This is a genomic window from Leisingera sp. F5 (genome assembly GCF_001593695.1).
Genome location: NZ_LUKH01000009.1, coordinates 55,982 through 166,587, shown reverse-complemented (window position 1 = coordinate 166,587; position 110,606 = coordinate 55,982). Strand labels below are relative to the sequence as shown.

Annotated in this window: 107 protein-coding genes, 1 pseudogene and 1 riboswitch (2 of these 109 running past the window's edge); of the genes and pseudogenes, 60 read left to right on the top strand and 48 right to left on the bottom strand. The window is 63.0% G+C overall.

Annotated elements, in window-relative coordinates; genetic code table 11:
* The 3 genes in view from A2I95_RS08225 to A2I95_RS08215 are tightly spaced (at most 10 nt apart) and all read left to right on the top strand, a layout consistent with a single transcriptional unit that may run on beyond the window.
* Positions 1–578 carry the final stretch of a DUF6638 family protein gene (locus A2I95_RS08225; protein ID WP_291729310.1) on the top strand. 784 nt of this gene lie to the left of the window's left edge, so only the last 578 of its 1,362 coding nucleotides appear in the window; its start codon lies off the left edge, out of view; it ends in the stop codon at positions 576–578.
* A 2-nt stretch (positions 579–580) separates the two neighbouring features.
* Positions 581–847 carry a hypothetical protein gene (locus tag A2I95_RS08220; protein ID WP_291729309.1) on the top strand — a complete coding sequence of 89 codons (267 nt, stop codon included), beginning with the start codon at positions 581–583 and terminating at the stop codon, positions 845–847.
* Between the two features lie 10 nt (positions 848–857).
* Positions 858–1,502 (top strand): DUF1523 family protein, encoded by a 645-nt coding sequence (locus A2I95_RS08215; protein ID WP_291729308.1) that lies wholly within the window; start codon positions 858–860, stop codon positions 1,500–1,502.
* Between the two features lie 57 nt (positions 1,503–1,559).
* Here A2I95_RS08215 and A2I95_RS08210 read toward each other — a convergent pair whose 3' ends face one another.
* Positions 1,560–2,510, bottom strand: a complete 951-nt coding sequence (locus A2I95_RS08210; protein ID WP_291729307.1) for an aminotransferase class IV — start codon at positions 2,508–2,510, stop codon at positions 1,560–1,562.
* A 126-nt stretch (positions 2,511–2,636) separates the two neighbouring features.
* Between A2I95_RS08210 and A2I95_RS08205 the strand changes: the two genes are divergently transcribed.
* From A2I95_RS08205 to A2I95_RS08195, 3 genes are all read left to right on the top strand, one after another.
* Entirely contained in the window at positions 2,637–3,101 is a 465-nt protein-coding gene (locus A2I95_RS08205; RefSeq protein ID WP_291729306.1) for an Lrp/AsnC family transcriptional regulator, read from the top strand.
* A 225-nt stretch (positions 3,102–3,326) separates the two neighbouring features.
* Positions 3,327–3,526, top strand: a riboswitch (cobalamin riboswitch).
* 105 nt (positions 3,527–3,631) lie between these two features.
* Complete coding sequence (locus tag A2I95_RS08200; RefSeq protein ID WP_291729305.1) at positions 3,632–4,867, top strand: aromatic ring-hydroxylating dioxygenase subunit alpha; 1,236 nt, start codon at positions 3,632–3,634, stop codon at positions 4,865–4,867.
* A gap of 4 nt (positions 4,868–4,871) precedes the next feature.
* A complete protein-coding gene (locus A2I95_RS08195) occupies positions 4,872–5,957 on the top strand; it encodes a hybrid-cluster NAD(P)-dependent oxidoreductase (RefSeq protein WP_291729304.1) in 1,086 nt (361 codons plus the stop codon).
* Positions 5,958–6,009: 52 nt separating this feature from the next.
* On the opposite strand, the gene A2I95_RS08190 is transcribed toward A2I95_RS08195, so the two are convergent.
* Positions 6,010–7,662 carry an ABC transporter substrate-binding protein gene (locus A2I95_RS08190; protein ID WP_291729303.1) on the bottom strand — a complete coding sequence of 551 codons (1,653 nt, stop codon included), beginning with the start codon at positions 7,660–7,662 and terminating at the stop codon, positions 6,010–6,012.
* A 107-nt stretch (positions 7,663–7,769) separates the two neighbouring features.
* Positions 7,770–9,428 (bottom strand): BCCT family transporter, encoded by a 1,659-nt coding sequence (locus A2I95_RS08185; RefSeq protein ID WP_291729302.1) that lies wholly within the window; start codon positions 9,426–9,428, stop codon positions 7,770–7,772.
* 120 nt (positions 9,429–9,548) lie between these two features.
* On the opposite strand from A2I95_RS08185, the gene A2I95_RS08180 reads away from it, so the two are divergent.
* Complete coding sequence (locus A2I95_RS08180; RefSeq protein ID WP_291729301.1) at positions 9,549–10,487, top strand: LysR family transcriptional regulator; 939 nt, start codon at positions 9,549–9,551, stop codon at positions 10,485–10,487.
* A 7-nt stretch (positions 10,488–10,494) separates the two neighbouring features.
* Here the strand turns inward: A2I95_RS08180 and A2I95_RS08175 are convergent, their stop codons facing one another.
* Both A2I95_RS08175 and A2I95_RS08170 read right to left on the bottom strand, forming a co-directional pair.
* Positions 10,495–11,898, bottom strand: coding sequence for an MATE family efflux transporter (locus tag A2I95_RS08175; protein WP_291729300.1), 1,404 nt, complete (start codon positions 11,896–11,898; stop codon positions 10,495–10,497).
* Positions 11,899–12,010: 112 nt separating this feature from the next.
* Complete coding sequence (locus A2I95_RS08170; protein ID WP_291729299.1) at positions 12,011–13,588, bottom strand: DUF5928 domain-containing protein; 1,578 nt, start codon at positions 13,586–13,588, stop codon at positions 12,011–12,013.
* Between the two features lie 143 nt (positions 13,589–13,731).
* On the opposite strand from A2I95_RS08170, the gene A2I95_RS08165 reads away from it, so the two are divergent.
* The gene (locus tag A2I95_RS08165) at positions 13,732–14,550 is read left to right on the top strand and encodes a sulfotransferase family protein (RefSeq protein ID WP_291729298.1); all 819 of its coding nucleotides are present in this window, start codon (positions 13,732–13,734) and stop codon (positions 14,548–14,550) included.
* Between the two features lie 348 nt (positions 14,551–14,898).
* Here A2I95_RS08165 and ilvD read toward each other — a convergent pair whose 3' ends face one another.
* Together ilvD and A2I95_RS08155 are read right to left on the bottom strand one after the other, a co-directional pair.
* Positions 14,899–16,743: a dihydroxy-acid dehydratase gene (ilvD, locus tag A2I95_RS08160; RefSeq protein ID WP_291729297.1), complete on the bottom strand. Its 1,845-nt coding sequence runs from the start codon at positions 16,741–16,743 to the stop codon at positions 14,899–14,901.
* Positions 16,744–16,876: 133 nt separating this feature from the next.
* The gene (locus A2I95_RS08155; RefSeq protein WP_291729296.1) at positions 16,877–18,055 is read right to left on the bottom strand and encodes a benzoate/H(+) symporter BenE family transporter; all 1,179 of its coding nucleotides are present in this window, start codon (positions 18,053–18,055) and stop codon (positions 16,877–16,879) included.
* Between the two features lie 105 nt (positions 18,056–18,160).
* Between A2I95_RS08155 and A2I95_RS08150 the strand changes: the two genes are divergently transcribed.
* From A2I95_RS08150 to A2I95_RS08135, 4 genes are all read left to right on the top strand, one after another.
* Positions 18,161–18,721, top strand: a complete 561-nt coding sequence (locus A2I95_RS08150; RefSeq protein ID WP_291729295.1) for an XRE family transcriptional regulator — start codon at positions 18,161–18,163, stop codon at positions 18,719–18,721.
* A gap of 82 nt (positions 18,722–18,803) precedes the next feature.
* Entirely contained in the window at positions 18,804–19,658 is an 855-nt protein-coding gene (locus A2I95_RS08145; protein ID WP_291729294.1) for a DMT family transporter, read from the top strand.
* A 45-nt stretch (positions 19,659–19,703) separates the two neighbouring features.
* On the top strand, positions 19,704–20,186 hold the full coding sequence (gene smpB, locus A2I95_RS08140; RefSeq protein WP_291729293.1) for an SsrA-binding protein SmpB: 483 nt from the start codon (positions 19,704–19,706) through the stop codon (positions 20,184–20,186).
* Positions 20,187–20,483: 297 nt separating this feature from the next.
* Positions 20,484–20,984, top strand: a complete 501-nt coding sequence (locus A2I95_RS08135) for a hypothetical protein (protein WP_291729292.1) — start codon at positions 20,484–20,486, stop codon at positions 20,982–20,984.
* Between the two features lie 153 nt (positions 20,985–21,137).
* Here the strand turns inward: A2I95_RS08135 and A2I95_RS08130 are convergent, their stop codons facing one another.
* Complete coding sequence (locus A2I95_RS08130) at positions 21,138–22,229, bottom strand: leucine-rich repeat domain-containing protein (protein ID WP_291729291.1); 1,092 nt, start codon at positions 22,227–22,229, stop codon at positions 21,138–21,140.
* Positions 22,230–22,510: 281 nt separating this feature from the next.
* Between A2I95_RS08130 and sseA the strand changes: the two genes are divergently transcribed.
* The 3 genes from sseA (at position 22,511) to A2I95_RS08115 (ending at position 25,074) form a co-directional block, all read left to right on the top strand.
* Entirely contained in the window at positions 22,511–23,365 is an 855-nt protein-coding gene (sseA, locus tag A2I95_RS08125) for a 3-mercaptopyruvate sulfurtransferase (RefSeq protein ID WP_291729290.1), read from the top strand.
* On the top strand, positions 23,365–24,549 hold the full coding sequence (locus A2I95_RS08120) for an amino acid aminotransferase (protein ID WP_291729289.1): 1,185 nt from the start codon (positions 23,365–23,367) through the stop codon (positions 24,547–24,549). The genes sseA and A2I95_RS08120 overlap by 1 nt, the downstream gene beginning before the upstream one ends.
* 267 nt (positions 24,550–24,816) lie before the next feature.
* Positions 24,817–25,074, top strand: coding sequence for a hypothetical protein (locus A2I95_RS08115; RefSeq protein WP_291729288.1), 258 nt, complete (start codon positions 24,817–24,819; stop codon positions 25,072–25,074).
* 143 nt (positions 25,075–25,217) lie between these two features.
* On the opposite strand, the gene A2I95_RS08110 is transcribed toward A2I95_RS08115, so the two are convergent.
* Positions 25,218–26,552 carry an ammonium transporter gene (locus A2I95_RS08110; protein WP_291729287.1) on the bottom strand — a complete coding sequence of 445 codons (1,335 nt, stop codon included), beginning with the start codon at positions 26,550–26,552 and terminating at the stop codon, positions 25,218–25,220.
* A 26-nt stretch (positions 26,553–26,578) separates the two neighbouring features.
* Positions 26,579–26,917, bottom strand: coding sequence for a P-II family nitrogen regulator (locus A2I95_RS08105; RefSeq protein ID WP_027257453.1), 339 nt, complete (start codon positions 26,915–26,917; stop codon positions 26,579–26,581).
* A gap of 284 nt (positions 26,918–27,201) precedes the next feature.
* On the opposite strand from A2I95_RS08105, the gene A2I95_RS08100 reads away from it, so the two are divergent.
* Positions 27,202–29,421, top strand: coding sequence for a transglycosylase domain-containing protein (locus tag A2I95_RS08100; RefSeq protein ID WP_291729286.1), 2,220 nt, complete (start codon positions 27,202–27,204; stop codon positions 29,419–29,421).
* Positions 29,422–29,686: 265 nt separating this feature from the next.
* Here the strand turns inward: A2I95_RS08100 and A2I95_RS08095 are convergent, their stop codons facing one another.
* Together A2I95_RS08095 and A2I95_RS08090 are read right to left on the bottom strand one after the other, a co-directional pair.
* Complete coding sequence (locus A2I95_RS08095) at positions 29,687–30,283, bottom strand: ABC transporter substrate-binding protein (RefSeq protein ID WP_291729285.1); 597 nt, start codon at positions 30,281–30,283, stop codon at positions 29,687–29,689.
* Between the two features lie 3 nt (positions 30,284–30,286).
* The gene (locus A2I95_RS08090; RefSeq protein ID WP_027257456.1) at positions 30,287–31,048 is read right to left on the bottom strand and encodes a VacJ family lipoprotein; all 762 of its coding nucleotides are present in this window, start codon (positions 31,046–31,048) and stop codon (positions 30,287–30,289) included.
* A 162-nt stretch (positions 31,049–31,210) separates the two neighbouring features.
* Here A2I95_RS08090 and A2I95_RS08085 point away from each other — a divergent pair, with 162 nt between their 5' ends.
* The 6 genes from A2I95_RS08085 (at position 31,211) to A2I95_RS08060 (ending at position 37,213) form a co-directional block, all read left to right on the top strand.
* The gene (locus A2I95_RS08085; protein WP_291729284.1) at positions 31,211–32,944 is read left to right on the top strand and encodes a type I secretion system permease/ATPase; all 1,734 of its coding nucleotides are present in this window, start codon (positions 31,211–31,213) and stop codon (positions 32,942–32,944) included.
* Positions 32,941–34,245, top strand: a complete 1,305-nt coding sequence (locus tag A2I95_RS08080) for an HlyD family type I secretion periplasmic adaptor subunit (protein WP_291729283.1) — start codon at positions 32,941–32,943, stop codon at positions 34,243–34,245. Before A2I95_RS08085 ends, A2I95_RS08080 begins: the two co-directional genes overlap by 4 nt.
* 198 nt (positions 34,246–34,443) lie before the next feature.
* Complete coding sequence (locus tag A2I95_RS08075; protein WP_027257457.1) at positions 34,444–34,902, top strand: RidA family protein; 459 nt, start codon at positions 34,444–34,446, stop codon at positions 34,900–34,902.
* Positions 34,899–35,672, top strand: coding sequence for a glycerophosphodiester phosphodiesterase family protein (locus A2I95_RS08070; RefSeq protein ID WP_291729282.1), 774 nt, complete (start codon positions 34,899–34,901; stop codon positions 35,670–35,672). Before A2I95_RS08075 ends, A2I95_RS08070 begins: the two co-directional genes overlap by 4 nt.
* A gap of 48 nt (positions 35,673–35,720) precedes the next feature.
* Positions 35,721–36,908, top strand: coding sequence for a GNAT family N-acetyltransferase (locus tag A2I95_RS08065; RefSeq protein WP_291729281.1), 1,188 nt, complete (start codon positions 35,721–35,723; stop codon positions 36,906–36,908).
* On the top strand, positions 36,905–37,213 hold the full coding sequence (locus A2I95_RS08060; RefSeq protein ID WP_291729280.1) for a 4a-hydroxytetrahydrobiopterin dehydratase: 309 nt from the start codon (positions 36,905–36,907) through the stop codon (positions 37,211–37,213). The genes A2I95_RS08065 and A2I95_RS08060 overlap by 4 nt, the downstream gene beginning before the upstream one ends.
* Before the next feature lie 147 nt (positions 37,214–37,360).
* Here A2I95_RS08060 and A2I95_RS08055 read toward each other — a convergent pair whose 3' ends face one another.
* Positions 37,361–37,849 carry a peroxiredoxin gene (locus A2I95_RS08055; RefSeq protein WP_291729279.1) on the bottom strand — a complete coding sequence of 163 codons (489 nt, stop codon included), beginning with the start codon at positions 37,847–37,849 and terminating at the stop codon, positions 37,361–37,363.
* Positions 37,850–37,944: 95 nt separating this feature from the next.
* Here A2I95_RS08055 and A2I95_RS08050 point away from each other — a divergent pair, with 95 nt between their 5' ends.
* From A2I95_RS08050 to A2I95_RS08040, 3 genes are all read left to right on the top strand, one after another.
* Entirely contained in the window at positions 37,945–39,156 is a 1,212-nt protein-coding gene (locus A2I95_RS08050) for an FAD-dependent oxidoreductase (protein WP_291729278.1), read from the top strand.
* Positions 39,153–39,707 (top strand): 16S rRNA (guanine(966)-N(2))-methyltransferase RsmD, encoded by a 555-nt coding sequence (rsmD, locus tag A2I95_RS08045; RefSeq protein ID WP_291729277.1) that lies wholly within the window; start codon positions 39,153–39,155, stop codon positions 39,705–39,707. The genes A2I95_RS08050 and rsmD overlap by 4 nt, the downstream gene beginning before the upstream one ends.
* Before the next feature lie 271 nt (positions 39,708–39,978).
* The gene (locus tag A2I95_RS08040) at positions 39,979–40,890 is read left to right on the top strand and encodes a LysR family transcriptional regulator (RefSeq protein ID WP_291729276.1); all 912 of its coding nucleotides are present in this window, start codon (positions 39,979–39,981) and stop codon (positions 40,888–40,890) included.
* 227 nt (positions 40,891–41,117) lie between these two features.
* Here A2I95_RS08040 and A2I95_RS08035 read toward each other — a convergent pair whose 3' ends face one another.
* The 4 genes from A2I95_RS08035 to A2I95_RS08020 are packed head-to-tail and all read right to left on the bottom strand — an operon-like array spanning position 41,118 to position 44,061.
* The gene (locus A2I95_RS08035; RefSeq protein WP_291729275.1) at positions 41,118–42,032 is read right to left on the bottom strand and encodes an OmpA family protein; all 915 of its coding nucleotides are present in this window, start codon (positions 42,030–42,032) and stop codon (positions 41,118–41,120) included.
* Between the two features lie 8 nt (positions 42,033–42,040).
* Positions 42,041–42,613 (bottom strand): peroxidase-related enzyme, encoded by a 573-nt coding sequence (locus A2I95_RS08030; RefSeq protein ID WP_291729274.1) that lies wholly within the window; start codon positions 42,611–42,613, stop codon positions 42,041–42,043.
* Positions 42,614–42,616: 3 nt separating this feature from the next.
* Complete coding sequence (locus tag A2I95_RS08025) at positions 42,617–43,342, bottom strand: GNAT family N-acetyltransferase (protein ID WP_291729273.1); 726 nt, start codon at positions 43,340–43,342, stop codon at positions 42,617–42,619.
* A complete protein-coding gene (locus tag A2I95_RS08020) occupies positions 43,339–44,061 on the bottom strand; it encodes a molybdopterin-binding protein (protein ID WP_291729272.1) in 723 nt (240 codons plus the stop codon). Before A2I95_RS08020 ends, A2I95_RS08025 begins: the two co-directional genes overlap by 4 nt.
* A 48-nt stretch (positions 44,062–44,109) precedes the next feature.
* Here A2I95_RS08020 and sfsA point away from each other — a divergent pair, with 48 nt between their 5' ends.
* On the top strand, positions 44,110–44,814 hold the full coding sequence (gene sfsA / locus A2I95_RS08015; RefSeq protein ID WP_291729271.1) for a DNA/RNA nuclease SfsA: 705 nt from the start codon (positions 44,110–44,112) through the stop codon (positions 44,812–44,814).
* A gap of 17 nt (positions 44,815–44,831) precedes the next feature.
* Here the strand turns inward: sfsA and A2I95_RS08010 are convergent, their stop codons facing one another.
* Complete coding sequence (locus A2I95_RS08010) at positions 44,832–45,719, bottom strand: mechanosensitive ion channel family protein (protein ID WP_291729270.1); 888 nt, start codon at positions 45,717–45,719, stop codon at positions 44,832–44,834.
* A gap of 155 nt (positions 45,720–45,874) precedes the next feature.
* Here A2I95_RS08010 and map point away from each other — a divergent pair, with 155 nt between their 5' ends.
* Complete coding sequence (map, locus tag A2I95_RS08005) at positions 45,875–46,684, top strand: type I methionyl aminopeptidase (RefSeq protein ID WP_027257469.1); 810 nt, start codon at positions 45,875–45,877, stop codon at positions 46,682–46,684.
* Between the two features lie 107 nt (positions 46,685–46,791).
* On the opposite strand, the gene A2I95_RS08000 is transcribed toward map, so the two are convergent.
* On the bottom strand, positions 46,792–46,974 hold the full coding sequence (locus A2I95_RS08000) for a hypothetical protein (protein WP_291729269.1): 183 nt from the start codon (positions 46,972–46,974) through the stop codon (positions 46,792–46,794).
* Positions 46,975–46,998: 24 nt separating this feature from the next.
* A complete protein-coding gene (locus tag A2I95_RS07995) occupies positions 46,999–47,661 on the bottom strand; it encodes an HAD family phosphatase (protein ID WP_291729268.1) in 663 nt (220 codons plus the stop codon).
* A gap of 354 nt (positions 47,662–48,015) precedes the next feature.
* Between A2I95_RS07995 and A2I95_RS07990 the strand changes: the two genes are divergently transcribed.
* From A2I95_RS07990 to A2I95_RS07980, 3 genes and pseudogenes are all read left to right on the top strand, one after another.
* The gene (locus A2I95_RS07990) at positions 48,016–48,468 is read left to right on the top strand and encodes a DUF4399 domain-containing protein (protein WP_291729267.1); all 453 of its coding nucleotides are present in this window, start codon (positions 48,016–48,018) and stop codon (positions 48,466–48,468) included.
* 76 nt (positions 48,469–48,544) lie between these two features.
* Complete coding sequence (locus tag A2I95_RS07985; protein ID WP_291729266.1) at positions 48,545–48,865, top strand: NIPSNAP family protein; 321 nt, start codon at positions 48,545–48,547, stop codon at positions 48,863–48,865.
* Positions 48,866–48,877: 12 nt separating this feature from the next.
* A pseudogene (locus A2I95_RS07980) lies at positions 48,878–49,200 on the top strand (antibiotic biosynthesis monooxygenase).
* A gap of 302 nt (positions 49,201–49,502) precedes the next feature.
* On the opposite strand, the gene A2I95_RS07975 reads toward A2I95_RS07980, so the two are convergent.
* Entirely contained in the window at positions 49,503–51,530 is a 2,028-nt protein-coding gene (locus A2I95_RS07975; protein ID WP_291729265.1) for an NADPH-dependent 2,4-dienoyl-CoA reductase, read from the bottom strand.
* Between the two features lie 137 nt (positions 51,531–51,667).
* Here A2I95_RS07975 and A2I95_RS07970 point away from each other — a divergent pair, with 137 nt between their 5' ends.
* Both A2I95_RS07970 and A2I95_RS07965 read left to right on the top strand, forming a co-directional pair.
* On the top strand, positions 51,668–52,150 hold the full coding sequence (locus A2I95_RS07970; protein ID WP_291729264.1) for an RNA pyrophosphohydrolase: 483 nt from the start codon (positions 51,668–51,670) through the stop codon (positions 52,148–52,150).
* A gap of 58 nt (positions 52,151–52,208) precedes the next feature.
* Positions 52,209–52,673, top strand: coding sequence for a hypothetical protein (locus A2I95_RS07965; RefSeq protein ID WP_291729263.1), 465 nt, complete (start codon positions 52,209–52,211; stop codon positions 52,671–52,673).
* A 6-nt stretch (positions 52,674–52,679) separates the two neighbouring features.
* Here the strand turns inward: A2I95_RS07965 and A2I95_RS07960 are convergent, their stop codons facing one another.
* A complete protein-coding gene (locus tag A2I95_RS07960; RefSeq protein WP_291729262.1) occupies positions 52,680–53,555 on the bottom strand; it encodes an EamA family transporter in 876 nt (291 codons plus the stop codon).
* A gap of 75 nt (positions 53,556–53,630) precedes the next feature.
* Between A2I95_RS07960 and A2I95_RS07955 the strand changes: the two genes are divergently transcribed.
* Positions 53,631–54,116: a MarR family winged helix-turn-helix transcriptional regulator gene (locus A2I95_RS07955; protein ID WP_291729261.1), complete on the top strand. Its 486-nt coding sequence runs from the start codon at positions 53,631–53,633 to the stop codon at positions 54,114–54,116.
* Between the two features lie 183 nt (positions 54,117–54,299).
* On the opposite strand, the gene A2I95_RS07950 is transcribed toward A2I95_RS07955, so the two are convergent.
* The 3 genes from A2I95_RS07950 to A2I95_RS07940 all read right to left on the bottom strand — a co-directional run bounded on the left by A2I95_RS07950 (position 54,300) and on the right by A2I95_RS07940 (position 57,046).
* Positions 54,300–55,292, bottom strand: a complete 993-nt coding sequence (locus A2I95_RS07950; RefSeq protein ID WP_291729260.1) for an adenosine kinase — start codon at positions 55,290–55,292, stop codon at positions 54,300–54,302.
* Between the two features lie 151 nt (positions 55,293–55,443).
* The gene (nth, locus tag A2I95_RS07945) at positions 55,444–56,088 is read right to left on the bottom strand and encodes an endonuclease III (protein ID WP_291729259.1); all 645 of its coding nucleotides are present in this window, start codon (positions 56,086–56,088) and stop codon (positions 55,444–55,446) included.
* A 73-nt stretch (positions 56,089–56,161) separates the two neighbouring features.
* Positions 56,162–57,046 (bottom strand): serine hydrolase, encoded by an 885-nt coding sequence (locus tag A2I95_RS07940; protein ID WP_291729258.1) that lies wholly within the window; start codon positions 57,044–57,046, stop codon positions 56,162–56,164.
* Between the two features lie 115 nt (positions 57,047–57,161).
* On the opposite strand from A2I95_RS07940, the gene A2I95_RS07935 reads away from it, so the two are divergent.
* The 5 genes from A2I95_RS07935 (at position 57,162) to A2I95_RS07915 (ending at position 61,366) form a co-directional block, all read left to right on the top strand.
* Complete coding sequence (locus A2I95_RS07935; protein WP_291729257.1) at positions 57,162–58,031, top strand: bifunctional helix-turn-helix domain-containing protein/methylated-DNA--[protein]-cysteine S-methyltransferase; 870 nt, start codon at positions 57,162–57,164, stop codon at positions 58,029–58,031.
* Between the two features lie 269 nt (positions 58,032–58,300).
* Positions 58,301–58,990, top strand: coding sequence for a YafY family protein (locus tag A2I95_RS07930; RefSeq protein WP_291729256.1), 690 nt, complete (start codon positions 58,301–58,303; stop codon positions 58,988–58,990).
* A gap of 134 nt (positions 58,991–59,124) precedes the next feature.
* Positions 59,125–59,784, top strand: coding sequence for an OmpA family protein (locus A2I95_RS07925; RefSeq protein WP_291729255.1), 660 nt, complete (start codon positions 59,125–59,127; stop codon positions 59,782–59,784).
* Positions 59,785–59,962: 178 nt separating this feature from the next.
* Positions 59,963–60,505, top strand: coding sequence for an NADPH-dependent FMN reductase (locus A2I95_RS07920; RefSeq protein WP_291729254.1), 543 nt, complete (start codon positions 59,963–59,965; stop codon positions 60,503–60,505).
* A gap of 36 nt (positions 60,506–60,541) precedes the next feature.
* Positions 60,542–61,366, top strand: a complete 825-nt coding sequence (locus tag A2I95_RS07915) for an acyl dehydratase (protein ID WP_291729253.1) — start codon at positions 60,542–60,544, stop codon at positions 61,364–61,366.
* Between the two features lie 227 nt (positions 61,367–61,593).
* On the opposite strand, the gene A2I95_RS07910 is transcribed toward A2I95_RS07915, so the two are convergent.
* A complete protein-coding gene (locus A2I95_RS07910; protein ID WP_291729252.1) occupies positions 61,594–62,634 on the bottom strand; it encodes an FAD-binding oxidoreductase in 1,041 nt (346 codons plus the stop codon).
* Between the two features lie 58 nt (positions 62,635–62,692).
* Here A2I95_RS07910 and mnmD point away from each other — a divergent pair, with 58 nt between their 5' ends.
* On the top strand, positions 62,693–63,361 hold the full coding sequence (mnmD, locus tag A2I95_RS07905; protein ID WP_291729251.1) for a tRNA (5-methylaminomethyl-2-thiouridine)(34)-methyltransferase MnmD: 669 nt from the start codon (positions 62,693–62,695) through the stop codon (positions 63,359–63,361).
* Positions 63,358–64,248, top strand: a complete 891-nt coding sequence (locus A2I95_RS07900) for a DMT family transporter (protein WP_291729250.1) — start codon at positions 63,358–63,360, stop codon at positions 64,246–64,248. Before mnmD ends, A2I95_RS07900 begins: the two co-directional genes overlap by 4 nt.
* Here the strand turns inward: A2I95_RS07900 and A2I95_RS07895 are convergent.
* The gene (locus A2I95_RS07895) at positions 64,222–66,180 is read right to left on the bottom strand and encodes a lytic transglycosylase domain-containing protein (RefSeq protein ID WP_291729249.1); all 1,959 of its coding nucleotides are present in this window, start codon (positions 66,178–66,180) and stop codon (positions 64,222–64,224) included. The genes A2I95_RS07900 and A2I95_RS07895 overlap by 27 nt on opposite strands.
* A gap of 139 nt (positions 66,181–66,319) precedes the next feature.
* Here A2I95_RS07895 and dapA point away from each other — a divergent pair, with 139 nt between their 5' ends.
* Positions 66,320–67,192 (top strand): 4-hydroxy-tetrahydrodipicolinate synthase, encoded by an 873-nt coding sequence (dapA, locus tag A2I95_RS07890; RefSeq protein ID WP_291729248.1) that lies wholly within the window; start codon positions 66,320–66,322, stop codon positions 67,190–67,192.
* A 144-nt stretch (positions 67,193–67,336) separates the two neighbouring features.
* On the opposite strand, the gene A2I95_RS07885 is transcribed toward dapA, so the two are convergent.
* From A2I95_RS07885 to A2I95_RS07835, 11 genes are all read right to left on the bottom strand, one after another.
* Positions 67,337–68,218 carry a sigma-70 family RNA polymerase sigma factor gene (locus tag A2I95_RS07885; RefSeq protein WP_291729247.1) on the bottom strand — a complete coding sequence of 294 codons (882 nt, stop codon included), beginning with the start codon at positions 68,216–68,218 and terminating at the stop codon, positions 67,337–67,339.
* Complete coding sequence (locus tag A2I95_RS07880; protein WP_291729246.1) at positions 68,215–68,676, bottom strand: carboxymuconolactone decarboxylase family protein; 462 nt, start codon at positions 68,674–68,676, stop codon at positions 68,215–68,217. Before A2I95_RS07880 ends, A2I95_RS07885 begins: the two co-directional genes overlap by 4 nt.
* A gap of 164 nt (positions 68,677–68,840) precedes the next feature.
* Positions 68,841–69,245, bottom strand: a complete 405-nt coding sequence (locus tag A2I95_RS07875) for a hypothetical protein (protein ID WP_291729245.1) — start codon at positions 69,243–69,245, stop codon at positions 68,841–68,843.
* Positions 69,242–70,135, bottom strand: a complete 894-nt coding sequence (locus A2I95_RS07870; RefSeq protein ID WP_291729244.1) for a hypothetical protein — start codon at positions 70,133–70,135, stop codon at positions 69,242–69,244. The genes A2I95_RS07875 and A2I95_RS07870 overlap by 4 nt, the downstream gene beginning before the upstream one ends.
* A gap of 351 nt (positions 70,136–70,486) precedes the next feature.
* A complete protein-coding gene (locus A2I95_RS07865; protein WP_291729243.1) occupies positions 70,487–71,374 on the bottom strand; it encodes a DmsC/YnfH family molybdoenzyme membrane anchor subunit in 888 nt (295 codons plus the stop codon).
* A complete protein-coding gene (locus tag A2I95_RS07860) occupies positions 71,374–72,156 on the bottom strand; it encodes a 4Fe-4S dicluster domain-containing protein (RefSeq protein WP_291729242.1) in 783 nt (260 codons plus the stop codon). The genes A2I95_RS07865 and A2I95_RS07860 overlap by 1 nt, the downstream gene beginning before the upstream one ends.
* A 79-nt stretch (positions 72,157–72,235) precedes the next feature.
* On the bottom strand, positions 72,236–75,058 hold the full coding sequence (locus A2I95_RS07855) for a molybdopterin oxidoreductase family protein (protein ID WP_291729241.1): 2,823 nt from the start codon (positions 75,056–75,058) through the stop codon (positions 72,236–72,238).
* Between the two features lie 96 nt (positions 75,059–75,154).
* Positions 75,155–76,189, bottom strand: coding sequence for a phosphate acetyltransferase (gene pta, locus A2I95_RS07850; protein ID WP_291729240.1), 1,035 nt, complete (start codon positions 76,187–76,189; stop codon positions 75,155–75,157).
* A 34-nt stretch (positions 76,190–76,223) separates the two neighbouring features.
* Positions 76,224–76,970 carry a sulfite exporter TauE/SafE family protein gene (locus A2I95_RS07845; RefSeq protein WP_291729239.1) on the bottom strand — a complete coding sequence of 249 codons (747 nt, stop codon included), beginning with the start codon at positions 76,968–76,970 and terminating at the stop codon, positions 76,224–76,226.
* A 5-nt stretch (positions 76,971–76,975) separates the two neighbouring features.
* On the bottom strand, positions 76,976–78,748 hold the full coding sequence (xsc, locus tag A2I95_RS07840) for a sulfoacetaldehyde acetyltransferase (protein ID WP_291729238.1): 1,773 nt from the start codon (positions 78,746–78,748) through the stop codon (positions 76,976–76,978).
* Positions 78,749–79,008: 260 nt separating this feature from the next.
* Positions 79,009–80,469, bottom strand: a complete 1,461-nt coding sequence (locus A2I95_RS07835; protein ID WP_291729237.1) for a PLP-dependent aminotransferase family protein — start codon at positions 80,467–80,469, stop codon at positions 79,009–79,011.
* Positions 80,470–80,575: 106 nt separating this feature from the next.
* Here A2I95_RS07835 and A2I95_RS07830 point away from each other — a divergent pair, with 106 nt between their 5' ends.
* Both A2I95_RS07830 and A2I95_RS07825 read left to right on the top strand, forming a co-directional pair.
* Positions 80,576–81,319: a hypothetical protein gene (locus A2I95_RS07830; RefSeq protein WP_291729236.1), complete on the top strand. Its 744-nt coding sequence runs from the start codon at positions 80,576–80,578 to the stop codon at positions 81,317–81,319.
* A 198-nt stretch (positions 81,320–81,517) separates the two neighbouring features.
* Positions 81,518–82,273, top strand: a complete 756-nt coding sequence (locus A2I95_RS07825) for an SDR family oxidoreductase (RefSeq protein WP_291729235.1) — start codon at positions 81,518–81,520, stop codon at positions 82,271–82,273.
* A 73-nt stretch (positions 82,274–82,346) separates the two neighbouring features.
* Here the strand turns inward: A2I95_RS07825 and A2I95_RS07820 are convergent, their stop codons facing one another.
* Positions 82,347–83,744 carry an aminotransferase class III-fold pyridoxal phosphate-dependent enzyme gene (locus A2I95_RS07820; protein ID WP_291729234.1) on the bottom strand — a complete coding sequence of 466 codons (1,398 nt, stop codon included), beginning with the start codon at positions 83,742–83,744 and terminating at the stop codon, positions 82,347–82,349.
* A gap of 294 nt (positions 83,745–84,038) precedes the next feature.
* On the opposite strand from A2I95_RS07820, the gene A2I95_RS07815 reads away from it, so the two are divergent.
* Together A2I95_RS07815 and A2I95_RS07810 are read left to right on the top strand one after the other, a co-directional pair.
* Complete coding sequence (locus tag A2I95_RS07815; protein WP_291729233.1) at positions 84,039–84,815, top strand: 3-keto-5-aminohexanoate cleavage protein; 777 nt, start codon at positions 84,039–84,041, stop codon at positions 84,813–84,815.
* Positions 84,816–84,817: 2 nt separating this feature from the next.
* Positions 84,818–86,146, top strand: a complete 1,329-nt coding sequence (locus A2I95_RS07810; RefSeq protein ID WP_291729232.1) for an aspartate aminotransferase family protein — start codon at positions 84,818–84,820, stop codon at positions 86,144–86,146.
* A 50-nt stretch (positions 86,147–86,196) separates the two neighbouring features.
* Here the strand turns inward: A2I95_RS07810 and A2I95_RS07805 are convergent, their stop codons facing one another.
* Positions 86,197–86,865 (bottom strand): DsbA family oxidoreductase, encoded by a 669-nt coding sequence (locus A2I95_RS07805; RefSeq protein WP_291729231.1) that lies wholly within the window; start codon positions 86,863–86,865, stop codon positions 86,197–86,199.
* Positions 86,866–87,038: 173 nt separating this feature from the next.
* Between A2I95_RS07805 and A2I95_RS07800 the strand changes: the two genes are divergently transcribed.
* A complete protein-coding gene (locus A2I95_RS07800; protein WP_291729230.1) occupies positions 87,039–88,067 on the top strand; it encodes a D-cysteine desulfhydrase family protein in 1,029 nt (342 codons plus the stop codon).
* 141 nt (positions 88,068–88,208) lie between these two features.
* On the opposite strand, the gene eda is transcribed toward A2I95_RS07800, so the two are convergent.
* The 3 genes from eda to zwf are packed head-to-tail and all read right to left on the bottom strand — an operon-like array spanning position 88,209 to position 92,180.
* The gene (eda, locus tag A2I95_RS07795) at positions 88,209–88,859 is read right to left on the bottom strand and encodes a bifunctional 4-hydroxy-2-oxoglutarate aldolase/2-dehydro-3-deoxy-phosphogluconate aldolase (RefSeq protein ID WP_291729368.1); all 651 of its coding nucleotides are present in this window, start codon (positions 88,857–88,859) and stop codon (positions 88,209–88,211) included.
* 3 nt (positions 88,860–88,862) lie between these two features.
* Entirely contained in the window at positions 88,863–90,671 is a 1,809-nt protein-coding gene (gene edd / locus A2I95_RS07790) for a phosphogluconate dehydratase (RefSeq protein ID WP_291729229.1), read from the bottom strand.
* A 48-nt stretch (positions 90,672–90,719) separates the two neighbouring features.
* The gene (gene zwf / locus A2I95_RS07785) at positions 90,720–92,180 is read right to left on the bottom strand and encodes a glucose-6-phosphate dehydrogenase (RefSeq protein WP_291729228.1); all 1,461 of its coding nucleotides are present in this window, start codon (positions 92,178–92,180) and stop codon (positions 90,720–90,722) included.
* 416 nt (positions 92,181–92,596) lie between these two features.
* On the opposite strand from zwf, the gene A2I95_RS07780 reads away from it, so the two are divergent.
* The gene (locus A2I95_RS07780; protein ID WP_291729227.1) at positions 92,597–92,803 is read left to right on the top strand and encodes a hypothetical protein; all 207 of its coding nucleotides are present in this window, start codon (positions 92,597–92,599) and stop codon (positions 92,801–92,803) included.
* A 186-nt stretch (positions 92,804–92,989) separates the two neighbouring features.
* Positions 92,990–94,093, top strand: coding sequence for a CaiB/BaiF CoA-transferase family protein (locus tag A2I95_RS07775; protein ID WP_291729226.1), 1,104 nt, complete (start codon positions 92,990–92,992; stop codon positions 94,091–94,093).
* 22 nt (positions 94,094–94,115) lie between these two features.
* On the opposite strand, the gene A2I95_RS07770 is transcribed toward A2I95_RS07775, so the two are convergent.
* Complete coding sequence (locus A2I95_RS07770; RefSeq protein WP_291729225.1) at positions 94,116–94,901, bottom strand: helix-turn-helix transcriptional regulator; 786 nt, start codon at positions 94,899–94,901, stop codon at positions 94,116–94,118.
* Between the two features lie 144 nt (positions 94,902–95,045).
* Here A2I95_RS07770 and A2I95_RS07765 point away from each other — a divergent pair, with 144 nt between their 5' ends.
* From A2I95_RS07765 to A2I95_RS07745, 5 genes are all read left to right on the top strand, one after another.
* Complete coding sequence (locus A2I95_RS07765; RefSeq protein ID WP_291729224.1) at positions 95,046–97,031, top strand: CocE/NonD family hydrolase; 1,986 nt, start codon at positions 95,046–95,048, stop codon at positions 97,029–97,031.
* A 202-nt stretch (positions 97,032–97,233) separates the two neighbouring features.
* Positions 97,234–98,211 carry a glycosyltransferase family 2 protein gene (locus tag A2I95_RS07760; RefSeq protein WP_291729223.1) on the top strand — a complete coding sequence of 326 codons (978 nt, stop codon included), beginning with the start codon at positions 97,234–97,236 and terminating at the stop codon, positions 98,209–98,211.
* The gene (locus tag A2I95_RS07755; RefSeq protein WP_291729222.1) at positions 98,208–98,606 is read left to right on the top strand and encodes a GtrA family protein; all 399 of its coding nucleotides are present in this window, start codon (positions 98,208–98,210) and stop codon (positions 98,604–98,606) included. Before A2I95_RS07760 ends, A2I95_RS07755 begins: the two co-directional genes overlap by 4 nt.
* 18 nt (positions 98,607–98,624) lie before the next feature.
* The gene (locus tag A2I95_RS07750; RefSeq protein ID WP_291729221.1) at positions 98,625–99,389 is read left to right on the top strand and encodes a methyltransferase domain-containing protein; all 765 of its coding nucleotides are present in this window, start codon (positions 98,625–98,627) and stop codon (positions 99,387–99,389) included.
* Complete coding sequence (locus A2I95_RS07745) at positions 99,386–100,858, top strand: hypothetical protein (RefSeq protein ID WP_291729220.1); 1,473 nt, start codon at positions 99,386–99,388, stop codon at positions 100,856–100,858. Before A2I95_RS07750 ends, A2I95_RS07745 begins: the two co-directional genes overlap by 4 nt.
* Positions 100,859–100,902: 44 nt before the next feature.
* Here the strand turns inward: A2I95_RS07745 and nadC are convergent, their stop codons facing one another.
* From nadC to nadA, 3 genes are read right to left on the bottom strand one after another with little or no spacing between them, the layout of a single operon-like run.
* The gene (gene nadC, locus A2I95_RS07740) at positions 100,903–101,757 is read right to left on the bottom strand and encodes a carboxylating nicotinate-nucleotide diphosphorylase (protein WP_291729219.1); all 855 of its coding nucleotides are present in this window, start codon (positions 101,755–101,757) and stop codon (positions 100,903–100,905) included.
* A gap of 10 nt (positions 101,758–101,767) precedes the next feature.
* Positions 101,768–103,321, bottom strand: a complete 1,554-nt coding sequence (locus tag A2I95_RS07735) for an L-aspartate oxidase (protein WP_291729218.1) — start codon at positions 103,319–103,321, stop codon at positions 101,768–101,770.
* Positions 103,322–103,324: 3 nt separating this feature from the next.
* A complete protein-coding gene (gene nadA / locus A2I95_RS07730; protein WP_291729217.1) occupies positions 103,325–104,377 on the bottom strand; it encodes a quinolinate synthase NadA in 1,053 nt (350 codons plus the stop codon).
* 289 nt (positions 104,378–104,666) lie between these two features.
* Here nadA and A2I95_RS07725 point away from each other — a divergent pair, with 289 nt between their 5' ends.
* From A2I95_RS07725 to A2I95_RS07715, 3 genes are read left to right on the top strand one after another with little or no spacing between them, the layout of a single operon-like run.
* Positions 104,667–105,371 (top strand): ABC transporter permease, encoded by a 705-nt coding sequence (locus A2I95_RS07725; protein ID WP_259989705.1) that lies wholly within the window; start codon positions 104,667–104,669, stop codon positions 105,369–105,371.
* On the top strand, positions 105,371–106,081 hold the full coding sequence (locus A2I95_RS07720; RefSeq protein WP_291729216.1) for an ATP-binding cassette domain-containing protein: 711 nt from the start codon (positions 105,371–105,373) through the stop codon (positions 106,079–106,081). The genes A2I95_RS07725 and A2I95_RS07720 overlap by 1 nt, the downstream gene beginning before the upstream one ends.
* The gene (locus tag A2I95_RS07715; protein ID WP_291729215.1) at positions 106,078–106,881 is read left to right on the top strand and encodes a substrate-binding domain-containing protein; all 804 of its coding nucleotides are present in this window, start codon (positions 106,078–106,080) and stop codon (positions 106,879–106,881) included. Before A2I95_RS07720 ends, A2I95_RS07715 begins: the two co-directional genes overlap by 4 nt.
* Positions 106,882–107,139: 258 nt before the next feature.
* Here A2I95_RS07715 and phnF read toward each other — a convergent pair whose 3' ends face one another.
* A complete protein-coding gene (gene phnF / locus A2I95_RS07710) occupies positions 107,140–107,853 on the bottom strand; it encodes a phosphonate metabolism transcriptional regulator PhnF (protein WP_291729214.1) in 714 nt (237 codons plus the stop codon).
* A 107-nt stretch (positions 107,854–107,960) separates the two neighbouring features.
* Here phnF and phnG point away from each other — a divergent pair, with 107 nt between their 5' ends.
* The 4 genes from phnG to A2I95_RS07690 all read left to right on the top strand — a co-directional run.
* The gene (phnG, locus tag A2I95_RS07705; protein WP_291729213.1) at positions 107,961–108,413 is read left to right on the top strand and encodes a phosphonate C-P lyase system protein PhnG; all 453 of its coding nucleotides are present in this window, start codon (positions 107,961–107,963) and stop codon (positions 108,411–108,413) included.
* On the top strand, positions 108,413–108,997 hold the full coding sequence (phnH, locus tag A2I95_RS07700) for a phosphonate C-P lyase system protein PhnH (protein WP_291729212.1): 585 nt from the start codon (positions 108,413–108,415) through the stop codon (positions 108,995–108,997). The genes phnG and phnH overlap by 1 nt, the downstream gene beginning before the upstream one ends.
* Before the next feature lie 3 nt (positions 108,998–109,000).
* Complete coding sequence (locus A2I95_RS07695; protein WP_291729211.1) at positions 109,001–110,101, top strand: carbon-phosphorus lyase complex subunit PhnI; 1,101 nt, start codon at positions 109,001–109,003, stop codon at positions 110,099–110,101.
* 133 nt (positions 110,102–110,234) lie between these two features.
* Positions 110,235–110,606 carry the 5' end (the start) of an alpha-D-ribose 1-methylphosphonate 5-phosphate C-P-lyase PhnJ gene (locus A2I95_RS07690; RefSeq protein ID WP_291729210.1) on the top strand. 513 nt of this gene lie beyond the right edge of the window, so 372 of the gene's 885 nt are visible here — the first part of the coding sequence; it begins with the start codon at positions 110,235–110,237; the stop codon falls past the right edge of the window.

Genomic DNA, 110,606 nt, shown 5'->3' with positions numbered 1-110,606 from the left:
CGGTGGTCCGGGCGCGCGGCGTCGATGGCGCGGCGATCCTGCGGCAGAAGATGGGGTTCCTGGCGGTTTCGGTGCTGACGGAGAAGGGCCGGGACCTGACCGGGCTGTCGCGGTCGGACCTGCGGCGGATGGCGGCGCGGCATGCGGATGAGCTGCCGGAGGAGTTTGAGGGGCTGGCGGCGCTGGTGCGCTGGGCTGAGGGGGGCGGCAAGTGGCCGAAGATCCGCTCGGACCATCCGGCCTATTTCTATTCCTTGCGGGCGTCGGACACGGCCCAGCGGGATCTGGTCAACATGCTGCTGGCAGAGCTGTGCCCGCATGACTTCCGCCAGATGTTCATCTGCCACAAGGAGGAATTCTACCGCCAGTACCGCGGCTGGCCGGAGACCAAGAGATCTTACGCGGCGGAGTTTCTGGCACGAGAATATGCGGTGGACAAGGCCGGCGCGCGCGCCGCACTTTTCGGGCATGAGCCGGATATGGAGGGGCGGATGCCCCGGCTGCCGCGGAACCGGCGCAAGGGGGTGGTTGAGCGGGTTGGCCCCTGGGGTGCTGTGAACCGGGTGAGAGGGCGTTAGGGATGTTCGGCTTTTTCCGCCTTGTTCTGATCCTGCTGGTGGTGCTGACCGTGGCCTATGGTGCGGTCTCGCTGTACTCGCGTGAGATGCGGCGGATGAAGTTGAAACGCCGCTGGAAACAGAAGGGGTTGACCGGCGACCGCCGCGCCTTCATCCAGCGGGGGCTGAAACAATACGACCGCTCGTTCCGGCGCAAGCTGATCCTCTTGGTCTATATCATTCCGCTGGGGGCGCTGGCGCTTCTGGTCTACGTCATTAACTTCATGTGAGGTGCAGCAGATGCGTTTCATCAAATGGGCTTTCCTGATCACCATCTGGGTGCTGTTCGGCGCCTTCCTGCATTACACGCTGCCGCAATACGACGTGGTGCGCATCGTCAACACCTATGAGGAGCGGCAGGAGCTGAACGACTGGACGCGGGTCTTCTGGTCGCAGCCGGACGACCAGTCGGCTGAGCTGATCAACCGCGATGTGCAGTTCATCCAGGCGGTGCGCGGTAACGGCCGCAACATGGTCTACCGCAACGAGGATACCGGCTGGAACTGGCCGCCCTATTTCAAGTTCGACACCGCGAACCTTTATACCGATGCAAATGACAGCATCTCGACCAAGGCAAACCCGGAATGGGTGGCGGTGCTGCATTACGGCTGGCGCAACGAGTTTCTGTCGATCTTTCCCAATGCGGTGACGATCAATCCGGTGGCAGGGCCGGAGGACAAGCCCACCAACTGGTTCTCGATCATTTTCCTGGTACTTCTGGCCGCGGTTTTCTGGGCCGTCTATGTCCGCTGGCGCCGGTTCCGCCGGTCGCGCATCGACCCGATGATCGAAAGCGCCGAGGACAGTTTGCATGCGGCGGGCGATGCAATCGCCGAGCGCAAGGGCCGGGTCCGCCGCTGGCTGGATACCTGGAAGTCGAAGTGAGGAGGGGCCGCTGGTAGGGCGGCCCTGTTCTGTCTGGCACGCCACAGTCTGGCGCGGCTATTTCCCCGCCGGCTCCGGATACATGACCGGGTCGCGATGTTCGCCACTATCGTGAAGCTGCCAATAGGCCGCCAGGATGCGGTTGAAGAGCGGGCCGGTCCTGCCGGTGCCAACCGGTTGCCCGTCAATGCGGGTGACTGGCATGACCCCGCCTGCCGTTGAGGTTACGAAGACTTCATCGGCCTTTTTCAGATCCTCAACGGCAAGGTTCCGGGCAGAACACGGGACCCCCATCTGTGCGCAAATGTCAAAGACCGTCTGGCGGGTGACCCCCAGCAGGACGCTGGTGTCCGGAGTTGCGGCCGCGCCGTCCTTGATGGCGAAAACATTGAAACCGGGGCCTTCCGATATATTGCCGTTGCCATCAACCAGCAGGGCAGTGTCGGCGCCCCGGCCGTAGGCTGCGTAAAGCCCCTTTACCATGTCCAGCCAGTGGTAGTTCTTGACCGTGGGATCAACCGAGCCTGGCGGGATGCGCTGCACATCCGTCACCGCCATGTGCAGGCCGTGCTGCATCTGTTCTTCGCTGGCGACAGAGCCGAAGGGGATGGCAAAGGCAATGAAGCGGTTCTCGGCCTGCCTTGGGTCCCGGCTGAAGTCCGGCGAGGTCCCCCGCGTGCAGATGAATTCCACATAAGCCTGCCTGAGCCCGGACAGGGCCACGCAATTGTGCAGGATTTCGGTCACTTGCGCCTTGCCGTAGGGCACCGACATATGCAACGCATCCATGCCGCGGAAGAAGCGGTTCAGGTGGTCTTCCAGCCGGAAAAAGGCACCCTCCCAGACGTGCGCAACATCATAGGTCGCGTCTGAATGCAGGAAGCCATAGTCGAGCACCGATAGCTTTGCCTCGTGCATCGGCAAGTATTGCCCGTCCATATAGGCAACCCCGGGCGGGTAGCTGCGGTGGTCGGCGTGTCTGTGGGACAGTTCGGGCAATTTGCGCATGATAGGTCCTTTGGCGGGCAAGGTATGTTTGTGGTGCCAAGAGTAGTGCAGGTTTGCGGGCAAAATTCCTGAAAGCTTATCAGACTTCGGGTAAAGTGATCGAAACTTAGATGTTGAGTGAGCAGTATGCCAAGTATTCTTGATGATGCGGACAAACGGCTTCTGGCGATTCTTCAGCGGGACAACCGGCTGACGGCTGATGAATTGGGGAGCCTTGCCGGGATCTCGCGCTCTTCCGTTCAGCGGCGGCTGAAGCGGTTCCGGGAGGAAGGCGTCATCGAGGCGGATATTTCCGTTCTGTCGGCCAAAGCGGTGGGCCGCCCGATGACCTTTATTGTCGAGGTTGAGCTGGAGCGGGAACGCACCGACCTTCTGGATGAGTTCCGCCGGTCCATGCTGGCGCTCGAAGACGTTCAGCAATGCTATTATGTGACTGGGCACACGGATTTCATTCTGATTGTGACGGCCACGGATATGGCGGCATATGAGGATTTCAGCCGCCAGGTGTTCACGGACAATCCCAACATCAGGCGGTTTCACTCCAATGTGGTTGTGAACCGGGTCAAAGCGGGGCTGCAGGTGCCGCTTTGACGTGCCGGCAAAGGGCATGCGGCGGCTGCGCAGTGGAGGGCGAATCGATTCGGTTGCGCGAGTCGCGTGGGTCTGCTTGCGACTTCAGCGTCTTGCCGCAAACAGACTGACAGGTGCCGGTTTGAGATTCCGGGCGTGTTCTGCCCCTTGGGCGCAAGAAACATGCATGTCTTTTTCCGGTTTTCGCGGGTCGGATTTGTCTCCGTCCCTTTGTTGGAAATCGGGCAATACCGCGGGTAGCAAGGTGCCGCCTTTCGGGGCGGAGAATTGGGAAGCTGGTGAAATTCCGGCACTGCCCCCGCAACGGTGACCCCGGGCAAGGCATGGCAATGACCACTGAAGCAAGCGCTTCGGGAAGGTGCCAGGCCCCGCCGCCGAATGGCCCCGGGACAGTCCGGAAACCAGCCTTGCCAAGACAACGTCAACCGCGGGCGGCGGCAGGGCGGTTGCGGGCGTGCGGCCTGCAATCTCTCTCCCCATGCCTGCACCCAGCCAACCCGTCGCGGGGATGCGGCAAAGGAGAGAAGCAAATGCTTCAGGACAGCGAGATTCTGGCCAAACTGGTGGCCCGGCAGAAAAACTATTCCATGGAACAGGCGTTCTATACCGATCCGGGGGTGCTGGATCTGGACATGCGGCAGATTTTCTACCGCGAGTGGCTGTTTGCCATTCCCGCTTGCGAAGTTCCGAAACCGGGCAATTATGTGACCCATCAGGTGGGGTCGTATAACGTCATCATCGTGCGCGGCACTGATGGCGAAGTGCGTGCTTTCCACAACGCCTGCCGCCACCGCGGTTCGGTTGTGTGCAAGGCGAAAAAGGGCAGCTCTCCCAAGCTGGTCTGCCCGTACCACCAGTGGACCTATGAGCTGGACGGCTCGCTGTTGTGGGCGCGGGACATGGGGCCGGATTTCGATGCCTCCAAACACGGGCTGAAGCCGGTGCATTGCCGTGATCTGGCCGGTCTGATCTATATCTGCCTGGCGGATGAGGCACCGGATTTTGACGCCTTTGCCGACGTCGCCCGCCCCTATCTGGAGCCGCATGACCTGGGCAATGCCAAGGTCGCCTATGAAAGCTCGATCATCGAGAACGGCAACTGGAAGCTGGTCTGGGAAAACAACCGCGAATGCTATCACTGCGGCGGCAACCACCCGGCGCTGTGCCGGAGCTTCCCGGAAGATCCGTCTGTCACTGGCGTTGAGGGCGGCGAGACCCCGCCGCATCTGCAAAAGCACTTTGACCGGATCGAAGCGGCAGGCTGCCCGGCACAGTTCCGCATGGATGCGCGCGGTCAGCACCGGCTGGCGCGGATGCCGCTGAATGAGGGCGCGGAAAGCTATACCATGGATGGCAAGGCCGCGGTGGCCAAGCCGCTGGGCCGGGTGCCCTTTGCCGATGCCGGCACGCTGCTGAAGTTCCACTATCCGACAACTTGGAACCACTTCCTGCCGGATCATTCTCTTGTGTTCCGGGTCACTCCGATCAGCCCGACCGAGACCGAAGTCACCACCAAATGGCTGGTGCACAAAGACGCGGTTGAGGGCCAGGATTATGACATCAAGCGCCTGACCGAGGTCTGGATGGCGACCAATGACGAGGACCGCATCGTGGTCGAGGACAACCAGCAGGGCATCAACTCCCCCGCCTATGAACCCGGTCCGTATTCGGAAGTGCAGGAAAGCGGCGTCATTCAGTTCTCCAACTGGTATGCCGAGCACCTGACCCGCGCGCTGACCGGCCGTCACCTGATCGCGGCGGAGTAAGCACATGGGACTGCAGGCTAATTTCGAGACGCTGGACGAAACCTTGGCGTGGAAGGACGACGAGATGCTGGAATGCGTCTCGGTTGTGCCGGAAGCGCCAAACACCGCCACTTTCAGCTTCCGCGCGCCGTCCGGTGCGTGGTTCAAGTACCAGCCCGGCCAGTTTCTGACGCTGGAGCTGCCGGTGCCTGGTGAAACCGTCTGGCGGACCTACACCATCAGCTCTTCGCCCTCGCGCCCGCTGTCGATCTCGGTGACGGTCAAGGCGCAGGGCGACAGCATCGGCACCCGCTGGATGCTGGACCACCTGAGGCCGGGGAGGCATATCCGAGCGTCGGGACCGGCGGGTGTATTCACCCTGCCCAAGCGCCCGAACGGCAAGTTCCTGTTCATCTCTGCAGGTTCCGGCATCACGCCCAGCCTGTCGATGACGCAGTATCTGTTTGACCGCGGCCAGTCGCCCGACATCTGCTTTATCAACTGCGCCAAGCGCCCCAGCGAGATTATCGCGCGCCAGCAGCTGGAAAGCATGGCGTCGCGGCTGCCGGGGCTGAAGCTGAACCTGGTGGTGGAGGAGGACGACCCCTATCAGGTCTGGACCGGCTACCGCGGCCAGCTCAATCAGATCATGCTGGGCCTGATTGCGCAGGATTATCTGGAGCGCGAGGTCTACTGCTGCGGGCCGGAACCCTTCATGCAGGCGGTGCGCGACATGCTCAACGGCCTGGGCTTCGACATGGAGAACTACAACCAGGAGAGCTTTGGCGCGCCGGTTGAGACTGCGGCAGATGCGCCCGAGATCGACGATGTGGTGCCGGAAGAGACCGCTGCCGCCGAGATCAGCTTTGCGGCCTCCGGTGTGATGGCGGCCTGCACCGAGACCGACACCGTGCTGGCGGTGGCCAAGGCGTCGGGGCTGAATATCCCGTCGGGCTGCACCTTTGGCATCTGCGGCACCTGCAAGGTCAAGAAAACCGCGGGCGACGTGCATATGGTCCACAACGGCGGCATCTCGGAAGAAGACGTGGAGGCGGGCTATATCCTGGCCTGCTGTTCCAACCCGATTGGCCGGGTAGAGGTCGATATCTGATGAAAACGGGCGCGCGCCGGGTCTGGCGCGCGCCCTTCTATTCGAGGCCTGATCAGGCTTCCAGTGCCAGCTTGTGCACGTGGATTTCGTTGATCGGATGGCTTTCGGCACCGATGATACCGGGACGGGCGTGACGGTAAAGCGAGCGCCAGTAGGGCTGGATCACGGTGCCGTCCTCGCGCATGAACTGCTCAATCTTCTCCATATGCCCCCGGCGGGTATCGGCATCGGCAATGGCTGAGGCGGCCTCCAGCATGCTGTCGAACTCGGCGCTGGCGAGGCCGGTTTCATTCCAGGCCACCCCGGTTTTATAGGCCAGTGTCAGCACCTGCACCCCCAGCGGGCGGTGGCCCCAGTCGGTGGAGCTGAAGGGATATTTGTCCCAGTCGTTCCAGAAGGTGTTGCCGGGCAGCACCGTGCGTTTGACCTTGAGGCCTGCGTCGCGCATCTGTGCTGCCAGCGCATCGGTGGTATTGCGCCGCCAGTCGTCATCGATGGAGTACAGCTCATGCTCGAAATCGAGCATCCCGGCTTCTTCCATCAGCTGGCGCGCGGCGTCGGCGTCGCGCACCGGAGCGCCAATGTCGGCGTATTCCGGGTGGATCGGGCAGACGTGGTGGTTTTCCGCAAGGGTGCCGCGGCCGTCATAGCCCAGCTCCAGCAGCACCGCGTTATCGCAGGCCAGCGCCAGAGCGCGGCGGACGCGGGCGTCGGCATAGGGCTGCGCGCCATCGACCTCGGCGTCGCGGTTGGTGCGCAGCACCAGGGTATTGGCAGAAACCGACTCGCTCACGTTCCAGCCGATGGAGGTGAAGATATCGACATATTCGCCCACGGTTTCGTAGGTCATGTCGATTTCTTCGGCCTCGGCGGCCGACAGGTGGGTGGAGGCATCGGTGCCGAAGTCGATGAATTCAATCCGGTCAAGATAGGCGCCTTCGCCCCACCATTCGTGATCGGTGTTCTTTTCCAGCGCGACTTTCACGCCGACCTCGTATTCCACCAGCTTATAAGGCCCGGTGCCGACCGGATCGGCGCCCGGATCGCCCGACCAGCCGTCCGGTACGATGGCGGCGGGGTATTCGGTGACTGCCGGGATAATGGTAATATCCGGGCGGGTGAGCTTTACCTTCAGCGTCAGGTCGTCGACCACCTCCAGCGCGCCTTCGGCGGGGCCGTCGCCGGCCTCGTTCTGCAGCGACCCCATGCGGGCCGCCATCGAGTTGCCTTCCCACTTGCCATCGCACCAGCGGGCAAAGTTATAGGCGACGTCCTTGGCGGTCAGGGTGCCGCGGCCGTCGTTCCAGTTCACGCCAGGGCGGATGTGCAGCAGGTATTCGGTGGCATCCTCGTTGACCTCCCAGCTTTCCAGCAGACGCGGTTCAAAGGTGCCGTCGGCATTGTATTGCACCAGATATTCCAGATAGCCGCGCACCAGGTTGCCCAGCTGCGGCCAGTTGAACAGCGGCGGGTCAAGCAGCGCGCGCACCACCTGCTGGATGCGGATGGTGCCGCCCTGCTGGGGATTGACTGCCGCCTGCACCGGCTGGCTGAGGCCGATCATGCCGTAGGCGGCAGAGGCGGTCACCCCAAGCGCGGTTGCGCGGGACAGGAACTCGCGGCGGTCCAGTTTGCCAAGGGCCGCTTCTTCCGCATGCATACGGGCGGCGGGGTGGAGAGTTTCCCTGTTGTAGAATTTGGTCATTTTGCTTCCTTTGTTGCTGTGCTCAGCGCCGGAAAAGGTGCGGGCAGCAGATATGGAGAGTGCGAACGGCCGCCCTGCCCGCCAGCGGCCATTCACGGGGAGATGCCTTACTCGGCCGGCTCCTGGGTGATGGTGGTAGCCAGACCTGCCTGTTCGCGGCGGCCGTCGTTGTAGATCGCCTTGATCAGGGCCGCGCATTGCAGCACCATCACAACCGAAAAGGGCAGGGCGCCGATCACCATAGCGGTCTGGATTGCCTTCAATCCGCCGACCAGCAGCAGCGCCGTCACCACCGCGCCAAGCGCCACACCCCAGAAGATGATATGCGGGCGGGCCTTGGGGCCTTCGTCACCGGCGGCGTTGATGGTGTTGACGATCAGCACCGCGCTGTCCGCCGTGGTGACCAGATAGGTCATCAAGAGCACCACGATCATCACCGACATCGCCCAGCCGACCCAGGGCGACAGCATGTATTGTACCATGGCAAAGATCTTGTCGCCATCGGGTGCGCTGGCGATCTGGCCGTTTGCGCCGCCGTAAAGCTCGAGGTCGATGGCGGTGCCGCCGGCCCAGGTGAACCAGACAAAACACATCAGCGAGGGCACGATCATGGCGCCCAGCACAAACTCGCGGATGGTACGGCCTTTGGAGATGCGGGCCAGGAACAGGCCGACAAACGGGGCGAATGCAATCCACCAGGCCCAGTAGAACACCGACCAGCCGCCCTGCCAGCCTTCCAGTTTTGTGGCCACGCTGTCCGGGTTGCCGTCGCCGGTCCAGACACGGAACATCATATCCGGCAGCGCAATCAGGTAGTCCCACAGCCCGACAACCAGCGCCTGCAGGCCAAAGAAGGTGGAGCCGAACAGCAGGAAAAAGCTCAGCAGCGCGATGCTCAGCACCATGTTGATGTTGGAGAGCCATTTGATCCCCTTGCCCACGCCGGACAGCGCCGAGGCGGTGGAGGCCAGCATGATCACCAGGATTGCCACGATCACACCTGCGGTATTGGCCGTACCGGCCTCGTTGGTCAGGCCGCCGATGCCAATACGGGTGAGGCCAGAGACAAACTGCTCCACCCCGAAGCCCAGGGTCTGGGCGACGCCAAGGATGGTGGCGACCACGGCGACGATATCCACCAGATGGCCGATGGACCCGGACAGCCGGGCGCCGAACAGCGGCGTCAGCGACGACCGCATGGTCAGCGGCAGGCCGCGGCGGTAGCTGAAGAACCCTAGTGCCAGCCCGGCGATTGCATAGCAGGCCCAGGCGCCCAGCCCCCAATGCAGGAATGACCATTTATAGGCCATGCGGATGTTATCCGCCGCGCCGCCATTGGTCAGGCCCTGGATCACTTCGGGGTTGTTGTTCCAGTGATAGATCGGCTCGGCCACGGCCCAGGTCAGCATGCCGACGCCGATACCGGCCCCGAACATCATCGAAAACCACGAGAAGTTGGAAAACTCCGGTTTGTCCTGGTCCTGGCCCAGCTTCAGCCGCCCGGCGGTGGGCCATATTGCCAGCGCGATGCAGCACAGCACGAACAGTGCCACGGTCCAGATGTACCAGGCGCCGAAGGAGGAGAGGATGAAGCCGTTGATCGAATTCAGCACCGCACCGGATTGTTCGGGAAAGGCAATGGCCCAGACCACCAGCCCGCCGATCATCAGTTTTGACGAAATGGTGACGATCTGGCTGAAGCCCCGGTAAAATCCGCTGTCGGACGTGCCGATCGGCAGATCCGTTAAAGGAGGTTTGATTGACATGAAGAATCCCTGTTTTCTGTTGATCTGCCCATTGATGCCGCCCGGGGCTACGGCTTAGCAGATCTTACACAGGGCATTTTCTGGTACAAAAATTCTGCCTTTTGCAGTAGGCAATAATTTATGAATGACATTAGCAGCATTAATAGGAAGCTGAGCTACAGCCTGGTCGCTTTGCACACGTTCGACCTGGTGGCCCGGCATGGAAACTTTACGGGCGCAGCCGAAGCACTGGGGCTGACGCAATCGGCGGTCTCGCAGAAAATCAAAGGGCTTGAGACCGAATTGGGCATTGCCCTGTTCCGGCGCGAGCACCGCGGTGTGTCGCTGACCAACGAGGGGGTGCGGCTGTTGAATGTGGTCCGTCCGGCAATGGCGCAGATGGGAAATTCCATGGCGTCGCTGCTGGAGCGAAAGTCCCGCCCCAGGGTGCGGATTTCGGCGGATTTTGCCTTTGCCAGTTTCTGGCTTTTGCCGCGGCTGTCGCATTTGCGCGCCGAATTGGGGGATGAGATCGAAATCCAGATCCTGGCCAGCCAAGTGCCGCCGGACGACTATGGCGAGGATTGCGATATCAAGATTCACGTCGGCCCGCGCAGCAGTATGGGCGACGGCGATGTGATGCTGTTGCAGGAGCGGGTCGGGGCGGTGTGCAGCCCGGCCTATCTGGAAAGGCATGGCCCGGTGCCTTCAGCTGCAAGCTTGCTGGATTTTCAGCTGCTCAGCCTGTCGAAACCGGCATCAGCGGAGTGGCAGACCTGGCAAGGCTGGTTCGACCGCTTGGGCATCGCGGGGGAGCGGTCGAAGAATTACATCAGTTTCAACAACTACGACATGGTGGTGCAGTCGGCCGTGTCGGGCGATGGTATTGCCCTGGGCTGGCTGGGGCTGATCGACAGGCTGCTTCAGAACGGGTCGCTGGTCAGGGCGGTGCCGGATGCGGTGGTCAGCGATGCCGGCTATGTGATGTCGCGCGACTATTCCAGCCGCCTGCGGGGGCCCAGCTTGGTGTTTGACTGGATCGCCGAACATCTGGCGAGTTCTGCGGTGATGCAGGGCTGATGACGGACTACCAGCCGCGGCGCCCCATCAGGGCGTGCAGCCGGTTCTGCGGGGCAAAGGCATCGACCGCGGCAGGCCGGGTCAGCCGCAGCAGCACCCGGTGCACCAGCAGCCCGCCCAGGCAGGCAAAGATCACCCCGCCGGCCGCCTGGCCCAGCAGCACCCCCGGCGCACCGCCCAGGACGCCGCCCAGCACTGCCAGCGGCCAGGTCCCCAGGGTGTGACGGCCCCAGTTGATCCAGGTGGAATAGACCGGGTGGCCGAGGTTGTTGAAGCTGGCGTTTTCGACAAAGAGCACCCCGTTGAAAAAATACGCCAGCGCCAGCGGCCCGCAGAACAGATAGATCAGCGCGCGGGTCTCACCGGTGGCAGAGAACAGATCCGCGATCGGCTCGCGCAGGGCAAACAGCACTGCCGCCATCAGCAGAACGTACACCGCGGTAAAGGTGACGCCAGCCAGAAACGCCTGGCGGACGCGGGCAAACTGCCCGGCGCCAAAGTTCTGGCCGATGATCGGGCCGATGGCGCCGGACAGCGCAAAGATCACCGAGAAGGCCACCGGCATCAAGCGCCCGATCACCGCCATCCCGGCGACCGCCTCAGTGCCGAACTGGGCGATTTCGCGCAGGACAATGGCGTTGCCGAGCGGGGTTGCGACATTGGTCAGCACCGCAGGCACCGCAATGGCCCGGATCGCCCGCAGGTCGCCGCCGATCTGCCGCAGCGAGGGCGGCATGAAGCCCTGATGCACCCGGATGGCGGGCCAGAAGGCGGCCCCCAGCATACAGGTGCGCGCCAGCACCGAAGCAATGGCTGCCCCGTCCAGCCCCAGTCCCAGGCCAAAGATCAGCAGCGGGTCCAGCACCGCGTTCAACCCGCCGCCGTACAGTGTCGCCATCATTGACCGGCGCGCATCGCCATGGGCGCGCAGCACCGCCATGCCGGTCATTGCCAGCGCCATTACCCACATCGTCGGCAGGATGATCCAGACATAGCGCATGGCCAGCCGCAGCACCTCACCCTCGGCACCGAGCAGCGCCAGGATCTGTTCCAGATAGGCCAGCACCAGGACCGGCATCAAAAGCCCTATCAACCCCCCGATGGCGGCCACGCTGGTGGCATAATGCTGCGCCTGACCCGGCCTGCCCGCGCCCAGCTCCCGCGCCACCAGTGAACCTGCAGCGATGGACAGTCCGATATTGATCGAATTGGTGAAAAACAGCAGCGTTCCGGCATATCCCACCGCAGCTGCCAGCGCGTCATTTCCCAGCATCGCGATAAAGGCCATGTCGACGAAATCAACCGCAAACATCGCCATCAGCCCTATGCTGGCGGTCAGCGACATGCGGGTGACATGCCGCATCAGGCTGCCGGTCAGGAAGACGGCTTTGCGTTCCGGCTGGTCTGCCATCTTTCACTCCTTTCGGTCTTCATGGTCCAGGCCCGGCAGAGCCGGCCATGGGCATAGGACGAAGCCGCAATCCTGGTCTAGTCAATGCGGGCTGCCGCGCGCGGCGGCCGGGTCAATCTGCGAACAGGTAATGGGTTCCGGCGATCTGCATGGCTTTCTCCTCGGTCAGCCCCAGAAAACCGCGCAGCTGCCCTGCGTTTTCCTCCGGGCTGCTGCTTTCCCGCATATGGAACAGCTGGCTGAACCCGGCATCGCGGATGCGGTCGTTTTCATGCAGGATGTCGTTGCGGATTGTCGGCAGCAGCCGCTCCAGCGTCAATTGCGGTGTGCGTTCACCCGCCAGCCCGACCCTGTGCGCGTGGCCGGTCAGGTAGTCGTCGCTGAATTCGCATTCGATCTGCAGAAAACGGGTCGAAGAGCGGTCGGAATGGAAATCATTCATCAGGTCGACGGCGCCGGGATCCAGGCAGATGATCAGCTGATCGGACTCATAGTATTCGAACAGCATCCGCATCAGCGCGCGGCGATGGCGGGTGCGTTTCATCAGCGCCGCCTGGATACCGCCGAGGTCGGGCAACGGGGTGTCTTCTTCGTCGAACAGGTATTCGATGGCCGGGATATTGGTCACCTGGCGGATCTGCTCCAGCAGCCGCTTGGCCACGTGCCATTTCTTGCAGACCACGATCAGCAGCTCGCGCTCGCGCCCCAGCGAGCTTTCGGTCTCCCAAAACCGTGGCGCAAACCGGCGCCCGATCCGGCCCCGCTGGGCCAGGAATTTATACAGGCTGCGCCCCTCGTTGGAGATCTGGAAGTCGACGCCTTGCGCCGCGTAAAGCCGCCCGAGCCGCGACTTCAGCTCGGTCGCTTCCGGGCTGATCTTGCGGGCGAACAAAAAATCCTGGCTCAGCAGCAGGTCGTAATGGTCATTGTGGAAATTCACCGGCATCCCGTAATCGGTGAACATCAGGAAGGTGAGGGTGCGGGTCTCGATCTCGGCTTCCGGGATCAGGTGGCGCACCAGGGTCTGAAAGAAGGTTTCATCCGGGATCCAGGTGGTGCGGAAGAACCGCATCACATCGCGGCGCTTGCGGGTGAAATCCAGAATCCACTCCACCGTGCGGCGGCGCAAGCACCACCACTGGCTGCCGATCTGCACTTGGATATCCGCCGGCACCTCGCGTTGCAGCCCCAGGCGTTTCTGCAGCCCATGGCTCCAGTAGAACAGCTGCTTATGCTTGCGCTCGTTGAAGACATGCCGGTAGATCAGCCGGTCTTCCTTCATGCCGGTCTTGATCCAGTCGCTTTCGAAGAAATCGAAGCTTTCGATGAAATCCTTGTCATGCCGGTCAAGGAAGCGGTGGGCGTATTCTGCCGTTTTCACCGCCATGCAATCGCCCGACAGCATGTAGAAATGGGTGGCGCGGGGAAATTCCTCGACCGCGCTGCGCAGCGCGTGCAGCGTCGCCTGCACCAGCGACCACTCCCCCCAGCCGCATTTGATCCGCTTTCCGGCAAAGGCCACATTGGGATTGCCCGCCAGCTCGGCCCGGATCATTTGGTAATCTTCCGGCGCCGCCCGCCCGTCAAAGTGAATCGCCATGTAGTCACCGGCCGCGGTCAGCCGCTCGGCCTGCTGGATGATCGCCTCGGGGTCTTTATGGCAGAGCAGAATATATGCGATTTTTGCCATGGCGCGGACAGATTGCCTTGTTTTGCCTGATTGTTTCCCTTGATAAGCGGGCTTAAGGAACGAATAAACCAGATAGTTCCCGTTTCGGTAAACATATGCGAATACTGCTGGGAGCAAGGCAAGAATTATAAAGAGGGCAGCGGATGGGGTTCCCGGGCACCTGGATGACGGAAAGTGAAAGTGTGGTCTACCGGGTGGTGCCAAAATGCGCCTGCTCGACGATCGGGCAGATCCTGCATTACTCGGATCACGGGCGGTTCTTCGAGGGCGACATTCATGACGCCAAAGAGGGCCTGCACAAATGGGCGCTGGAGCACAGCCAGGGGCCGATCACCCGCAATGTGCAGGGGCACAGGTCTTATGCCTTCACCTGTGTGAGGAACCCTTATACCCGTGTCCTCAGCTCCTTCTTTGACAAGATCTGCGGCATCCAGCGCAACGGGCGGCGCTACCGCGGCAACCTGGTGCCCAAGCTGGCCTATGAATACGGCATCGAGGTCGGCGGCGAGGACGGCAAGCAGGAATTCGACCAGATCGCCAGCTTCCGCCGGTTTCTGCTGTTTGTGCGCGACACCATCCGCTGGCGCCGCCCGATGGATCCGGACATCCACTGGTCGGCGATGTCGGGGCATGTGTCGACCTTCATCCTGAACGGCGGCCGCTACAACCGGATCTTCTGGACCGAGGATTTTAATGCCGGCATGCAGGGAGTGCTTGATGGCATCGAAACACCGCATGCGGTGGACCTGAACGCAATCCCGCGTTTCAACGAAAGCGAAGGCCACGGCCCCAAGCGCGCCCATGCTGTCGAGGACTACTTCGACGACCTGTCGATGCATCTGGTCTATGAAATCTACAAACGCGATTTCGAACTGTTCAAATACGACTTCGAGAACCCCGGCAACAAGATGCCGTTGGGTGAGATCGACTTGGACGAGGTGCACGCCAAGCTGGGGGAGTGATGGGGCTGGGCACGGAAGGAGACGCTCCCGCGTCTGTGCCGCCGCATCATAGATGCAGCGGTAAGCCTTGGGCCCGGCGCCGCTGACGCGGCGCGGTTGCGCTCCAAAAAAATCCGCAAAGATTCTTTCTGGTCCCAAATACCCCGCCGGAGGCACGCCGCGCGTTAGCGCGGCGCTTGGCCCAATGCCGCTTGGCGTGCTGGCATCAGCCAGCGGGACACAGCGGGGGCGGGAGTTCTTACTGGTACAGGAATGTTTCTGCGAGGCAGTTCAGGGACAGGCGCCAATAGAACACCCGCCGCCTTTCATTTTAGCGGCGGGTGTTGAATGTATCGAGACTGAAGGGCTTCAGTCTTCGCCGGGCAGTGCGCGCACCGCGCCCTTAGCGGCGGAGGTGGCCAGCAGCCCATAGGCTTTCAGCGCTTTGGAGACCTTGCGCTTGCGCGGCGCGGCGGGTTTCCAGCCTGCTGCGTCCTGCGCTTCGCGGCGCGCGGCCAGCTCTTCATCTGCAACCGCCAGGTGGATCGAGCGGTTGGGGATGTCGATCTCGATGGTGTCACCCTGTTGCACTAGGCCGATCAGACCGCCTTCGGCTGCCTCGGGGGAGACATGGCCGATAGACAGGCCCGAGGTGCCGCCGGAGAATCGCCCGTCGGTCAAGAGCGCGCATTTCTTGCCCAGGCCCTTCGACTTCAGATAGGAGGTCGGGTAGAGCATTTCCTGCATCCCCGGACCGCCGCGCGGACCCTCGTAGCGGATCACCACCACGTCGCCTTCCTTGACCTTGCCGGTCAGGATGTCGTTGACCGCCGCGTCCTGGCTTTCGCAGACATAGGCGGAGCCGGTGAAGGTCAGGTTGCTGGCGTCCACGCCTGCAGTTTTCACGATGCAGCCGTCCAGCGCGATATTGCCGGACAGAACCGCAAGGCCGCCGTCCTGGCTGAAGGCGTGTTCCTTGGAGCGGATCACGCCGTTTTCACGGTCATTGTCCAGTTCCTTATAACGGTTGGACTGGCTGAACGCCTGTGTGGTCCGCACGCCGCCGGGAGCGGCCTTGAACAGCTCTTCGGCCTCGGGGTTGTTGGCAACCTTGATGTCCCATTTTGCAATCGCCTCGCCCATGGTCGCGGTATGCACGGTGCTGCAGTCGTTGTGCAGCAGGCCGGCACGGGACAATTCGCCCAGGATCGAGAAGATGCCGCCGGCCCGGTGGACGTCTTCCATATGCACATTGGCGGTGTTCGGCGCGACCTTGCACAGGCACGGCACCTTGCGGCTCAGCGCGTCCATGTGGGACATGTTGAAGTCCACCTCGCCCTCGTTGGCGATGGCCAAGAGGTGCAGCACGGTGTTGGTGGAGCCGCCCATGGCGATGTCCAGGCTCATCGCGTTCTCGAAGGCCTCGAACGAAGCGATTTCGCGCGGCAGCAGGCCTTTTTCTTCGCCCACATAGTGACGCTTGGTGATGTCGACGATCTTGCGACCCGCTTCCAGGAACAGGTGTTTGCGGTCGGCATGGGTGGCCAGCGTCGAGCCGTTGCCGGGCAGCGCCAGGCCCAGGGCCTCGGCCAGGCAGTTCATCGAGTTGGCGGTGAACATGCCCGAGCACGACCCGCAGGTCGGGCAGGCGTTCTCTTCGATATGCTGGACCTGCTCGTCGGTGAATTTGTCATTTGCCGCGGCGACCATGGCGTCCACCAGGTCGATCTTTTTCATGTCCAGATCGGCAATGTCGATCTTGCCCGCTTCCATCGGGCCGCCAGAGACAAAGATCGCCGGGATATTCAGGCGCATGGCGGCCATCAGCATGCCGGGGGTGATCTTGTCGCAGTTGGAGATGCAGACCATGGCGTCGGCGCAATGGGCGTTGACCATGTACTCGACGCTGTCGGCGATCACTTCGCGCGAGGGCAGCGAATACAGCATGCCGTCATGGCCCATGGCGATGCCGTCATCCACCGCGATGGTGTTGAACTCTTTGGCTACGCCGCCGGCCGCCTCGACCTCGCGGGCGACCATCTGGCCCAGGTCCTTGAGGTGGACGTGGCCGGGCACGAACTGGGTGAAGGAGTTGACGATGGCGATGATCGGCTTGCCGAAATCATCGTCCTTCATGCCGGTTGCACGCCACAATCCGCGTGCGCCCGCCATGTTGCGGCCATGGGTGGAGGTTCTGGATCGGTACATTGGCATCAGGCTATATCCCTTAGTCTTTGCCCTCAGGGACACGATTTGCGCAATAAAGGCAACCTGCCGGGGGGCTGTTCGGTAATTTTGGCGCAGTTGGCGCCGGATTTCAGCGGTGAAATGTCTCTCGGGTTGTCTCTCAGGCGCGCACCGGCGCCGGTTCGGGAATTTTCAGCCAATGATTCACGGCTAGCCCCAGCACCAGCGCCCAGAAGGGAGCGCCGATTCCCAGGAAGCTGATGCCCGAGACGGTTGTCATAAAGGTGATCAGCGCGGCCTCCCGACCTTTGGTGTTTGCCAGAGCGGCGGAGAGGCTGTTGCCGATGGTAGAGAGCAGCGCCAGGCCTGCAACAGTGGCGACCAGCGCCTTGGGAGCGATCAGGAACAGGCTGATGACGGTGGCGCCGCCGAGGCCCACCAGGATGTAGACAAGACCGGTCATCACACCGGCCAGATAGCGGGTGTCCGGGTTTTCGTCTGCCTCGGGGCCGGCGCAGATGGCGGCGGTGATGGCAGCGAGGTTGAAGGCAAAGCCGCCGAAGGGCGCGAGGATAAGGGAGGCCAGGCCAGTGACGGTCAGGCTGGCGGAAACGGGTGCTTCATAGCCGCAGGCTTTCAGTGCCACCACACCAGGCATGTTTTGCGAGGACATGGTGACGATATAGAGCGGCAGGCCAATGCCGATCAGCACCGGCAGCGAGAAGGCGGGCATCACGAATTCCGGGCGGGTCAGGGTCAGATCGAGCGCTTCCAGGCTGCCAAAGGCTTCGGTGCCTGCGCACCAGGTAACGCCGGCGGCCAGTACCGCTGGGATGGTATAGCGGGGAAACAGTTTGCGGCCTGCAAGGAAGGTAAGGCCCATGACGGCCACCAGTGCGGTGTCGTTTTGCAGCGAGGTGAAGGCCGAAAGACCGAACTGGAAGAGGATGCCTGCCAGCATCGCGCTGGCCAGGCTGTCGGGGATCAGGCGGGAGAGAGCAGCAAACCATCCAGTGACGCCGGTGAGGGTCAACAGGACGGCGCAGAAAAGGAAGGCGCCAACAGCCTCTGCCAGCGGCACACCGTTGAGGCTGACCGCCAGCAGCGCGGCGCCGGGTGTCGACCAGGCGGTCAGGATCGGCATCCGGTAAATCACCGACAGGATCAGGCAGGTAATCCCCATCCCGAGGCCCAAAACCAGCATCCAGCTGTTGGCCTGGGACTGGGTAGCGCCCACCGCCTCAATCGCCTGAAAGATGATGGCGACCGATCCGGTATAGCCGACCAGTACGGCGACCGCGCCAGAGACGATATGCGAAAGCTTCAGATCCTTGAGCATGCGGCTTTTCCTTTGGCGCCGGATCGGCTAGGGGTGTTGTGCGTTATAGCGCACACTACACATCGTGCGCTATAACGCACAAGTGTTTTTTGAGCGGCGGATCTTATGAGCGATGAAACCATCACCCTGAACCTGCGGGAGATCCGCGCGGCGGCAGGGCTTAGCCTGACCAAGGCGGCAGAGGCGACCGGGGTCAGCAAGGCGATGCTGGGGCAGATCGAGCGCGGCGAATCAAGTCCGACGATTGCCACGATGTGGAAGATCGCCAAAGGGTTTCACCTGCCGCTGACGGCCCTGCTGGGTGAGGCGGCGCGGCCGGTGAGTGCAGCCACCGGGGTTTATGAGACCGTGCAGTTTCCGGGCAGCATCGGCGTCAAGATCGTCTTTCCCTTTGACCCGCTGCTGGGGGCCGAGACTTTCCAGGTGACGCTGCAGCCGGGCCAGAGCCATCAGTCGCAGCCGCATGACACCGGCGTCACCGAGGAGGTCTTTGTGCTGCACGGGTCGATGGAGGTGCTTCGCGACGGCGAATGGGTGCCGCTGGAGGCGGGGCAGGGGCTGCGCTTTGCCGCCGACCAGCCGCACGGCTACCGCAGCCTGGACACCGGCGCGGCCTTCCTCAATATGCATCATTACCGGCAGGTCCTTCTGACGCAGCGGGATTGATACCCTTCACTTGTGCATTTTTCTTGGCCCCACTACCACTTGCCCAAGTCATTGAGTTATTTGGATTTGAAAGGGCACCGGAATGGACACGCTGCGCGGAAGCCTGCTGATGGTGCTGGCGATGGCCACCTTTGCGCTGGAGGACATGTTCATCAAATCCGCTGCCCGCGACATTCCTGTGGGACAGATTCTGATCCTGTTCGGGTTTGGCGGCATGGCGGTCTTTGCTGCGATGGCGCGTGCGCAGGGTCACGCTCCCTGGCACCCGGGTTTTGGCACGCGCCCGATGCTGCTGCGGTCTGTGGCAGAGGTCGTCGGGCGGCTGTGTTTCACCCTGGCGATTGCGCTGACGCCTTTGTCCTCGGCCTCGGCCATCCTGCAGGCCACGCCTTTGGTCGTGGCAGCAGGTGCAGTGGTGTTCTTTGGCGAGACCGTCGGCTGGCGGCGCTGGCTGGCGATCGGGCTGGGCTTTGCCGGGGTGCTGCTGATTCTGCGCCCTGGGCTGAGCGGGTTCGAGCCTGCCTCGCTGTTTGCAGTTGCCGGCACGCTCGGGTTTGCGGGCCGCGATCTGGCCACCCGTGCGGCGCCCAAGGACATGAGCAACAACCAACTAGGGTTCCTTGGCTTTGCCATGCTGGTGGTTGCCGGTGCGGTCGCGCTGGGCTGGACCGGCGGGGCGGTTTGGCCTGCCTCGCGCAACTGGTTGGAGATCACGGCGGCGACGGTGATCGGGGTCATTGCCTATAACGCCTTGTCCGGGGCGATGCGGGCGGGGGAAATCTCGGTGGTTGCGCCGTTCCGCTATACCAGGTTGATCTTTGCCATGGTGCTGGGGGTGCTGGTATTTGGCGAGCAGCCCGATGCGCTGACCCTGATCGGCAGCGCAGTGATTGTCGGCAGTGGTGTTTTCACGCTGCTGCGCAGCCGCAAGCCGTGAAGCGCGCCTTGCGCCCGCCGCCGCGCCGCCTTACATCTGCCCCCTATGGCCAAGAACAAGCAGACATCCGACCCGAATTACAAAGTGATCGCCGAGAGCCGGCGGGCGCGGTTCGATTATGCGATCGAAGATGATATCGAATGCGGCATTATGCTGGAAGGGTCCGAGGTCAAGGCGCTGCGCGGGGGCGGTTCCAACATCGCCGACAGCTATGCCGCGGTAGAGAACGGCGAGTTGTGGCTGGTGAACGCCTATATCCCGCCTTACGAGCAGGCCAAGCTTTTTAAGCATGAAGAGCGCCGCCGCCGCAAGCTGCTGGTATCGCGCAAAGAGCTGTCGGATCTGTGGAACGCCACCCAGCGCAAAGGGATGACCCTGGTGCCGCTGGTTATGTACTTCAACCACAAGGGCCGCGCAAAGATCAAACTGGGTATCGCCAAAGGTAAAAAGAACCACGACAAGCGGGCGAGTGAGGCCAAACGCGACTGGTCCCGCCAGAAGCAGCGGCTGCTGAAGGACGCGCGCTGATCAGGGGCAGGGCGCTGCCCTCTTGGCCTGGCGGCCAATTCACCCGGAGTATTTCCAACCAGGAAGAAGCAGGGATTGTGCGCCTGCGCGCTGATATCTTTGGGTGTCACGGTATTAGTGCTTTTCCGCCTGACACTCCCCTGCAGCCGGCCGGCGCTGATCCTGTTTTGCAGGGATACTTGCGGTATCCGACTAATTAAGTCAGATAAGCGTTGCCCAGCAGATTCGCTTTTGGATCACGCCCGGACGGAGAGGGCGGCCCGGCTGTTGCCCAGCCTTCAATCGTGGGAAAAGCGCATGAATGTTCCATTGCCTGAGGCCGCGGTCCGGCCCGGTGTGCCGCTGGCGGTGCATGAGTTTGATGAATTTGAGGCCGGGCTGCTGCCGGTGCTGCGGCATTTTCTGCTGAGCTACCAAGAGCCGGCGGGCCAGGCCTGGCAGCAGGCGTATATAGTGGCGGCTGAGCGCTGGGGCGAGGCGATCGGCCTGCCGGCTGCGCTGGCGCTGATGAAGGTTGTGCGTGCGGCGCTGAACAGCCGGAGCGATCAGTTCGGTTTCATTGACCCCTTTGATCTGGAGCACCGAGCCAAGGCGACACCGGATGAAGCCGCGCTTTTGCGGATGCTGCACCACATGCGCCGGGATCAAACGGGCCAGGCGCGCGCGGCTGTGGCGGTGGTTGCCGGCGGAAAGATGGAGCCGCAAGTGATCCGGGCGGGCCTGGCCTTTGCCCACCGGTTTTCTGCCGGTCCGGCAACGGGCCGCGCCCAACCACCCCGGCTGCGGGTGGTGGCATAGGGTACCGCTGTCTGTCCGGCGCGTCCGGTGCGCGTTGTCCCTTGCCGCAGAAAGTTGATGTGCCGCCGCCCCTGCCGCGCATGGTCTTGCCGGACGCTGCACTGGCGGGGCCGAAGATCAGCGTCCGATAAGACAACACCGAAACTGTACCTGCTAGGGGGTGGTTGCGATGTACTGGGCGATTTTCGCTTTCCCAAGCAGGCGCCTGTGCGACTCGAAGTCCGGGCCGGCAAAGACAATCCGCAGGTTTTCAACCTCCAGCAGCGGCTTCAGCGCCTCGGCGGGCAGGCCGATCGCCCGGAGAATAGAGAGCTTTTTAAGGGTCCTGAGCGGGGTGAGATCGGTGACGGCTGTTCCGGAAATGCTGAAGTCCCAAAGGGTCTCCATGTCCGCCACCGCAGCAAGGCTGGACACGGCAGTATTGGTGAGCGACAGCACGCGCAGGTTTTTGCCCGCCAGCGGCGCAAGGTTGGAGATGGCTGTGTCTGTCAGGTTCAACTTGTGCAGCGCATCCAGCCCGTTCAGCGGTGTGATATCGCTGATCCGGGTTCCGTCCAAGGCCAGCTCCTTCAAACCGGTGGCCCCCGTAATCGGGGTCAGATCCGCCACCTGCGTGTCTGACAGAATCAGGGTGTGCAGTGCTGGTTTCCCCTCCAGCCCGTCCAGGGTTTTCAGCTGGGTTCCATCGGCGCGCAGCATCTCCAGCCGGTCGGAGGCGGCCAGCGCGGCCACGCTTTGGACCGGGCAATTGGAAATCCAGGCCACCTGCAGGTTGGCACCGGCCAGCGGGCTAAGATCAGAGATCCGGGTGTTGAAGGCAAGAAAGACTTCCAGGCTGGTGAGGTCTGACAACGGGCTTAGGTCGGACACGCCGGAATCTGCGATGTTCAGGCTCTGCAGCCGGGTCAGGCTGCTGGCAAAGGACAGGTCGGTGACGTTCCCGGCGCCCCAGATCGAGAGGTGCTCAAGCTGTGTCATTCGGGCCAGGCGGGTAAAATCTGGCGCGCGGACAGAATCAAGGCTGAGCCGCTTCAGTCCCGGCAGCCGGGTCAGCGGTGCAAGGTCCGGTGCGGTGATGTTTACCAAGGCCAGCCTTTCCAGCTTTGGCATCGCGGCGAGGGGGGACAGATCGACAGGGTCCTTGAACCGCAGGTCGGCCATCAGTGTAAGATCGGTCAGTTCCGTGAACCGGATCAGCCCCTGCAAGTCCGGCGTGTGGTTTCCAATCCGGACTTTTACCTTCAAGTCATTGCTGCCAATGCATGTTTTTCCGATTTCCAAACATTCTGCGCGCAAGGCGCCGGGGCCGAACATGCCCGCCGCAATCAGAAAAGCTGCAAGGAAACTGCGGAAACCGGACATACAAAGAACCTTTGCAATGAAATAATGAAACTGGGGCCCATGTTATTACCGCTCCGTTAAAGGCCCGCAAGATTTTTGTAACCGCAGGTAGAGGGTGGCGCGGTCTTGCACCGCTGTGCCGCCGGATGTACCCATGGCGCATGCGCAGAAAGGGAGACGCTTTGATGCAGGATGATCCGAAGACGCTGGTTTCCACCGACTGGCTGGCCGCCCATCTGAAGGATCCGGATCTGCGGGTGCTGGACGCATCCTGGTATTTGCCGCAGGAAAACCGCGACCCCAAGGCGGAATACAGCGCGGCCCATATCCCTGGTGCGCGCTTTTTTGATATTGATGATATTTCCGACCACCGCTCGGAATTGCCGCATATGGTGCCGCCGGTTGAGAAATTCATGTCCCGCTTGCGGGCGATGGGTGTGGGCGACGGCCATCAGGTGGTGGTCTATGACACTGCCGGGCTGAAATCCGCGGCCCGGGTCTGGTGGCTGTTCCGGCTGATGGGGCAGCACAACATTGCCGTGCTGGACGGCGGTTTCCCGAAATGGCAGGCCGAGGGACGCCCGGTTGAAGATCTGCCGCCGGTGATCCGCGACCGCCATATGACCGTGCGGGTGCAAAACCACATGGTGCGGGATGTGACGCAGGTGTCGTCAGCTGCCAAACTGGGCGACCATGAAATCATTGATGCCCGCGCTGCCGAGCGGTTTCGCGGCGATGTGCCGGAACCCCGTGAAGGCCTGCGGGCCGGTCACATCCCCGGGTCGAAAAACGTTCCCTTTGGCCGCGTGCTGAATGCGGATGGCACCATGAAGGATGCAGAGGGGCTGCGCGCCGAATTTGCCGCTGCCGGTGCCGATCTGAACAAACCCGTGATTACCACCTGCGGTTCGGGCGTCACTGCCGCCGTCCTCAGCCTTGCATTGGAGCGCATCGGCAAGACCGATCATGCGGTCTATGACGGCTCGTGGTCGGAATGGGGTGCCTTCCCGACCCTTCCCGTTGCTACCGGAGAGAACTGATGTTCGAGACCCTGAAACCCCAGCCCGCTGACAAGATCCTGGCGCTGATGCAGATGTACCGCGACGACCCGCGCGCGGACAAGATCGACCTTGGCGTCGGCGTCTACAAGAACGCCGAGGGCGTCACCCCGGTGATGCGCGCCATCAAGGCAGCTGAGCACAAGCTGTGGGAAGAGCAGACCAGCAAGGCCTATGTCGGGCTGGCCGGCGATCCGGCCTATGGCGATGCGATGATCAAGCTGATCCTGGGTGATGCAGTCGCGCGCGAGAACATTGCAGCGGCGGCCACCCCGGGCGGCACCGGCGCGGTGCGCCAGGCGTTTGAGCTGATCAAGATGGCCAACCCCAAGGCTCGTGTTTTTGTGTCGGATCCGACCTGGCCGAACCATGTGTCGATCCTGAACTACGTTGGCGTTGAGACGGTGGTTTACCGGTATTTCGACCGTGACACCCGCGGCGTGAACTTCGACGGCATGATGGAAGACCTGAAGGGCGCGCAGAAGGGCGACGTGGTTCTGCTGCACGGCTGCTGCCACAACCCGACCGGCGCCAACCTCAATGAGGTGCAATGGAAAGAGGTCATCGCGCTGCTGAACGAGCGCGGCCTGATTCCGATGATCGACATTGCTTACCAGGGTTTCGGCGATGGTCTGGAAGAGGACGCGCTGGGCGTGCGCCTGGTCGCCTCCAGCTGCCCCGAGGTGCTGATTGCCGCGAGCTGCTCCAAGAACTTCGGCATCTACCGTGAGCGCACCGGCCTCTTGATGGCCGTGTCCAACGACGCAGGTGCTCAGGCGCTGAACCAGGGCACCCTGGCGTTCCTGAACCGCCAGAACTATTCCTTCCCGCCGGATCACGGCGCGCGCCTGGTGACGATGATCCTGAACGACGAAGTTTTGCGCGCTGACTGGGCGGCAGAGCTGGAAGAGGTGCGCCTGGGCATGCTGGACCTGCGCCAGAGCCTTGCGGATGAACTGCAGCGTCTGACCGGCTCTGACCGTTTCGGCTTCATCGCCCAGCACCGCGGCATGTTCTCGCTGCTTGGTACCACGCCGGAACTGGTCGAGAAAATGCGGGTGGACAATGGCATCTACATGGTCGGCGACAGCCGCTTGAACATCGCCGGTCTCAATGCGCAAACCGTGCCGGTGCTGGCCAAGGCGATTGTCGACGCCGGCGTCTGAGGCCAATACTTTGCAAGTTGGAAAAACGCGCCCCCAAGAGGGCGCGTTTTTTTTGATTGCTTTGCTGGCAGGCACGCAAAGGAGGTGCTCCCGCGCCTGGCAGTGTGCCTTGGCTGCGCCAAAACCCTTGCAGGCTTGGGCGTGGCACCGCTGGCGCGGTGCGGCAGGTTGCTTGACGCAAGGTCATCGATAAACAGGCGACGGAAGCGCCGGCAGCCTGCGTTTGTGCTTGCGGAAGTCACGAGTAACACAGCCAAGGAGACCGAAATGACCCTCGCAAAATCTGCGCTTGCCCTGATCCTGTCCGCCGCCGTTGTCCTGCCGCTGGCGGCCCCCGCCTTTGCCGCCAATGGCGAGGTCGTCGACCGGGTGGAAAACCGCGCCGACCGCCGCGAAAACCGTCGCGATGAAGCTGTGGACACTGGCGTTTGGGATGTGGTGGAGGACCATCTGGACCGGGCCGAGGACCGCCGCGACTATCGCGATCAGAAAGCGCCTAAGGTGATTGTTGTCCCTCAGGGCTGATGCCGCAGCCCCGCGCCGCGGCAGCGGCGCCCGGCCCAACAGGGAGGGATCATCTGAGATGATCCTGCAGCTGGCGGGAGCCCCGCCGGAACGGAAACGCGGCGCCTGAAACAGGCGCCGCGCATTTATTGTCAGGGCCAGGATCAGCTTGGCGAGAATTCCGGGTAGGCCTCCATGCCCAGCTCTGCCATGTCCAGCCCGTTGATCTCATCCTCTTCCTCCACCCGGATACCGGTGGTGGCGCGCAGGAAGATCCAGACCACGGCAGAGGCAGCGACGGTGAAGACACCCACCACAGCGATTCCGGTCAGCTGGGTCAGCAAGCTGGCTTCGGGGTTCGACAGCACCACAGCAACAGTGCCCCAGATGCCGCAGAGCAGGTGCACCGGGATGGCGCCGACCACGTCGTCGATCTGCAGCTTGTCGAGGAACGGTACGGCAAACACCACGATCACGCCGCCGATAGCACCGATCAGGGTGGCCAGCCCCAGGCCCGGGGTCAGCGGTTCGGCGGTGATCGCCACCAGACCTGCCAGCGCGCCGTTCAGGATCATCGTCAGGTCAGGCTTGCGGAACAGCAACTGGGTCAGCACCAGCGCCGCCACCGCGCCGCCGGCTGCGGCTGCATTGGTGTTGGCAAAGATGCGCGAGATATCGGCAACGTCGCCAATCGACCCCATCGCCAGCTGCGAGCCGCCGTTGAAGCCGAACCAGCCCATCCAGAGGATGAAAGTGCCAAGTGTCGCCAGCGCCAGATTGGAACCCGGCATCGGGATGGTCTTGCCGTCCTTGTACTTGCCGATGCGTGGACCGAGGATCAGCGCGCCGGTCAGTGCGGCCCAGCCGCCCACCGAATGCACCACGGTCGAGCCTGCGAAATCCAGGAAACCCATCTCCTCCAGGAAGCCGCCGCCCCATTTCCAGCTTGCCTGGAACGGGTAGATCACCGAGGTCAGCACGATGGTGAAAATCAGGAAGGGCCACAGTTTGATGCGCTCGGCCAGAGTGCCCGACACGATCGAGGCGGTGGCCGCACAGAACATCAGCTGAAAGAAGAAATCCGACCCGGTGGTCGCATAGGCGTAATCATCCGCACCCTCTGCAGTGATCCCCACCGCCTCCAGCACGCCGGGGCCAAACACGCCGGACAGCACGCCATCGACGGCCCAATTGCCCAGCGGATACATCAGGTTATAGCCGATAAGCCAGTAAAACACGGCGGCCAATGAGAACAGCGCCATGTTCTTGGTCAGCTGCATGGTCACGTTCTTGGAGCGCACCAGGCCGGCTTCCAGCATGGCAAAGCCTGCCGCCATCCAGAACACCAGGCAGCCGCCGATCAGGAACAACAGCGAGTTCAGGATGAACACGGTGTCGGTCGCGGGGTTCACGCCCGGCGCAGTGCCGTCCTGGGCCAGCGCCAGGCCCGGCAGTGCCGCCAGTGCTATCGCCGCAAGGGGGAGTTTCAGGGATTTCATAAGTCTTTCCTCCATGCCGGGCGCCTTCAGAGCGCCTCGAGGTTGGTTTCGCCGGTACGCACCCGCAGGGCCTGTTCCACATCCAGAACAAAAATCTTGCCGTCGCCGATTTTACCGGTTCGGGCGGTCTCGGAAATCGCGCTGACGGCCTGCTCGGCCTGATCGGCAGGCACCACCAGTTCCAGCTTCAGCTTCGGGACAAAATTCACTTCGTATTCGGCGCCGCGGTATATTTCGGTGTGGCCCGCCTGGGCCCCGAAACCCTTGATTTCGGTGACCATCAGCCCGCTCACGCCAAGACCGGTCAGCGCCTCGCGGACCTCGTCCAGCTTGAAGGGCTTGATGGCGGCTATGATCATTTTCATCTCTGCATCCCTTGGTTTCCGCGCTGCTCCGGCCCGGTACATCATGTCTGGGCCGATGCATTGTGCACCTGCAGCAAAACCGCCGTTCCGGGTTCTGAAAAGCTGATGCCAGCAAGTTTCCGCGTGTCTTTCTGCGAGCGCACAATAATTTTGCGCCTTTGACCCGCTTCGCTTAAAAACCGGTCATCTGGCAAAGGGGGAAAGCTCCGGATTCTGCCCCCTCTACAAACCGGGGCGGGCAGGGTATTGTCCCGGGAAACGGGCAAACCGGGCAGGACATGACGATGGCACAAGGATCCGGGCGCAAGCCTTTGGTGGCAGAAAAACGCTATTCCGCGGGCGGCAAGGGCAAGCCTTCCGCCGCGAAGAAGCCTGCGCGCAAGAAACCTGCACGCAAGGCCAAACCCAAGAAGACCGGTTTGTTCGGCCTGTTTTTCCGCAAGAAGACACGGGCGAAGCCGGCCCCGAAGAAGCGCGGCTTCATCGGTCTCTTGCTGGCGCCTTTTGTCTGGGCGTTCCGGCTGGTTTGGGGGTTCAGCTGGCGGGTGGGCATGGTGGTCTGCCTGCTGGTCGGTCTGGCGGTGGCGTTGCAGTATGCCAAGCTGCCCGAGGTTTCGGCCTATCTGGACGGGCGCGCGCGCGGGTCGGTCACCCTGCTGGACCGCAAGGGGGACGTCTTTGCCTGGCGCGGCGATCAGTTTGGCGGGGTCATCCGTGCCGATACGGTTTCGCCGCATCTGAAGAACGCGGTTGTCGCGACTGAGGATAAGCGGTTCTACCGGCACTTCGGCATCTCCCCGCGCGGCGTTGCTAGCGCCATCCGCATCAACCTGCGCGAAGGGCGCGGTCCGCTGTCTGGCCATGGCGGCTCTACCATCACCCAGCAAGCCGCCAAATTGCTGTGCCTGGGCCGCGTCTATGATCCGGACGAATGGAAAAGCGAAAGCGCTTATGAGGCCGACTGCCGCAAGGGTTCACTGTGGCGCAAGGGCACCGAGGCGATCTTTGCCCTGGCGATGGAGGCCAAGTACACCAAGGACGAGATCCTCTCGATCTATATGAACCGCGCCTATATGGGCGGCGGCGCATACGGTGCCGAGGCCGCGGCGCAGCGCTATTTCGGCAAATCCGCCAACCAGCTGAACCCAGCCGAGGGCGCGATGCTGGCGGGGCTGCTGACTGCGCCCTCGACACTGGCGCCCACCAACAACCTCCAGCGTTCACAGGACCGGGCGGCCACCGTGCTGCGGCTGATGCAGGAGCAGGGCTATCTGACCACCGCCGAGATGCAGCAGAACCAGAACGCCCCGGCAGTGCTGAGCGAAGCCGCGGCGGCACGGGCAGGGGGGTATTTCGCCGATTGGGTGATGGATTCCATCCCGGATTTCCTGGGCGATCAGACCACCGAGGATGTGGTGATCCGCTCGACCCTTGATCAGCGCCTGCAGGGCGCGGCAGAGGAAGCGCTGAAATACATCTTTGAAAACAAGGTCCGGCCCGGCTCCAAGGCGCAGGCGGCCATTGTGGTGATGAGCGCCGATGGCGCGGTGCGGGCGATGGTGGGCGGCCGCAAGACGCGGGTTTCCGGCGTGTTCAACCGGGCGACCCAGGCCAAACGCCAGACCGGATCGGCCTTTAAACCTTTCGTCTATGCCACAGCGCTTGAACTGGGCTATTCCCCATACGACCGGGTTCTGGACGCAAAATACTGCATGAATATTCCTGGCTCTGGCCAGTGGTGCCCCGAGAACTACACCCGGAAGTATTATGGCGAAGTCACCCTGGCCCGGGCGTTGCGGGACTCGCTGAACGTGCCGGCGGTGAAAGTCTCCGAGGCGGTGGGCCGTGATAAGGTCAGTATCGTGGCCAAGGATTTCGGTATCGACAGCGATCTGGCGGCAGGTCCGGCCCTGGCGCTGGGGGCATCGGAAAGCACCCTGCTGGAAATGACCGGTGCCTATGCCGGCATCCTCAACGGCGGCTCCTCGGTGACGCCCTACGGGGTGACCGAGTTGAAGCTGGTGAACGACAGCGACGCGCTGATGGGCGCCAGCGGCGGTATCGGAGAACGGGTGATCCGGCCGGAGGCGGCGCAACAGCTGGTCTGGATGATGGAAAAGGTGATTGCCGGCGGTACTGGCAAACGGGCGCAGATTCCGGGCTGGCAGGCGGCTGGCAAGTCGGGGACGACATCGGCGGCCAAGGATGCCTGGTTCATCGGTTTTACCGCGGATTATGTGGCGGGGGTCTGGATGGGATATGACGACAACACACCGCTGAGCGGAGTGACCGGCGGCGGCCTGCCTGCCGAGATCTGGCGCGAGACCATGGTGCGGGTGCATGAGGGGCTGGACCCCAAACCGCTGCCGATGCTGGAGCCCGCTCCGATCGCCCCGCCGCCGCAAGAGACCCGCCGCGAGCGCCGCCGCCGCCAGGGCCCGCAGCTGGGCAAGGAACTGGGCCGCGCGGTCGACAACATCCTGCGCGACATCCTCGGAAACTGACCGATTACCGCAAACGCGGGGCTCCCGCCCGGCGAACGCCCCCTGAAGGGGCCTTCGCCAGTTGGGTCCGGCGCCGCACCTGACGGTGCGGCGCACGCCCTGCCCGTGGGGCAGGGCGCCGGGCCCAACGGGAGCGCGGCATCCAGGATGCAGCGGCGACGGGCGGGAGTTTTCGCCTTTGCTCCGCAAAGCACCGGACTGACCCGCCAAATAGAAAAGGCTCCCCGAAGGAAGCCTTTTGACTGGCATTCGTTGTGTGCTTGTTTCAGCTCAATCGCTTCAGCTCTGCAATCAGCGCATCGATGTCGCCCTTATGGCTGTCCAGGATGGCGCCGATTTCGGTGCGTTCGGTCAGCAGCAGGTTCACACCCTCGATGAACATATTGAAGAACAGATCCCGGCCCGACCGGTCCGACACCAGGAAGGTCACTTCAAACGGCGACTGGCCCTTGAGGTAGGCAATGGTGCTCACCTCATACCATTTCTTCACCTTCTTGACGCCTTTGACTTCCAGCTTGCCGCCGATGAATTCGCGGAAGCGCTTGCCGTATTTGCGCGAGATGTAGCCCTGAAACGCCTTGGAAAAGGCCTTCTTCTGGGACGAGGACGCCCGGCGCCCGTCGACACCCAGCGCATAGGCCGCGATATAGGAGGTGTCGCTGTAGCGCTGGAAGATCCGCTCGAACTCGCGGAACATCGCGTTCTCGCCCTTGCCGGAATCGATCACCCGGTTGATGTCGCCGACCAGGCTGTTGATCAACGTGCTGGCGCGGTTCTCGGTCAGCGCCCACAGGGCTTGCGGTGCGGCAATCAAAACGGCGGCTCCGGCGCCCAGGCCAGTCAGGAATTTGCGGCGGTCCATTATTCAGAATCCCTCAGTGTTCAGTTCGAACGGATCAATCTCCTGGATCTCTTCTCCATCCCCCAGCTGGAACCTGCGGTTCTGCAGATAGATCAGGCGCGATTGCGCATAGCTGTCGGCGCTCTCGTAGAGAATCGAGTCGATCGTGTCGGAATAGTTGCCACGATCGCCCATGCGGCGCACGATCTCAGCGTAAATTGTGATATTGTCGGCAGTATTCTGCTCGGCATAGCCCAGCGGGTTGGTGAAGAAATCGACGGCTACCCCGACCGCGTCGCGGCTGGTGGAAGGACCCAGCAAGGGCAGCTCCACATAGGCGCCTTCGCCAACGCCCCAGGTGTGCAGCGTCTCGCCAAAGTCGGTATCGACTGCGGGCACGTTGAATTCGCTGGCCGGATCGGCCAGGCCGGCAAAACCGACGGTGGAGTTGATCACAAACCGCGAAAATGCATTGCCTGCCAGTTTCAGATCGCCCTGCAGCAGCGCATTGACCATCTGGCCGGGCATCGACAGGTTCTCGGCAAAATGCGAAAAACTGGTCACCATCGGCGCCGGCACAATTGCCACATACCCTTTGGAGGCAGGGCGGAAGGCCAGCCGGTCAACGCCGCGGTTGAAGCTGTGAATGGTGCGGTTGGTGCGCTCATAAGGATCAAAGACCTCACCCGAAGCCCGTGCAACCGGATCCTGCGTTGCGCAGCCGGCCGCAAAACCGGCCAAAATCAGCGCAGATACAAATTTCAGCGGTCGCAAATGAAATGGCATTCGGGTAAGTGTCCAATTGATGCTGGAACAGACGGGTCGGAGGGCAAATAAGGGTTCCTCAGCCTATTTCCAGTGCGATTACATTTATTCACCAGCTTGTGTCTGTTCTGATACAATTTCAGGCACTACCAATGGCCCGGGAACTTCTATTGCAGACTGACCATGAATAAAAGCATTTATAAGAGCGGTTATGACGAGCTTCGGGCGGTGCGGCGGCAGAGCCGGGGGCTGTACTGGTTCACCGGGATCTTCAGCTTTTTTGTGAACCTGCTGATGCTGACCGGGCCTCTGTATATGATGCAGGTCTATGACCGGGTGCTGGGCAGCCGCTCGGAGGCGACGCTGCTGGCGCTGTCTTTGCTGGTGGTGTTTCTCTACGGCATGATGGGGTTTCTGGATTACGCCCGCGGCCGGATCATGGCGCGGGTCGGGGCGCGGCTGCAGGCGGCGCTGGACCACCGGGTGTTCGATGCGATGATCCGGCGCTCGGCGGTGGCGCAGGATCCGGCGGCGCAGACCGGGCTGCAGGACCTGGAATCGGTGCAGCGGCTGATCTCCTCGCCGGTGCTGACCGCCGCCTTCGACCTGCCCTGGACACCGATCTTTCTGGCCGGCATCGCCCTGTTCCACCCCTGGCTGGGCCTGCTGGCGCTGGCGGGCGGCGCGGTGCTGGTGATGATTGCCATCCTCAACCAGCTGTTCACCAGGCTGCCGGTGCAAAAGGCCAATATGACCGGCCACAAGGCCAATCTGATGTCCGAGGAGATCCGCAACGAGGCCGAGATGATCCAGTCGATGGGCATGCGCGGCGCTGCTTTCGGGCGCTGGAAGCAAGGCCGCGATGCGGCGCTCACCGACAGTGTGACGGCCAATGACACCGGCGGCGGCTTCACCACGCTGACCAAGACGCTGCGGCTGTTCCTGCAGTCGGCGATGCTGGGCCTCGGCGCCTATCTGGTCTTGCAGGGCGAGGTGACGCCGGGGGCGATGATTGCGGGCTCCATCCTGATGGGCCGCGCCCTGGCGCCGATCGAGCTGGGCCTGGGCCAATGGGCGATGGTGCAGCGGGCGCTGAAGGGCTGGCACAGCCTGGCCGAGCTGCTGGCCAAAGTGCCGGAGGAGGCCGAGCGCACGGCGCTGCCCAAGCCCAAGGCGCTCTTGGATGTGCAGGGCATGGCGGTGGTGCCGCCGGGCAGCAAGGCGCCGCTGTTGCGCAACGTGAGCTTCCGGGTGCAGCCGGGCCAGGCGATCGGGGTGATCGGGCCGTCGGGCTCCGGCAAATCGACCCTGGCGCGGGCGCTGACCGGGGTCTGGGCGCCGGCGGCCGGCTCGGTGCGGCTGGACGGGGCGGCGCTGGATCAATACGCGCCGGATGTGCTGGGCGGCCATATCGGCTATCTGCCGCAGCGGGTGCAGGTGTTTGACGGCACCATTGCCCAGAACATCGCCCGGCTGCAGCAGCAGCCCGATGCCGAAAAGGTGGTGGATGCCGCCAAAAAGGCCGCCGCCCATGAGATGATCCTGAAACTGCCCGAAGGCTATGACACCAAGGTCACCGCCACCGGCGGGCGGCTGTCGGGCGGCCAGATGCAGCGGGTCGGCCTGGCCCGGGCGCTTTATGCCGATCCGGTGATCGTGATCCTGGACGAGCCGAACTCGAACCTCGACAACGAAGGCTCGGTCGCCTTGAACCAGGCGATCAAGCAGATCAAGGCCGAAGGGCGCTCGGTGCTGATCATGGCGCACAGGCCCGCGGCGATCCAGGAATGCGACATGCTCCTGGTGATCGACAAGGGCACCCAGACCGCCTTCGGCCCCAAGGACAAGGTGCTGCAGGAAATGGTCGCCAACCACCAGAACATCCGCCAGGCCACTGGCACAGGAGGCGTGCGATGAGCGGGCAAAGCAACTGGCCCGCACGGCGGCCGCTGATCATCGGCCTGCTGGCGCTGCTGGTGCTGGTGGGCGGCTTCGGCTCCTGGTCGGTGCTGTCGTCGATTTCCGGCGCGGTGGTGGCGACGGGCCGCATCGAGGTCGACCGCAACCGCCAGATCGTGCAGCATCTGGACGGCGGCATCGTGGCCGAGATCCTCGTTGATGAGGGCGACACCGTGGCCGAAGGCGCCACGCTGATCCGGCTGGATGCCAATGAGCTGACCTCGCAGCTGGTGATCACCGAGGGCCAGCTGTTCGAGCTGATGGCGCGCCGCGGCCGGCTGGAAGCCGAGCGCGACACCGCCGCGGCGATCACCTTTGAGCCGGAGCTGCTGCAGGCGGCGGACGTGCAGCCGGATGTCAGCGATCTGGTGCAGGGCCAGCGCCGCCTGTTCCAGGCCCGCAAGGACACCACCGCCCGCGAGATCGAGCAGCTGGAGAAGCGCCGCTCCCAGATCCAGGAGCAGATCCGCGGCGTTGAGGCGCAGCAGACCTCGATGAATGTGCAGCTGGAGCTGATCGGCGAGGAACTGGAGAGCCAGCAGTCGCTCCTGGACCGCGGGCTGGCACAGGCGGCGACGGTGCTGAACCTGCGCCGCACCCAGGCCGATCTGCAGGGCCGGCTGGGCGAGCTGGTGGCCTCGGAAGCGCAGTCCGAGGGCCGCATCACCGAGATCGACATCGAGATCCTGAAGCTGGCCACCAGCCAGCGCGAGGAGGCGATCAGCCGGCTGCGCGACCTGCGCTACCAGGAGCTGGAGCTGGCCGAAAACCGCCGCTCGCTGCAGGGCCGCCTGGCGCGGCTGGACATCACCGCGCCGGTTTCCGGCATTGTCTACGGGCTGCAGGTGCAGACGCCGCGCTCGGTGATCCGCCCCGCGGATCCGGTTTTGTACCTGGTGCCGCAGGACCGGCCCCTGGTGATTGCGGCGCAGGTGGCGCCGACCGACATCGACCAGCTGTACACCGGCCAGGAGGTCACTTTGCGGTTCTCGGCGCTGGACCAGCGCTCGACGCCTGAGCTCTTTGGCCATGTCACCCAGGTCTCGGCGGATTCCTTTGAGGATCAGGGCAGCGGCATCTCTTATTACCGCGCCGAGATCGAGCTCAACCCCGGCGAACGCGGCCGCCTGCCTGCGGGCACGGTGCTGATCCCGGGGATGCCGGTGGAAAGCTACATCCGCACCGACGCGCGCTCGCCGCTGGCCTATCTGGTCAAGCCGCTCGCGGATTATTTCAACAAGGCCTTCCGCGAAAGCTGACGGCGCTCTGAAACCGGCGCGGTTTCAGAGCATGAAAAATCGATTTTTCATATCCGTTTCCCGCGCAGGGAAACGGCACCCGGCGCGCAGCGGATCCAAGAGTGCGCAAAGCCGCCTGGGCGCTTCGCATTTGCTCTTTCCGAATTCCGCCTGTCCGGGTAGCGTCCCGGCCAGCAAAGACTCGGAAGGAAATCGGCCATGAGCATTGAAGCAAAACTGAAAGAGCTGGGTGTGACCCTGCCCGACGCACCGGCACCGGCGGCAAATTATGTGCCTTATGTCGTTGCAGGCGACATGGTCTATATCTCCGGCCAGATTTCAGCCGATGACAACGGGCTGATCACCGGTAAGCTGGGCGCTGATCTGGACGTCGAGGCCGGCCAGGCCGCAGCCAAGCGCTGTGCAATCGCGCTTCTGGCCCAGCTCAAGGCAGCATGCGGCGGTGATCTGGACCGGCTGGTGCGCGTCGTCAAGCTGGGCGCATTTGTAAATTCGGCCCCTGATTTCACCGGCCAGCCGATGGTGGTGAACGGCGCCTCCGACTTTCTGGTCGAAGCCCTGGGCGATATCGGCCGCCATGCCCGTTCGGCGGTTGGCTCGGTGTCGCTGCCGCTGGGCGTTTCGGTCGAAATCGACGGCGTTTTCCAGATCAAATGATGCCCGCCCTGCCTGCCGCCTTCCTGACTGTCCCGCTGGCCCATCGTGCGCTGCATGATGCCGCGGACGGGCGCCCGGAGAACAGCCGCGCTGCCATCCGGGCAGCGATTGCGGCGGGTTATGGGGTTGAGATCGATTTGCAGCTGTCCAGCGACGGCTGCGCCATGGTCTTTCATGACAACGATCTGGACCGGCTGGCGGAAGCCTCTGGTCCGATCCGCGCCAAGACCTGCAGCGAGTTGCAGGCAATTCCGCTGAAAGGCGGCGACGGGGAAGGCATTCCGGAGCTGTCTGAAGTGCTGGAAGCGGTGGCGGGCCAGGTGCCGCTGCTGATAGAGCTGAAGGATCAAGACGGAGAAATGGGCCTCACCGATGGCGCGCTGGAGCGGGCGACGGCAGAGGCGCTGAAGGGCTATGCTGGCCCTGTGGCTGTGATGTCCTTCAATCCCAACTCGGTTGCTGAGCTGGCACAGCTGGCGCCGGATATTGCCCGCGGCATCACCACCAGCGCCTATGATCCCGCGGAATGGCCGGAGCTGCCCAAGGCGGTCTGCGACGGCCTGCGCGGCATCCCGGATTTCGCACGCACCGGGGCGAGCTTTATCAGCCACGAGGCCGGCGATCTGCCCCGTCCGCGGGTGCAGGCGCTGCGCAACGACGGGGTGCCGGTGCTGTGCTGGACCGTGACTTCAGCGGCGGAAGAAAGCGCGGCGCGCGTCTTTGCCGATAATGTGACGTTTGAACAGTACCTCTCGCCGCTAACATCTTGATCCCGCAGGCGCAGACCCCACATCTTTGAAGCGGTGCGGAGGAGTTGCATGACCCAGGCGCGAATCGAAATCCGGGTGCTGGCTTCACTGTCGCAGATCGCGGCAGAGGACTGGGATGCCTGCGCCTGCCCGGAAGGGGCGGACGGCAGCCGCCCGCTGGATCCGTTCACCACCCATCGGTTTCTAAGCGCGCTGGAGGACAGCGGCTCGGTCGGGCCGGGCACCGGGTGGCAGCCCCAGTATCTGACCGCCTATCAGGATGGGCTGCTGATCGCTTGCGCGCCGTTGTTTGCCAAGGGGCACAGCCAGGGCGAATACATTTTCGACCATAATTGGGCGCATGCTTATGAGCAGGCAGGCGGGCATTATTACCCCAAGCTGCAGGTCGCGGTGCCCTTTACCCCGGCCACGGGGCGGCGGTTCCTGGTGCGTCCTGGCTTCGACGGTCTTGGCCATTCGGCGCTGGTGCAGGGCGCGGTGCAGCTGGCCGCTGACAATAGCCTGTCCTCGCTGCATGTGACTTTCTGCACCGAGGATGAGGCGCGGATGGGGGCAGAGATGGGGCTGATGCGCCGCTCTACCCAGCAGTTTCACTGGCAAAACGACGGCTATGCCGATTTCGAAGCCTTCATGCGGGCGCTGTCCTCGCGCAAGCGCAAAAACATCCGTAAGGAGCGGATGCAGGCGCAGTGTTTTGGCGGCGAGATCCGGGTCTTTCAGGGGCACAGCCTGCAGCCTGAGCATTGGGATGCCTTCTGGGAATTCTATCAGGACACCGGCGCGCGCAAATGGGGCGCGCCTTACCTGACCCGGCAATTCTTCGATACCGTGCATGAAACGATGGCGCAGGACATGGCGCTGATTCTGGCGGAGCGCAACGGGCGCTATGTTGCGGGCGCCTTGAATTTCATAGGCCGCGAAACGCTTTACGGGCGCTATTGGGGCTGTGTTGAGCACCATCCCTGCCTGCATTTCGAGCTGTGCTATTATCAGGCCATAGAGCTGGCAATAGCCCTGGGGCTTGACCGGGCCGAGGCCGGCGCGCAGGGTGAACATAAGCTGGCGCGCGGCTATCTGCCATGCGAGACTCACAGCTTGCACTGGATCGGCGATCCCGGGTTTGCCGGGGCCGTTGAGCGCTACCTCGAGGCTGAACGGGCCGCCACCGAGGAAGAGATTGAAATCCTGACCGATTACGGCCCGTTCCGCAAAGCACATGTGGAGGAGCAAGAATGACGGAAAAACTGTCCGATGCCACCCGCGGCCCGCTGCTGGAGCCGCTGTTTGCCACAGGCTGGGAAATGGTGGAGGGCCGGGATGCCATCACCAAGACCTTCAAGTTCGGCAATTTTGCTGATGCCTTCGGCTGGATGACCCGGGCCGCGATCTGGGCCGAAAAATGGAACCACCACCCCGAGTGGAGCAATGTTTACAACCGGGTGACTGTGGTTCTCACCACCCATGATGTGGACGGGGTCAGCGCTTTGGACGCAAAGCTGGCGCGCAAGATGGACGGGCTGTTCGGCGAACCGCAGGCTTAATTTGACGCTCTGATGGAAAGGTCATTAATGCTGTCCACATGTTTCGTGCGCGAAACATTCTGGCAGGCATTCTGACCTAATTCTTTACCATTTATTAAGGGGTTGTGAGGCGGCTGCCGGTGCAGACAGCCGCCGCCAAGGCTGGTTTCAGCCCATCGACTCCAGCAAGCCCTCGCCTGCGGAAAGTTCGCACTGGCCGGGGTTTTCTTCCTTGTTGAGAACTTTCACTTCACCGTCCTCCACCAGCATCGCATAGCGCAGCGAGCGGCCGATCAGACCGGCTGAGGGTACATCCAGCCGCATGCCGATTGCTTCGGTCAGGGAGCATTCGGCGTCCGACAGCATGGTGATCCCGGCCTCGGTCGCACCGGTGTTTTCGCCCCAGATATTCATAACAAACGGGTCATTGCCGGCCAGGCAGATGATTTCATCGACACCCTTGGCGGCAAACTGATCCTTGGTGCGGATGAAGCTGGGCACATGCGCAGAATGGCAGGTGCTGGTAAAGGCGCCGGGAACCGCGAACAGCACGACTTTCCGCCCCTTCAGCTTGTCTGACAGCTGCACCTGCTCGGGGCCGTCGTTTCCAATGAGCGTCAGTGTCGCGTCCGGCAGCTGGTCTCCAACAGAAATCATCGCACGTTCCTCTTTCTCATGATTGCGTTTTGGGGCCCCGGGTATATAGGGTCCGTTGAAAGCGTGACGGGAACTATAGCGGGAGGCAAGCATAGATGTCCCACATCGTCGTGATTGGAGCCGGGCAGGCGGGATCCTCGCTGGTGGCAAAGCTGCGCAAGGACGGGTTCGACGGGGAGATTACCCTGATCGGCGCTGAAGCGGCGCTGCCGTATCAGCGTCCGCCGCTGTCCAAGGCCTATTTGCTGGGCGAGATGGAGCTGGAACGGCTGTTCCTGCGGCCTGAAAGTTTCTATGCGGACAACAATATCACCCTGAAGCTGGGCCAGCGGGTGACCGCGATAGATCCGGCAGCCAAGACTGTGAGCCTGGGCGATGACGTGATCCCCTACGACCAGCTGGCGCTGACCACCGGGTCCGACCCGCGCCGCCTGCCGGCTGCGATCGGCGGCGATCTGGATGGCGTTTATGTGGTGCGCGGATTGACCGACGTGGATGCGATGGCGCCGCATGTGGCCGAGGGCAAGCGGGCGCTGATTGTCGGCGGCGGCTACATCGGTCTGGAGGCAGCCGCGGTCTGCGCCAAGCGCGGCGTGCAAGTGACGCTTGTCGAGATGGCCGACCGTATCCTGCAGCGGGTTGCAGCGCCGGAAACTTCGGATTTCTTCCGCAGCCTGCATTCCTCCCACGGAGTGGACATCCGTGAAGGCGTCGGCCTGGAACGGCTGGAGGGCGAGGACGGCAAGGTGACCCGCGCGGTGCTGAGCGGCGGCGAAGCCATTGATGTGGACTTTGTGGTGGTCGGCGTCGGTATCACCCCGTCGTCGCAATTGGCTGAAATGGCGGGGCTTGAGCTGGACAACGGCATCAAAGCGGATGCCAAGGGCCGCACCTCGGATGCCGCGATCTGGTCGGCAGGCGATTGCGCCTCTTTCCCGTTTCAGGGCAAGCGTATCCGCTTGGAAAGCGTGCCGAACGCCATTGATCAGGCAGAAGTGGTGGCGCAGAACATGCTGGGGGCGGACAAGGATTACGTCGCAACGCCCTGGTTCTGGTCCGATCAGTATGACGTCAAATTGCAGATTGCGGGCCTGAACACCGGTTATGACAATGTGGTCACCCGCCAGGGCGAGGGCCGGCAGGTGTCGTTCTGGTATTACAAGGGCGATCAGCTGGTTGCAGTGGACGCGATGAACGACCCGCGTGCCTATATGGTGGGCAAGCGCCTGATCGACATGGGTAAGACAGCGGACAAAGCGGTGGCCGCCGACCCCGCTGCCGATCTGAAACCGCTGCTGAAAGCGTGAGGGTCATCGCAGGAGACTTCCGCGGCCGTGCCTTGGCCGCGGTGGGCAAGGGCGATGCGGGCGCCCATCTGCGCCCGACCACTGACCGGGTGCGCGAAAGCCTGTTCAATGTGCTGATGCACACCGGCGCCATTCCCTGCGCCCGGGTTCTGGACCTGTTTGCAGGCACCGGCGCGCTGGGGCTGGAGGCGCTGTCACGCGGTGCTGCTGAGGCGGTTTTTGTGGACGACGGGCGTGTCTCCACTGGTTTGATCCGCAAGAACATCGGCATTTGCCGGGCTGAAGACCGCTGCACACTGACCCGCCGCGATGCGCTGAAGCTGGGGCAGAACCCGGCGGCTCCGTTTGATCTGATCTTCCTTGATCCGCCCTATGGCAAGGGGCTGGGGGAAAAGGCCCTGGCCGCAGCTGTGGCCGGCGGCTGGGTGGCGCTAGACGCTCTGGTGGTCTGGGAAGAAAACGCACCGGTTGCAGCGCCGGAAGGATTCGCGCTGCAGGACAGCCGAAAATACGGCGACACCTATATTTCTCTCATGTGGAAAACCGCCTGAGGCAGCTTTCTGCAAGCCCTTCCCGGATAGCTGAAAACTGTTCGCTTTCTGCGCGGTTCACGGGTGCCGATCCGGTGCCGTTTTTATGCGCGGGCCGCAGTCCGTTGGTGCTGGGCGGCTGCGGGCTAACGGCAGGATTGCCAAGGTCCTTGCCGTTTCCACAGCGAAAACGATCCCCGCGAAACCTCGCAATTATCCCACCCTTGCCCCGATCTTGCCCGATTTCACCTGCAACACTGGGCGCAACACGGATACACGAGGATGGGTGGATATGGACCGACTGACCGAGATGGAGGCCTTTGCCAATGTGGTGGACCAGGGCGGCTTCACCGATGCGGCACGCAAGATGGGGATCTCGAAATCCGCAGTCTCCAAGCATGTTTCGAGCCTGGAAACCCGGCTTGGCGCGCGGCTGTTGAACCGCACCACCCGCCGGGTATCCCCGACCGAGATCGGTCTGGCCTATTATGACCGCGCCCGCCGGGTGCTGAATGATGCAGGCGAAGCGGATGCGCTGGTCACCTCGATGCAATCTGCCCCCTCGGGTCTGCTGAGGATTTCGGTCGCCACCGATTTTGGCGTCAATCACCTGTCGCCGGTGCTGTCGGATTTCTTGCAGGATTTCCCGGACATCACCGTCAACATGGTGCTGAACAACCGTTATGTGGAGCTGATTTCCGAAGGGTTCGACATGGCAGTGCGGATCGGCGAGCTTGAAGACAGCTCCCTGCGTGCCCGCAAGCTAACCGAGACGTCCAAGCGGATGATCGCCTCTCCCGCTTATCTGGAGAAATACGGCCGCCCGCAGAAGATTGATGAATTGAATACCCACAAGCTGCTGCATTACTCCAGCCAGTCCAGCGGCAACGTCTGGAAGATCACCGCGCCGTCCGGCGAAAAACGCCAAGTGCGCACCTCGGGCTGGCTGTCGGTGAATGACGGGCAATCGCTGCTGAACGCTGCGATCTCGGGTCTCGGCATCGCCTACCTGCCCAGCTATCTCTATGCGGAGGCGCTGGAAGAAGGGCTGGTCGAGGACGTCATGCCCAGCCTGCCGGTTGAAACCCAGGGCATCTATGCGGTCTACCCGCCGGGCAAGTTCACCCAGCCTAAAGTGCGGGCCTTTATTGATTTTCTGGTGCAGGCCTTTGCCGACCGCGACCCGTCGGAATGGAAAACCTGAACCGGTTCTACGGAAACCGGACCAAGACATCCCTCGAAGACCTGCCCCCGCACCGATTGCGGGGGCTTTTTTGAGCCGAACATTCTGCCGTCCGTGGAAAAACACAGCGGGAAGGCTCCCGCCCCGCCCCGGATCAATCAAAGATTGATCCACGCCCGTTGGGGTCTTGGCAACGCCAGGACACCTGCGGGGGCGGGAGTTTTCCGATGCGCCTCTATTGCAGGGTCTCACTCGGCGAGCAGCACCGCTTCCACCCGCCGGTTGGCTTCGCGGCCCTCCGGGGTCAGATTGCTGGCAATCGGGGCCAGAAAACCGGCGCCGGCGACCTCGACCCGTGCCGTATCCGCGCCCAGCCCCTTGACCAAACGGTCCTTCACCGATTGCGCGCGGCGTTTGGAGATGCCGATGTTCTGCTGCTGCGAGCCCACCGTGTCAGTATGTCCGACCAGCAGCAGCCGGTACTGCGGATTGGCGGCGAGATAATCCGCCAGTTCACGCAGGCTGGCATAGGCGCCGTCCTGCAGCCGGGCGGAGCCGCTTTGAAACACCAGATCCGTCAGAACGGCGTGGCCGCGCACCTCCAGCACTTTGGCCAGTTCCACCGGCCGCACCGTGCCGGGCGCCTCAGCGTCAGGTTTCACCACCGCGGGCGCGGCTGTTGCGGTTACGGCCGATCCATGCGGATTCACCGTGATCATTTGCATAAAAGCCGCGCCGCCTGCGCGTGACACCAGGAGCGAGACTGCCTCGGTTCCTTTGGCCGCGGACAGGAAGTGATAGCTGGAGATATCCACCATCATGTCCGGCGACGGCACCACCTCAATCCCGAAGCGGAAGCCGAAGCCGCCGCAATCGCGCGCCGTACAGTCCAGCAGCACCTCATAGCCGGCAGCCTGCAGCTGATCCCGCAAGGGTGCCAGGATTTGCAGCACGGTGCTGTCCCCTTCCACCCGCCAGGTCCGGCGCAGAATCCGCCCTTCGAACCGGCGCGAGGGGACTTTGTCCGCCGCTTCCGGCCCGATCGGCAGCTGGTAGACGCCAAGCGCCGTGGCCCGTTCCGAAACAGCAGTTGCGCCGGCTGGCAGGGTCACTTCAGCCGCCGCCGCCAAGGCCGGTAGCAGCATCACCGCGGCTGTGCCCATGAAACGTCTTAGCGGCACTGGCCGTGGTATTCCGGGTTGGGAACCATGGCGGTGGCGCTGGCCACACGGTTGGACATGTTGAAAAAGCCGGCAACATTGGCGATGTCCCAAATGTCCCGGTCAGTGAAGCCTGCATCGCGCAGACCCTGCCGGTCCGCTTCGCCGATCTCCGCGCTGGCCGTGGTCATTTTGGCCGCAAAATCCAGCATTGCGCGCTGGCGTGTTTCCAAAGGCGCCACCCGGTAGTTCATCACCAGCATTTCGCCCAGAACCGGATCGCCCGACAGCTGCCGCACTGCTGCGCCATGCGCCGCCAGGCAATAGAAACAGCGGTTGATTGCCGAGACCACCACCGCGATCATCTCCCGCTCCAGCTTGCTGAGGCCGCTGTCCGCCAGCATCAGGTCGTTGTACATGGCGGTAAAGGCATTCAGCTTTTCGATGTCAAAAGCATTGGCCTTGAGCACGTTGGGCACAAAGCCCAGCTTCTCGACGCAGATGTCAAAATACTTCTGTGTCTCCGGCGGCAGCGGGTCCACCATCGGCAGATCAAGGGCTGTGGGCGGGGTCTGGTCACGCATCGGTCAATGGCCTTCCTGTAAAATCCGGTAGTGGTACTGTCCGGCGCATTTCATGCCGAGGGAAGCATAAAGCCCGTTGGCGCCCTCGTTACGTTTCGTGCAAAGAACCGCCAGCTCGGTTGCGCCGTTCTCCAGCGCCCAGAATGCCGCCTGGCGCATCATCCAGGCACCCATGCCGCAGCGGCGCTGATGCGGCAGGATTTCCAGCGCATGGACCATCGCCACCCCGCTGTGAATGGCCACGAACCCGGCGCCTGCCGGTTTGTCCTTGTGGCGGGCCAGCAGCCCGGTCTTTTGCCCTGTAACCCGCTGCATCACCGCCAGGCGGTCAGGCCCGATGCCGCCCTGCTCCCAGATCTCGCGCTGAATCGCCAGCGGTTCCCAAACGCAAAAGGCCGTGACGCGGGGCACCGGAATGTCCGTCAACTGCGCGGCCGGGCAAGTCCACAGGTTTACTGGGTCTTTGACCGCATAACCGCGTGCAGCCAGCTGTGCGTCCAGATCCGTCTCGCCGTCGCGGATCACGAACAGGCAGTCCTGGCCGATGGCGCGCATTGCGTCCTCAGCCGCGGCAATTTCCGCATCCGAGGCCGTTCCTTGCACCGTCGCCGCCGACACCCGGCTGCCGCCGCCTTGGCCATCGCGCAAGGTCACAGGTCCCAGGCTGCGGGTGGAGGCAGGCGGCCATGTCGCTTCGGTCACAGCGTAGTAACGGGGATCGGTGGTCACTGCTCCAGCTCCTTTGCCAATTCTGTCATCGCCGCATCAATGCGTGCGCCATCGGTGCCGCGGATCACGATATTGGCGCCAAATGCGCCATCTTTCTGAAACGGGTAGCAGCCGACTGACAGATCCTCATAGGCTTCGGCCAGCGTGCGCAGCGGTCCGGCAATCTCGCCCTCGCCGCGCAGCACCCGCAGGGTCTGGGACAGCATCGGCTGGCCGCCGGTCAGGGTCGGCATCACACTGGCCACCATCGCCTGAAAGATCAGCGGCACACCGGCCATCACATGCACATTGCCAAGAGTGAACCCGGGTGCCGCCGAGACCGGATTATCGATCAGTGCGGCGCCCGCCGGAATGCGTGCCATCCGCAGGCGGGCCTCATTCAATTCCAACCCTTGAGTGTCATAATGCGCCTGCAGGATCGCGCGGGCGTCGCCGCGCACGTCCAGATGCGCGCCGAACGCCTTGGCGATGCAATCGGCCGTGATATCGTCATGGGTCGGCCCGATGCCGCCGCTGGTGAACACATGGCCGTACCCTGCAGCGAGCGCCTGAACAGCGGCAATGATCGCAGCTTCATTATCGCTGACGATGCGCACTTCGAGCAGGTCGATGCCGTGTTTGGCGAGCTCTCCTGCCAGGTAATGCATATTGGCATCGCGGGTGCGGCCCGACAGGATTTCATCCCCGATGACCAGCATGGCAGCCGTTGGATTGGCCATGATCTTCCTCCCTTGATACCTCACCCCGGCAGATATAGGCCTAAGCCCATGCGCTTTGAAACCCCTCTGATCCCCGCCGTGCTGATCCGCCGCTACAAACGTTTCCTTGCCGATTGCCGGCTGGAGGACGGGCGCGAGGTTACCGCCCATTGCGCCAATCCCGGCAGCATGATGGGGCTGGCAGAGCCGGGCATGAAGATCTGGCTGGAGCCGAACGATGATCCGAAGAAAAAGCTGAAATACGGCTGGCGGCTGGTCGAGCACGCAAACGGCCATTTCACCGGCGTCGATACCTCGGTGCCGAACCGCGCGCTGCGGGCGGCGCTGGAAGCCGGAGAAATCAGCGAACTGGCTGCCTACAAAACCGTGCGGCCCGAGGTGAAATACGGCGAGAAAAGCCGCATTGATTTTCTGCTGCAGCAGGACGGGTTGCCTGATTGCTATGTCGAAGTGAAAAGCGTGACGCTGTCGCGCGAACCGGGCCTGGCGGAATTCCCAGACAGTGTCACCGCCCGCGGCACCAAACACCTTGGCGAACTGTCGAACATGGTGGCCCAGGGTCACCGCGCGGTGATGCTGTATCTGGTGCAGCGCACCGACTGCGGCCGGTTTCAGCTGGCTGCGGATATCGACCCGGCCTATGCAGCCGCCTTTGCCAGTGCCCGGGCCGCAGGGGTAGAGCGGCTGGTGCTGGGCACCAGGATCACGCCGCAGGGGGTCGAGGCCGGCGCACCAATTGCCGCTGTACACTAGCAACGCCGGCCTCTTTGTCAGGCGGCCTTGCTGGCCTCGTCTTCCTGGCCGGCAGGTTCGGCGTGAACCAGTGTCCGGGTCGGGAAGGGAATATCGACCCCGGCCGCATCCAGTGCTTCTTTGACCTTGCGCTTCATGTCAGCCTGATACTGAAAGTACTCGGCCGCATCGACCCAGACACGCACCAGAAAATCCACCGAACTGCTGTTCAGCGCATTAACCTGAATGAAGGGTTCCGGATCGCAGTGCGAGCGGCTGTCGGCCATGATTGTGTCGCGGATCACCTGTTCCGCAGTGGCCAGATTGGCGCCATAGCCGACACCAAAAGTCCACTCTGCCCGGCGGGTGTCGAAGGCGGAGTAATTGGTGATGGTGTTGCCCCAGACCTCGGAGTTGGGGATGATCACCTTCAGATTGCTGAGGCTGGCGATGACAGTATTGTTCAGGGTCATCTCATGCACCGTGCCCATTTCGCCGTTCACATCGATGAAATCACCCAGCTTGAAGGGGCGGAACAGGATGATCATCACGCCCGCAGCCACATTCGACAGCGCCCCCTGCATGGCCAGGCCGATCGCCAGGCCGGCGGCACCGATGGCCGCCACAATCGAGGTGGTCTTGACGCCAAACGTATTCAGAACAAACAGCACCGCAAAGGCGAGGATGACATAGCGCGCAAGATTGCCGAGGAAGTGAAACAGGGTCACGTCGAGTTTGGCGTGGGCATCGCCCAGTGCCACGATCCGCCGCTTGACCCAACGCGCGGCGACGAAGCCCGCCAGAAGAATGACAGTTGCGGCCAGCACGTTGCCCAAGGCCTGCGCCAGAAATTCCAGCGTCACCAGATCGGCCAGTGACTTTCCACCGTAAATCTCGGTCTTCATCAGGTCATTGATTTCATTCATGCCGCTGCAGTCCTCCTGGCTTGTGCTGCTGTGTCTACCCGGGCCCAACGCGAAGCGGCGGGAAAAGTTCCCGGATGCCGCCGCTGCTGCCTCTGGCCCTTTTGGCCAAGACCCCTTAGATAGCTACGCAACAACACCCGATGGAGCTCCGCCTGATGAGATCGAAAGACGGCCGCACAACCAAGGACGGCATCCGCATTCATGAAGCCGGCGATTTTGCCGGTATGCACAAGGCGGGTGCCTTGGCGGCGCGTATTCTGGATGAGATTGCCGCGCATGTGTTTCCGGGCCAGACCACTGGCGAGATCGACCGCCGTATCACCCGGATGGTCGAGGATGCCGGCGCCACCTCGGCCACCATCGGCTACAAGGGTTATCAGCACGCCAGCTGCATCTCGGTGAACCATGTGGTTTGCCACGGCATCCCCGGTGACAAGAAGCTGAAGGATGGCGACATCCTGAACATTGACGTGACTGTGATTGTCGACGGCTGGTTCGGCGACACGTCGCGCATGTTTGTGGCCGGTAAGCTGCCGCGCAAGGCCGAGCGGCTGATTCAGGTCACCCATGATTCGCTGATGGTGGGCATTGAGGCGGTGAAACCTGGCAATACCTTTGGCGACATCGGCCATGCGATTCAGGTTTACGCCGAAAGCCAGCGGATGAGCGTGGTGCGCGATTTCTGCGGCCACGGTTTGGGCCAGGTGTTCCACGCGCCGCCGAACGTGCTGCACTATGGCCGCCCCGGAACCGGTCCGGTGCTGGAGGAAGGCATGTTCTTCACCATTGAGCCGATGATCAACCTGGGCCGCCCGGAGACCAAGATCCTGGCCGACGAGTGGACCGCCGTCACCCGCGACAAGTCGCTGTCGGCGCAGTTCGAGCATTCGATCGGGGTCACTGCAGACGGGGCCGATATTTTCACCCTGTCGCCGGCCGGGAAATTCCACCCGACCTACGGGTAATCCCACCCGACCTGCGGGTCATCTGTCAGAACGGCAGCGGGGGCCGGCCCCCGCACCCCCGGGGTATTTTCAACCAGCAAGAAGCCGAAGACCGGCGGGCTTTGGGACTAACCCTCCCGGTCTTCGGCTTCTTGCTGCCGCCACAGGGCCAGCAGCATGGTGCTGCCTGCCCAGGGGGTGACCGCGTCCTGTATGAACAGCGGTGCCAGCAGCGGTTTCGGTTTCGGCTTTGTTCTGTCTTCAGCCGCTGCCATCGGTGCCGGAAACGGGGAGTGCAATGTCTGCTCCATGCGCGCGACAATAGCACAAACGAGTTAGATCGACAAAAGAGCCGGAACCTCTGCCATATCGCTGAATACTTCCGCTCCCAGCGCGGCGAGCCTGTTGCCGCTGCCATGCGGGGCAAATCCCAAGCAGCGCATGCCGGCCCGCACCGCGGCGATGACACCGCTGCTGCTGTCCTCGATCACCAGGCAATCGCGCGCCTGCACGCCGAAATGACTGGCGGCGGCCAGGAACAATCCCGGTTCCGGCTTGGCCACGCCCAAGGAATGGGCTGAGAACATTGCCTGCGGGTGGAACCTGTCCCACAGCCCGTTCTGGCCTAAAGTGATGCGCATCTTTTCCTCGCTGCCGTTGGAGGCCACGCAGACCGGGATGCGATGTGCGTCGAGCCGTGCCAGCAGATCAGGAATGCCCGGTGTGAGCGGCACGCCCTGTTCCAGCCGGGCATAGGTCTCGGCATAGATTTCCGCGATCCAGTCTTCCGGCAGGTCCGCGCCCAGGCTGCGTGCCTTTGCCATCACGCCCGCCATGGTGCCGCCAACGAAATGCGCCATCGACTGCTCCACCGTCAGCACCAGCCCGTGGCGCGCGAGGTTGTCTGCCATTGCCTGGTTCGAGGCCGGTTCACTGTCCACCAGCACGCCGTCGCAGTCGAAGATCACCAATTCCGGTGTGGGACAGGTCTTGGGCATAATTCCCCGCAATGGAAGAGTTCAAGTCAAACTCCGATGGTAGCTCACCGTCGCACTTCCAAAAAGCGTTCCTGTTGCCATCGCCCGTTTTTTGGGGCTCTTGCAATCGTTTTGGCCGCGTCAACTGCTGAAGCTGGACAAACGCGCCGTGCCCTTGGCCAAAAACCATTCTTATCCGCCGGTGGTGCCGTTGGGCTTGCCGGTGCCGGCAAACAAGTGGAATAGGAAAAACGCGGCTGCTTTGGGCGGCTCTGCCGTTTTTGCATCTGTTCACGGCAGCGGGCCAGGATTGCCAGGGGGCGGCTTGCCGCTAGCTATAGATTGGTGACTGAGTGTTCTGCTGGAGGACCGAAAATGAAACTGCTGATTGCCGCTGCGCTGTCTGCCTGCCTGGCAGTCCTGGTTGGGACCCCGGTTCGAGCCGGAGGAGAGACCCCTTCGAACCCAGAGGCTAAAGTCTATTTTGCAAATATCCGGAATGGGGAGACGGTATCGTCTCCGGTGACGCTGGTATTTGGCCTGTCGGGCATGGGGGTGGCCCCATCGGGGGTTGAGAAGGAGTTCACCGGCCATCACCACCTGCTGATCGACCGCCCGCCGCTGGGCGAGGGGGAGGATGGCGCTGATGAGCTGGCCTTTGGCCTGCCATCGGACGAAAATCATCTGCATTTCGGCGGTGGCCAGACCGAGGTGATGCTGGAGCTGTCGCCGGGGTGCCATACGTTGCAGCTGGTGCTGGGGGATGCAGGCCATGTGCCGCATGCCACGCCGATTGTTTCAGAATTGATCACCATAACTGTGGAGTAACACTTCGGTCTGCACCGAAGCATCCAGGCCGGGGTGCGGGCTAGTCAGAAGATCCTGAACAAACTGAGGGCTTCTCATGCTGACATGTATCATCCGTTACCGCATCGACCCTGCCAAAAAGGCGCAGTTCGAACGCTACGCCCGAAATTGGGGGCAGGCGATTCCGCGCTGCGGAGCGGATCTGGTCGGGTATTTTGCGCCGCATGAAGGGTCGTCGACACTGGCTTATGGCATCTACAATGTGGAGAGCCTTGCCGCCTATGAAGCGTACCGTGCCCGGCTGGCGGTGGATCCTTTGGGGCGCGAAAACTATGAGTTTGCGCAGAAAGAGCGATTTCTGCTGCGCGAGGACCGAACCTGGCTGAAACAGGCCTCGGCGCCGCATGGGGTTGGCTGAGGAGGGAATACGATCGTCGTGATATTCAAAGTGGAGATCGCCGAGAGACAAAAGGAGGTCTATCTTCAGACGCGGCCGCGTTGAGGGAACAACTGGACCAGGTGGACGGGTTTGTCTCGGTTGAGCGGTTCCAAAGCCTCAGCGCGCCGGAGAAGCTGCTGTCGTTGTCTTTCTGGCGTGAGTTGCCGAGCACCGGGCAGCGCAGGGCAGGGCAGGGCAGGGGGCGAAGCGGGGTCTTTGCGGATTACCGGCTGCGGGTGGCCGGGGTGATCCGGGACTATGGTATGGCGGACCGGGTGCAAGCACCAGCGGACAGCCTGTCAGCGCATGGTTGACCGGAGACTGAATTGCCATTGAGGCCGCTTCGCGGAAATATGGCCGGACGGCAGCTCTGAACCGGCTGGGGGGCGGAAAAAGGCGGCGTACCGGATGGCAGTCAGCTGCTGTCCGGTGGTGAAGATGCACCGCCGTGCCCGTTTGCAACGGCGGGGGCGCATTGGCGGGCGGCTCCCGTCCGGCTTAGGAGCATGAAACATGCACCGCGCGATGCGCGGTGCCATCCGCCGCGCCGCCGGGCCCAGCTGCTGGCCGGGTCCGTCAGGACCTGGAACCGCAGACGGGAGAGCCTTGCCTGCTGTTATAGTTCCGCTGCCAGCCGCGTGCCCTGGTTAATGGCGCGCTTGGCGTCCAGTTCCGCGGCCACGTCAGCGCCGCCGATCACATGGGCGGTGATGCCGTGCTCTGCCAAATCATCTGCAAGCGACCGTTCGGAGACCTGTCCGGCGCAAAGGACAATAGTGTCCGCGGGAACCAGGGTGGGATTTTCCCGCGCGTCGCCAAAGGAGACATGCAGGCCGTCCGCATCAATGCGCTCGTAGTTCACGCCGCCCAGGAACTCCACGTCCTTCATCTTGAGCGTGGCGCGGTGGATCCAGCCAGTGGTCTTGCCCAGCCGTTTGCCGTGGCGTTCCGCCTTGCGCTGCAGCAAGGTCACTTGGCGCGCGGCGGCGGCGGGCTGCGGTCCTTCAGGCGCAAGGCCGGCGCGGTGCGCGCCAGGATCAGCGACCCCCCATTCCTTCATCCAGGCGGGCAGATCGGTGGCCGGGCTGTGGCCCTCCTCCAGCAGGAATTCCGAAACATCAAAGCCGATGCCGCCGGCACCGATCACTGCGACCCGCTGTCCAGCCGGTTTCTTGTGGCGCAGCACGTCGATATAGCTGAGGACATTGTCCCCGTCCTGCCCTGGGATTTCGGGATCGCGCGGCAGGACGCCGGTGGCGATCACCACTTCGTCAAAGCCGGTCAGATCATCCGCCGAGACTTCGCGGCCCAGCTCCAGCGTGATGCCTTCATCGGCCACCATAGCCCGGTACCAGTCGACCAGGCCCCAGAATTCCTCCTTGCCCGGCACTTGCTTGGCCATGTTGAGCTGGCCGCCGATCTCATCAGCCTTGTCGAACAGGGTGACCTGGTGGCCGCGCTGGGCGGCGGTGACTGCAGTGGCAAGGCCGGCAGGACCGGCGCCCACTATGGCCACAGATTTCACGGCTGCGGCGGGTTCGATCACCAGCTCGGTCTCGTGGCAGGCGCGCGGGTTGACCAGACAGGACGTCAGTTTGCCGCTGAAGGTGTGATCCAGGCAGGCCTGATTGCAGGCGATGCAAGGCGCGATGCGGTCCGCCTGGCCGGCCTTGGCTTTGGTGACGAAATCCGCATCGGCCAACATCGGGCGCGCCATCGAGACCATGTCGGCGCAACCCGTTGCCAGCACCTCTTCGGCGACGTCCGGCGTGTTGATGCGGTTGGAGGTGATCACTGGAATGCCGACCTTGCCCATCAGCTTCTTGGTGACCCAGGCGAAGGCCGCGCGGGGAACAGAGGTGGCGATGGTCGGAATGCGTGCCTCGTGCCAGCCGATGCCGGTGTTGAGGATGGTGGCGCCGGCCTTTTCAACCTCCTGCGCCAGCTGGACGACTTCCTCGTGGGTGGAGCCTTCGGGCACCAGGTCGATCATCGACAGCCGGTAGATGATGATGAATTCACGGCCCACAGCCTCACGCGTGCGGCGCACCACTTCGATGGGCAATCGCATCCGGTTTTCATACGACCCGCCCCAGCGGTCGGTGCGCTTGTTGGTGCGGGTCACCAGGAACTGATTGAGGAAATAGCCCTCGGATCCCATGATCTCGACCCCGTCATAGCCCGCGTCCTGCGCCAGCCGGGCGGCGTTGGCGATGTCGGTGATCTGTTTTTCGATGCCGTCCTCGTCCAGCTCATTCGGTGGAAAGGGAGAGATCGGCGATTTCACCGGGCTGGGGCCGACGCATTTCGGGCCATAGGCATAGCGGCCCGCGTGCAGGATCTGCATGGCGATACGCCCGCCTGCCTCATGCACCCGGCCGGTCACCACGCGGTGGTTCTCGACATCCTTGGCTGTTGTCATCATCGAGGCGCCAGGCAGCACTGAACCTTCCAGGTTCGGGCCGATCCCGCCGGTGACCATCAGCGCCACGCCGCCGCGGGCGCGGGCGGCATAAAATTCTGCCACCCGGTTCCAGTCGCCGGTTTCCTCCAGCCCGGTGTGCATCGAACCCATCAGCACCCGGTTCTTGAGCGTGGTAAAGCCCAGATCCAGCGGGGCAAGCATGTTGGGGTACGCAGTCATCTTGAAACTCTCCCTGGCAGTTGCGCCTAGGATCGTGGGCGCAGGCGGCCTTGTCACGGGCAAACGCCGCGTCACCCCCTTGCGTGCCCCCGCGGCAAGCGGTCTAAGGTTGTAAAAGCCATGCTGAGGAGAGCCGGATGACGCCGGAAGAGATTGCCAAGCTGCCCTACCGTCCCAACGTTGGCGTGATGCTGATCAATGCCGAAGGCGCGGTGTTCGTCGGCCAGCGCAAGGACCGTTACAAGGACGCCTGGCAAATGCCGCAGGGCGGGATTGATGCGGGCGAGGATCCGCGCACGGCGGCCTTGCGCGAGCTGGAGGAGGAAACCGGGGTGGTCCCGGAGCTCGTCGAGACCATCGCCGAGAGCGATGGCTGGCTGCCCTATGACCTGCCGCAGGATGTGGTGCCCAAGTTCTGGGGCGGCAAGTACCGCGGACAAGAGCAAAAGTGGTATCTGATGCGGTTCCTCGGCACCGATGATCAGGTCAATATCGAGACGGACCACCCGGAGTTTTCGGCCTGGTGCTGGCAGCCGGTGGAGCAGCTGGTGGAGAAGATCGTGCCTTTCAAGCGCGAGGTTTATGCGCGGGTTGTGGCTGAGTTCAGGGAGTTTTTGTGAGATGGGTTTGCTTGGGTTCTCGGCTACTGGAACGGGCGGTGCTTTATGCGCTGTTTTCGTGGCTGCACTGTCAGCGGCCCCTGCGGTCGCTCTCAGCTGCCTTCCCTGGAGCCCCGCAGACGCTTATCTGCAGGCCTCGAAGTCGGACAGCGTCTACAATATCATCGCGGGCGAGCTGCAGTTCGACGAAAGCCTGCTGCCGCAATCCCATGCGGACAACCCCAATGACACCGCACCGCTGACCCGCATCCCGGCGCAGCTGTCGGGCAAGATGCTGGACGGCAAGTATTTCTCCAAACGGATCAACGTGCAGGCAGTGCTGGAGGTGGAATGCCTTGGCCCCTGGTGCGGCGGCATGGCTACGGGGACGGACCAGATGTTCTTTGCCGAACAGCGCGGACAGGAGCTGGTGATCCGGGCCAATGCCTGCGGCGGGTTTGTGTTTGCCGATACGTCTGAGGTGCGGCGGCAGGTCCTGGACTGCCACCGCGGCAAGGCGTGCGCGCCTGCAATGCCGCGGTGACCTGGGTTACTCTGCCAGAGCTGCATGCCGTTTGGCGCGCAGGCGCAGCCGGGACTGGCCAAGCCACAGGCTGAACAGGGCCAGCACGGCGCCCAGCATCTGATTGGGCGTCAGGGTTTCGGCCAGCAGCAGCCAGCCCAGGACCACTGCTGATAAGGGGCTAAGCACTCCGAGCAGCGACACCTGTGACGGTTCGATCCGGGCCAGGCCGCGGAACCACAGGATATAGGTCAGCGCGCCGCCGATCAGGCTCATATAGGCGAGGCCGGCGATGTTGGCCGCGGTGAAAACAGGGATCTCCGGCACCATCCACAGCGTCACCGGCACCAGCAGCAGCCCGCCCGCGGTCAGCTGCCAGGCAGTGAAAGTGAGCGGCGGCACAGGCGGCTGCCATTTGCGGCTCAGAACCACACCGCCAGCCATCGACAGCGCTCCGCCAAGGCCGGCCAGCACGCCCGATGTGTCGAGTCCGGCCGCAGGGGTCAGCACCAAAAGGGCAACGCCTGCGATGCTCAGCAAGGCAGCGGCAACGGCGGCGGCGCGGATCTTACTGCCCAGCAGCAGGGCGGACAGAAACACCACGATCAACGGCTGCACCGCACCCAGCGTGGCGGCAACCCCGCCCGGCAGGCGGTAGGCGGACACAAACAGCAGCACCCAGAACAGCGAGAAATTCAGCGCCCCCAGCACCGCTAGGCGCGGCAGCCAGTTCAGCGGCGGCAGCTGGCGCACCAGCAGAAGCAGCAAGAGCCCGGCAGGCAGCGCTCGCAGCAAGGCCACCACCAGCGGCGAATGGCCGGGCAGCAGAGAGGTCGTCACGATATAGCTGCTGCCCCAGATGGCAGGGGCCAGCGCTGTCAGCAAAAGGGTCCGGGTGGGCATGTGTCTCTCCTTATCTCGATGTCGAGATAGTGGATTTTATCTTGACGTCAAGATGCAATCTTTTAAACCGGGGATATGGACCATGTGGATTTTATCACCCAGCAATGGGAACGGGAGCGGCCGGACCTTGATGTCACGGCCATGGGCGTGATTGGCCGGGTGGCGCGGCTGTACCTGGCGTATCAGCGCGGAATGCATGCGACTTTTGCGGAGTTCGGGCTGAATGCGGCCAAATTCGACGTGCTGGCCACCCTGCGCCGCTCAGGCGCGCCTTACGTGCTGTCGCCGGGTGATTTGCTGAAGGCAACTATGGTGGCCTCGGGCACGATGACCAACCGGATCGACCGGTTGGAAGCGGACGGACTGGTCAAGCGCGAGGTGAACCCGGAGGACAGCCGCAGTTTTCTGGTGGGTTTGACAGAGGAAGGTCTTGCCCTGGTTGACCGGGCGGTAACTGCACATGTGCAGACACAGGCCCGGCTGTTGGAGGGGCTGAACACGCAAGAGGTCGAGACCTTCAAAACGCTCTTGAGCAAAGCCCAAGCGGCGGCGGACAGTTGACGTCAGGAAGCTCAAAGATTCCAAAGCACTGAAGCGGGAGGGGCTGCGCGGGCTGGCGCCCTTGCGTCCTGCGGACGGCGGGGCGGGCGTGGCGCAGATCGGCAAAGCCGCTCTGCGCCACGCCCAACGAGAGAGACAGCACCGTCAGGTGCTGGTCCGACGGGCGGGAGAACGCCGCTGAAATCAGGCCAGTCCGGCCTCTTCCAGCAGGTGCAGCACATTGGTTTCCGGGCGCGGACCGATATGGCGGATCACTTCGCCTGCACAGATGCAGCCCATCCGGGCGCAGACTTCCAGGCTGCGGCCGGTGGCCATGCCGAACAGGAAGCCGGCGGCGAACTGGTCGCCCGCACCGGTGGCATCCACAGGCACAATGGCTTCGACCGGAACGTCGATACGCACGCCGTCATTCAGCACGGTCACCCCGTCGCTGGACCGGGTGCAGACCACCAGCGGGCAGATTGCGGCGGTCTTGGCCATCGCGGCCTCTAGGTCATCGGTTTCAAACAATGCGCAAATTTCGTCCTGGTTGCCGATCACAAAATCCAGTTCGTTGCCGATCAGATTCAGAAAGCTGTCCCGGTGCCGTTCAACGCAGAATGGGTCGGAAATCGAGAGACCGACCCGGCCGCCGCCCTCGCGGCACTTGCGGGCCGCTTCCATGAAGGCCGTCTTGCCCTTTTCCTTGTCGAACAGATAGCCCTCCAGGAACATGATCTCTGCCTTGCCGGCGGCGTCTTCGGGAACATCTGCCGAGCTCAGCTCGGAAGAAATCCCCAGATAGGTGTTCATAGAGCGTTCACCGTCGGGCGACACGAATATCATTGACCGGGATGTCGGCTGTTCGCCATCCGCCACCGGCGGGTTCACGAAGGCGACGCCTTCATTGTTCATCGCATCGGCGTAGAATTTTCCCAGCGCATCGCCGCGCACCCGGCCGATAAAGGCAGCCTGCAGCCCCAGCGCGCCGGCGCCTGCGATGGTGTTGGCGACCGAGCCGCCCGGAGTCAGCACCCGGTTCCCCATCGCGGCATAGAGATCTTCGCAGCGCTCGCGCTCGATCAGCTGCATGATGCCTTTTTCTATGCCCTGGTCTGCCAGGAAGCTGTCTTCGCATTGTGCAATCACATCGACGACGGCGTTGCCGATACCGACGAGCTGATAGGTTTTGGTCATGTACTGCCCTCCTCGGGGGAAGTTGCGCCGGGTCCGTGTCCGGCGTGCTTGTCTGAATGAATAGCCTGGCCTGCCATGCCTAAGGTGGAGGCCGGATGGAGAACACCGGCCGGCACCGGCGCGAAACTGCCAGAACGGATGCCGCCGCCGATCACAGGTTTTTGTCCTCGAACATGCACAGATCGCGGATCAGGCAGTTGCCGCACATCGGCTTGCGCGCCTTGCAGTGGTAGCGGCCGTGCAGGATCAGCCAGTGGTGGGCGTGCTGCTGGAAATCCGCCGGGATGTTATCCTCCACCGCGCGTTCCACGGCGTCCACGTCTTTGCCCGGGGCAATGCCGGAGCGGTTGCCGACGCGGAAGATATGAGTGTCCACTGCTTGTGCGGGCTGTTTCCACCACATGTTCAGCACCACATTGGCGGTCTTGCGGCCAACCCCCGGCAGCGATTGCAATGCGGCGCGGGAATTGGGCACCTCGCCGCCGTAGTCATCAACCAGGATTTGGCTAAGTTTGATCACGTTCTTGGCCTTCTGGCGGAACAGGCCGATGGTTTTGATATGTTCGGTCAGCCCTTCAAGGCCCAGATCCAGCATTTTCTGCGGGGTGTCGGCGATCTCGAACAGCGCCCGGGTTGCCTTGTTCACGCCGGCATCGGTGGCCTGCGCCGACAGCGCCACCGCCACCACCAGCGTGTAGACATTGACATGCTCCAGCTCGCCCTTTGGTTCGGGCTCAGCTGCCTGGAACCGCGTGAAGATCTCGCGGAGCGTATGATAATCGAGTTGCTTTGCCATGGCAGCGCTTATGTACAGGTCAGACCTTAAAGAGCAATTGAAATTGCGGTGCCAGGGCGGTTTGCGGCGGCATTTAAGTGAGCAGACGCGCGGCTTTTAATGCTGCGTTTGCGGCCGCGAATTCGGCTGGAGCTTCAGTGCCGCCTTCACAGAAAGCAGCCGCGATGGGCCGGCCCGGCAGGTCGGGAAACCGGGCGGCCAGATTGGCGCAAAAGGGGCCGCAACCGGAATGGCCGACCACCCGGCCTGCGTCCCCGGCGGTGCCAATCATCAGGCCAAGCCCATAGCCGGTTTCGCTCCAGACCCGGCCCGGGATCGGGCCGTTCCGCATCTGCTGATCCAGCATCATGCCGCGGGAGGAAGGGCAAAGCAGGGGCCCTTCCAGCAGCGCGTGCAGCAACCGCACGGCATCCGCGGCGGTTCCCATCAGGCTGCCATGATACACCCAGCCCGGGTGATAGCCCCTTGCATCCCAATGAAGGCCTTCAAAATCCTCACGCGTTCCGGCCAGCCGGGCGCCAAGCCCCAGCGGCTGCAGGATATCGCGCTGCATGAGGTGCGCCAGATCGCAGCCATGCAGCCGCTCCAGCTCCCGCCGAAGCAGCAGGTATCCGATGTTGGAGTAGAGCCAGCCCTGACCGGGCGGATAGACGAGGTCGCTGGCGTGCGCCTCTGCCAGCAGCCGGCTGGCGGGCCAAGGTGTCTCGCGGGCGGCAACTGCGGCTTTGTAGGCGGGCAGCGGGCCATAATCGCGCAGCCCTGCGCGGTGCTGCAGCAACTGGCGCGAGGTAAAGGGCCAGCCAGCCAAAGCGGTATCAAGGTCCAGCAGACCGTCCTCAGCCGTGCGCAGCACAAGTGCGGCAATCACCGGCTTGGTAAAACTCCACCAGGGAAAGACAGCGTCTGGCGCATCATCGCGCAGGAGATTTCCGGCCCCGTCCAGCACTGCTATGATCATCGCGCGGTCTCCCTTTCCCAAGCTATCGCGCGGGTCAGGGGAATTCGCAAGTTCCGGGTCGATTGGCAAGCGCTGGCGTATTACTTTGATCCGCAAGTCAGAACAGGTTGGGCCGATGAATATCGAAACACGGGAAAACACCTATCATTACGGCGTCATGCGCCGGGCGATTGAGCTGATCGACGATGGCGGCGAGGATTTGACGCTGGAGCAGCTGGCCGACCGTATGGATATGAGCCCGGCGCATTTCCAGCGGCTGTTCTCGTCCTGGGTCGGGGTTTCGCCCAAACGCTACCAGCAATATCTGCGGCTGGGCCATGCCAAGGCGCTGCTGCGCGAGCGGTTCACCACGCTGGAGGCCTCGCACGCGGTGGGGCTGTCGGGTTCAGGCCGGCTGCATGACCTGTTCCTGCGATGGGAGGCGATGAGCCCCGGTGAGTATGCCCGCAAGGGCGATGGGTTGCGAATCTTCTGGGGCTGGTTTGACAGCCCGTTTGGCCTGGCGCTGGTGATGGGCACCGAAAAGGGCATCTGCGGGCTGGGCTTCGCCGCCGAAACCGGGGCGGAGCCGGCCATGGCGGACATGCGCGCGCGGTGGCCGCAGGCGGAGTTCATCGAGGATCCCACAGCCCTGCGGCCGCTGGCGGAGGCGGCCTTTGCCCAAAAGGGCGAAACCGCGCTGCACATGATCGGCGCCCCCTTGCAGATCAAGGTCTGGGAGGCGCTGCTGCGCATCCCATCCGGCCATGTCACCACCTATTCCGAGCTGGCCCAGTCAATCGGCGCGCCCAAAGCAGTGCGCGCGGTGGGAACAGCCGTCGGGCGCAACCCGGTCAGCTGGCTGATCCCCTGTCATCGGGCCTTGCGCAAATCCGGAGCGCTGGGCGGCTATCACTGGGGCCTGCCGGTCAAGCGCGCGATGCTTGCTTATGAGGCGGCACGGGACGAGGAGGCTGCGGCAGATGATATGCGCGCTGCCGGCTGAACAGGCGCTGCAGCAGGCCGAGGCCTGACGGTTTGGCCATTATCCGGGCTTCGTGGCGCAGGCGGGCAGCTTCGCGTTCCGTCTCATAAGGTTTCGGCAGATGGTGCTGCGTGTCCCAGCGGTCCTTGCCCAGGGTGATCATGGAAATCCATTCATAAGTCAGCATGGTGTGTCTCCTTCTCGGAGGTTCAGATAACCAGACCACTGCTGACAGGCTGTTGTCAGCGGATTGTGCTAGGGTGTCAGCAGACTGTCACTGGAGCCTGCCCATGCCGCGTACCGGCCGCTTATTTGAAATCATCCAGATCCTGCGATCCGCCGCAGCCCCGGTGCGGGCCGAGGACTTGGCAGAGAAGCTGGAGGTTTCCAAACGCACCATCTACCGTGATATCTCTGCCTTGCAGGCGATGCGCACGCCGGTCGAAGGGGAGGCCGGGATCGGTTACATCCTGCGCAAGGGCTATGATCTGCCGCCGTTGAATTTTGACGAGGAGGAGCTGGAGGCGCTGCATGTCGGCCTGGCAATGCTGATGCGCACGGGTGATGGCGCCTTGCAAAAGGCCGCAGAACGGGTGAGCCACAAGATTTGCTGCGTGCATGACTCGGCCGACTGGCTGCAGGTGGCCCCTTGGGGGGCGCCGTTGGATGATCCGGATCAGGGCTGTGTGTCCAAGGCGCTGTTGCGTCAAGCAGTGCGGGACAGCCGCAAGCTGCGGATCACCTATGCCAGCCCCGAAAGCGGCGAGACCTGCCGCACCCTGCGCCCCCTGGCGCTGATCTATCATATCGAATGCACAATGCTGGCCGCCTGGTGCGAGCTGCGCGGCGGATTCCGCCATTTCCGCACCGACCGGATGTTCGCGGCAGAGATGCTGGAGGGCGGGTTTGTCCCCGAAGCCGGCGCCCTGCGCAAATTGTGGATGGAGCAGGAAGGCTGGGACTTCGCCTTTGCGCCTTAAGAGGAGTTTAGGCGGATTTTGCGCGGTATTTCGCCCATGTCAGAGGATCCTGCCTTGAGATGGCGGCGCGGCACCCCGATATTCGTGCGGAACGCCGGACGTTGTCCGGGTTTGAGAAAACAGAAGGCAATTTGATGATGCAGATGAAACTCACCACGGCAGGTATTGTTGCCGCAGCACTGGGCCTGGGCGCCTGCACCGATCCGGCAACCGTTGGCACGCCAGGAAGCAACACCCAAAAAGGTGCGGTACTGGGCGGCATTATCGGTGCCGGCGTCGGCGCCATTGCCAATGATTCGGACCGCGGTCTGGGGGCTGTGACCGGCGCGCTGGTCGGGGCCACCGCCGGCGGTGTGATCGGCAACCAGTTGGACGCGCAGGAGCGTGAGCTGCGCCAGACCCTGGCCAATGACGACATCACCATCGTCAACACCGGCGACCGGCTGATCCTGTCCTTCCCGAACGATCTGACCTTCGCCACCGACAGCGCCGCAGTGGCGCCGGCTGTGCAGGGCGACCTGCGCCGGGTGGCCGACAGTCTGGTGCGCTATCCCAACAGCACTATCCAGGTGATCGGCCATACCGACAGCGATGGCGATGCCGGGTATAATCAGGGCCTGTCCGAGCGCCGGGCCAATGCGGTGGCCAGCCAGATCCAGGCCGGCGGTGTGCCCTACCACCGCATGCGCATCATCGGCCGCGGTGAGGAGCAGCCGGTGGCCTCGAACTTGACGGCAGACGGCAAAGCCCGCAACCGCCGCGTCGAGGTGGTGGTGATCCCGCAGGCTGCCTGATACGGGATCTGTCAGCATCTTTTGCAGCCTGCCCCTTCCCTGGGGCGGGCTGTTTTCGTTTCAGGGGGCACTGGTTTACGTAACGCTGCACATGGCCTGCGCGGCGATTGCTGTTTCTTCGCGAGGCCTGCCTCCTGCATGATAGGTGCAACAGAGACGCGAACAAAGAGGAAATCCCATGGCTGACCCTGTCTTGCTGACCCTTTCCGGCTCCCTGCGCCGCGAGGCCACCAACCGCAAACTGCTGGCCGAAGCTGCGCGGGTATTCGGGCCTGCGACCGTGGTCGAGGCGGATCTGCACTTGCCGCTGTATGACGGCGACGCCGAGGCGGCGGACGGCATCCCGCCTGCTGTGCAGCTGCTGGCGGATCAGATCGCGGCAGCGGATGCGGTGGCGATCTCGACGCCGGAGTACAACAAGGGGCCGTCGGGTGTGCTGAAAAACGCGCTCGATTGGGTGAGCCGCACTGAGGGCAACCCTTGGGCGGAAAAGCCGGTGGCGGTGATGTCGGCGGCTGCGGGGCGGGCCGGGGGCGAGCTGGCGCAGGCGCTTCTGCGCGGTTTTCTGGTGCCGTTTCAGCCGCGGGTGCTCATTGGGCCGGGGGTGCATCTGGCGGGATCCAGCAAGGAGTTTGATGAGACCGGCCGTCTGACCAGCGATCACTACGAGGCGACGCTTGCCAAACTGATGCTGAAATTGCGCGCCGAACTGAACCGCTGATCTTGTTTTGCCAACGGGCAGGGGTAAGGTGCCAGTATGAATGCTGAAACCGGCACCGTTGCACCCGCGCAGAAGTTCACTGACTTGATGGACCCGGCCCGGGCGGCTGCCTTTCAGGCGGCACTTGGGTACAAACAGGATATCGGGACGGGCAGTGTGCTGCCGCCGTTTTTTCATCAGCTCTATTTCTGGACACCGCTGCCGCCGGATGGCCTGGGCCGTGATGGCCACCCTAAGGTGGGCGGTGCCGGGCTGATCCCGGACATGGGCCTGCCGCGGCGGATGTGGGCTGGCGGGCGGCTGCGGTTTGAGTATCCCTTGCGGGCCGGAAGTCCGGCGGAGAAGATCTCGGTACTGGAAAAGGTCGAGCAGAAGGCGGGCCGCACCGGGTCTTTGGGGCTGGTGACGCTGCGCCATGAGCTGCGGCAGGATGGGAGGCTCTGCCTCTCCGAGTGGCATGACCTGGTCTATCGCGAAGACCCGGACCCAGCCGCGCCGAAACCGGTGCCGCCAGTGGCGCGAACTGATGAGACGGAAACGCGGGACGTGTCCTTCAGCTCGACCCTGCTGTTCCGGTACTCGGCGCTGACCTTCAACGGGCACCGGATCCATTACGATTTGGACTATGCCCGCGCTGTGGAAGGCTACGAGGGCCTGGTGGTGCATGGCCCGCTGCTGGCACAGCATCTGATGCTGCTGGCGGAGGAACTGATGGGGCCGCTGGCGGAGTTCTCTTTCCGGGCATCCTCGCCGCTGATGCATTTTGAAAGCGCGGTGCTGTGCCGCAAGGGCCTGGACCTGTGGGTACGCGGGCCGGATGGGCGGCTGTGCATGAGCGCAGTGGCGGCTCCCAAAGGCTGAAGCGGGGGCTCCCGCGCCCCAAGCTGCCCTAAGAAGGCAGATTAGGGGCTTGGGCGTGGCGCCGCTGCGCGGCGTTTTTCCGCGGAGAAGCGCTTGAGGGGCAGTGCTGCCCCTCAAGGCGCCACGTCAATTGTTGGGTGCCATTTGCCGCCTCAAGGGTGAACCGCGCGTGCCGCGCGGCGGCAGGCGCCGCCCTTGACCCGTCAAATGGCGGAAGTGCGGGCGGTTCAGAGATTGTCTTCCACGCGGAAACCTTGCGGGATCGTGTCTTTGTCCTCCAGCAGCAGGCCAGCCATCACATGCGCGGCCTTGGGGGCCATTCCGAAGCCGATCTTGAAACCGCCATTTGCGATGTAGTGGCCAGCGCGGCCGGGCCAGGCGCCGAGCATCGGGGCGCGGGACTTGGCGCGGGGGCGCACGCCGGCCCAGCGTTCGATCACCTCGGCCCCGTGCAGCACCGGCACCGCGGTGCGGGCGCGGTCGACGATATCGTCAAGCTGTTCGTCTGTGCTCTTGCCGTCTTCGAATTCGCGCTCGCTGGTGGAGCCGATGGCCAGGGTGCCGTCTGCGTGCGGAATGATATGCAGGCTGTCGGCAAAAAGCTGCGGCACCGCGCCCTCGTGAAAGCGCAGGAGTGCCGCCTGGCCCTTGACGCCGCCGCCCACAGTCTTGCCGAACGCCTCGTTCAATTCCAATAGGCCCGCGTAGCCTTTGGCATGGACCACCTTGCCCTGATCGGCGGCCTCCGGCTGCACCTCGACCCCCATCACAGCCAGGGCAGAGACCAGTGACGCACAAGCGCGGCGGGGGTGCATCCGGGCGCTGAGGGTGTCGTGGATGACATAGCCCGTCGCACTGGGCGGCACCCAGGGGCCGAGGCTGTCCGCCTTGCAGACGGTCCATTCAGCAGCGCCCTTCCACAGATCGCGGGCGGTCGCTTCGCGCTGGCGGGCAAGCTCCAGCGCGCGCGCATCATTGATGGGCTGCAGCCGTCCTGTACGACCGTAACCAGGAGAGACCCCGCCGGTGGCCTCGACCTCGGCCCAGAAACTTCCGGCCATCAGCAGGCTTTCGAGCTGGAATTGTTTCTTGGGGTTCCAGTTTTCCGGCACATGCGGGGCGAGCGCGCCGACCAGCCCGCCGCTGGAACCGGCGCCTGCGCCAAACGGGTCCGCGACCTGCACCTGCGCGCCGCGCCGCGCGCAGATCCAGGCGATGGACAGGCCGAATATGCCAGCCCCGTGCACCGTTACATCTGCCATTGCCATTCGGGGATCCTTTCGCCAGTGTCGCGCCGTTCCTGATAACCACTTAGGGGATTATAGCATGGCAGACCAGCAGGCCCGCCTTAGCTGGCGCGATGGCACTGTGCCGGTGTCGGATCAGTTCGATGATCCCTATTTCTCGATCCAGGACGGATTGGCGGAGACAGAGCATGTGTTTCTGGCCGGCAATGATCTGCCTGCACGCTTTGCCCCGGGTTTTCAGATTGCTGAGCTGGGCTTTGGCACTGGGTTGAACATGCTGGCCGCCTGGCGCGCTTGGGAGGCGGCAGGGCAGGCAGGGCCATTGCAATTCACCAGTTTCGAGGCCTTTCCGATGGCGCCCGCCGACATGGCCAAGGCGCTGGAGGCCTTCCCCGCGGTGGCCCCTTGGGCAGAACGGTTTCTGGAGAAATGGCAAGGCACTGGCAGCTGTGATCTGGGCAGCCTGCAGCTGGAGGTGATTACCGGCGACGCGCGCGTGTCGCTGCCGGAGTGGACAGGGCAGGCGGATGCCTGGTTTCTGGACGGGTTCTCTCCCGCTAAGAACCCTGAATTGTGGGAAGAGGCGCTGATGGGCGAGGTTGCGGCGCATACCGCGCCGGACGGCTCGGCGGCGACTTACACGGCGGCGGGTTTTGTGCGCCGCGGGCTGGAGGCGGCAGGATTTGAAGTAACCCGCATCCCCGGCTACGGGCGCAAGCGGCATATGACAAAGGCAGTGAAACCATGACTCAGGCGGCCCCGGTCCGGGTTCAGACCAACAATGTGCCGCTGGGCATTCTGCTGATGGTTGGGGCCACAGTCGTCTTTGCCTTGCAGGATGGCATCTCGCGCCATCTGGCAGGCACCTACAACACCTACATGGTTGTGATGGTGCGCTACTGGTTCTTTGCCGCCTTTGTGATGTTTCTGGCGGCGCGGGCGCCGGGCGGGATCCGCGCGGCTGCCCGCACCGATCAGCTGTGGCTGCAGATCTTCCGCGGCGTGCTGCTGGTTGGTGAAATCTGCGTGGCGGTTTACGGCTTCACCGTTCTTGGCCTGATTGAGAGCCAGGCAGTCTTCATCTGTTATCCGCTGCTGGTGGCGGCCCTCAGCGGGCCGGTGCTGGGCGAAAGCGTCGGCTGGCGGCGCTGGGCGGCGATTGGCGTTGGGCTGATCGGCGTGCTGATCATCCTGCAGCCGGGCATGGGGGTGTTCAACCCCGCGGCAATCATCCCATTTGTCTCGGCGCTGATGTTTGCCGTCTACGGGCTGGTTACCCGCTATGCGGCGCGCCAGGACAGCACGGCGACCAGTTTCTTCTGGACCGGGGTTGCCGGCATGGTCTTCATGACCGCCATCGGCATCTGGTACTGGGAACCGATGAGCCAGACCGACTGGTTCTGGATGGCGCTGTTGTGCGTTTCCGGCGTGACTGGCCACTGGCTGCTGATCAAATGCTACGAGATGGCCGAGGCCAGCGCCGTGCAGCCCTTTGCTTACTTCCACCTGATCTGGGCGGCGATGCTGGGCATGGCAGTGTTCGGCGAGGTGATCCGCACCAATGTCGCCATTGGCGCCGGCATCATCATCGCGGCGGGTCTGTTCACCCTATGGCGCGAACGCGTGAAGAGTTGAGCCGCGCAGCTCCTGTGAGAACGGAACAGGCAGTGGTGCTTTGCCCAGCCGCGCCCGGTAGACCGGCAGGCTCTCGGTGACCCGCATCACGTAGTTGCGGGTCTCGTTGAAGGGGATGTGCTCGATCCAGTCGACGATATCCGGGCTGCCGTCGCGCGGGTCGCCATAGCGCTGCATCCAGGCCGTGGGCCGGTGCGGGCCGGCGTTGTAGCCCGCTGCCATCATCACCACATTGCCGCGGAATTTGCCGGCCAGCCCCGCGAGGTAATTGGCCCCCAGCTTGGCATTGTAATCCCACTCGGCGGTCAAGCGTGAGGTCTTGTGGCCTGCCAGAATGCCCAGTTCGGTCGCGACCAGCTTGGCTGTGGCAGGCATCACCTGCATCAGGCCGCGCGCGCCTGCATGGCTGATGACTGCCGGATCAAACTCGCTTTCGCGGCGGGCAATGGCCAGGGTCATTTCCTCGGCCATCGGCAGCTGCCGCTTGGCAACCGGGTGCAGCGGATAATAGGCGCCCTCCAGTTCCACCCCGCCGCGGGCCGCGCGCTTGGAGATCATCACTGCCAGATGCGGCTGGTTCAGCTCCACCGCCATCTGCCCCAGCTGGCGCGCCTGCACCGGCGGCAGGGTCTCAACCAGGTGGGTCAGGAACCGTTCGGCCAGCGCCAGATCACCGGCCTTGAGCAGCAGCAACCCGGCCTCGGTGACCGAGGATTTGGCAAAGGCGGCCTGGCGCCAGTCCGGCAGGTCCGCGGGTTTCACCAGCGCCGGATCAAACGGCCGGCCCAGTTGTTCGGCAGCCAGCAGCCCATAGAAGGACGTCTGGTATTCCGCGCCCTTGGCATAGGCCTCATGGGCCTTGTCCGGCTGGCCCATTGCCGCATAGGCGCGGCCCAGCCAATAGCCGCCGCGGCCGATCGAGATCGGGGTCTCGACTGAGGCCAGAAAACGCTGAAAATGCACCGCGGCCAGCTCCGGATCGTGCAACTTTTGCAGGGCGATGTAACCGGCCAGCCATTCGCAGTCGGAATAGCCATAACCGTCTTCAGGCGAGGAGAAATGATAGGCGGCCAGTTGATAGGCGCGCTCGTAATCTTTGTCCCGCATCACTTGCCGTGCCAAATCGCGGCGGCGGCGCAGCCATTTCGCCGGTTCGCCCAGTTTTTCGGCGCTGGTGCTGCGCTCCATCAGCATCTGAATGGCGCCATCCTGCAACCGCTTGCGGTCGCGCCAGGCAAACCGGTCATAAGCAAGCCCGGCTGATCCTTTCAGCCGGTCCGGAACCGCTTCGATTTTGGCATCCACTCCGGGCGCGCGTTCCTGCAGGGCGACGCGCGCCTCCGCCAGCTTGCGCTCGCCCTCGGGCACCAGCGGCAGCATTCGCTTGGAGCTGACCAGATGATCCTCCCACAAAAGCCGGTCCAGCCGCGCCGTATGATGCGGTTTCAGCAGCTTGGCGAAATCGCGCAGGAACGCCTTTTGAATGGCGCTGCCCATTGCCTTGGTGCGCCAGGCCAGCACGATCTCCGCTTCGCCGTCACCGCGCCGCCCGGCGGCAATCAGCGCCTTGCCCAGGCTCAGCGCCCCCTCGGCGGTCTGCGGGCGTTCATCCGCGTAAAAGGCCAGAATGGTTTCGCGGCCGGTGCCTGCAATGGCATCCTCGTTCTGGCGCCGCAGATAGGCCAGACCCGGCCAATCCTGCCGCCGCTCCAGAAACGCCATCACGTCGCGGGCAGACCCCAGCCCGGCCCGCAGCCGGTGCCACTCGATGATATCGCGGGCGGTGCTGTGCCGCTGCCCGGCTTCGCGGGCGGCCTGATCCCATTTCTCTGCCCGCATCAGATCCAGCGCTGTCCCGAGGTCGCGCGCCAAGGCCGGCGCCCCGGACAGGGCCGCCGAGATAAGCAGAATAAGGGCCAGGATGCGTGTCATCTCTTGCATTTTCCAGCGGTCCGGGGATAGAGGCTTGAACGTTACTCATTGGCGTGCCGGTATCAACTCAAATCCCCGGCATTCTATATCTTGACGGCGGCGGATTGCCGCCTGCACCTGCAGCAAAGGGAGCGTGCCCATGTTCAAAGGCTCTATGCCAGCACTCGTCACCCCGTTTTCGAACGGCGAGCTGGATCTGGATGCGCTCAAACGCTTGGTGGAATGGAATATTGCCGAAGGCTCAACCGGTCTGGTGCCCGTCGGCACCACGGGCGAAAGCCCGACGCTGACCCATGACGAGCATGAGCTGGTCATCGAGGAAGTGGTCAAGGCGGCGGCAGGCCGGGTGCCGGTGATTGCCGGTGCAGGCTCCAACAACACCGTCGAGATGATTCGATTCGTTGAATTCGCCAAGAAGGTCGGCGCCGATGCCGCGCTTGTTGTGACCCCCTATTACAACAAGCCGACTCAGCGCGGCATGCTGCAGCATTTTACCGCAGCCCATGACTGCGCGGATCTGCCGATCATCATCTACAACATTCCGGGCCGTTCGATCGTCGACATGACCCCGGCCACTATGGGCGAGCTGGCTAAACTGCCGCGCATTGTGGGGGTGAAGGATGCAACCGGCGATATTGCCCGCGTCAGCCAGCAGCGCGCCTCTTGCGGTGCGGATTTCGTGCAACTGTCCGGCGAAGACGCCACCGCGCTGGGCTTTAACGCTCATGGCGGGGTGGGCTGCATTTCGGTCACTGCCAATGTGGCGCCGAAGCTTTGCGCCGAATTCCAGGCTGCAACATTGACAGGCGACTACGCATCGGCGCTGGCCTATCAGGACAAGCTGATGCCGCTGCATGAGGCGATCTTTATCGAGCCGGGCCTGGCTGGTGCGAAATACGGTCTGTCGAAACTGGGCATGTGCAGCGAAGAGGTCCGCTCGCCGCTGACCACGCTGGAAGACAGCACCAAGGCCGCAATTGATGCTGCCATGGCCTACGCCGGCCTGGTCTGAAGCCAGACACAATCAGACATCAGAGGGCGGCCTCCCAGCGGAGTGCCGCCCGTTTGGGTCCTGGATCCCATCTTCATCTGGCCGGAAATATCCCGGGGTGAATTGCCCCTTCAGGGGCAAGAGGGGTTGGCCCCTCCCGTCCGTTTAATCCAGTGCATTGACCAGATGCCGCGTCTTGTCCGGATTCCGGGTCACGTAGATCCGGGAAATCCGGCCCTCCCGGATTTCCAGCGCCGTCGCTTGCAGAATGCCGTCCTCTGCCCAGTTCAATATGGCCGGCAGGCCGTTCAACTGGCAGAACCGCCAGCGGTCCGGCGTCCTGCGGCCGGATTTGCGGGCAATCCCCTCAAGCAGCCGCAGCACCTTGTCCCGCCCGTAGATCGGGTTGAGGGCCGCCATTGCCTTGCCGCCGCCGTCGGAGATCAGCTGAACGTCCTGGGTCAGCAGCCGGGTCAGTGCTGCTGTGTCGCCGGTCTTGGATGCGCGGAAAAAGGCTTCAGTCAGATCGCGTCCCTGGCCCGGGTCCGCAGGGGCATGCGGCTGAAGCTTCTGCACCTTGCGCCGGGCCCTTGCCGCGAGCTGACGGCAGGCGTCCGGGGTTCGGTTCAGCGCGGCGGAAATGTCCTCATAGGCGCTGTCGAAGATGTCGTGCAGCAGAAAGGCGGCGCGTTCCAGCGGCGACAGGGTTTCCAGCGCCAGCAGCAGGGCGACCGTGACATCGTGATCCAGAAGCTCGGTCGCGTCGTCTGTCAGAATGGGTTCGGGCAGCCATTCACCGGGGTAGGTTTCGCGCCGGGAGCGGGCCGATTTCAGCTGGTCCAGACACAGCCGCGTGGTGATCCGCATCAGATAGCCGGTTGGATTCTGCACCTGCGCTTGCGGGGCTGCCTGCCAGCGCAGAAAGGCGTCCTGCAGAATGTCCTCGGCGTCGCTGACACTGCCCAGCATCCGGTAGGCGGCCGCAAACAATCGCGGCCGCGCCTTCAGAAACGCATCGGTTTCGTCTGTTTTGGGGTTTGCACTCACGCGGCACTTGCCTCCTGCCCGGCAGGATGCGGGGTGCGGAAGCCGATTGCAATCCGGTTCCAGGCGTTGATGGTGGAGACCACCAATGTCAGTGCCGCCTGTTCACGCGGGGAAAACTGCTGTGCGACCAGATCATAGTCCGCGTCCGGCGCCGCAGTGGCCTCAATCCTTGTTAAGGCTTCGGTCCAGGCCAGGGCCGCCTGTTCCCGCGCGGAGTAAAGCGAAGACTTCCGCCAGGCATTCAGGAGGTGCATCCTGTCTTCGCTCTCACCTTTCGAGCGCATGTCATGCGTGTGCATGTGGATGCAATACGCACAGCCATTTATTTGCGAAGCCCGAAGTTTCACTAGTTCAATCAGGCTGTGTTCCAGTCCGCTGTCTTTCAGCGTGGCTTCAAGCGCCAGCATCGGTTGAAACAAGTCCGGTGCGATAGCGAAGTAGTCAAGGCGCTGGGTCATCATTCTGTTCCTTTTCAGATGGTTTCAGGAACAGGACGAGGCAGCCGGGGTGTTTGTGACATGCTGCCGGAAAAATACTCAAAGAAAAAGGGGCGCCTGGATTGGCAAGCCCCTTACCAGATGTGTTGTAGATTGCGCGTCGCTTCGGCGGCGCGCTTTCTCGTTCATTCGCCGAAGAGATCCCGCTCGTAGATCCGTCCCTTCGCGAGTCCGAGTTTCATCGCTGGCGTCCGCTTGGTCTGGCGGGTTCCCATCCAGTTGTGGTGGAAGCGGTAGATCTCGATGATCTTGACCAGCATCTCTGGCTTGTAGAGGAGGTGCCGATCCCAGGTGCGGCCGTTGTTGTTCGGCGTCGACACGGGACGAGATGCGGGGCGGGCATTGCTGCGGATCTTGTGGAAGTAGCTGTCGGCGCTACGCAGGGTTGCGAGCCGCATCAGCCTTGCGCACCGTTCGGTGGTCAGCTCAGGCCGATCGGTCTTCAGGTCGACGATCCGCGAGGGCTCTGACTTCGTGTGGTATGGCCAGGTGAACGGAGTTCCAAGCCGATGGCCGGCAAGGCGCTTCACAATCTCCCGGTCGATCTCCTCATTGAAGACCTTCTCAGGCAGGCTGTCGAATTGATGGGCCGAGAGGCCCAGTCGTTGCGCAGGTCGCGGCGCCTTTGGGCCCACAGCGCCTCACGGACATCGTTTACCTGATACTTGTCGAAGGCCACGGTGGCGATATCGGCACGACCGGCCTGAACTTCAGGGGCGAAGGCCGCCAGGAACGCCTTGCTGAGGCAGGCATCCCCGTCCTGGACGAAGTAGATGCGGCAGTCCGACAGCGAGACCATCCGCCTGAGCATCAGGGCGTGGGCATACTGCTGAATGTCTTGGCGCACGAGGCCACCGTCGTGCGGGAGCTGAAGCCCCAGGTCCACATCCGCCGCAATCTCCGGGTCCAGGATCACCTTCGCGGTGATGTCGTCGAGATATTTCTTGAACTCCGCTGCGGTCCACAGGCGCCCATGGCGCCGCATACAGCGTGCCTTCTTGGTGTCCCCATTGATCGCCATGTCGATCTCGACCTGCTCCATATCACCCGCCGGATCGAACTGAAGGTGGCCCAGGACGATGTATCCCGAGTTCGCGTGTGCGGTGCAGAGATGCTGCACGGCGACCGATGCACGCTTCTTGCGGTTCGGCCAGTTGAGCGTCAGGGTCTGGCTGTCGGTGGCGAACCGGTGGCCGTATCGCTCCCAGTCTACGCCACGGAGATCACCCTCGCGGCGCGCTGTGAACTCCCGGACGCGCTCGTGGATGAAGACCAGCTTCCTGTAGACATCCCGGGGAGCGAGGCCGGCAATCTCCGAAATCATCGACAGGGAGTTGCCGTGCACGAGGAGTTTCAGGACCCGGCCGTTCTTCGACGATGGCGCGGTTGTTCTTGAGAACGGATTTCTGGCCGCAAGCACCGCAGGTGAGACTCTTGTTGTCTCCCTTGCCTTTGACCTCTCCTCGCTGGAGGTTGGACGATGGCGAGGAAAGATTTTGGCCTCGACCGTCGCGCGGGTCTGGATGAACGCCAAACTGGGAGAATTGGGCGTTTTGGCAAAAGTTCACGTCCACCCCGAAATACGGGAGTGAAAGACGCCGCTTTCCGGCTGTCGCAGATTTTTGCGAGATAGACTTCAGCTGACACCTCCATCGTGAGATTGCGTCAAGTCAGCCTTTTAAGGAAAGGTTGGCCACTCTGTGGCCAACCGAAGGATTTTCTACAACACATTTGGTAAGGGGCTTGCTGGATTGGGCGCCCCGGATCCGTGTCAGCGTTTGCCGTAGTAAAGGCCGACCACGTGTTCGGCTTGGGCAAAGAACAGCCAGCGCGATACGGCGATGCCTGCAATGTGCGAGATGACCGCGAGGGCTGCAAACGCATGCTTGATCACCACCCCCTGTACCGGGGTCAGGATCAGCAGCAGCGGCAGGGCAAAGCTGAGGACAAAGGCAATCATCCGCAGCTTCTGGGCGTGTTTACGGCCGACCACATGCACAAACTCGCGCAACAGGTAGTTCGACCCGGTGTGCGGCGGCTCAAATGCGCGCACCGCGCCGCGGTCGCCGAGACCGGTGGCAGTGCCGATGTCGGTGCCTGAGGCCTCCAGCGCCTTGTCGCCTTTGGCCCAATAGGCCAGCTGCACTGCACCTGCGATGGCCAGCAGCCAGGGGGCCACGGCCTCGGCTCCTGCCAGCAGGGCACCGCCTGCAAGGCTGAAGGACAGAAACATCACCGGGGTCAGTTCCATGTTCCAGCGCGGGATGGTCTTGAGCTGGGTGTAGATCATGGAAGTGGTAAAGACGGTGGCCAGGCTGAGGGCCGCACCAATCCAGCCCAGCAGCGTCCAATGACTGTCCATAAACACTGCGCCAAGCGCGTAAAGACCCATGACGATCAGGGCGCCAACGGCGCAGACGCCCTCGCGCGACAGCCAGCTGGTTTTCCACTGGGTGAAAGCGCGCCAGGCGCGTTCCGGGCGGCCCAAGTGGAAGGTGGAGGCCAGAAGGCCGCCGCAGGCCAGGCCAAAGGCGATGGCGTAGAACACAAAAGCCACGGTGCCGGTCACTGCAGGCTGGCCGAGGCCGAGGAAGGCCAGCAGGCCAAAGCCAAGGCCCGACAGAGTGGTGAAGATAATGACGGATGGTGCGGGATGCATCAGTTCGCTCCTCCCGGAAGTTTGTCGAGGGCCTTGTCCAGCCAGCCCAGGAACCCTTGCGGCTCTTCAGCGACCGGTGCCAGCAGAGGGGCGAGGATGTCGATCTCCTCTTCGATAGTGTCCTTGGGCCGGGGCGGCAGGTATTTGTTCACCGGCTTGGTGCCCATTTCCGGCATCAGGTCCATGCCGCCGCGCTCTGCCACCAGTTTGGAGACATCACTGTCCGGATCGCCCAAATCGCCGAAATGGCGCGCGCCGGCCGGGCAGGTCCGCACGCACGAAGGAACGCGGTCCACTTCCGGCAGGTTTTCGTTATAGATCCGGTCAACGCAGAGGGTGCATTTCTTCATCACACCCTCGGCCAGGTCCAGTTCCCGCGCGCCGTAAGGGCAGGACCACGCACACAGGCCGCAGCCGATGCAGTGGTCTTCGTTGACCAGGACGATGCCGTCCTCGACACGTTTGTAGCTGGCGCCGGTGGGGCAAACGGTGACGCAGGGCGCATCTTCGCAGTGCAGGCAGGATTTCGGGAAATGGATCAGCTGCGCCGCCGGGTCCGGCTGGCTGCTGCAAGGCGTAGGCTTCACCTCATAGGAATGCACGCGGTTCAGGAAGGTGCCTGACGGATCGCTGCCATAGGGGTTCTGGTCCGACAGGGGCGCGCCGTAGTTTTCGGTATTCCAGCCTTTGCAGGAAATCACACAGGCGTGGCAGCCGACGCAGGTGTCCAGGTCAATGACCAGGCCCATCTTGCGCTCGGTCTTGGTGGGAAGCTCAGTCATTGCATACTCCGTGTGCGGCGTGCGAAGCCAAGAAAATTCGAATTTTCTTGGCAATTTTCTTCGAAGAAAATTGCCCCCGTCATTTGCCGACCTTCCATTTCAGTTCTTTCGGGCCAGTGCCGACAGGCGATTCCTGCGCCGGGAAGACGGGCTGGCTTTCCTGCAGATCTGCGGGTGCAGCGGCCTTTTCAATTTTCACTTTCAGATCGAACCACGCCGCCTGGCCGGTGATCGGGTCAGAGTTGGCCCATCGCATGCCGTCGCCTTTGGGCGGCAGCAGTTCATGGATCAGGTGGTTGAGCAGGAAGCCCTTGGTGGCCTCTGGTGCGTCCTCTTCCAGCGCCCAGGCGCCCTTGCGTTTGCCGATGGCGTTCCAGGTCCAGACGGTGTTGTCGTTCAGCGCCGCCATCTCCATCACCGGCACGGTGATCTCGCCATGCGGCGAGGTGACCCTGGCCCAGTCGCCGTCCTGCAGATTGTTCTCGCGCATCAGTTTGGTTGGAACATACAGCGGGTTGCGGCCATGCAGCTGGCGCAGCCAGGCGTTCTGGGTGCCCCAGGAGTGGTACATTGCCATCGGGCGCTGTGTCAGCGCATTGACAGTGAAACCTTCGTTGCCCTGCTGGTCGGTCTCGTACCAGATCGGCAGCGGGTCCATCACGTCCTTGACCCGCTGGCGCAGGTGGTCCGGCGGCTGGCGGTCGCCATAGCCTTCGGCGGCGAGCTGGAACTTGCGCATCGGCTCCACATAGAGCTGGAACAGATAGGGCTGCGGGCTGTCATAGATGCCCATATCCACCGCCCAGTCCTGATAGGCGGTGTTCCAGGGTTTGTAGTAGCCTGCCTCTTCCGGAATGTGGGCCACATGGAAGCCGCCGTTTTCAATGTACTGGTTCAGCTGCTCCGGGTTCACCTCGCCGCGGCCGGTTTTGCTGCCGTCTTCACCGCGGAAGCCTGACAGCGGGCCAATCCCCGGCTTGCGCTCGTGGTTGACGATGTAGTCGGCGTAGTCTTTCCACTTGGCCGTGCGGTCCTCGTTAGTGAAACCCGGCAGCTTCATCCGGTTGGCGAGCTGGACCAGCACGGTCTGGAAGCCGCGCACGTCGCGGTCCGGCTCAATCACCGGCCAGCGGATCGCATCGGCTGCCGCATCCGCCTCGCAGATCGGGCGGTCCAGCAGCGAGATACAGTCGTGGCGCTCCAGATAGGTGGTGTCAGGCAGGATCAGGTCGGCAAAGGCCACCATTTCGGACGAATAGGCGTCTGAGTAGATGATATGCGGGATCTTGTAGTCGCCGTTCTCATCCTTGTCGGTCAGCATCTCCATCACACCCTTGGTGTTCATGGAGGAGTTCCACGACATGTTGGCCATATACATGAACAGCGTATCGATCTTGTATGGATCGCCTGCATGTGCGTTGGAGATCACCATGTGCATCAGCCCATGCGCTGACATCGGGTTTTCCCAGGTAAAGGCCTTGTCGATCCGCGCCGGGCTGCCGTCTTCCTTCAGCGCCAGATGTTCAGGCCCGCGGACAAAGCCGAGGTGCGGGCCGTCCAGCGGGGTATCGGGCGTTGCCTTGCAGTGCGGGGTCGGATGCGCCTCGACCGGCTTGGGGTAGGGCGGCTTGAAGCGGAAACCGCCGGGGACTTCAACCGTGCCGAGGATGATCTGCAGCACATGCAGCGCGCGGCAGGTCTGGAAGCCGTTCGCATGCGCAGACACCCCGCGCATCGAGTGCATCGAGACCGGGCGGCCAATCATCTTGGTGTGTTTCTCGCCGCGGAAATCGGTCCATTCGCGGTCCAGCTCAAACGCCTCGTCAAAGGCGACGCGGGCCAGCTCCCCGGCAATGGCGCGGATGCGCTTGGCCGGGATGCCGCATTTGTCGGCAATGGCTTCGGGAGCGTATTCATCGGCCAGATAGCGTTCAGCCATCTGGTGGAAGACCGGGCGGTGGGTGACACCGTCTTTTTCATAGACTGCCGACAGGTCGGGGCGGACGCCGGGCTGGTCGAACGGAGTCAGCTTGCCGGTAGTGCGGTCGATCACCAGCATCTTGCCGTCATCGTCGCGCAGGAACAGGCCGTTTTCCGGCCCTTCGGAAGCATTCACCAGTACCGGCGCGTTGGTGTAGCGGCTGAGATAGTCGAGATCGATCTTGCCGGCCTTCATCAGCACATGGATCATCGACAGGATGAACAGCCCGTCGGTGCCCGGTGTGATGCCGACCCATTCGTCCGCAATCGCGTTATAGCCCGAGCGGATCGGATTGACGCCAATCACCCGCGCGCCGCGCTTCTTGATCTTTCCCAGCCCCATCTTGATCGGGTTGGAATCGTGGTCCTCGGCGACACCGAACAGCATGAACAGCTTGGTGTGGTCCCAGTCGGGCTGGCCGAACTCCCAGAACGCGCCGCCCATGGTGTAGATGCCCGCGGTCGCCATGTTGACCGAGCAGAAGCCGCCATGCGCCGCATAATTCGGGGTGCCGAAGCTTTGCGCCCAGAAGCTGGTAAAGCTTTGCGACTGGTCGCGGCCGGTGAAGAAGGCCAGCTGCTCGGGCGCCTCATGGCGGACCGGTTCCAGCCAGCCCACCGCAATCGCCAGCGCCTCGTCCCAGGAGATTTCCTTGTACTGGCCGGAACCGCGCGGGCCGGTGCGGATCATCGGCGCCTTCAGGCGTGACGGCGCGTTGACCTGCATGATGCCCGCCGAGCCCTTGGCGCAAAGCACGCCCTTGTTCACCGGGTGGTCGCGGTTGCCCTCGATATAGGCGACTTTGCCGTCTTTCATGTGCACATTGATGCCGCAGCGGCAGGCGCACATGTAACAGGTGGTCTGCCGGATCTCGTCCGAGACCTTGGGTGAGGTGTTCAGGATTGGCTGCTGATGGGTCATGGGCGGGTCCTGTTGGGTGTTTCGGGCGACCGTATGACGGAAAGCCTCAATTGTGGAATAGTGTTCTGCGAGGGTTCTGGTTTTTGGGAGGATGGTTCAAATATCCGGACCTGATGCGCCTGCGGCCTGCAGGATGGTGACGGCGATGATCTGGGTGACATCCTCGGCGCTGCAGCCGCGCGACAGGTCGTTGGCCGGTTTTGCCAGCCCCTGCAGCACCGGGCCGATGGCGGAATACCCGCCCAGACGCTGGGTGATCTTATAGCCGATATTGCCGGCATCCAGATTTGGGAAGATCATCACATTGGCCTGGCCCGCAACGTTTGAGCCGGGTGATTTCCGTTCTCCGATGGCGGGCACAAAGGCGGCGTCGAATTGCAGTTCGCCATCGGCCTGCAGATCAGGATGTGCGTCCTGGAACAGGCCCAGGGCTTCAGTCACCTTGTCCACCGCCGGATGCTTGGCGCTGCCCTTGGTGGAGAAGCTGAGGAATGCCAGTTTCGGATCCGCCCGCAGCAGCGCTTGCGCGGACCGGGCCGAGGCGGCGGCGATCGAGACCATCTCGACGGGTTTCGGATCAATCACCAGCCCGCAATCGGAATAGAGCATCGCGCGAGTGCCATCCGGGGCACCTTCCGGCGGGTACATCAGAAAAAAGGAGGAGACCATGCCCGCATCCGGCGCCATGCCGATCACCTGAATTGCGCTGCGCACCACATCGCCGGTGGTGTGGACAGCACCGCCGACGGTGCCGGTGGCATGGCCCAAGCGTACCAGCATGGCGGCATAGACCAGCGGGGATTCGGCGGCCTTGCGGGCGGCGGCCTCATCCACGCCCTTGTGCTTGCGAAGCTCAAAGTATTCAGCGGCGAAGGTCTCGGTCAGCTTGGATGTGGCCGGGTCGTGAATCGCCACGCCACCGCCGGCGCTAGCGCCTTCGGCCTGCAGGGCGGCTTCGACCGCTGCCTGCGGACCAATCAGGATCACATCGGCGATGCCGGCCTGATGTGCGGCCAGGGCACCGGCTGCCACGCGGGGATCAGCGCCTTCGCTAAGGGCAGCAATAGGACGGGTGGCCGGGGCTTCGGCCTGCAGCAGTTCAAGGGGAGAGAGTGTTTTGGTCACGGGCATTGGTCCTGTAGCTGCGGTTCGGGGCGTCGGGCGCTCAGAACGCCAGTCTTGCAATATTGATCAGCGAAAAGGCGGTCAGCATCAGCACCACCGCGCGCCGGAACAGCCTTTGGGAGACTGCCTGAAAACTGCGGGAGCCGGCCCAGATGCCGAGCCCCAGAATGGGAAAGGCCAGCAGGATGCCGGTGAGTGTTTCCGGCCCCACCAGCCCGTTTGCGGCCATCACCGGCAGCGCCATCAGGTCGATGCCGGTCAGAAACACGATCATCGTGGCGCGGAATACGGCAGGCGGCACCGGCTGTGCTGTCAGGAAGGCTGCGACAGGCAGGCCTCCGACACCGGCACTGTTGGCGATGCCTGCGATGGCGCCGACGCCTGCGGTGCCATTGCGCCCCACCGGACGTTCCAGCTGCCAGCCGCTTAGCAAAACCAGGCTCAGCACCAGGATCAGGCACGAGATCGCCATCCGCGCCTCGTATTCTCCCAGCCGGGCCATGATGGCGATGGCGGGAACAGTGGCGACGGCGGCACCTGCCAGCAGGGCAAAAGCGCGGCGCCAGTCGATATGCGGGCGAATGCCTCGCGCCTGAAAGACGGTCATGGCGATTTCGCAGGAAAACACCACCGGGATCAGCGGCAGCGGGTTGGTGGTCAATGCTGCCAGAATGATAAAAATCGCGGAAAATCCAAAGCCGGAAAAGCCGCGGATCAAGGCCGCCGCGAACAACGCGGCGGCCAGATAGGCCCCCTGGCCCATTGAAAGGTCAAAGGGCAGGGGCATCAGGATCAGACCTGCTGCGGACGCATGTCGTCTTTGCTGATGCCAGCAACGGCGACCGGTTTCTTCATCGCGTCGCGGCGGAAAGGCTCACCCAGTTCCTGGTTGATCATCGCTTCGATCAGGGTGGTGATGCCTTTCTTCTGGTCTTCGCAGGCCTGACGCAGGGCGTCGGTCAGCTCGTCCTGTGTGCGGGCGATCACACCTTTCAGGCCGCAGGCATTGGCGATGCCGGCATAGGAAACCTGCTGGTCCAGCTCGGTGCCGACAAAGTTGTCGTCGAACCACAGGGTGGAGTTGCGCTTTTCCGCGCCCCACTGGTAGTTGCGGAAGACAACCTGGGTCACGGCGGGCCATTCTTCGCGGCCGATCGCGGTCAGCTCTGTCACAGCGATGCCAAAGGCACCGTCGCCCGAGAAGCCGACAACCGGAACGTCCGGGCAGCCGATTTTCGCGCCGACAACCGCAGGCAGGCCATAGCCGCAGGGGCCGAACAGGCCGGGAGCCAGGTATTTGCGGCCGTCCTCAAACGACGGGTAGGCGTTGCCGATGGCGCAGTTGTTGCCGATGTCCGAGGAGATGATCGCTTCTTTCGGCAGACCTGCCTGGATCGCACGCCATGCGCGGCGCGGGCTGAGCCAGTCGGGCTTGGCAGCGCGGGCACGTTCGTTCCAGGTGGTGCCGGGATCGTCTTGCTCGCTGTCCATCGAGGACAGTTCCTGGGCCCAGGCCGACTTGGTGTGCGAGATCAGCGCCTTGCGCTCGTCGCGGCCGGCGTCGCCTGCGGTGTCCGCCAGTTGACCAAGGATGGTGCCGGCAACGGTTTTTGCGTCGCCAACGATGCCCACGGTGACTTTCTTGGTCAGGCCGATACGGTCCGGGTTGATGTCAACCTGGATGATTTTCGCGTCGGTCGGCCAGTAGTCGATGCCGTAGCCGGGCAGGGTCGAGAACGGGTTCAGGCGGGTGCCCAGTGCCAGCACGACGTCAGCCTTGGAGATCAGCTCCATGCCGGCCTTGGAACCATTGTAGCCCAGCGGGCCTGCAAACAGCGGGTGCGAGCCGGGGAAGGCGTCGTTGTGCTGGTAGCCAACGCAAACCGGGGCATCCAGACGCTCGGCCAGAGCCATCGAAGCAGGGATCGCGCCGCCGATGACAACGCCGGCACCGTTCAGGATGACCGGGAATTTGGCGCTCGACAGCAGCTCGGCTGCCTGGCTCACCGCATCCGCACCGCCGGAGGGCAGTTCAAAGTCGACGATTGCCGGCAAGTCGATGTCGATGACCTGAGTGAAGTAGTCGCGCGGCACGTTGATCTGGGCAGGTGCCGAGTTGCGCTTGGCCTGCATGATCACGCGGTTCAGAACTTCGGCCATGCGGGAAGGGTCGCGCACTTCTTCCTGGTAGCAGACGCAGTCGGCAAACATGCGCATCTGTTCCATTTCCTGGAAACCACCCTGACCCATGGTCTTGTTCGCGGCCTGCGGGGTGACCAGCAGCAACGGGGTGTGGTTCCAGTAGGCGGTCTTCACGGCGGTCACAAAGTTGGTGATGCCGGGGCCGTTCTGGGCGATCATCATCGACATTTTGCCGGTGGCGCGGGTGTAGCCGTCGGCCATCATGCCGCCGGACCCTTCGTGGGCGCAGTCCCAGAAGGTGATGCCTGCCGGCTCAAAGATATCGGAAATCGGCATCATGGCCGAGCCGATGATGCCAAAGGCGTGTTCGATGCCGTGCATTTGCAGGGTTTTGACGAAGGCTTCTTCGGTGGTCATTTTCATGGCGGGTTCTCCTGAGTGAGACGCGGAATTCCCCCGGGCACGGTGCCGGGAATTGACTCTGGTTTAGGGGGCGGGGGGAGGCCGGGTTAGGGCCAGTTATTAAACCCGGATAGGTCCAAAACTGGACCTATGAAAATAGCAGGACAGGATTTTCACATAAGCTTCAGTTGGTCACGCGATGCGGGCACATGAATGCAAGCAGGGCGGCAAATGATACGTTTGGTATCATTTGCCGCGCCAATCGCCGCAAGCTTCTGGAGTCAGCCCTGCTTCAGTGCCTTAGCAATCAGTGCCAGGCCAGGCTCGATCCTTGTGGCGGGAATCGAAGAATAGCCAAGCCGGTAATAGTTCTGCTGGCGGTGCTCGGCACCAAAGAACGGTGCGCCGGGCTCGATGATGACGCTCTTCTCCTTCAGCCGTTCAGCAACAACGGCGGTATCCACGCCGTCAGGCGCCCGCATCCAAAGAGCCGAGCCGCCAAAACTTCCGACGCCAGCAATGGTGAGGCCGTGCTTGCGGATGGCATCCTCGATCACTGCGCGGCGGTCATGCAGAACCTTGGCAGTCCGGCGGATCTGGGCGTCGTAGTGTCCCAGCGACAGGAAATAGGCGACCGTGCGCTGGACATGGCCCGGCGGATGCCGCAGCACGCTGGCGCGCAATGCCCTGGCCTGGCGGATGAACGGTTCCGAGCCAACCAGATACCCAAGCCGCAGCCCGGGGAACAGCGATTTGGAGAAACTGCCGGCATAGATCACCCGTCCTTCGGTATCGAGAGACTTCAGCGAAGGGGACGGCGCGCCAAGAAAGGACATCTCGAACTCGTAGTCATCCTCGACGATCACTGCGTCGATTTCGCTGGCCCGCTGCAGCAGCTCTTTGCGCCGTTCCATCGGCATGGTGAAGGTGGTCGGGCTTTGGTGGCTAGGGGTGCAAAAGATCACATCGGTGTCTTGCGAAATCTGCTCTGGCGGCAGCCCGCCGTCATCGACCGGAATGCAATCGACCTGGCACCGGGTCTGCACCACCTGGTCGCGCAGGGTGTAATAGGCCGGATCTTCCACCGCCGCCCGTCGTCTTCGGTTCAGCAGCAGCTGGCAGGTGATCCACAGCGCATTCTGGGCACCCAGCGTGATCAGGACCTCTTCGGGGCGGGCGGTGATTCCGCGCCGCGGCAGTGTGTGACGGGCGATGTATTCGATCAGCAGCGGATCGTCCTGGTCGAAATAATCATTTGCCAGGGCGGCAAAATCCTTCTGCCCCAACGCCCGCAGCGCGCACAGCCGCCAGTTGGCATGGTCAAACAGCGAGGCATCGGCCTGCCCGTAGATGAAGGGATAGCGGTACTCGCGCCAGTCCTGGGGTTTGCGCGGGGTGTCGCCGCCGGTGAAGCTGCGCGCCAGCACCTTGCCCCAATCCATCGCATCGCCGGACTTCTGCTGCGGCGTGTAGGAGGGCGGCACCGGCGCATTGTCTGAGACGAAGTACCCCGAGCGCCCGCGCGAGGTGAGGTAGTCATTGGCCAAAAGCTCGGTATAGGCCAGCGTCACGGTGATCCGGCTGATCCCCAGATGCGCCGCCAGCTTGCGCGAGGATGGCAGTTTCTCCCCGACCCGGAACCGGCCGGACAGAATGCCCTCGGCAATCATTTCCTGGATCTGCGCCTGCAGCGTGCCCTGGGCGTCTGGGTTGAGGAAAAAGGTATCGACGGAAATGGCCATGCGCGCCACCTTAGGGTGGACTTAAGCGGGGTGCAATCTGGACTTAGGGCCAGTTTCGCGGAATCTGCGGCTTGCACTGGTCTGGCCGGGGAGCCAGTTTGATGCCATGTTTAAAGTATTCGGCCATCTGGCACTTTTTGTTCTTTTGACCCTTTTCACGCAGCTTGGCGGAGCCGCCTGGCTGGCTGCGCTGTGTTTCCGGCGGCGGTTGGCGGCCTTTCTGTTTCTGTATCTTGGCGTCAGTCTCGCCGCTGTCTGGGGCGCACCGCTATTTGGCAGGACGGCGCTGAGCTGTTGGGATCAAGGGCCGCTGCAGGTGCAATCCTGGGTCTACTGCGCCTTGAACCGGAACTACGTGACACCAGAACTGGCAGAGCTGCTGCAGGACACTGCCGCGGCTATGGACCGGGCCTTTCCCGGCACGGTGACACAAGTACTGGACGCGAATTTTCCCGTACTGCCCGGGTTCCCGCTGCTGCCGCATCTGTCCCATGACGATGGCAGAAAGGCCGACCTTGCGTTCTTTTATTCGGATGCCGAGGGATATGCGCCTGGGGCAACCCGGTCGCCCCTGGGCTATTTTGCATTTGAGCAGGGGCCAACGGACTGTCCCGGAAGCTGGCTGACTCTGCGCTGGAATATGGGTCTCTTGCAGCCGCTCTGGCGGGATCTGAAGATCGACGCCAGCCGGACCGGCCATCTGCTGCAGATCTTGGCGGCGAATAAGCGGGCCGGAAAGATCTTTCTGGAACCGTATTTGCAAGACCGCTTAGGGGTTCGCTCCAGCAAGTTGCGCTTCCAGGGCTGCCGGGCGGCCCGGCATGACGACCATATTCACTTGCAACTCTGATTTGTGCTGCTTGCTTGAGCCGGTCGGGGCACAGCGCCCATGCGGCCAAGATTGATTGGGTGAGCAGGGTGCCCCGGATGTTTTGACCCGTTTCTTGCGGTTGCGGATCTGTCCCTCGGTGTAAGCGCAGGAAACGGGTCGAGCGCAGCTGGGCGGGGCGCTTAGTTTAAAGCCATTCAACTAATGGAGGCTTTGACGATGGAACTGAAAAACAAGACACTCATCATTACCGGTGCCAGCAGCGGCATTGGCGCCGCTGCAGCGCTGCTGCTTGCGGCAGAAGGGGCCAATGTCGTGCTGGGGGCCCGGCGGCAGGCTGAACTGCAGACCCTCGCCGGGCAGATCAACCAAAGCGGCGGCAAAGCGGCCTGTCTTGCCGGCGATGTCACCAGCGAAGCCTATTCGGCAAACTTGGTGGGGCTTGCTGCGGAAGAATTCGGCGGGCTCGACGGGGCTTTCAACAATGCGGGCACGATGGGCGATATGGGACCCGTGGAACAAATGGATGCCGCCAATTGGAACGCGGTAATCGCAGCCAACCTGACAGGTGCTTTTTTCTCGGCCAAGGCGCAGATACCGGCGCTAAGGGCGCGGGGCAGCGGATCGCTTGTCTTTACCGGATCTTTTGTTGGCTTCAGCAACGGCGGCATGCCAGGCATGGGCGCCTATGCCGCGTCAAAGGCCGGGCTGGTCGGGCTGGTCCAGTCGCTGGCCTCTGATCACGCGGCAGAAGGCATCCGGGTGAATGCTTTGCTGCCCGGCGGGACCAAGACCGCCATGGCGGGCGACGATCCGGAGACACACAGCTTTATTGCCGGCCTGCACCCGATGAAGCGGATGGCCGCGCCGTCCGAAATTGCCCAGGCCGCAGTGTTCCTGTTGTCGGACCGGTCCAGCTTCGTAACCGGAACCCCAATGGCGGTGGACGGCGGGGTTGCCGTGCGGCTGGTCTAGGCCCCTGTACCAAAAAAGAAAAAGCGCCCCGAAAATTTCGGGGCGCAGTTTGATCGTCCAACAGGGAGAGTTGTCAGCCGAATACTTTGGTCAGGGCCTTGTCGACCGCATCGCAGATCTGGTCGATGTCGTCTGCGGTAGCGATCAGCGCCGGGCTGAAGCACAGGGTGTTGTTACGGCCCGGCAGCGAGCGGTTGGTGACACCGATGATCACGCCCTGCGCGCCGCATTCCGCGACAACCTGCTGGGCCAGCTTCTCGTCCACCGGCTCCTTGGTTTCACGGTCTGCAACCAGCTCGGCGCCCAGGAACAGACCCTTGCCGCGCACATCACCGATCACGGCATGCTTTTCCTGCAGCGCACGCAGGTTGTTCAGCATCCGCTCGCCCATGGCGTTGCAGTTGTCCAGCAGGTTCTCGTCTTCGATGATGCGCATGTTTTCCAGCGCCGCGGCGGGGCCTGCAGTGCAGCCGCCAAAGGTCGAGATGTCGCGGAAGTAGCCCAGCGGATCCGAGGCATCTTCCTTGAACATGTTGAAGACTTCCTCGGTGGTCACCATGCAGGCAATCGCCGCATAACCCGAGGCCACGCCTTTGGCCATGGTCACGAAGTCCGGCTTGATGCCGTACTGCTGGTAGCCGAACCACTTACCGGTCCGGCCAACGCCGCAGACCACTTCATCGATGTGCAGCAGCACGTCGTGCTTCTTGCAGATCTCCTGCACCCGCTCCCAATAGCCTTCCGGCGCCTCGATGACGCCGCCGCCTGCGGTCACCGGCTCCAGGCACAGGGCGCCAACGGTTTCCGGGCCTTCGCGCAGGATCACTTCCTCGATCGCGTCCGCAGCTGCAATGCCGAACTCGCGGCCGGACAGGTGCTCCAGGCCCAGTTCATGCTTGCGGTATTCCATGCAGTGGGGGACGCGGACGAAGTCCGGCGCAAACGGGCCGTACTGCGCGTTGCGCTCGTCCTGGCCGCCCGCCGACATGGTCGCCAGGGTGGAGCCGTGATAGTCGCGGTCGCGGTACAGGATCTTGGTTTTCTTGCCGCCGTATTTCTTGTGGGCGATCTGGCGGATCATCTTAAAGGCCTTCTCGTTGGCCTCGGATCCGGAATTGGTGTAGTAGACGCGGGTCATGCCCGGCATCTTCTCGATCAGCTTTTCGGCAAACAGCGCGCCGGGGATGGAGCCGGCCGAGTTGGCGAAATAGCAGATCTTCATCATCTGTTCGTAGACGGCTTTACAGACGCTTTCGCGGCCATAGCCGACGTTGACAGTCCAGACACCGCCGGACACCGCATCCAGGAACTCCTTGCCGTTCTGATCCCAGACGCGCATGCCCTTGCCTTCGACAATGATGCGCGGGTCAGTGGTTTCCAGCGCCTTGTGCTGGAACAGGTGATGCCACATGTGGGCCTTGTCGGCCTCGACCACACGGGAGAGATCGTTTTCGTTGAACGTGCCGTCCATGACATGTCCTTTCGGCGTTAGAAGTGAATCAGGCTGCCCGGAACCCTACAGGGCTTCAGAGGCGTATTATGTACCAGAAACGTCAGATTCCGGGAATTGGTTAGGGCCAGAGCATGTGCTTGCTTAGGTCCAGAGCTGCCCGGCTCAAGCAATTCAGCGGCGGATCAGGGGGTGCAGAATCGCCGTAAAACAAACGTTCTGAAATGACGGCCTTGAGAGCGGTTGTCACGGGCTGCAGGCTGCAGGCATCCTGGACGCGAGTCGCGGCAGGGCAGGCTGCAGAGGGGGAGACCGGTGGCAGAATACAGATTGATGGTGGCTGCGAACGGCGCCCGGCGCGGGTGCGGGGATCACCCGCAGCTGCCGGTGACGCCACAGCAGACGGCGAGGACTGCGGCGGCCTGTTTTGCGGCCGGCGCCCAGGCGCTGCACCTGCATGTGCGCGACAATGAGGGGCGCCATTCGCTGGACGCGGGCCGTTACCGCGAAGCCCTTGATGCGGTGCGGGAAAGAGCGCCGGGAATGGCAGTGCAGATCACCACTGAAAGCGCCGGTGTCTATGACACTGCTGCCCAGTTAGCCTGTCTGGAGGCGTTGCGGCCTGTCGCGGCTTCGGTTTCAATCAGGGAGATGGCCCGGGACGCCAGCACCGCCGCGCGGGCCTATGCGCTGTGCGCAGAGGCCGGCACCCAGGTGCAGCACATCCTCTATGGTCCCGAATGTATCGCCCAGCTGCGCAACTGGTATCAGGACGGCACCGTGCCGGGTGCCATGCGCGATGCGATCTTTGTTCTGGGCAAATACAATCCCCCGGTTCTGGCGCAGCCCGCAGGCCTGGCCGCCTTCCGTGACGCTACGGCAGATTTGCGCCTGAACTGGACCGTCTGCGCCTTTGGCCGGCATGAGCACGCCTGCCTGCTGGCCGCCGTGACCGCGGGCGGGGATGCGCGAATCGGATTTGAGAATAACATCGAAACACCCGAAGGCGGGCTGCTGGCCGACAACGCAGCCTCGGTCACCGCCTTTGTTCAGGCCGCAGCGGCCCAGGGCCATAGCCTCAAGGAGTGCTAACCATGTCTCACGTCTTTCCCCGCCATACCAAGGCTGAATTGCCCACTGCCGTCTCCGGCGAAGGCTGCTATCTGATCGACGCCGAGGGCAAGCGCTATTTCGACGGCTCCGGCGGCGCCGCGGTGTCCTGCCTTGGCCATTCCGACGCTGATGTCATCAAGGCGGTGCAGGAACAGGCGGGCAAGCTGGCCTTTGCCCACACTGGTTTCCTCACCTCGGAACCGGCCGAGGAGCTGGCCGATCTGCTGGTGGCCAACGCGCCGGGCGACATTGACCGGGTGTACTTTGTCTCCGGCGGCTCCGAAGCAACCGAGGCCGCGATCAAGCTGGCCCGCCAGTACTATCTGGAGCGCGGCGAACCACAGCGCCGCCACATCATTGCCCGCAAGCAAAGCTATCACGGCAATACCCTCGGCGCGCTGGCAGCAGGCGGCAACGAATGGCGCCGCACCCAGTTTGCGCCGCTGCTGATCGACATCTCCCATATCTCGCCCTGCTACGAATACGTGGGCCGGGCAGAGGGCGAAAGCAGCTATGACTACGGCCAGCGTGTGGCCAACGAATTGGAGGAAGAGATCCTCCGCCTCGGCCCCGAAACCGTGATGGCCTTTATGGCCGAACCGGTGGTCGGCGCCACCTCTGGCGCGGTGCCGGCGGTTGCGGGCTATTTCAAGCGTATCCGCGAGACCTGTGATCAATACGGCGTGCTGCTGATCCTCGACGAGGTGATGTGCGGCATGGGCCGCACCGGGCATCTGTTTGCCTGCGAGGCTGACGGCGTGGCCCCCGATATCCTGTGTATCGCCAAGGGACTGGGGGCAGGCTACCAGCCGATCGGGGCGATGCTCTGCACCCGGCAGATCTATGAGGCGATTGAGCACGGCTCAGGGTTTTTTCAGCACGGCCACACCTATATCGGCCATCCGGTGGCCACGGCAGCGGGCCTTGCCGTAGTCAAGGCGATGCTGGAGCGCGGGCTGGTGCAGCGCTGTGCCGAAATGGGTGAAAAGTTGCAGGCGGCCTTGGCAGAGCGCTTTGGACAGCACCCCAATGTCGGCGACATCCGTGGCCGCGGGCTGTTCCGCGGGGTGGAGCTGGTGGCGGACCGCGAAACCAAAGAGCCCTTCGATCCGGCGCTGGGCCTGGCCAAGAACATCAAGAAGGCGGCGTTCCAGGCAGGTCTCATCTGCTACCCGATGTCCGGCACCCGCGACGGCCAGAACGGCGACCACATCCTGCTGGCGCCGCCCTTCATCATCACCGATGAGCAGATCGTGGAAGTGGTGGATAAGCTGGAAACCGCGATCACCCAGTGCTTGCCACAAATCTAAGCGGTTCGAAGAAATGACGCATCGCCCGACCGAGAGGCCGGGCGATGCCCTCAGCGCAATTCACTTTCGGCAGCGCCAAGCTGCTCCAGGACGCTGGCATAGTTTTCTACCCCCTGCGCCCCGGTCACCAGGTGGCGGCCATTGAACACCATCGCAGGCACCCCGCGGATGCCTTGGCCTGTCCAGAGCGCCTCGCGCTGGCGCACGCTGTCCGCATGTTTGCCGCTGTCCAAGGCGGCACGCGCCTCAGCACCTTCCAGGCCAAGGCTGTCAGCGGCTTCCACCAGCACCCCAAGGTCCGAGACATCCTTGCCTTCAGTGAAATAGGCCTGCAGCAGCGCCTGTTTCATTGCGTGTCCCTTGCCGCGCTCTCCGGCCCATTCGATCAGCTGGTGCGCCTGAAACGTGTTGTAGATCCGCATGCCGTCAAAGAAGCGGAAGCTGAACCCCAAGGCCTCTCCCAGCTCCGTCAACTGCGCCCGCACCTGCGCCGATTGTTCCGCGGTGCTGCCGTATTTCGCGGCCAGATGCTCTCGCAGGTCCTCACCTTCCGGCGCCATGTCGGGGTTCAATTCAAACGGCTGCCAGTGGATGTCCAGCTGAACTCCGGCGCGGCGGGCGGCAAAGGCCAGTTGGCCATAGCCCACCGCGCACCACGGGCAGACAACATCTGAAATGATATCGACCCTGAGAGCGGGGCGGTTCGAGGTCTCTGCCATCCGGCTGGTCCTTTGATTTTCAAACTCTGACCCTGGAAATGGGGGCGGCGAGACTGGATAACAACCGGGGCTGCGGGCTTGCCAGAGATGTAAATCGAGGACAACCTGTCCCATAACAAGCCGCTCCCCTGTTACGAAGCCAGTCTTGGATTTCAGCCTGAAAAGAAGCTGCCATGCCCCGGATCGACATGCTCCTCTCCGCCTTTCCCCGCGCCAGCCTGCTGGAACAGGCCACGCCGCTGGAACGTCTCGACCGGCTGTCCGCCGAGTTGGACATCGAGCTTTGGATCAAGCGCGACGACCTCACCGGCCTCAGCTTTGGCGGCAACAAGACGCGCCAACTGGAGTTCTATATCGGTGCGGCGCGCGCGGCTGCGGCCGATACCATCCTGATCACCGGCGCGGTGCAGTCGAATTTTGCCCGTACCGCCGCCGCGGCGGCAGCGAAATGCGGGATGCAAGCGGTGCTGCAGCGAGAGGAGCGGGTGCCGGGCATGGATCCGCTCTACTACAGTTCGGGCAATATCTTTCTGTCGGACATCCTTGGTGCCGATGTGATGCGCTATCCCGAGGGCGAGGATGAGGCAGGCGCGGATGCCGCCCTGGAAGCCCGCGCCGATGACTTGCGCGCCAAGGGCCGCAGCCCCTGCATCATCCCGCTTGGCCTTGGCCATCCGCCGCTAGGCGCGCTGGGCTATGTGCAGGGCGGTGCGGAGCTGGCAGCGCAGATCGGCAGCTTTGATGCGGCGGTGGTGCCGTCGGGCAGCGGGGCGACCCACGCTGGGTTTCTGACCGGAGTGCGTCTTGCGGGTATCACCGCGCCGGTCTTTGGCATCTGCGTGCGCCGTGATGCTGCATCGCAGAAATCGCGGCTGGAGCACGTGGCAGATGCGCTGGCAGACCTGATAGGCATCCCGCGTCCGTTTGGCCATGATGGCATTCTCACTTGGGACGGTGCGCTCGCCCCTGGATATGGCCGCGCAGGACTGGCCACCCGTGCCGCGCTGCAGCGCATGGCCAAGACTGAGGGGATCCTGCTGGACCCGGTTTACTCTGCCAAGACCTTTGCCGGACTGCTGGGCTTGCTGGAGCAGGGTGCAATCACCAGGGGGCAGAAAGTTGTGCTGCTGCATACCGGCGGGCTGCCGGCGCTGTTTGCCTATCAAAACGAGCTTGGTTTCGGTGGAGCCGACGCGCCATGATCCGCTGCCAGTGGATTGCGCGCAGGCCCCAGGGGATCTTTTGCAGCGCCGTCCCCGCGGGGACACGGCGGAATAACTGCGGACCGTGAAAGGCCGCCGGTCATGGCAGGGGCGGAACTGACCTGTGGATTTTGCTGTGACTTAGCTTTTGCCGAGTTGGCTCGCGTCACGGGCAATTGCTTCGATTGCGGTCCAATTGCCAGCTTTGACCAGATCGGGTGGCGCCACCCAGCTGCCTCCGGCGCAGACAACATTAGGCAGGTTCAGGTAGGTTTCCGCATTGGCGGGGCTGATGCCGCCGGTGGGGCAAAAGGAAATCTGCGGCAAGGGCGCGCCGATGGCTTTCAGTGCGGGCGCACCGCCTGAGGCCTCAGCCGGGAAAAACTTCAGCATCCCGTAACCACGGGCCAGAAGCCGCATCGCCTCGGTTGCGGTGGCAGCACCGGGCAAAAGCGGCAGGCCGATGGATTCGCAGGCGTCCAGCAGGTCATCCGTCGCGCCGGGGGAGACGCCGAACTGCGCGCCGGCCTCCTTGGCGGCTTCGGCATCCTTAGGAGTGATCAGCGTGCCGGCCCCAACCACGCCGCCCTTCACCTGCGCCATCTCGCGGATCACATCCAGCGCAGCACCTGTGCGCAGGGTGACTTCCAGCGCGGGCAGCCCGCCTGCAACCAATGTTTCGGCCAGAGGGCGGGCATGGGCCGCATCCTCCACCACCAGCACCGGCATCACCGGCGCCAGGGTGCAGATCCCGCAAGTGCGCAGGCTGGCGTCCTGAGGGGTTATCCGCATCATCTAAACTCCAAAAACGCTGGCGCCTTCGTCGGCCGAAGCGACCGAGCGGCGGAAAAGGGAAAACAGCTCACGCCCCGTGCCGTGCTGATAGGCACTGAGGTCGGCAGTGGCGGCATCTCGCTCCAGCACGCCGCCGGTGAGGATTTCCAGCGTGCCGCACACCGCGTCCAGCCGCAGCAGGTCGCCGTCCTGGAGTTTGGCAATCGGGCCGCCGTCCAGCGCTTCAGGCACCACATGGATTGCGGCGGGGATCTTGCCGGAGGCACCGGACATCCGCCCGTCGGTGACCAGCGCCACCTTCTGGCCCTTGCCCTGCATGATACCCAGCATCGGGGTCAGACTGTGCAGTTCCGGCATGCCGTTGGCCTTGGGGCCCTGAAAGCGCACCACAACGATCACGTCGCCGGTGAGTTCCCCTGCCTTGAAGGCGGCCTTGGCCTCTTCCTGGTCATGAAAGACGCGGGCGGGTGCCTCAATGACTTGGTGTTCCTTGGCCACTGCCGAGACCTTGATCACCGACGTGCCCAGGTTTCCGGTCAGCCGCTTCAACCCGCCGGTCGCCTGGAACGGCGCATCGGCGGGGCGCAGCACCGCGTCGTTCAGGCTTTGCCCCGGACCGGCGCGGAAGGTGAGGCCATCTTCCGACAGGAACGGTTCCATGACGTAGTTCTCCAGCCCTTCGCCCGCCACGGTTTTGGTGTCGGGGTGCAGGCAGCCGGCCTTCAGCAGCTCGCCGATCATGTAGCCGAGGCCACCGGCGGCGTGGAAATGGTTCACGTCGGCCAGCCCGTTGGGATAGACACGCGCCAAGAGCGGCACAGCTTCCGAAAGATCCGCAAAATCCTGCCAGTCCAGCAGGATACCGCCCGCCCGCGCCATGGCGATCAGGTGGATCAGCAAGTTGGTAGAGCCGCCGGTGGCCATCAGCCCGACAATGCCGTTGGTATAGGCTTTTTCGTCCAGCACGTCGCAGACCGGGGTGTAATTGTTCCCCAGCGCGCTGAGCGACAGCGCCCGTTTGGCGCCCTCGACGGTGAGTGCTTCGCGCAGCGGTGTGCCGGGGGTGACAAAGGAGGAGCCGGGCAGGTGCAGCCCCATGAACTCCATCAGCATCTGGTTGGTGTTGGCCGTGCCATAGAAGGTGCAGGTGCCGGGCCCGTGATAGGCAGCCATCTCCGCTTTCAGAAGCTCATCGCGCCCGATTTCCCCGGCGGCGAATTTCTGGCGGATCTGGGCCTTTTCGTCATTGGCCAGACCGCTGGTCATTGGTCCGGCGGGCAGGAACACCGCCGGGATGTGGCCGAATGCCTGGGCGCCGATCACCAGCCCGGGCACGATCTTGTCGCAGACGCCAAGGAACACCGCCGCGTCGAATACATTATGGCTGAGCGCAATGCCCGCGGCCATGGCGATGGTGTCGCGGGAAAACAGGCTGAGCTCCATGCCGGGTTCGCTTTGGGTGACGCCGTCGCACATGGCAGGCACCCCGCCCGCCACTTGGGCGGTGCCGCCGCCTTTGCGCACCGCGTCGCGGATCAGGGCCGGATAGGTCTCAAACGGCTGGTGCGCCGAAAGCATGTCATTATAGGCGGTGACAATTCCCAGGTGGCCCTTGGCGCCTTGGGCCAGTGTCTGCTGGTCCGCCCCGGTGGCGGCATAGGCATGGGCCTGGCCGGAACAGGACAGATGCGCCCGTGCAGGCCCCTTGCCGCGCGCTGCCCGCATCCGCTCCAAATAGGCCGAGCGGGTGGTCTCGCTGCGGGCGATGATGCGATCGGTGACGGCGGCCAGGGTGGGGTTCAGGGTCATGGGGTGCCTTTGTAGCAAACTGCGGGGGCAAAGGGGAGGGCAGTCATTTCAGGTTCCGATACTGCGCCAGCGGCGGCTGTCGCGGTGGATCAGCAACAGCGAGTCATCGGGACCCGTGCTGCCGCTGTCATAGGGCTGCGGCGCTTCGCCGGCGTCTTCCCAGCCGGCGATGATCGGATCAGCCCAGGCCCAGGCCGCCTCGACCTCATCGCCGCGCATGAAAAGGGTCTGGTTGCCACGGATCACATCCATGATCAGCCGTTCATAGGCATCCTGCGGGCGGCCCGACTCAGGCAGCTCATCAGCGAATGTCATGTCCAGGTTGGCGCCGGTCAGGCGCATGCCGCCGGGGCCGGGGTCCTTGATGGTGGTTTTCAGCGTGATGCCCTCATCCGGTTGCAGGCGGATCACCAGCACATTTCCATGCACGGTGCCGGAGCCCTCGAAGATGTTGTGCGGGGGATCGCGGAAATAGACCGCGATCTCGCTCACCCGCTCGCGCAGGCATTTGCCGGTGCGCAGATAGAAGGGGATCCCGGCCCAGCGCCAGTTCGCCACCTCCACCTTCAGCGCGATATAGCTTTCGGTGCGGCTGGCGGGATTGCGGGCATGGTCACGGTAGCTGTCGCTGGATTTGCCGCCGTTCCGGCCCCTGTACTGGCCGCGGGCGATATTGGATTGGGGCACCGGGCGCAGGGCCTCGATCACCTTGACCTTCTCGTCGCGCACCGCGTTGGGGGTGAATTGCGCGGGCGGCTCCATTGCGGTGAGGCACAGAAGCTGCATCAGGTGGTTCTGCACCATGTCCCGCATGGCGCCGGATTTGTCGTAGTATTCGCCGCGCCCCTTGACGCCGATGCTTTCGGCGACGGTGATCTGCACATGGTCGATGTGGGAGGAATTCCACAAGGGTTCAAACAGCGAATTGGCAAAGCGCAGGGCCATCAGGTTTTGCACTGTTTCCTTGCCCAGGTAATGGTCGATCCGGTAGATCTGCCGTTCCTCGAAATGCGCCCGCAGCGCAGTGTTCAGAGATTGGGCCGAAGCAAGGTCATGGCCAAAGGGTTTTTCCAGCACGATACGGCTGTCCGGCGTGGCGATGCCGGTCTCGCTGAGGCGGCGGGCGATATCGGTGAACAGCGAGGGACCGACCGACAGGTAGAAGGCGCGCACCGCATCGTCGCGCAGTTTCCCGTGAATCATGTCCCAACCGGTATCGCCGCGGGCATCCACCGCGACATAGTCCAGAAGCGCGGTGAAACCGGCGATTTCCGCAGGCGTGGTTTCCACATCCTGGCCGAAATCGCGGATCGCATCGGCGGTCTGGGCGCGGAATTCCTCTGCCGTCAGTGCGCTGCGCGAGCTGCCGATGATGCGGCACTCATCGCTGAACTGGCCGATCTGGAAGCGGTGGAACAGCGCCGGCAGGATCTTGCGGCGGGCCAGGTCGCCGGTCGCGCCAAACAGCACGAGGTCAAAGGGTTCAACGGGGATGACGCGGGAAACCATTGATTTTACATCGCTGTTCTACAGAGGCCGGGCCATTGTGCCGCTTGGGGCGGGGCAATTCAATTGCCTCTGTTGCCATACGGCTGGTTAAAGTTGAGTTATCGCTAACATGTGAGGCCGGTGAGGGCCATCCGAAAAAATGAGGCTGCCGACTCGCTTGCAAATAGGTCAGCCTTGCTGCCCGGTCCTGGGCTTCCCGCCTGAATTGACCGTCGGCTTGAAGGAATTGTGAAGCCATAAGTGCCGATCCTGGGCCAAGCGCGGTTTTCCTACGGGCGCGGGTACTGGACGAGTGCTCGGCGCTGGATGATAGCGGCACCCAATGCTGGGCTGACGGCGGTCATCTGGTTTTCACCCGCGGTTACCGCCGCCCGATGTCGGTGCGTTGGTTGGAGCGCTTGGAACACCGGTCAAAAGTGCATGCGGAATCCCGCTCCTTCCACTATTGCGACACCTTCACCAGTCCGGTTGCCTTCGCCGAACGGGAGCTCACCTGGTCTCCCAGGAAAGGTGAAAAGACCACCGCGGTCAAAGCGCTAGCTGATGACGCAATGCTGAGCGTTGCCAATACGCTGAGATCCCATGCACTGGCGGGCTACTATCAGGACGGCTGGGATCAGTGATTTGAGGCGGGCCGTCTCCCGGCATGGGAAACAAACCGGAAACCCGGGTTTTCCGCGCTGGAGTTTTGGTGAAATTCCGGTGCCGCTGACGGCGGGCTTTGAGGTATTTGATCAAATCTTGCGGGAACGTGCTGCAGCCGCTAAGCATGATCCGGAGGACACAGGCACCAACAGGGAGGAATGCCCATGACCCCGCTCGTCGGCCTTAAAGTGGTTGAGCTTGCCCGCATCCTGGCCGGGCCCTGGATCGGCCAGTCGCTGGCGGACCTGGGTGCCGAAGTGGTGAAGGTGGAAAGCCCGGACGGCGACGATACCCGCAAATGGGGACCGCCGTTCATTGAGCGGGATGGCGACAAAACCGCCGCCTATTACTATGCCGCCAACCGGGGCAAGGACTGTGTAGTTGCTGATTTCCGGACTGAGGGCGGCAAGCAGACTGTCCTTGATCTGATCCGCGACGCTGACATCCTGATCGAGAACTTCAAGGTTGGCGGTCTGCAGAAATACGGATTGGATTACGACAGCCTGGCGCAGATCAACCCGCGCCTGATCTACTGCTCGGTTACCGGATTTGGCCAGGACGGGCCTTATGCCAAACGGGCGGGGTATGACTTTCTGCTGCAGGGCATGTCGGGGCTGATGTCGATCACCGGCGCGCAGGACGGCCAGCCCCAGAAAGTCGGAGTGGCGATCACCGATATTGTTACCGGGCTTTATGGCACCATTGGAATTCTTGCGGCAGTGGAGCAGCGCCATACAACAGGCCGCGGCCAGCATCTGGATATGTCGCTGATGGATTGCGCGACGGCCCTGCTGGCAAACCAGGCAATGAACTATCTGGCAACCGGCGACAGTCCGGTGCGGCTGGGCAATGATCATCCGAATATCGCGCCTTATCAGGTGATGGCGGTGAAGGACGGCCATGTGATCCTGGCGGTGGGCAATGACGGGCAGTTCCAGCGGCTGTGCGATGTGCTGGGGCTGGCAGAGGCCAAGGCGGATGCGCGGTTCCAGACCAACCAGCTGCGGGTTGCTAACCGCAAGGCGCTGACGATGGTTCTGGAGGACGTGCTGGCGGCCTGGACGCAATCGGATCTTCTGGCGGCGCTGGAAGCGGCGACGGTGCCTGCCGGGCCGATCAACACCATCGGGCAAGCCTTTGAGGATTCGCAGATCCAGCACCGTGGGATGCAGATCGAACCGGAGGGTGTGCCGGGGGTGCGGGGGCCGTGGAAGTTTTCAGAAGCGGAACTTGCGCTGGAGAAATCGGCGCCGAAGCTGCTGAAGTGACCGCCTGGCCGCGAAGCTGCTGCTAGACGTTCACATCCACGCTCAGCGGCAACTCCTCCCCCAGCAGGCGGCGTACCTTGGGGTCCAGGTGCGGGCTGTCTTCGCGGCAGGCGCCGGTGGCGCCGAGCGCCTCGCGCGCGGTGACCCGCTCGCTGATCCGGACCCAGACGGTGCGGGCGGCGTAGGGCGGCTGGTCGGCGCGGGCGGAGATGCCCAGCACCAGGCCTTGCAGATAAGAGGTCTGCTGCGGATGAGCGGGCATCAGCACTGTCTCTGACAGGAACCCAGGCGAGCGGCGTGGGCTTTCGTACATGCAGATGCGGTTATTGTGAAACACCGCCATACCACGGTAACGGCCGCGCTGGCGGATGCTGCCGTCGCTGGCGGCGGCGCGCTCAAACGTGTCGGTTGCCACATGGCCGTCCTCTTCGCGCAGGCGGATCAGGGTGCGCATGACATGGCCGGGCCATGTCGGAGTGCGGTAGTAGCCGTTGTAAAAGCCGAAGAACCGGCGCATGTGGCGGGCCTGGCCTGCAAACTGGGCGCCAAAGTGCTGGGCGGGCGCGGCGATGCCTGCGCGCCGTACGCTTTGCGCTTGGCGGAAGTCCTGGTGCGGGGCAAACAGCTGCTCTTCTTCCAGCCCGAAAAACTGCGCAATGCGGCGCAGGTTGTGGGCCGAAGGCAGCCCGTGGCCGTTGAGGTAGCGGTTGAATTGCTGGCGGTTGATGCCGATGCCGCGGCAGACTTGGGCAATGCTGCCGGTCTCGGCGCAGAGCCTGCGCAGGTTGCGGGCAAAATCTTCTTGCATTGGCGCGGCCCTTTTCGCGGTTTGGCTGCCAAACTGCGTACATCTGCTTACACCTGCGGACAAGTGCTGCCTTTTCACGGGGAGCAAGTTTGGGGAAGGTGGGGCCAAGGGGCGCGGCCCGGACCACAAGACAAGGAACAGCAAATGCCCGGCGCATTCACCATCATTGAAAACACCTGGATCACTCTGCCGGACGGGCGCAAGCTGTCGGCGCGGATGTGGATGCCGGAGGGCGAGGGGCCGTTTCCGGCAATTTTGGAGTATTTGCCCTATCGCAAGCGCGACGGCACCGCGCCCCGCGATGAGACTACACATCCGGTTTTCGCTGCCGAAGGCTACGCCTGTATCCGGGTGGATGTTGCTGGCACCGGCGACAGCGAGGGGGTGTTTGACGACGAATACTCCGAGCAGGAGCTGAGCGACGGCGAGGCGGTGCTGGCTTGGATCGCTGCGCAGCCCTGGTGCACCGGCAATATCGGTATGATCGGCATCTCTTGGGGCGGTTTCAACGGGCTGCAGCTGGCGTTCCGCCGCCCGGCGGCTTTGAAGGCAGTGGTCTCGGTTGCCTCGACCGTGGACCGTTATGCCGATGACATCCACTACATGGGCGGCTGTTTGCTGAGCGACAACGCCAACTGGGGCAGCCAGATGTTTGCCTACCAGTCGCGCCCCGCGGATCCGGAGCTGCGCCCGGATTGGCGCGCGGACTGGATCAAGCGGATCGAAGAGATGCCTTTTATGGCGGCCGAGTGGCTGCGGCATCAGACACGGGACGGCCAGTGGCGGCATGGCTCGATCTGCGAGGATTGGTCCGCAATCCAAGTGCCGGTGCTGGCGATCACCGGCTGGGCGGATGCCTATGTGAACGCACCGCCTGCGCTGGCGGCGAACCTGCAGGTTCCGGCCAAGGCGATGATCGGTCCGTGGGAGCACCGCTATGCCCATATCGCCAAGCTGGATCCGGCGGATTTCCATGGCGAGGTGCTGGCCTGGTTCGGCAAATGGCTGAAGGGCGAGGAGACCGGGGCCGAAGACCTGCCGGATTATCGCGTTTACATGCAGGAGCATTTCAACCCGGCGATGCAGAACAAACCGCGTCAAGGGCGCTGGGTGGCGGAAGCCGCGTGGCCTTCGCCCAATGTGCAGGAGCGGGTGATGCATCTGGGGCAGGGCGTGCTGTCGGAAACGGCGTCGGAGGGCACTGCAGCGGTCAGCAGTCCGGCAATCGTGGGGCAGGCGTCGGGCTACTTCTGCCCAGGGATGCGGTTCGACAATGAACTGGCTGGCGATCAGGCTGGCGACGATGCGCTGTCCGCCTGTTTTGACACGGCGCCGTTGGCAGAATCGCTGGAACTGCTGGGCCGGCCGCGAGTCAAGGTGGCGTTCAGCGTCGACAGGCCGGTGGCGCAGCTGGTGGCGCGGCTGTGTGATGTCTCGCCCGATGGCGTGTCGCAGCGGATCACCTTCCGGCCGCTGAACCTTTGCTGCCGCGACGGATTCGAGGCGCCCCGGAAACTGGTGCCGGGCGAGCGGTACGAGGCGGAGATAGAGCTGAACGAGTGCGCCCACCGTCTGAAAACGGGGCACGTGCTGCGGCTGGCGCTATCGACGTCCTACTGGCCGATTGTCTGGCCCGCGCCGGAAGCGGCGGAAGTCACGCTGCATCTGGAAGGTTGTACGCTGGTGCTGCCGGAACGCCGGGTTGCAGAAGAGATCGCGCCGCAGAATCCCGGCGCGCCGCGCGCCTACCCGCTGCTGCAGGCGGAGCAGCTTCGCGATGCGGGCGGCACCTCCAAGACCTGGACCCGGGAGGACGGCGCGCTGGTGCTGGATACCTTTGACGATTACGGCAAGGCGGTGGATCCCTGCCACGGCATGTGCGTAGGCAGCCATGTCTCCATGCACTACGAGGTGCATCCGGATGATCCGGCCACGGCTGCCTTTGCAAGCGACTGGAATTTCGAATTCGAGCGTGGCGGCTGGCAGGTGTCGATTGATACTGAAAACAAGGTGACCTGCGACCGGGAAAATTTCTATCTCTGGCGCCGGGTGACCGCCTTTGAAGGCGTGAATAAGGAAGTTGTCCTGGTCAAGGAGTGGAAAGAGACGATTCCCCGGGGGGTGCTGTAAACCCGGGCAGGATACGGGCGGATTTTCGGCAATTCGTCCGCATTTGCCTTGGTTTTGACATAGTGCGTTACCAAAAGCACACAGGGCCTTAACCATTTGATTGCAATTTAAACCCTCAGCGGGCTGCCGTTGCCTTGGCTGTGCCGGATCGGTCAGTATCTTGGTTAACGAGCAGTTAACAAACAGTATTGGGGGCGAGAAAGTGCAGCTTTCCGTTGTTGTGCCCTGCTACAATGAAGAAGAGTCGGTCCCCATGCTGGTGGAGCGGCTGGTGCAGGCCATTGAACCATGGGCGCAGGACGCCGAAATCATCCTGGCGGATGACGGATCCAGCGACCAAACCTGGGCGGCGATCGAAGCGGCCCATGCCAGATACCCTGTGGTGCGCGGCATCCGCCTGTCGGCGAACCGCGGCCACCAGGTGGCATTGACGGCCGGGCTGGAGGCTGCGCGGGGCGCGCGTATCTTTATGCTGGATGCCGACCTTCAGGACCCGCCGGAAATCCTGCCTGACATGATGATGATGATGGACCGCGGCTATGACGTGGTATACGGGCGCCGGGCAGAACGGCAGGGGGAGACCCTGTTCAAGAAGGCCACCGCCTATCTGTTCTACCGCTTCCTGAACACGCTGTCGGATGTGGATATTCCCAAGGACACCGGCGATTTCCGCCTGGTCAGCCGCCGCGCGCTGACGGCGGTGCTGGCGATGCCTGAGCGCGCGCGGTTCATCCGCGGCATGTTTGCTTGGGCAGGATACAAACAGATCGGTCTGGAATACGTCCGCGATGCGCGGGTGGCTGGCGTCACAAAGTACCCGTTCCGCGCCATGCTGCGCTTTGCCACTGACGCGCTGACCGGCTTTTCCACCAAACCGCTGAAGATGGCGACACGGCTGGCGTTCCTGAGCCTTTATGTGACCTTCCTGATGGCGGTCTATGTGTTCCTGTCGCTGATCCTCTACAGCACCGCGCCCGGCTGGGCGTCGATGCTGCTGGCGATTTCTTTCTTCTCGGGCATCCAGCTGCTGACGCTGGGGATCATGGGGGAATACATTGGCAGGCTGTACATGGAGAGCAAGCAGCGGCCCATGTATTTCCTGTCTGAGGAGACCGGCGGCAAAACCACGGCTGATCCGGTGAGCATCAAGCCCGCCCCCCTGCGCAAGGAAGCATCATGACCATGGCTGTTTCCGGGGGCGATGCCGGGCAGATCCTGCGGTTCTCCGTCGTGGGGGCCGCGGTCGCGGGGCTTTATGTGGTGGGCTATACTGCGCTGCTGACGGCGGGCATGGCGCAAGCGCCAGCCAATGCGCTGGCCTTTGCGGCAGCTGTCACCGTGCAATATGTGCTGCAAACCTGGTGGACCTTCCGCCGCCCGTTGGGGCTGCCGGATCAGATGCTGCGGTTTGCTTGCACCATTGCCGCGGGCTTTGCCGTCTCGGCACTGATCACCGGTGTGATCGGCCCGGTGCTGGGCTGGGCAGGCTGGCTGTCTGCCGCTGCCGTCACGGTGATCCTGCCGGTTCAGAATTTCATCATCTTCCGCCTCTGGGTTTACGCCGCGGCTGGCTGACAATCGAACGGAGCAATCATGTCCCATATCTATTCCAACGAGTTTTACGACTATATCGACCAGGGCGCGCGCTCCTCCGCGCAGGCGATGATTTCTGTGGTGCAGCCGCATCTGCAGGCGGGCAGTGTGCTGGATTTGGGCAGCGGCCGCGGCGTTTGGCTGAGCGAATGGATCAAAGCCGGCGTGATGGATGTGGCCGGCGTTGATGGTGATTATGTAGATCGCGACCGGCTGGCAATCCCGCGTGAGCAATTCCACGCTGCTGACCTGACCAAACCCTTTGACCTGAAACGCAAGTTCGACCTGGCGCAAAGTCTGGAAGTGGGGGAACATCTGCCTGAGGCGGCTTCGGAGCTGCTGGTGGATAGCTTAACCTGCCACGCCGACCGGGTGCTTTTCTCAGCCGCGGTGCCGGGGCAGGGGGGGGAATTTCACATCAACGAAAAGCCACTTTCATTCTGGCAGGAGATGTTTGCCGCACGCGGCTTCTCTGCCTTTGACTTTGTCCGGGTCCAACTGAAGGACATCGAGGGCGTCGAGCCTTGGTATCGCTATAATACCGTTCTATACGCCAATGCCGCTGGGCGAAAAAGCCTGCCGCAGGCGGTGCTGGCTGCGGAAATCCCGGCTGGGCAGAACGTGCCGCTGGCTGGCAGTCTCGGCTGGCGGATGCGGAGGGGGATCGTCTCGCTGATGCCGCAGCCATTGGTAACCAGAATCGCCCAGGGCCGCGCCGCGGTGCTGGCCCGCCGTGCCCGCCGCCTGCAGGAGGCTGCAGGATGACACTTGCCACCGCCGGCAGCACTGCTCTGCAGCGACCTGCAGTGCCGCAATTGCTGGTAACAGTTGCTGCGGTCTTTGCCCTGATGCTGTTGTCCGCGCTGCCCCAACTGGATGATCCAATGATCCGGCATGACGACTATCCGGCGCTGCTGGCGGATCCATTATTGTTCTATTCCAAAACCCTGACCGAAGGACGTTGGGTCAACTACCTGTGGCATTTGCGCGGGGTGGTGACCCCGGCCTGGGTTAATTTCCTGGCCTACCAGCTGTTGTGGGCGATCTATCTGGGCTGTCTCGTGCATAATGCTCTTGGCCGGCAAACTGAGGTCTGGCAGCGGGTGATGGTTGCGTTGATTGCCGGGCTGTGTCTGCCATCGGTGCTGATCTCGCTGTGGTTCAACACGCTGATCCCTGGGCTGGCCATTCTGGCGCTGTATGGCTGGCTTGCCACCCGGCTGAGCGAGCGGACCTGCCGCTGGCTGATGCTGGTCTTTGTTCCGGCGGCGCTGATGTCATATACGACCTACCCGTTTTTGATCCTCGCGATGAGCCTGACCCGCGCAGATGCCGCACGATCGGCAAAGGATCTGGCGGGTCTTCTGGCGCTGTTCATTGCGAGCTTTGCCCTGGGAATGCTGGCAATCTATTCGCTGAACTATGCCGAACACGGGGTGTTCGGCGTGCCGATGGCAGACTGGCGCAATCCGAGCCCTGCAACGGATCTGGCCTCGGCATTGAAAAACTCCAAACTGGCCGCGGACTTCCTGGTGAATCTGGTGCTGAAGGGCGGTTACAGCATCACCTGGCTGGCGCTTCTGCAGGCTGCACTGCTTGGCTGTGCCGTGTGGGCCTTGCTGCGCCGGGATAAATGGCGGGCGCTGTACATGCTGTCCGGGGCCGGGCTGGGGCTGGCGCTGATCTGCCTGCAGGTCATTCGCAGCGGCATCGACATGCCGGTGCGGTCCGGCGGGTTTCTGTGGGCATTTGGCGCAATATTTGTCGGATTGTTCGCCCTTCAGCTGCGCAACAGCGGGCGGGCCCGGCTGAGCCGCAACCTGCTGTTTGCCTTCACGGCCCTGTATGTGATCTTTGCCGGGCTGACACACTATTTCTCTACTGAGTGGAACCGCCTGAGCCGGCAGATGGCGGCAGAGCTGGCCGGCGGGGAAGGGACGGTTTATGTCACCGGCACCTATCTGTCCCTGGAAGCGGCCAATAAATCGGACCTGCAAAAGGATCAGTCAGTCGAATTCCGGCTGAATTACCTGACCGGGCGGGACATCGTGATATGCGAAAGCCGCCCCGAAGACTGTGCCGGCCTGCCGGAGGAGATGCGCGGCGGCTTGCGGGAGGGCCGGGGCTTTGAAGTGCGCCACATACCCGGCGGGTCGGTGCTGATGCTATCGCCCAAGGCGCTTCGGGAAGGCAAGCTGGAGGCTGCCCGGAAAAACCGCCAGTCTGACGACTAACCCCGGGCGGCCCCGGCTGTTCGAACCGGCGCATCGGGGCCGTGTTAGAAATCGAGGCCCAGATCCAGGGTCCGCGCCGAATGGGTAAGCGCGCCGGAGGAAATGTAATCAACCCCGGTTGCAGCCACTTCGGCAATGCGGTCCAGGCGCATGTTGCCAGAGGCCTCGGTCACCACTTGGCCCTTGGCGATTTCTACGGCTTTGATCAGAGTCGGGGTGTCCATGTTGTCCAAAAGCACAACATCGGCACCGCCGGTGGCGATGACTTCAGTCAGCTGGTCCAAAGTATCGACTTCGATTTCCACTTTCATCATGTGGCTGACGCTGGATTTGGCAGCGTTTAGTACGGCGCGAACACCGCCAGCGGCAGCGATGTGGTTGTCCTTGATCAGGATGGCGTCAGACAGGCCGAACCGGTGGTTGTAGCCGCCGCCATGCAGCACCGCCTGCTTCTCGGCGATGCGCAGGCCAGGCGTGGTCTTGCGGGTGCAGGTGATGCGGGTGGCGGTGCCCTTGGTTTCGGCAGCAAAGGCAGCAGTAAGCGTGGCGATGCCGGTCAGCCGTCCGGCGAAGTTCAGCGCCACACGCTCGCCTGACAGGATCGAGGCGGCAGAGCCGTCGATAGTCATCAGAGTATCGCCCTTTTTGCAAGGGCGGCCATCGGGCAGGAGCGTTTCCACTTTCAGCCTGGCATCGACCAAGTGAAAGGCAATGCGGGCGATTTGCATGCCGGAGACAATACCGTCCTCGCGGGCATTCAGCCGGGCGGTATAGGTGGCGGTAGCCGGAATCACCGCACGGGTGGTGATGTCGCCGTTCTGGCCCAGATCCTCCATCAGGGCGGCACGCACCATCGGTTCCAGGATCATGTCGGGCAGGGTGGCGAATTGGGTGCTCATGTCAGCTCCTTCACAGCCGGGAAACAATCCGGTCACGGATTGCCAGGGCCTCGTCCAGGGTGATGCGGGTGCGGTGGGCCTGTGCTGGATCCGGCTCGGGAAAGTCGTCGCGGAAATGACCGCCGCGGCTTTCCTTGCGCTGAAGCGCAGCGGCGGTGATCAGCGTGGCGGTGGCGCACATATTGGTGAAGTTCTCGTCCGCGGCCTGCTCGGCTTCGAGCCGGGCAATGGCAGTCAGCGCCTGTTTCAGGCCTTGGGCGGTCCGGCGCACGCCGGCAAGAGTGGTCATGGCCTCCCGCAGGTCATTGACTGCTGCAGCGTCCAGATCCTGTCCACCCGGCGGGAAGTCGGGGGAGATCTCGTTCACGTCTGCCGGGGTATCCAGAGACGCGATGTCCTTGGCGGCATTGCGGGCATAGACCAGTGCTTCCAGCAATCCGTTGGAGGCCAGCCGGTTGGCGCCATGCAGTCCGGTGGAGGAGGCCTCGCCGCAGACCCAGAGGTTGGCCAGGCTGGTGCGGCCCTGAAGGTCTGCTTCGACACCGCCCATGTGGTAATGGGCGGCAACGGCGACCGGGATGGGGTCCTGCACCGGGTCGATGCCGGCTCGGGCGCAGGTCTCAGCCACGGTGGGGTATCGGGTCAGCACTTCGGCGCCGAGTGCTTCACGTGTATCAAGCATCGGGCGGCGGCCGCCTTGGGTCTCGGCAAAGATCGCGCGGGCGACGATGTCGCGGGGGGCAAGCTCGGCGTCCGGATGCTCAGCCAGCATGAAGCGTTCACCGTTCGAGTTGACCAGCACCGCGCCTTCGCCGCGCAATGCTTCGGTCGCCAGCGGAGCCGGGTCTTCACTGATGTCAAAGGCGGTGGGGTGGAATTGCACAAATTCCGGGTCGGCGATGCGGGCGCCGGCACGGGCGGCAAAACCGATCACCTGGCCGCGAATGCGGGGCGGGTTGGTGGTGTGGGCATAAAGCCCGCCAGAGCCGCCGCCAGCGAGCAGCACGCCGGGGCACTTGATCAGCACCGGGGCAGAAGGCGCATCAGCGCGGGTGATCCAGATGCCGGTAACGGTGCTGCCTTCGGTTTCAAGGCGCACAGCCTGGGTGTTTTCCAGCACCTGCACGGACGGCGCCGTACGCACGGCTGTAATCAAGGTCTGCATGATCTTGCCGCCGGCCTGATCGCCTTTCACGCGCACCACACGGGCGGCGGAATGGGCGGCTTCGCGGCTCATCACATAGTTGCCGCCGGCATCGCGATCAAATGGGGTGCCAAGGTCGGTCAGGTCGACGATGTGCTCGCGCGCGACCCGTGTGACCATCGCGGCAACCTTAGCATCGACCGTGCCTGCGCCTGCCTGCAGAGTGTCGGCTGCGTGAGCTTCGGGCGTGTCATGGCTGGCCATGGCCGCCGCAACGCCGCCCTGTGCCCAGGCGGAGCTGGCGCCTTCGCCCAAGGATTCCGGTGAGATCACCAGAACCGGCCGCGGTGCCAGCTCAAGCGCAGCGTAGAGCGCGCCCAGGCCTGCGCCGGCAATAACAATGCGGCCGGTTTCGATCACAGATCAGACGCCAAGTTTCTGGCTGAGGTCAATCATCCGCTGCACCGCGACACGGGCCTTTTCGGCCACAGCTTCATCGACCACGACAGGCTCGGACATGGTGTGCAGAGACCACAGGATCTTCTCCAGCGTGATCTTCTTCATGTAGGGGCACATGTTGCAGGGGCCGACAAAATCCACCTCGGGCAGCTGGTCGGCGATGTTCGAGGCCATCGAACATTCGGTGATCAGCATCGCCTTTTCCGGCTTCTCGTCGGTCACGTATTTAAGGATGCCGCTGGTGGAGCCGGAGAAATCGGCCTCATTCACCACATCGGGCGGGCATTCCGGGTGGGCAATCAGCCGCGTGCCGGGGTTCCATTCGCGGAAATCGCGAAGATCCTGGGCGGTGTATTGCTCGTGCACGATGCAGGAGCCTTCCCACCAGACCACGTTTTTCTGCGGCACCTGTTTGGCGACGTTCTGGGCCAGATACTGGTCCGGTGTCATGATGACGGTGTGGCTGTCTTGCGCGGCGACGATCTGTGCCGCGTTCGACGAGGTGCAGCAGATGTCCGACGCGGCTTTCACCTCAGCCGTGGTGTTCACGTAGGAGACCACCGGCGCGCCGGGATATTTGGCGCGCATCTGTTCGATGCCCTCGGCGGTGATTGATTCCGCCAGCGAGCAGCCGGCCTCCATGTCGGGAATCAGTACCGTCTTGTCCGGGCTGAGGATCTTGGAAGTTTCGGCCATAAAATGCACGCCGCACTGGACGATCACATCGGCCTCAACCTTTGCCGCCTCTATCGCCAATTGCAGGCTGTCGCCAACCACATCCGACACACCGTGATAGATCTCGGGCGTCATGTAGTTATGCGCCAGGATCACCGCGTTGCGCTGCTTTTTCAGCTCCAGAATGGCCGCAACATAAGGCGCATGGGCGACCCATTCGATGGGGTTCACCACGCGGTTCATCCGCGCGTAAACATCCGTCATCTTTTCGGCAAGGGCAGGATTGGGTGCCAGATCGTACTGGCTGGCGAGTTGATCCCGCATGGATTGCAGGTCGAACATGGCAAGTCCTCAAAGTTGCGTCCAAGGGGACACTTTGGACGGGGGTTGTTTCATGTTCATTTGGCGCACGCAAGCACGCGAGAGGGGTTTTGCAGCCAAAAGCGGTGATTTGGCGCTAACAGGCGGCATCTTCGGGAAGCCGTTACTTCTCAGATGGGTATCGGGGGCAGAATTTTCCAGCCGGATTGCCGTTTTTGGCTGTCCCGGCGTCTGCTCCTGTGATTTGGAGCCGCGCAAAGCCATGTTAGACCGGGCCAGTAGTTGGCCTTTGGAAGGGTGACCGGACGCAATGAATGATCTGTGGGCAGGACTGAGCCAGGCCTTTTGGCTGCTGGCGACGCTGGACGCGGATCTGGTCGAAATCACCCTGCGCTCGCTGCGGGTGACGCTGACCGCGCTGGCGATTGCCTGTGCCATTGCGCTGCCATTGGCGGCGTTTCTGGCGGTGCGCCGGTTCCGGCTGCGCCGGGCGACGATTGCAGTGCTGAACGCCCTGATGGGGCTGCCGCCGGTGGTGGTGGGACTTGTGGTCTATGTGTTCCTGTCGCGGGCCGGGCCGTTTGGTGTCTTTGGCCTGCTGTTCACGCCCACAGCGATGATCATCGCACAGGTGATTATCGTGGTGCCCTTGGTGGCCTCGGTTGCGCATCAGTCGCTGCGCGAGCTGTGGAGCGATTACCACGACCTGCTGATTTCGATGAACGCGACCCAGCTGCAGCGCATTCAGGCGCTGTTGTGGGACGGCCGCCGGGCGCTGCTGACCGCGGCGCTGGCGGGGTTTGGCCGCGCCATTGGCGAGGTTGGGGCGATTATGGTGGTGGGCGGCAATATCGACCACGCAACGCGGGTGCTGACCACGGCGATTGCGCTGGAGACCGGCAAAGGCGAGTTCGCCATGGCGCTGGGACTGGGGTTTGTGCTGATCGCGCTGGCAATTGCGGTGAACCTGGCAATTCACTGGCTGGGCCGGACTGAGAGCGAGGGGCGCTGGTGATGCAAATGTTCCCGCTGGTGGCCAAGGGCGCTATGGTGCGCCGCCGCAGCAAGGTTCTGGTCGGACCGGTGAATCTGACACTGGGCGGGCAGGGCACCTCGATTGTGATCGGTCCCAATGGGGCGGGCAAAACAACGCTGCTGAAGATGCTGCATGGCATTGTGCGGATGAACGGCGGCAGCCTGGACTGGGCCTGCCCGCTGGACGAAGCGCAAAAACATCAGGCCTTTGTGTTCCAGACGCCGGTGATGATGCGGCGCTCGGTGATCGACAACATCGCCTATCCGCTGCGGTTGACCGGCATTGCCCGCAAGGCGGCGCGCGCGCGGGCGGCCGAGTGGGCAAAACGGGTGGGGCTGGGGGAAATTCTGGACCGCCAGGCGACCATGCTGTCCGGCGGCGAGCGGCAGAAACTGGCTCTTGCGCGTGCCCTGGTGCGTGAGCCGCAAGTCTTGTTTCTGGATGAACCCTGTGCGGCGCTGGATGGCCGTGCCACCCGCGAAATCGAGGAAATCCTGGCCCATGCATCCGAGAGCGGCACACGGCTGGTTATGTCCACCCACAACATGGGACAGGCGCGGCGGCTGGCGGATGAAGTGATCTTTGTCCTCCAGGGCCGCATTCATGAATTCAGTCCGGCGGGCGATTTCTTTGCCGGACCCGAAACCCCTCAGGGGCGCGCATTTCTGAACGGAGATATTGTAGAATGAAACATCTGATTATTGGTGCGGTTGCCTCTATGGCAATGGCCACGGCAGCGCTGGCGGAAGAAATGAAGATGGCTGTGACCACTTCTTTCCACAATTCCGGCCTGGCAGAAATTCTGCTGCCTGAGATCAAGAAGGACCTCGGCCTGGATGTGCAGCTGCTGGTGGTTGGCACCGGCCAGGCGATCCGGCTGGGGGAGGCGGGCGATGTGGATGCGATCCTGGTGCATTCCAAGAAGGCCGAAGAGAAGTTCCTGGCAGACGGCAATGGCACGCACCGCCGCGAGATCATGTACAATGATTTTGTCTTTATCGGCCCTAAAGCGGATGCGGCAGGTGTGGCTGGCGCTGAGGATGCTGCTGGTGCGCTGCAGAAGATCGCCAGCGCAGGAGCCGCCTTTGTCAGCCGCGGCGATGACAGCGGCACTCACAAAAAAGAGCTGAGCCTGTGGGCATCGGCGGAGCTGGACTCCGCAGGCTTTGGCGAATGGTACCGCGCGGTCGGCGCAGGGATGGGGGCGGCGCTGAACACCGCGTCGGGCATGGATGGTTATATCATGTCCGACCGGGCGAGCTGGCTCAATTTTGGCAACAAAGGTGGCTTGGCGCTGCTGTTTGCGGGTGATCCGGTGTTGTTCAACCAATACGCCTACATCCCGGTGAACCCGGAAAAACATGTTCATGTGAAGAATAGCCAGGCGGTGCAACTGGAGGCTTGGCTGGTTTCGGACAAAGCACAAGAGCTGATCAATGGCTATCAGATCAATGGCGAGACGTTGTTTGTGTTCAATGCCAAACAGTAGCGTTTTTTGATTTGCACGCTGAGCCCCTGCTGTCTGCGGGGGCTGTTCCATTGCGGCGGTACTCCCGCCCATTCCGGGTATCAAAGATACCCTGCAAAGATTGGGCGTGGCAGCCGCGCTGTGCGCGGCAGGGGGTGTTGCAATTGAGCAGACAGCAATTGAGGCCGAAGCGGTTGCGCTCCGCGCGCCAGCGCGGCGCCCGGCCCAACTGAGAGGTGCATTTTCAAAATGCTCCGGAACAAGCGGGAGCTTCTTGTTTCAGACCCCGCCGCCAACGGTCAAGGTAACCCGGTCGCCGGCAAACCAGGTGCGGCCGAACTCGACGGGGCGGGTCTCAGGGTCAGTATTGATGCCCGTGGTGCGCAGGATCGGGCTGCCTTCGGCGATCTTCAGATGCAAGGCCTGGGTTGCGTTGGCGAGTTTGGCCGTGATCCGGGTTTCGGCGCGTGTGTAGTCCTCAACACCGTGTTTTTGCAGTGCCGCGGTGACTGAGCGCAGATCTTTAAGTGCGTCCAGCATTTCGGGAAACCGGTCCGCGGGAAAGATACTTTGAAACAGGGCGATGGGCTGGCCGTCAGCAAGGGACAGCCCGTCATAGACATGCACCTGGGCGCCAGGATCCAGCTGCAGCGCATTGGCTTCACGGGGCGCCGCGGCGCGGGTTTCCAGCATCAGGATCTGTTTGGCGGGGCTGCGCCCCTCGCGAGTCAGGTTCTGATGAAAGCGCACCCGCTTGCCGATTGGATAGTCCGTTGGTTTGGCCGCCACGAACACCCCGGCGCCGCGGCGCGGGTGCACCAGGCCCTGTTCCGCCAAATCGGCCAACGCCCGGCGCACAGTGTGGCGGTTCACCCCGAAACGTGCCGACAGCTGCGCTTCGGCGGGCAGCTTGCCTCCGGTCTCGTAGCGGCCTTGTGCGATGTCGTCTGTCAGCGCAATGGCAATGGACTTCCAAACGGGGGTGCGGGCCATGTCATGTAACTTTCACAAGTCTTGGATTGCGCCGGCGGGGGCGATTCAAGTATCATTTGTCTAGTTGTATAGAATATGTAGACAACCTGGCCAAGAGGCTTAGACAAATGAAGACGAATTTTTTTGCAGAAGACCGCAAGGGCTGGATGAGCTTGCTGGCCGCTGCTGATGAGGACCGGCTCGCTGAGCTGTGGCAAGAATACGGGGCCGATCCGGCTTGTGAATGGCTGCGCGCACCGGAGGCGGGCGGTGTTATGGTCCAGGGCCGCATGGGCGGGTCCGGTGCCTCGTTCAATCTGGGTGAGATGACCGTCACCCGCTGTACGCTGGCGCTGGAGGACGGAACGGTTGGCCACGGCTATGTGCAAGGCCGCAGCAAAGCAAAGGCCGGAATAGCCGCCAAGATCGATGCGCTGATGCAGACTGGTGCGGCGGCCAGCCTGCGTGCCGCGGTGCTGGAACCGCTGGCCGCCGAAGGCAAGGCCCGCAAGACGGCCCGGGCCGCCAAGGCCGCAGCGACCAAGGTTGAGTTTTTCACAATGGTGCGGGGAGAGGACTGATGCCGCAGCAGCTTCAGAACACGGCCTATGCCGGCGGGTTCAGCAATCCGCCGGTGGTTTCGGCCCAAGCGTTTCGCGCAGCGATGAATGCGATGGCACGGCCTGGCCGGATCGAAGGGATCACCGGCGCCGTCCCGCCCGAGAGGATTTCGGTTGCCGCAGGCAGCCTGCTGCTGACCCTTTGTGATCCGGAAACCGGCGTCTATCTGGCCCCGGATGTGGATAGCGAAGTCTTGCGCGGTTGGCTGGCCTTTCACACCGGCGCGCCTATCGTAGCGGCGGAGCTGGCGGATTTCGCCCTCGGCAGCTGGGCAGCGCTGACGCCGCTTGACCGCTTCCGCATTGGGACGCCGGAGTATCCGGATCGCTCTGCCACCCTGATTGTGGAAATGCCGGGATTCGGCGCGGCCAATGCCGTCTTGTCGGGACCCGGCATCAAGGACACCGCAAAGATGGCGCTGCCCGGTATGGCGGCTTTGCAGAACAACACGCTGCTTTACCCGCTGGGGGTGGATTTGTTCTTTACCTGCGGGACACAGGTGGCTGCATTGCCCCGGTCCGCCCAAATCAGCGCGGAGGCCTGAACGATGTATGTGGCAGTAAAAGGCGGTGAGCGGGCGATTGACAACGCCCATGCCTGGCTGGCGGAAAAGCGCCGCGGCGACACGGATGTTGCTGAACTTTCCCTCGCCCAGATCCGCGAACAGCTGGGCCTGGCGGTGAACCGGGTTATGGCGGAAGGATCCCTGTACGATCCGGACTTGGCGGCGCTGGCGATCAAGCAATCGCGCGGCGATCTGATTGAGGCGATCTTTTTGATCCGCGCCTACCGCACCACCTTGCCGCGGTTTGGGTATACGCAGCCGGTGGAAACCGGCGGGATGGCCTGCGACCGGCGGATTTCAGCAACGTTTAAAGACGCGCCGGGCGGTCAGGTGCTGGGGCCGACCTTCGACTACACCCACCGCCTGCTGGATTTCAAACTGGCGGCAGAGGGCGAAGTGCCGCAGGCTCCGGTTGCAGAGCCGCGCATGGAAACAACGCCGCATATCGCCGACTTCCTGCTGGGCGAGGACATCATTGAGCGTGAGCCGTCCTCGGACGCGGTGCCGGGGGATCTGACCCGCGAGCCGATGTCCTTCCCGGCGGACCGTGCGGTGCGGCTGCAGTCGCTGACCCGCGGGGACGAGGGCTTTATCCTCGGCATGGCTTACTCAACCCAGCGCGGCTATGCCCGCAACCACGCCTTTGTCGGTGAGCTGCGCATCGGCACGGTGCCGGTGGAGATGGAAATCCCGGAGCTGGGTTTTGCCATTGAAATCGGCGAGGTGGAGCTGACTGAATGCGAGACCGTGAACCAGTTCAAGGGCTCCAAGACGGTGCCGCCGCAGTTCACCCGCGGCTATGGTTTGGTCTTCGGCCAGTCAGAGCGCAAGTCCATCGCCATGGCGCTGGTCGACCGTGCGCTGCGCTGGGAGGAACTGGGCGAGGACAACGTCGGCGCTGCCGCACAGGACGAGGAATTTGTCCTGTGCCATGCCGACAATATCCAGGCCACCGGCTTTCTGGAGCATATCAAGCTGCCGCACTATGTGGACTTCCAGTCCGAGTTGGAATTGGTCCGCAAGCTGCGCAGGGAAGCGGCGGAGCTGGCAGAGACGCTGGCTGCGCGGGAGGCCGCGGAATGACCTATTTACAGCCTTTTCCGGCGCTGCGGCGCCCCAGAAAGTATGCAATGCCAAGAAACGCCAGTCCAATGGCCAGGCCAGAACAGAAACTCACAGGATCCATGGAAACCTCCGTGTGCCGGGAGAGTAGGAAATGATTTATGAAGATCGGCTGGCGGATGCTGGCGGCTACAACTTTGCATATCTTGACGAGCAGACCAAGCGGATGATCCGCCGGGCGATCCTGAAAGGGCTGGCTGTGCCGGGGTATCAGGTGCCCTTTGCCAGCCGCGAGATGCCGATGCCCTATGGCTGGGGCACCGGCGGCGTGCAGGTCTCGGCCGCCACGCTGACGCCGGATGATACGCTGAAAGTGATCGACCAGGGCGCTGATGACACCACCAACGCGGTCTCGATCCGCAAATTCTTTGAAAAGACTGCGGGCGTTGAAACCACCGAGGAAACCGGAAAGGCCAGCATAATCCAGACCCGCCATCGGATCCCCGAGGCGGAGCTGACCGAGGAT

Excerpts from the sequence above, each read along its gene's own strand:
- A2I95_RS07960 (WP_291729262.1), bottom strand. The coding sequence starts at position 53,555 with ATGCCCACCCGGACCCTTTTGCTGACAGCGCTGGCCCCTGCCATCTGG.
- zwf (WP_291729228.1), bottom strand. The coding sequence starts at position 92,180 with ATGGTTTCCCGCGTCATCCCCGTTGAACCCTTTGACCTCGTGCTGTTT.
- A2I95_RS08135 (WP_291729292.1), top strand. The coding sequence starts at position 20,484 with ATGAATGTTCCATTGCCTGAGGCCGCGGTCCGGCCCGGTGTGCCGCTG.
- nadA (WP_291729217.1), bottom strand. The coding sequence starts at position 104,377 with ATGTTCGACCTGCAATCCATGCGGGATCAACTCGCCAGCCAGTACGAT.
- A2I95_RS08205 (WP_291729306.1), top strand. The coding sequence starts at position 2,637 with ATGCCAAGTATTCTTGATGATGCGGACAAACGGCTTCTGGCGATTCTT.
- A2I95_RS08085 (WP_291729284.1), top strand. The coding sequence starts at position 31,211 with ATGAATAAAAGCATTTATAAGAGCGGTTATGACGAGCTTCGGGCGGTG.
- A2I95_RS07985 (WP_291729266.1), top strand. The coding sequence starts at position 48,545 with ATGCTGACATGTATCATCCGTTACCGCATCGACCCTGCCAAAAAGGCG.
- A2I95_RS08065 (WP_291729281.1), top strand. The coding sequence starts at position 35,721 with ATGACCCAGGCGCGAATCGAAATCCGGGTGCTGGCTTCACTGTCGCAG.
- A2I95_RS08010 (WP_291729270.1), bottom strand. The coding sequence starts at position 45,719 with ATGAATGAAATCAATGACCTGATGAAGACCGAGATTTACGGTGGAAAG.
- A2I95_RS08105 (WP_027257453.1), bottom strand. The coding sequence starts at position 26,917 with ATGAAAATGATCATAGCCGCCATCAAGCCCTTCAAGCTGGACGAGGTC.
- A2I95_RS08030 (WP_291729274.1), bottom strand. The coding sequence starts at position 42,613 with ATGCGTGACCAGACCCCGCCCACAGCCCTTGATCTGCCGATGGTGGAC.
- smpB (WP_291729293.1), top strand. The coding sequence starts at position 19,704 with ATGGCCAAGAACAAGCAGACATCCGACCCGAATTACAAAGTGATCGCC.
- A2I95_RS07695 (WP_291729211.1), top strand. The coding sequence starts at position 109,001 with ATGTATGTGGCAGTAAAAGGCGGTGAGCGGGCGATTGACAACGCCCAT.
- A2I95_RS07855 (WP_291729241.1), bottom strand. The coding sequence starts at position 75,058 with ATGACCCATCAGCAGCCAATCCTGAACACCTCACCCAAGGTCTCGGAC.
- A2I95_RS08060 (WP_291729280.1), top strand. The coding sequence starts at position 36,905 with ATGACGGAAAAACTGTCCGATGCCACCCGCGGCCCGCTGCTGGAGCCG.
- A2I95_RS08090 (WP_027257456.1), bottom strand. The coding sequence starts at position 31,048 with ATGCCATTTCATTTGCGACCGCTGAAATTTGTATCTGCGCTGATTTTG.
- A2I95_RS07950 (WP_291729260.1), bottom strand. The coding sequence starts at position 55,292 with ATGACCAAAACCTATCAGCTCGTCGGTATCGGCAACGCCGTCGTCGAT.
- A2I95_RS07720 (WP_291729216.1), top strand. The coding sequence starts at position 105,371 with ATGCAAATGTTCCCGCTGGTGGCCAAGGGCGCTATGGTGCGCCGCCGC.
- map (WP_027257469.1), top strand. The coding sequence starts at position 45,875 with ATGAGATCGAAAGACGGCCGCACAACCAAGGACGGCATCCGCATTCAT.
- A2I95_RS08120 (WP_291729289.1), top strand. The coding sequence starts at position 23,365 with ATGTTCGAGACCCTGAAACCCCAGCCCGCTGACAAGATCCTGGCGCTG.
- A2I95_RS07910 (WP_291729252.1), bottom strand. The coding sequence starts at position 62,634 with ATGGCAATGGCAGATGTAACGGTGCACGGGGCTGGCATATTCGGCCTG.
- A2I95_RS08070 (WP_291729282.1), top strand. The coding sequence starts at position 34,899 with ATGATGCCCGCCCTGCCTGCCGCCTTCCTGACTGTCCCGCTGGCCCAT.
- A2I95_RS08220 (WP_291729309.1), top strand. The coding sequence starts at position 581 with ATGTTCGGCTTTTTCCGCCTTGTTCTGATCCTGCTGGTGGTGCTGACC.
- A2I95_RS07745 (WP_291729220.1), top strand. The coding sequence starts at position 99,386 with ATGACACTTGCCACCGCCGGCAGCACTGCTCTGCAGCGACCTGCAGTG.
- A2I95_RS07835 (WP_291729237.1), bottom strand. The coding sequence starts at position 80,469 with ATGGCCATTTCCGTCGATACCTTTTTCCTCAACCCAGACGCCCAGGGC.
- A2I95_RS07865 (WP_291729243.1), bottom strand. The coding sequence starts at position 71,374 with ATGCATCCCGCACCATCCGTCATTATCTTCACCACTCTGTCGGGCCTT.
- A2I95_RS07900 (WP_291729250.1), top strand. The coding sequence starts at position 63,358 with ATGACTCAGGCGGCCCCGGTCCGGGTTCAGACCAACAATGTGCCGCTG.
- A2I95_RS07860 (WP_291729242.1), bottom strand. The coding sequence starts at position 72,156 with ATGACTGAGCTTCCCACCAAGACCGAGCGCAAGATGGGCCTGGTCATT.
- A2I95_RS07775 (WP_291729226.1), top strand. The coding sequence starts at position 92,990 with ATGACCCCGCTCGTCGGCCTTAAAGTGGTTGAGCTTGCCCGCATCCTG.
- A2I95_RS07800 (WP_291729230.1), top strand. The coding sequence starts at position 87,039 with ATGCCCCGGATCGACATGCTCCTCTCCGCCTTTCCCCGCGCCAGCCTG.
- A2I95_RS08155 (WP_291729296.1), bottom strand. The coding sequence starts at position 18,055 with ATGCTCAAGGATCTGAAGCTTTCGCATATCGTCTCTGGCGCGGTCGCC.
- A2I95_RS08200 (WP_291729305.1), top strand. The coding sequence starts at position 3,632 with ATGCTTCAGGACAGCGAGATTCTGGCCAAACTGGTGGCCCGGCAGAAA.
- A2I95_RS07770 (WP_291729225.1), bottom strand. The coding sequence starts at position 94,901 with ATGCAAGAAGATTTTGCCCGCAACCTGCGCAGGCTCTGCGCCGAGACC.
- A2I95_RS08195 (WP_291729304.1), top strand. The coding sequence starts at position 4,872 with ATGGGACTGCAGGCTAATTTCGAGACGCTGGACGAAACCTTGGCGTGG.
- pta (WP_291729240.1), bottom strand. The coding sequence starts at position 76,189 with ATGCCCGTGACCAAAACACTCTCTCCCCTTGAACTGCTGCAGGCCGAA.
- dapA (WP_291729248.1), top strand. The coding sequence starts at position 66,320 with ATGTTCAAAGGCTCTATGCCAGCACTCGTCACCCCGTTTTCGAACGGC.
- A2I95_RS07975 (WP_291729265.1), bottom strand. The coding sequence starts at position 51,530 with ATGACTGCGTACCCCAACATGCTTGCCCCGCTGGATCTGGGCTTTACC.
- A2I95_RS07810 (WP_291729232.1), top strand. The coding sequence starts at position 84,818 with ATGTCTCACGTCTTTCCCCGCCATACCAAGGCTGAATTGCCCACTGCC.
- phnG (WP_291729213.1), top strand. The coding sequence starts at position 107,961 with ATGAAGACGAATTTTTTTGCAGAAGACCGCAAGGGCTGGATGAGCTTG.
- A2I95_RS07930 (WP_291729256.1), top strand. The coding sequence starts at position 58,301 with ATGCCGCGTACCGGCCGCTTATTTGAAATCATCCAGATCCTGCGATCC.
- A2I95_RS08115 (WP_291729288.1), top strand. The coding sequence starts at position 24,817 with ATGACCCTCGCAAAATCTGCGCTTGCCCTGATCCTGTCCGCCGCCGTT.
- A2I95_RS08180 (WP_291729301.1), top strand. The coding sequence starts at position 9,549 with ATGAATGACATTAGCAGCATTAATAGGAAGCTGAGCTACAGCCTGGTC.
- A2I95_RS07955 (WP_291729261.1), top strand. The coding sequence starts at position 53,631 with ATGGACCATGTGGATTTTATCACCCAGCAATGGGAACGGGAGCGGCCG.
- A2I95_RS08210 (WP_291729307.1), bottom strand. The coding sequence starts at position 2,510 with ATGCGCAAATTGCCCGAACTGTCCCACAGACACGCCGACCACCGCAGC.
- A2I95_RS07825 (WP_291729235.1), top strand. The coding sequence starts at position 81,518 with ATGGAACTGAAAAACAAGACACTCATCATTACCGGTGCCAGCAGCGGC.
- A2I95_RS07805 (WP_291729231.1), bottom strand. The coding sequence starts at position 86,865 with ATGGCAGAGACCTCGAACCGCCCCGCTCTCAGGGTCGATATCATTTCA.
- A2I95_RS08185 (WP_291729302.1), bottom strand. The coding sequence starts at position 9,428 with ATGTCAATCAAACCTCCTTTAACGGATCTGCCGATCGGCACGTCCGAC.
- A2I95_RS07895 (WP_291729249.1), bottom strand. The coding sequence starts at position 66,180 with ATGACACGCATCCTGGCCCTTATTCTGCTTATCTCGGCGGCCCTGTCC.
- A2I95_RS08050 (WP_291729278.1), top strand. The coding sequence starts at position 37,945 with ATGTCCCACATCGTCGTGATTGGAGCCGGGCAGGCGGGATCCTCGCTG.
- A2I95_RS07990 (WP_291729267.1), top strand. The coding sequence starts at position 48,016 with ATGAAACTGCTGATTGCCGCTGCGCTGTCTGCCTGCCTGGCAGTCCTG.
- nadC (WP_291729219.1), bottom strand. The coding sequence starts at position 101,757 with ATGAGCACCCAATTCGCCACCCTGCCCGACATGATCCTGGAACCGATG.
- A2I95_RS07995 (WP_291729268.1), bottom strand. The coding sequence starts at position 47,661 with ATGCCCAAGACCTGTCCCACACCGGAATTGGTGATCTTCGACTGCGAC.
- A2I95_RS07820 (WP_291729234.1), bottom strand. The coding sequence starts at position 83,744 with ATGGACGGCACGTTCAACGAAAACGATCTCTCCCGTGTGGTCGAGGCC.
- phnF (WP_291729214.1), bottom strand. The coding sequence starts at position 107,853 with ATGGCCCGCACCCCCGTTTGGAAGTCCATTGCCATTGCGCTGACAGAC.
- A2I95_RS08165 (WP_291729298.1), top strand. The coding sequence starts at position 13,732 with ATGGGGTTCCCGGGCACCTGGATGACGGAAAGTGAAAGTGTGGTCTAC.
- A2I95_RS08035 (WP_291729275.1), bottom strand. The coding sequence starts at position 42,032 with ATGGGCACAGCCGCGGTGATGCTGCTACCGGCCTTGGCGGCGGCGGCT.
- A2I95_RS07830 (WP_291729236.1), top strand. The coding sequence starts at position 80,576 with ATGTTTAAAGTATTCGGCCATCTGGCACTTTTTGTTCTTTTGACCCTT.
- A2I95_RS07915 (WP_291729253.1), top strand. The coding sequence starts at position 60,542 with ATGAATGCTGAAACCGGCACCGTTGCACCCGCGCAGAAGTTCACTGAC.
- eda (WP_291729368.1), bottom strand. The coding sequence starts at position 88,859 with ATGCGGATAACCCCTCAGGACGCCAGCCTGCGCACTTGCGGGATCTGC.
- A2I95_RS07750 (WP_291729221.1), top strand. The coding sequence starts at position 98,625 with ATGTCCCATATCTATTCCAACGAGTTTTACGACTATATCGACCAGGGC.
- A2I95_RS07880 (WP_291729246.1), bottom strand. The coding sequence starts at position 68,676 with ATGACCCAGCGCCTTGACTACTTCGCTATCGCACCGGACTTGTTTCAA.
- A2I95_RS08040 (WP_291729276.1), top strand. The coding sequence starts at position 39,979 with ATGGACCGACTGACCGAGATGGAGGCCTTTGCCAATGTGGTGGACCAG.
- A2I95_RS08190 (WP_291729303.1), bottom strand. The coding sequence starts at position 7,662 with ATGACCAAATTCTACAACAGGGAAACTCTCCACCCCGCCGCCCGTATG.
- A2I95_RS08145 (WP_291729294.1), top strand. The coding sequence starts at position 18,804 with ATGGACACGCTGCGCGGAAGCCTGCTGATGGTGCTGGCGATGGCCACC.
- A2I95_RS08110 (WP_291729287.1), bottom strand. The coding sequence starts at position 26,552 with ATGAAATCCCTGAAACTCCCCCTTGCGGCGATAGCACTGGCGGCACTG.
- A2I95_RS07765 (WP_291729224.1), top strand. The coding sequence starts at position 95,046 with ATGCCCGGCGCATTCACCATCATTGAAAACACCTGGATCACTCTGCCG.
- A2I95_RS07935 (WP_291729257.1), top strand. The coding sequence starts at position 57,162 with ATGAATATCGAAACACGGGAAAACACCTATCATTACGGCGTCATGCGC.
- sfsA (WP_291729271.1), top strand. The coding sequence starts at position 44,110 with ATGCGCTTTGAAACCCCTCTGATCCCCGCCGTGCTGATCCGCCGCTAC.
- edd (WP_291729229.1), bottom strand. The coding sequence starts at position 90,671 with ATGACCCTGAACCCCACCCTGGCCGCCGTCACCGATCGCATCATCGCC.
- A2I95_RS07715 (WP_291729215.1), top strand. The coding sequence starts at position 106,078 with ATGAAACATCTGATTATTGGTGCGGTTGCCTCTATGGCAATGGCCACG.
- sseA (WP_291729290.1), top strand. The coding sequence starts at position 22,511 with ATGCAGGATGATCCGAAGACGCTGGTTTCCACCGACTGGCTGGCCGCC.
- A2I95_RS07920 (WP_291729254.1), top strand. The coding sequence starts at position 59,963 with ATGGCTGACCCTGTCTTGCTGACCCTTTCCGGCTCCCTGCGCCGCGAG.
- A2I95_RS08175 (WP_291729300.1), bottom strand. The coding sequence starts at position 11,898 with ATGGCAGACCAGCCGGAACGCAAAGCCGTCTTCCTGACCGGCAGCCTG.
- phnH (WP_291729212.1), top strand. The coding sequence starts at position 108,413 with ATGCCGCAGCAGCTTCAGAACACGGCCTATGCCGGCGGGTTCAGCAAT.
- A2I95_RS08100 (WP_291729286.1), top strand. The coding sequence starts at position 27,202 with ATGGCACAAGGATCCGGGCGCAAGCCTTTGGTGGCAGAAAAACGCTAT.
- A2I95_RS08075 (WP_027257457.1), top strand. The coding sequence starts at position 34,444 with ATGAGCATTGAAGCAAAACTGAAAGAGCTGGGTGTGACCCTGCCCGAC.
- A2I95_RS08080 (WP_291729283.1), top strand. The coding sequence starts at position 32,941 with ATGAGCGGGCAAAGCAACTGGCCCGCACGGCGGCCGCTGATCATCGGC.
- A2I95_RS08150 (WP_291729295.1), top strand. The coding sequence starts at position 18,161 with ATGAGCGATGAAACCATCACCCTGAACCTGCGGGAGATCCGCGCGGCG.
- A2I95_RS07755 (WP_291729222.1), top strand. The coding sequence starts at position 98,208 with ATGACCATGGCTGTTTCCGGGGGCGATGCCGGGCAGATCCTGCGGTTC.
- A2I95_RS08170 (WP_291729299.1), bottom strand. The coding sequence starts at position 13,588 with ATGGCAAAAATCGCATATATTCTGCTCTGCCATAAAGACCCCGAGGCG.
- A2I95_RS07940 (WP_291729258.1), bottom strand. The coding sequence starts at position 57,046 with ATGATCATAGCAGTGCTGGACGGGGCCGGAAATCTCCTGCGCGATGAT.
- A2I95_RS08000 (WP_291729269.1), bottom strand. The coding sequence starts at position 46,974 with ATGGAGCAGACATTGCACTCCCCGTTTCCGGCACCGATGGCAGCGGCT.
- ilvD (WP_291729297.1), bottom strand. The coding sequence starts at position 16,743 with ATGCCAATGTACCGATCCAGAACCTCCACCCATGGCCGCAACATGGCG.
- nth (WP_291729259.1), bottom strand. The coding sequence starts at position 56,088 with ATGGCAAAGCAACTCGATTATCATACGCTCCGCGAGATCTTCACGCGG.
- A2I95_RS08055 (WP_291729279.1), bottom strand. The coding sequence starts at position 37,849 with ATGATTTCTGTTGGAGACCAGCTGCCGGACGCGACACTGACGCTCATT.
- A2I95_RS07725 (WP_259989705.1), top strand. The coding sequence starts at position 104,667 with ATGAATGATCTGTGGGCAGGACTGAGCCAGGCCTTTTGGCTGCTGGCG.
- A2I95_RS08095 (WP_291729285.1), bottom strand. The coding sequence starts at position 30,283 with ATGGACCGCCGCAAATTCCTGACTGGCCTGGGCGCCGGAGCCGCCGTT.
- xsc (WP_291729238.1), bottom strand. The coding sequence starts at position 78,748 with ATGAAAATGACCACCGAAGAAGCCTTCGTCAAAACCCTGCAAATGCAC.
- A2I95_RS07845 (WP_291729239.1), bottom strand. The coding sequence starts at position 76,970 with ATGCCCCTGCCCTTTGACCTTTCAATGGGCCAGGGGGCCTATCTGGCC.
- mnmD (WP_291729251.1), top strand. The coding sequence starts at position 62,693 with ATGGCAGACCAGCAGGCCCGCCTTAGCTGGCGCGATGGCACTGTGCCG.
- A2I95_RS07925 (WP_291729255.1), top strand. The coding sequence starts at position 59,125 with ATGATGCAGATGAAACTCACCACGGCAGGTATTGTTGCCGCAGCACTG.
- A2I95_RS08215 (WP_291729308.1), top strand. The coding sequence starts at position 858 with ATGCGTTTCATCAAATGGGCTTTCCTGATCACCATCTGGGTGCTGTTC.
- A2I95_RS07970 (WP_291729264.1), top strand. The coding sequence starts at position 51,668 with ATGACGCCGGAAGAGATTGCCAAGCTGCCCTACCGTCCCAACGTTGGC.
- A2I95_RS08020 (WP_291729272.1), bottom strand. The coding sequence starts at position 44,061 with ATGGCCAATCCAACGGCTGCCATGCTGGTCATCGGGGATGAAATCCTG.